The sequence below is a fragment of the Niastella vici genome, from assembly GCF_002077945.1.
Classification (GTDB): domain Bacteria; phylum Bacteroidota; class Bacteroidia; order Chitinophagales; family Chitinophagaceae; genus Niastella; species Niastella vici.
Window position 1 is genome coordinate 288,358 of sequence record NZ_LVYD01000002.1, and the last position, 115,343, is coordinate 403,700.

Consider the following 115,343-nt stretch of genomic DNA (forward strand, 5'->3'; position numbering starts at 1 on the left):
ATTTTCCGGAGTCCAGTAGTTGAAGTTAGCCGGACCATTACCCAAACCTGATGGGTTATAACGACCCATAAATTTAGCTTCGATCATTTGACCCCAGCGGGCAAACATATATACACTCAACTCAAAACCTTTATAGGTAAAAGTATTCTGCCAGCCGGCAAACCATTTGGGTGTGTTAGCTCCCAGGTAGGTATAATCTTTTGTGTTAATGGTATCATTTCCATCTATATCAGCAACTTTAATATCACCGGGTTTGAATGGAGTAGCGCCTACAAAAACGGTGGCAGCTTTCGCAGCTTCGTCATTTTGCCAGATGCCCAATTTCTTATAACTATAGTATGAATTCACCGGACGTCCCAGTAATAAAGATTTACTTTCAATTGGCGATCCGTAAATATCCTTTCCATCGATCAGCTTGGTGATCTTTTCTCTTGCTGTTGTATAGGTAACGGTGCTTGTCCATCTGAAATCGCGGGTACTAACGGGCACTACTGAAATGGCAGCTTCAATACCTTTGTTTTCAGTTTCACCCACGTTCTGCCAGATGTTATCTATACCAGTTGATAAGGGTAAAGCACGTTTCAACAATACATCAGAAGTTTTTGCCTTATAAGCATCAATGGTACCGAAAACGCGGCTTTTGAAGAAGGCGAAATCAATACCCAGGTTCTGTGTTGCGGTTTTTTCCCAGCCCAGATCAGCAGTACCGGTAACTGTAGCAAAACGGTACTGATATGCCGAAACATCACCAAAACCCTGGCCATAAGAATATGGATCAATTAAATTCTGAGTACTATAAGCAGGAATTGTAGCATTACCGGCCACACCATAGCTGGCGCGGATCTTGAAGTTATTTACAAAGTACATGTCTTTCATGAACTCTTCCTGGTGCAGATTCCAACCAACAGCTGCAGAAGGGAAATAATCCCATTTATGTCCGGCGGCCAGGCGTGATACCCCGTCCGCACGTAATGACGCGGTTAACAGGTACTTTCCTTTGTACGTATAATTAAGACGTCCGGCATAAGACATAGTAGTTGTTCTTACAAGGTACGATGAAATAAGACGGCTGTTTAGTTCAGTACCATCCAATCTGTAAAACTGATTAGAAGGTAACAATAATTTAATGCCATTGGCATCGTTGCCATCTTCATCTGAACGCGTATACGAGGTAATACCTGTAAGGGTAACAGAATGGTCAGCAATTTTCTTTGAATAAGTGATTACGTTTTCCCATGCATAGAACCGGTTAAAGATAGTGGCCTGTTCAGCATAGTTAGGTAAACCACTGAGTTTGCGGCGGATCGCTAACGAATCGTAATACATACCCTGTCTACTGAATGTTAACGTAGTACCTAAATTGGTCCTGATCGATAACCCGGTGATAGGGGTAATTTCAAAATAACCATTGGTCATTACGCTACCCCGAATAGTGTTGTCTTTATATACACCCGGTCTTTCATCGGCCAGCGGGCTCACTTTTGAGTTATTCAGTGTAGGGCTGCTATACTGGGGAAATACGTTAATGTTTCCCAGGCTGTCATACGGTATACCCAGGGGGCCAACGCTGCTGATTTGGGTGAGGGGATCGTAACGCTTATTCGTGTTGGTATAGGTTACCTGGGTTGAAAGACCTGCTTTAAATGCATTGCTAATGCGCTGATCATAGTTCAAACGGGAATTGTAACGCGTGAAATCATTATTGCGCAACATACCCTCTTCTTTATAATAACCAGTAGAAAAGAATACTTTGGTTTTGTCGCCCCCTGATTGTATAGAGGCTGTATGGCTTTGTTCAATACCATTGCGGTTAACCAGGTCGTACCAGTCAACCCATTGATTATTCTTGTAGTTGGCCAACTCATACGGATCAGTGAAGAGCACATCATCAGATGCTGGATAATTTCCAATTGTGGTGCGGTAAGCTTCTCTTCTCAGCTTTACATAATCTTCGCCCGTTCTTCCTTTGGGGTATTGGGTATAACCATTCACACCATAATAGCCGTTATAGGAAATGCGGGGCCTTTCTCTACCTTTTTTGGTAGTAACTATCACCACACCATTGGCGCCCATCCATCCGTAAATAGCGGTAGCCGAGGCGTCTTTCAATACTTCCACCGACTCTATATCGCTGGGGTTCAGGTCAGAAATACTTCCACCCTGAAAACCATCGATGATATACAGGGGTGCGCTTACGGCGCCGGTTTGCCCCTTGTCGGTACCGTTGATAGTTCTGATACCACGAACCTGTACACTAACACCGGAACCGGCGCCACCGGAAGAACGTTGAATATCCATACCAGGAATTCTACCCTGCAATGCTTCCAACGCATTAAAAGTAGGCGTACCTGTTACCTGGCCGGGCTTTACTGAATAAACAGAGCCCGTAAGGTCTCTTCTTTTTGACGTACCATAACCTACTACCACCACCTGGTCGAGGTCGGCATTGTCGTAGGCCATCGTTATATTAAATGTAGAATCAGTTCCCACTTTTTGTTCCTTTTGTAAAAAGCCTACAAAGCTGAATACAAGGACGGAGCTTTCAGAGGAAACTGGAAGTCGGAAAGTACCTGTTACATCGGCAGTCACACTTATGCGTGTGCCCCATACGTTAACGTTCACACCGGGAAGCGGATTCCCCGATGGATCTTTAACCTTACCTGTAACAACTCTTTCCTGTGCGATCAGGTACGTGCAGTTAAGTAGCATAAAAAACGCCATCAGGCATTTCAAGGACGACGGTTTTCCAATCATACAACAGTTGTTTAAGATTTATGTTTTAACAATTGAGAGGAGCAATGTATAACCAAGGAACAACGTACATATCTACGTGCATAGAGATGGGGTGGAATGTGTTTTTCAGGATATTGCATAACAGGCCACAAGAAACGGCCATCAGCCATCTGAAACAATGCAACTTCTTACTAAAAAGATGGAACATCTTACTATCTCGTAAATGCATACCCATATTTTCGAAACAACACGTGTAATCTATTGTCGTAACTACAGTTATTACCAATAACAGTAAGTAAATGCCGCAATCACTTAGCAATTTCTTAATATGCGATCACGTCATTTAATTCAATAATCCATCTCTATGATCTGTGGGGAAGCAACCGTTATTTTTCAAACAACCAATCAAGCGCACCGGCGTTTTCTGAAACGCCCAATCCGGCATCTATCACCGGCAGTGGATCGTTATCGTTTATGAAGCCCAGTAACAGGCACGATCCCTTTCCTAATGTAAGTGTGTGTGTGCCGGCTTGAAACGTAAAACTATGTATGTTTATTGCAGGGAATTCATCTATCGCTATTGCGTTTGCCACCTTTACTTCGGCCTGCCTGAAATCATCTGCGCTTGCATCTATTTCTAATGTTGGCTCAGGTAAATACGCACTGTTCTTTTCTGCAAAGTACGCTACCAGTAATTTAACCGGCACTGTTGTTTTAAAACTCAGGCTGGTGCCTTCCGTTATCTGCCGCTGCTGGCTATAATATATTCCCTGCAAACCCGTCAGCAATGGCGGCAACTCATTGATCACCACACTAAGATCAGGAAATACCTGTGCATTCTTTTGTACAGTATATGTTTTAATATTTTCTGTAATAATTGTCACGGGCACGCTTTTCAATGGTGTCAAGCTGGCAACTGCTGTACCTGCGCCCTGTTTCTTCAATACCTCGATATGCTTTTTGAAATTCTCCAGCTCCCGCTGATAGAAAGGCAACAACTCAACCCAGGTCTTGTTCTTTGTATCTTTTCCATTTACCGGGATCTTCCGTTGCTGCGTTTGCATACTGTTCGCATATAAATAAGTGGTATCGGTACGCGCCGCCAGTTCCGCAAAATACGCCACACTCTTTTCCAACATCGGCACGGCCTGTTCCAGATCGGCCACCTTATTGGAATATTTGAACTTCAATACCTGCACCGCCGCTCTTGCTTTCCACGCATAATATTGCGCCATTTCCTGGTAACAATACATATCATTCTTCAGGCGATTGAATTCATCGCGATTCGCAGTGATATAAGGCGCCGCCTGCTCAATTGCTGCCACCGCCTTATTGCCATGTTCTATTATTTGATCGGCCACCAGCATAGGCGATTCGCCTATATGCGGTATTCCATTTGCTTCATGTAGCGCATATTCAATGATCATTTCCCCAAACGGACTTTCACTATTATACAATAATGGAAATAAGCCAAATCGTTTGGGATCTATCAACTGGGTCATCAACATGCCCAGCGTCATGGTTTGCCGGTTACCATCTGTAATACCATACCGGCGTAAGATCTTGGGTGATATTTCACCGGATTGTTCATACGCTTCCACTATATTTTTTGCCTGTGCCGCCGTACAGCCAAATTTTGTGCCAAGGCTGCCGGCCCAATAATCAATTTCCTGCCCGCGGTTGCGATCACTTTTCCACGCATAACGCGCCCAGGTCCTGTACCAGATCCAATCGCGCTCCACTTCCAGTAAACGGGGCGTGCTTTTATCGGCTGTATATGGCCAGTCCCAATAAGATGCCTGCGGATACAAGTGCAAGCCGTTGGCTTCATATACCGAGTGCATCGACTGCACGCATTTTTGTATAAAGTCGGGTGAACCATACCTGAATGGTTCCAGGTTGGCCAAAATGTGAACGTTCTCTATCTGAACCGTACCAATACGGCTCAGGCTGCGATGCAGATCGGCCCAGGGACCTCGCGGTTCATAAGTAGTTAAGGCCTCGCCATTGAATTTGGCTTCGGTATACAGGTTCTTGTAAAGCGGCAACGCTTCTTTCATAACCCGTGGTGCATCGGTATCGTGTGCTCGCAAAACGATCGGCGGTTCATCTTTCTTACCTAATATCTTTAAGCCGTCCTGCACACCGGGAATAATAGTTTTACAAAACCAGTCCACATCGTCCTGCCCCACCCCTTCCATGGCCTCGCCCAGCGCCACCATTAAACCCACATTGGGATATTTGGCCACAAATGCAGCGATGGACTTGCGCGTATAATCGGCTATCAATGGTACAATGGGCCGGGTGCGGTCCTGCGTTTTTATGTTGTGCTTTTCGGCAAATGGTTTTGAGACGATAATATTATAGAACATTTGGATCACCCAAATACCGCGCTTGTCGGCTTCGGTGGTGAGGAACGCAAATAACTCTTCATTCTTTTTAAACGTAGCATCATCGACTTCTACCGCATAAGGATATTCATTTGTACGTACCAGCGATGCAAACGGATGTCCGTTCCAGAGGTACAACGAGTTCAGGCGATTGGCCACCAGTGAATCGAGGTATTGCACCCAAAGCGCTTTATCGTACAACCAGGGAAAGGTTTCGGGTGTATACGGATATTCATAAACGGTTCTTCCCGGTAAATAATAGGGTTTTTGAACGCCAATACAGGTTCCGCGCAATACCATCTCGGGTTTGTCGGTCATGGAGAAACCGGCGGGGATCGCTTTATTATTGGTTACCTGTTCTGCCAGCTCGAGGCAACCATACAGGGTACCCGAGGCATCGGTTCCGGCAATAATAATGGCGTTGGGTTTGCTTTTTATAGAGAAGCCTTCCTTGCCGGTTGTATCGGGTTGCAGGTGCCAGGTGGCTGCCGCTTTCTTAACAAGCGCATCGCCATAATTGCCTGCGAGAATGGTTGTCCCTGTTGCTGTTAATTTACCATCTGTTGAAACCACTACTTTATAGCCGGCCTTTTGTAATGCTCCGGTGAGTTTTTCAGTACCATATTTGGTGCGCGGAGAATTGTTTGCCGTGATAATTGTAACGTTCTTATCTGTGGGTTTGTCAGAAGCCCAGCTTGTTTTCAGGGTTAACACAGTTACAACCAATACAAGAAAGCCTTTCATCAGAATAGTTGTGATTTTAAAGTTTTGCGGTTTAGGTATTTGCCAGTGCTTATACTATTTTGAACTATATTATTTCATCAAGCTTCACTCCGCCCCTTTCGCTCGATTGATATGCCGCTTCTACACATGCCATCGTATAAATGCCATCTTCCACTGAATTATCCGGCCTGGGGATATTACCGGCAGCCGCCTGCATCACCTGGTCCATACTGCCAATAAAGGCATGCGGAAACCAACTCCCTTCCACTTCAAGCGTTTTCCATTCGCCCGGTTCATTACTGGTCATCGTTATATACCGGAACTGATCGGGTACTCCGTGCGGATAGTTCATCAACAGTCCCATATTTATTTTAACAGCGCCCTGCGTTCCTTCCAGTTTTATGTAGGAATGCTGTTGTTGCATGCCAAACTGGTGACAATGATTAGTAATGATATTCGCCCTGATCATATCTCCATAATCCATGATGATATTACTGCGCACAGAGGCCAGCTGGCTCATTTGGGGATGTTTTACCGTTTTGGCATATACGCCAACCGGATTGCCAAAGAATGAGCGCACCAGGTCGATATAATGAATGCTGTGGTACAGGATCTCTACACGGGGCGATTCAAACAGGAATGTCCACAAATGCCAGGGAGTAAACACATTTATATTTATTTCTATATCGCATAACTGGCCCAGGGCGCCCTGTTGTATTAATTTGCGGGCTGCCTGTATAAAGGGCGCATAACGTAATTGAAAATTGATGGCTGCTACCAGGTGTTTATCGCGGGCGTATTGCAGAATGGTCTTTGCTTCCTGGTAATTATTGCCCATCGGTTTTTGAATGAGTACGGGCGACCCGGCGGGCAAATACTCCAGCACCTTCAGAATGGCTGAACCGGGCACCGCTATATCATACACCACGCGCGACAAATTGAGACGCACGATATCTTCCATTTTTTCAAACACCATGGGGATGTTGAACCTGAGGGCGGTGGCATTGGCTTTTTCCTTATCCACATCATAAATGCCGGCCACATCGAAACCGGCCAGTTGATAAGCCGGTAAATGGGCGTCATTTACAATACCGCCTGCGCCAATGATCACTATAGGTGCTTTATACGACAATGGATACATTTTTTTCAAATGCAAAAAAATGAATTAAAGCAGTAGTCTATAGCTTAAATAACTATAAACTACCCAGGTAGTTTCCATATGTTAGGGCAAGCACCGCTGTTACCAAAATAAACAGGGCCAAAACAAGCGTAACAATCGTTTTCCGGCGGCATTTCATCCATTCTTTCATCAACAAACCGGCTACCGAGCTAAACAATACCAGCATGATCATGTGTATGGCCCAACTGCTATATTGGTATTTTCCCATGCGCACATGCCCCAAGCCATAAAAGAAGAATTGTGAATACCACAATAAACCGGTAAGCACAGCCATGACGAAATTAACCAGTAAACGGTTGTGTGGTCCTTGTTGCCGGTACTCGCCAAACGTTTTTTCTTTGCGGTGCAGGTATATGCAATATATAAGGGTAGATACAAAAGCTCCTGAATTTGAAAAAATATAAACAATATTGATCTTGAAATTTCCGCCGCCGTATTTGGCAGCCACCTCTGCAATCGGCTCCCCCTGATCGATCGAAAAACCATACACGGCCGACAGCACACCTGCCAAAAAACAAAGCGGCAATCCTTTGGCCAGGGAAAACGAAGTTTTGCCCGTTGTGTTTAACTTAAGATCATGCTCTTTAAACCTGCCGGCCACGCCGCAACAGGCAATGCCCAATGCCCCGATAATAATCCCCGCCATGATAAAACTGGCGCCGTTCTGACTGAACAAAGATACCAGTTGCCCATGCACCAGCGGTGGCAACAAGGTACCCAACACACAGGATATACCCACCGCAATGGCATAAGTCAATGAAAAACCTACATACCGTATGGCCATTCCAAACGCCGTTCCGCCAATTCCATAGGCCACGCCATAAATAAAGGTTTTGATCATGGCATCGGTGGGCGCTTCCTGCAACACTTTATCTATCTGCGGAATCGTAATCCAGGCAATTACAAGCGGTAATAACAACCAACACACTGCTGCCTGCGCCAGCCAGTACGTTTGCCACGACCATTTAGCCACTTTGCGTTGTGGCGTATAGCACATGGCCGCACAGGAGGCCCCTACTGAATGAAATATGACACCGGTTATTACTTCCATTAAAGCAACTCGTTATATTAAATTGTCAGACAGACGTTAAAGTTTGCACATCATTATTTTGTCAGAAACACACCCGCCTTCGTTAAAACTTCAACGGGCAGGCGAATAACGCAAAATGTACCATTTTATCATTTCTGCGTTTAAACGGCCTTATATCTTAATGCACTTTTAATTCTTTTTCAATTACAGATTATAGAAGGTTACTGCATTGGTGTGCGCTACTTTTTGCAAGGCGTCATCACTCAATGACTTCGACAATACCTTCAAATAATGCTGCCAGGTGTCGGTATAACTTCCGGCCAGCAACGACACCGGCCAATCGCCCCCGCAACAGCAACGGTTCTCCCCAAAATGCTCCAGCACAAAATCAACATAGGGTTGTATATCATCGGCCGTCCAGTCAGCCCCTTTTTTGGAACAGGTTCCCAGGCCGGAGATCTTCACATAAATATTCTTATGACCGGCGGCTATCTTCATCAATTCGCCCCATTCCCCGAACTTTTCGCCACTGGCAATGGGCGGCTGATTCAGATGATCGAGCATGAGTCGTAATTCCGGTACTTTTTGCGCTACTTCCAGGGCGATTATCAGGTGTTGCGGTGTAACCCCTACTACATCGTACGGCACATCATAAGCAGCGAGCACCGAAAGACTTTGCACCACGGTTGATTGTAATAACCATTGCGGATCGGGCTCATCATGTATCAAATGGCGCACTCCTTTGAAATAAGGATTGCCCAGGTATTCTTTGAGGGCGGTTGCAGTGAACGAGGGGTCTTTTAACGGCATCCAGCCTACGACCCCTTTTATCCATGAGGTTGCGTTGGCAACCTGTAACATCCAGTTGGTATCTTCAAAATTATTGGCCGCCTGAACAAGCACCCCGCCGGTGATAGCGGTCGTTTCTACTTCGGCCTGCAGCTCTTCTATATCATAATTCCGGTTAAGAACCGACGTATCATTCTTTAACCACTCGTACTCAGCTTTTGCGAAATTCCAAATATGGACATGGCTATCGATAATTTCCATTGCAATCCGTTTTACTCGAATAGTGAATCAGGTTTATAAAGCCGCAAGGTACATGGGAAAAAATTCAAATATTGAAATTTCACCAATTACCTTAGGGATAGCGGGCTTCCTTATTATGACTCATAACTCGATATGGGCTGCTTTGTAAGGCCAAACTGCTCATCGATCAGTTCATTGTGCTCACCCAGCAGCGGCGCACCTATGTTGGATGTAAATATTTCGCCATCGATCCTGATTGGGCAACGGGTAGTTGTTATAGAAAGGCCATTGCTGGTCTTTACTATTAATTCCATATTCAGCATCTGGTACCCGTTCTCCTGCACCAGCAGATCATAATCAAGCACCTTGGCACACCAGATATCTGCAGGTTCCAGTACGGCCAGCCAGCCATCGGTATTGCGGGCCAGCAAATGCGCGGCAAGTATTGTTTTTATTTCATCGCGCTTCACAAACCATTCGGCTGTATTGGTGAACTGTTTTAACGGTTCACACTCCAGCAATGTCGCTAATTGCGTAATATTCCCCATGGCCAGCGCCAGGTAGCCATCGGCTGTTTTGTAAATTCCGTAGGGGGCCGACAGATAGGCATGTCCATTATTTATTTCACTGCGCACCGGGAGTTCGCGTCCGTCGTTATAAAAACAGGTGAGTACTTCAAACTGAAAATCGAGTATGGATTCCAGCATGCTTACCTGTACCAGGCTGCCTTCATTGGTTATGGTACGCGAGAATAAAGCGGCCAGTATGCCCTGTGCAATATGGGTGCCGGCCAGAATATCAACCACGGCCACCCCCATCGGGGTTGGGTTATCGCTGCGGTTGCTGCTTAACCAGCTTAAACCAGATACGGCCTGTAATAATAAGTCTTGCCCCGGCAGGTCTTTCCAGGGCCCTTCATTACCATAACCACTTACTTCTGCATAAACAATTTGCGGGTTAATGGCTTTCACTGTTTCATAATCGAGTCCCAGCCGTTCCATTACACCTGGACGGAAATTATGCATCAGTACATCTGCTTTCGCTATAATTTTTTTTACTTTCTCCAGGTCTTCTGCTTTCTTAAGATCAGCCGCATAGCTTTGTTTATTACGGTTGATGGCGTGGAAAATAGTTGATTCGCCTTCTATCATTACATTCGATACGTACAACTGCCGGCAGATATCGCCTACACCCGTGCGCTCAATTTTTATTACCTGGGCGCCCATATCGGCGAGGCGTAAGCCTGCCGAGGGGCCAGATAAAAACTGGCTGAAATCAACAACTATTATGTCCTGAAGTGGCTTCATTCTTTGTTACAAAATTTACAGAATATAACTTTTCATAGGTCACCAGTTACCGGTTGCCTGTTGCCGGGCCCTGAATTTCGATCAGTTTGCTTATTATCGGGTTTTCCGATTTTTTTACCAGGTAACCGGAAACTGGTAACCGGCAACCTGACCGATTCACCCCTCACCCATTTCCAATCAATTCTTCATTTATCTTCTCCGTATGCTCACCCAACTGCGGGGCCGGTTTGGGCGAATAAATGCGCTCCCCGTTTATGCGTATGGGGCACCGGGTGGTGGTAATATTTTTTCCCTGCGTTGTGGTGATCGTTTGCTCCATTTGCAAACATTTGTAGGCTTCCAGTTTGGTGAGGCGTTCCCAATCGAGCACTTCCATGGCCCACAGGTCTTTTGCATGCAGCTTTTCGAGCCAGTAAGCTGAGGGCTGCATTAACAGGTGTTTGGCCAGAACCGATTTTATTTCATCACGTAAACTGAAAGCAACCTGCTGATCATAGGCCATGAGGTCGTTGCAATCAATGGCTTTTGCCAGTTGTTTGATGTCGACCATGGCAATGGCAATATATCCGTTGGCGGTGGCATAGATCCCGTAAGGGGCATGTAACAACGGGTGTCCGTTATTTACTTTGCTGCGTTTGGGCAGCTTGCCGCTGCTGTGATAAGTAGTTAATAATTCAAATTGAAAATCGAGTAAGGATTCAAGGAGGCTCACTTCTATTAAAGCACCGGCGCCTGTCTTTTGCCTTCTTATAAGGGCGCCCAAAATGCCCTGCACCAGTTGCGAACCGCAGAGGTTATCGGCAATGGCGAGGCCAAAAGGCATGGGATTGTCTTTGGCATTACCGGTAGTATACGCAAGACCACTCATTGACTGCAAGAGCAGGTCCTGACCTGGCCGGTTCTTCCAGGGGCCTTCTGTACCGTACCCGCTGATAGCGCCATATATAATACGTGAATTGATCTTTATTACTTCTGAATACCCCAGGCCTACTTTTTCCATGATACCGGGCCTGAAGTTATGGGTTAGCACATCGGCTTTTTCAATCAGTTGCTTTACCTGTGCCAGATCGTCGGAGTTCTTGAGATCGGCAGTATAACTTTCTTTATTTCGGTTGATGGTATGAAACAACATGGAGCTGTCATCGGTCCACAGGTCCTTGATCGACAAGCGGCGGCCGGCATCCCCGGTTTGCGGACGCTCCACCTTTATGACGCGCGCACCCAGATCGGCCAACCGCAATCCCGCGGATGGGCCCGATAAATACTGGCTGAATTCAAGCACCAGCAATCCCTGCAGTGGCAATCGACTCATATTGACAAGCTCATTTTTTCGCCTACCAGGCTTTGTTGATAAATACGGTCTATTTCTTTTAGTACCATCTCCGGGTTTCCACCCTGTAATAAATATTGTTGAACCGGATCACCGGCCTGGTCCTGAAAATGTAAGTACCCATTGTAACGTGGACGCATGTACCCGTTCTTCATAACCGGTAATACCGTATGAAAAAAGCTGTTGGTGAGCACATTGGCCAGGTTATTCGTCCAGGCCGCCAGGTGTCCCGGCTGCCCGCCATGCTGTACGTAAAAAGTGCTTTGGCATTCCTCGCTGCAAACCCAGGCCGCAAAATCAACCGCTTCCTGTTTATGTTTGGTGAACGAAGAAACAGCCAACCCCGTACCTCCTATTGTACTGCGTAAACGTTTTTTACCAAACCAAACCAGGTTGGCATAGGTAAGCGGGTGCTTCGCATACCCCACCCGGGCATAATTTGAGTAGCAATAGGCAAAGGGGCAATACCAGTAATCGTTGGTGGTTGACATAATTTCAGCCACTTGTATTGGATTACAGGAAAAGAATTTTTTATCGATCAACGAATACAGCTCGCGCATTGCCTGCAGGGCCTGTACTCCAATTTCTTTACTCACCACCTGTTCGGTTGTTCTGAACGGTTCTTCACCCAGGGCAATGCAGAACATGTAAAAATTCATGAGTGTGTCGATGGGAATGGCGGGGATAGCCACTTTGCCGGCTTTTGCCAGTTCCATCAATTTCTCCCAGGTATCGGGCACCTTCACACTGTTTTGTTGTAACAGGTCGGCACGATAGCTGGCAGCAGGGGTTGCTGCATCGATGGCCAGGGCCCACTGGTGGTTATCGTAATAATAGCTTGGATGCGACGCTCCTACTGAATTGCCTGACTGATTTTGCAAATATGCGGCAGGCAGGTATTCATCTAACGGCAACACGCTGTTGGTGGCAGCAGCGCAGCCCACCCAGGGATGATCGATGATGAGCAGATCATACTCATTCACCAGTTTCTCCAACGGAAAATCGGCAAACTCCTGTAAGGTCCTTTTCTTCCACTGTATTGTCACTTTCGGATTCAACTCGGAATAGCGTTGTGCAGCCGCCAGCAATGGCGTAATGCCTCTGCTGTGGCCCCAGGTAATTCCTTTCAAAACAATTTCAGACATATCTTTCCTAACTTTCTTTTTTATGCACTAACAATACATGTTCGCAGATCATTACCAATTCACCGCTCTGGTTAAACACTTCTACCAGTTCGGTGACCAGGCCATACCCTGGCTTTTTATGTTCTTTTTTATCGGAAATAGTGACGGTTGCTTTAATAGTATCACCAATAAAAACAGGTTTTATAAAACGGAGCCGGTCGTAGCCATAGGTCATGGATACTTCATTGATGACGTGTGCGGTTAACCCTATGGCAATGGTAAAAATGAGTGTACCGTGGGCAATGCGTTTTTTAAAGGGTTGGGTTTTGCACCATTCCTCATCCATATGATGGGGAAAAAAATCGCCCGACTGACCTGCATGCATAACAATATCGGTTTCGGTGACGGTGCGGCCGCCGGTTGACCGTTTCTCATTCAGTTCAAATTCTTCAAAATATTTAGTTATACCCATACAGGTTATAGAGATTAACTAATAGTAATCTTGATTTGGTTAAAATTAATTCAGGATGATGACCGGCACAATGCCTTTAAAATTATATAGCCCAGGCGGCAGGTTGAATTGGCTGATGCGGGTTCCGCGTAAACGCGGGACTGATGTGGAAAATGAATGCATTTTTTTCATAAGCGCAACAATTTTCAATCGTGAACAGGTGTCAGGCGTTACAACCAGCAAAACAATCAGATGCCTGTTAAGAACTGGGTTTTATCACATTCGGAGTTGATGGAAAGACGTGCCACGTCACAGTTGAGACAGTCGCTTTTGAGAGCTTCAGGTAATTTCTAACTGGCCTTTATTGTCGTTTGTTGAAACAAAAACAATGCTGGCACAACGTGGCACGCCTCGTCCTTGCTGCTTTTGCTAAATAACCAACACTGAACGCTTTAAAGTGGAAAGCTACACATTTTGGCCAGGGGCTCCAATGTCAGGTTTAACTGAAATGATGGAATATATTACTAAATATTAATTGCTCACACGTAACAGGTAAAGCACTTTGACGGAAAAGCCCTTCATATATTACTATATCTGTTTGCCAGTTACCAGGTACAGGTTTCCTGGCAAAAATTCGGCGATACCGCCTATTCGCAGTTTGATGGAAATTCAAGTACCGGCAACTGGAAACCGGTAACTGGTAACTTAAAATGGCACAACCGTTTGCGTGTTCCTTTTCCATTCTAACTATGTAAGTTTGAGCAGGATGTCCCAAAAATTTGGGATCTCTACGATTCAATAAACTATCCATGTTCAGTAATATTTTAACCCATTTTGCACTTAACCCTTCTCATTATTCCGTACATCCATTTGGCAGCGGCCTCATCAACCATACCTGGAAGATAAGCTCGCCCGATGGCCAGCCCTGCTTTATTCTGCAGCAGATAAATTCCGCCGTTTTCAGGGACCCCGAAGCTATTGCCGCCAACATCAGCAACCTGGGCACCTATTTACAGCATAATTGTCCAGACTACCTTTTTGCAGGCGCCCTCCCCAATGCCAGCGGCTCGTATTTATATATGGATGAGAAAAAGCAGTACTTCCGCCTTTTCCCATTTATTCCCCGGTCGCATTCCATCGACATGGTGAATACCCCCGAGCAGGCTTTTGAAGCGGCCAAACAGTTTGCCCGCTTTACCAACCTGTTGCGTGGTTTTGACACCAGTAAGCTGCAGATCACCATTCCGCAGTTCCATGATCTGTCGCTGCGGTACCAGCAGTTCACCGAAGCATTGGCGAAAGGCAACAAAAAACGCATTCAGGAATCCACAGAACTGATCGACTATCTACAACAACAGCAACACCTGGTTAAAACCTTTGAATACATAAAAAATAATCCGGGATTCAGGCTGCGGGTCATTCATCACGACACCAAGATCAGCAATGTGCTTTTCGATGATAATAACAAAGGCTTATGTGTTATTGACCTCGATACGGTAATGCCGGGCTATTTCATCAGCGATGTGGGCGATATGATGCGCACTTATTTATCACCGGTGAGCGAAGAAGAAAAGGACCTTCAACAAATTACGGTACGCGACGATTTCTTTACCGCCATTGCCTGTGGTTATATGGGCGAACTAAACAATGAATTAACTACTGCCGAAAAACAGCATTTTGTATATGCCGGGGCCTTCATGATCTATATGCAGGCATTGCGTTTTTTAACCGATCATTTAAATGATGACGTATATTACGGCGCCCGGTACGAAGGCCATAATTTTATGCGGGCTCAGAACCAGGCTGTACTTTTACAAAAGTATAATGCAAAAGAGAGTTTGTTCAACAAAATCATTTCAATAATTTAAACATGACTACTGCTAAAACGCTGGACATTCTGGATGGTGCTGTACCAAAACAACGCAACAACACAACGGCCATTTTCATTATTGGCTTTTTGTTCTTCATTTTCGGGTTTGTTACCTGGTTAAATGGCAGCCTGATACAATTTTTAAAACTGGTATGCCAGCTGAAAACCGATGTGCAGGCATTTTTTGTGACCTTTGCTTTTTATATGGCCTATTTCTTTCTGGCCATACCCTCTTCCCTTATTTTAAAGCGCACCGGTTTTAAAAAGGGAATGGCATTGGGCTTACTGGTAATGGCCATTGGTTCCATCATCTTTATTCCTGCGGCCAAAGAAAGAAGCTTCGGACTGTTCCTTACCGGTTTATTTATTCAGGGTATGGGGCTGGCCTTACTGCAAACAGCTTCGAACCCCTATATCAGCATTATAGGCCCCATTGAAAGTGCGGCCCAGCGTATCAGCATCATGGGCATTTGTAATAAAATAGCCGGTATTACCAGTCCGTTGATCTTAAGTGCCGTTTTATTAAGCAATGCGTCAGCTATTGAAAAAAAGATTGAAGCCACTACCGATACGACGGCGAAGGAAGAATTATTGAATGCCTTATCGGGCCGGGTGGTAACGCCCTATATTATTCTGGCAATAGTGCTGGCCATCCTCGCCTTTATGTTACTGAAGTCGCCCCTGCCCGAGCCGGAGCTCGAAAAAGAAGAACCAGGCGCGGCGCAAAATACGCTTGTCAGCAAAACAAGCATCTGGCAATTTCCGCACCTGCTGCTGGGCGCCCTGTGCATTTTTTTATATGTTGGGGTTGAAGTGATGGCGGGTGACGCAATTGGCGTTTATGGCAAAAGCATGGGCATGCCGCTGGATGAAACCAAGTACTTTACCACATTTACGCTTATAGCCATGCTCATGGGTTATGTGGTGGGTATATTCACCATTCCGAAATTCATTTCACAACAAACAGCGCTGAGATCATCGGCCATACTGGGTATCTTATTTTCCTTTGCTGCTTTTGTTACGCACGGCTATACAGCGATCACCTTTATTGCGTTATTAGGACTGGCCAATGCGCTTATGTGGCCCGCTATTTGGCCCCTGGCTATTGACAAGCTGGGTAAATTCACTAAAACCGGTTCGGCCTTGCTGGTAATGGGTATTGCCGGCGGCGCCATTGTGCCGTTACTATATGGCATGCTTAAAGATAAAATTGCTAACCACCAGGCCTTCTTTATTTGCATGCTGCCCTGTTATTTGTACATTTTGTATTATGCGATGAAAGGTCATAAGGCTGGAAGGAAATAAAGAAATTTATATCAATAGAACGAGCCGCATCCATTACATGCGGCTCGTTTGTTTTTATGATCCACTCCATTCCCCTGCTCACCACTGGATCTTATACATAATATCGGGGAAGAACCCGATCTGATATACGGTTCCCACCTGTTTTTGCACCTGGTTGTACCGCCGTACAAATACATTATCGCGGTTGGTCACATTCTGCAGATCGAGATACAGGGTTTGTGACAAACGCCGCCTGCTGCCGTTCAACCGGAAACCAAAACGTGTATCGAGACGGAAATAGGAAGGGAACTGCTCTGCATTGTAGCGGCTTTCATCCAACTTTTCAGAACCGGCGATCTCGGAAGCCCGGAGGTCGACCGGGGTATAATACCGGCCGCCTGAATAAGCCATCTTAACATCTACTGTAAACACATTGCGGCCGCTGCTGCCCAGCTTCCATTCTTTACCTGCCAGCACATTCAATACACTGTGGTTATTGAAGGTTGAATTGCGTTCAATGCCATCGCTGCCTTTGTATTTTGAATCAAACAAAGAAGCCGTGGTAAGCAGGTAATACCCCCTGCTGAAAAATTTTTCAACGGTGAGCTCAAACCCGGTGTTTGTACCGGTTCCCTTATTTACCAGTGCTGCTTTTTCAGGGAAAGTATAATCGGCCCCACTGTTCAGGATCGAAAACCCGCTGGCCGTTCTTTCAACTGGTGCATCAAAAATATACTGGTAATATGCTTCTGCTTTCAGGCGCCAGTCTTTGGCAAAGGCCCAGTCGTACCCAAGAATATAATGATGGGCTTTGGTGAAACCCAGGTCGCGGTTGCTTTGATCGTAGGCGCCATTGGCCAGTTTTTGCTGGTACAGGTATACCGGCGCCGGCTGCAGCTGGCTATGCAAACCATAACTAATGGTGAGGGTTTTTGTATTATCCATTGCGTAGCTTATCGAGGCTCTTGGCTCAACAGCTGCCTTTTGGTTAAAGTTATAATACATGCCGTGCACCCCGGCATTTAGCGACAGCTTTTCTGTAAAGCGGTATTTGCCCTGCACGTAAGGTTGCAGCAGCCAGGAACTGCCATTATAATCGCGAATGGTTTCCCACCCCGGCCGGCTCTCGCGGGTTTCGAGATACGTATCGAGCCCATTTTGCTCAGCCAAAAACCCACCCCTTATAGCAAACCGGGTATTTATTTTTGAATTGAGGTAGGTAGAAAAACGCAAGCCGGTATTTTCCGTTTCCTGCCTGGTGATGTATTGCCGCCCGGGCAATGAATCATAATATTTGTAGATATCGCCTTTATTGCTGGTATACGAATAAGATACTACAGAACGGATATATGTGTTGCGGCCCACATCTATGGTATGTTTTATACCTACAATGCCTATACGGGACTTGAAATAGGTATCTTCATCTTTATTGGCAAACAGATCGGCAGAATCGAGATCGGCGCCAATAAAATCAATATTACTGGTTCCGCCCATTCCAAAAATGCCAAACTTACCCAGTTTTGAATTGGCGAAATTGAGATTGAAAACAAGGTCCTGGTATTTGGGAACGGCTTCGGTACCAAATTTCAGCCCAATGCCCTGTGCCAGTTGCGCAAAGGAATAACGATAGCCAATAAGGAAAGAAGAACCATTTTTCTTTTTGCTCAGGGGGCCTTCAATCATGGCTTCGAGCCCACTGAACAGGTTCAGCTGCAGCGTTTTTTCCACTTTATCTTTATTACCCGCCCGTAACGACAGATCGAATACCGCGCCGCTGGCATTGCCATATTCGGCCGGAAAAGCACCGGTATAAAAATCAGAGTTCTTTAACGCATTTGTATTGAGCGCGCTTACGGGGCCACCCGTAGTACCCAATGTAGTAAAGTGATTGGGGTTGGGAATGGGAATACCTTCCATACGCCACAACACGGCGGTTGGGGAATTACCACGCACCACAATATCGTTGCGGGAATCGTTGGTAGATGATACCCCGGCAAAATTACTGGCCAGCCGGGCCGGGTCGTTACGGCCACCGGCATACCGCGTTACTTCATCCATACTGAACGAGCGGGCGCTGCTGCCGGCAAATTCATTCAGTGCCATGCCTTTTCGGGCCCGCGGCGCCGTCACACTCACTTCTTTCAATGAGTGGATCGATTCTTCCAACGACACATCAAGAATAACCTGCTTACCAATGGTCACCAGCACTTCTGGTATGGAAACCGGTTTATAACCAATGGAGGTAAACGAAATACGCTGGCGGCCAACCGGTACATTTACCAGTTTATAGCTGCCTGTTGAATCGGTGGTAACGCCGATTGACAGGCCGGTCACCGTTACACTGACACCGGCGAGGGGTTTTTCCGAAGCTTTGTCAATTACAGTGCCTTTCACCGTTTGTGTTATTTGTTGCGCCTGCAAATGATGGGTGGCAAAAGCGCCTGCAACCAGCCAGGCGGTCAGGAATAGTTTACGAAACAGGGAAGACATTTTCAATAGCATAAGTAGGTGGTTACTTTATGCCCCAAAATTGGTTGATGCGGTATACCTGAAAAAACGAAGTAGGCCAGCGCGGGTATTATTTCGACATGATGGTTAAATGTGTAGATGAGTTGGCCTGGCTATTTTACAATTTTGGGCCAATAGCTTTCAATAATTCTTCCTTGTAAAAATCACTGATAGGTATAATATGATTACCAATATACACCCGGTTCTTGCGAATGGAAGATATTTTGTCGATGGCCACCATAAAAGATTTGTGGATCCTTACAAAACGGGCGGGCGGCAGCTTATCGGCCAGGGATTTCATGGGTAATTTGGTCATCACCGGTTTGTCGGTCTGCAGCAAATAGATCTTGATATAATCACGCAGCGATTCAATATGGGTGATCTCCTGTACCGCGATCTTTACCAGGCTGTATTCAACATTTACAAAAAAGTAATCATTGTTGCTTTGTGCTACGGCCGCAGTTGGTGCGCCCTGTTTTTTCAGGGCACAGAAATCAGCGGCCTTATTCACCGCCCGTAAAAACCGCTCAAAGTTGACCGGCTTCACCAGGTAATCGACCACATCCAACTCAAACCCTTCGAGGGCATATTTTTTAAATGCCGTAATAAAGATCACTACCGGTTTATAAGGAAGTGACTGCAAAAATTGGGTCCCGGTAACACCTGGCATCTGGATATCGAGAAAAATAAGGTCAACCGGTTCGCGCCGCAACACATCCATGGCCTCGTAAGCGTTCCTGCAACGCTGTACCAGGTGCAGGAAGGGAATGCGTTTGATATTATCTTCCAGCAGATCGAGCGATAGTACTTCATCATCAACAGCCAGACACTTAATCATGCGTTACAATTTTAAGGGAGGCGTGAAACCATTGTCCGCTCTTTTGTGCGAACAACTGGTGTTTGTCCGGGTACAGGATCTTTAACCGCCGTTCGAGGTTGGTTAACCCAATGCCTTTTGTTTTGTCGGCCACCTGCGCCGTATAAGCAATGGTTTTATTGGAAACCGTTAACGATACTTCTTTTTCTGTTGCAGCCAATTTGATGTTGATCTCCGGTTCTTCGGCCACATTCACCCCATGCTTAAACGCATTTTCAATCAGCGGTATCAGCAGCATGGGCTCAATGATATGGGAATAGTTTCCCGGCTGTACCATGAACAGGATCTTTACCGAATCGCCAAACCGCATGGTTTGCAGATCGATATAGCTGCGAATATATTCCACCTCCTTATGCAGGCTCACTTTTTCTTCGTCAGAATCGTACAGCATATAATGCATCAGGTTGCTCATCTTTAGCAGGGCAGGCTCTAACTGGTCGGATCTTTTTCGCGCAAGTGATACCATGCTGTTGAGGGCGTTGAACATAAAATGCGGACTTACCTGTGAGCGCAAAAACGACAGCTCCATCGTGAGCGTTTCCTGTTGCAATCGCTCGTTTTTAATGACATCCATAATAAACCGGTAACTGGTGGCGGTACCCATTACAAACAGTCCGATAAAGATCTTCACCACAATACCGGCATAGATGGCATAGGCCGGCATTTCGCCCGAAACCACCATAATACAACCGGGCACCAGGGAAAACAAAATGCTGATGCCCAATACTGTTAAAATGTAGGTAGCGATGCGCTTTTTTAACAATAAACGTGGATACAACACATATGCATTAAAAAAGAAACCGGCAGTTTGCAGGGCTGTAAAAACGATGGTATGCCATTGCAGATAATTGGGATTGGCCGAATCCTTCATGGGCATTATAAAAATTGGCACTACTATGATCAAAGCAGTGCACAAAATATGCAGGAGTATATTTACCAGTTTTCTTGACGACATGCATTAAATGAAAGTACGAATGTAATTTTTTTACGAGTAACTGGTAGTTGCGAATGACATCCGGCCGGTTTTGGACGGCGAGTGGCTGGTTTTTGGAGATGAGGGCGAGCTGAGTTTGTTAGTTTTGAGATTAAAAGTTATTTAGTTGCCGGTTACCCGGTTACAAGGAGTTCAGGTTCGGTGTGGCGGGTTTAAGCGGGCGCCTTACTACACCCTGGCCATCGGTTGCCGGCTCAAAAGCTGGGGAGAACGTGTTCGCGAAACCAGCCTCATGACAAGATAAGCCACTGGCCGTTCAACCTGGCCGGGAGGGGACCGTTTCATTCGCCAATTGCCAGACCGTTTTCAGGCAGCCCACTCAATTTTAACTCAAAAACTAACAAACTCAATAACTTAGGAACTCCTGATTTAGCCATATCTTTGCCCCCCAGACGCCTTTTGGCCACATGATACCTCCCGGCAATCGCTCAATCATTAGTTTTTTTACCGCTTCCTACAGGTTTACCCCGATATTTCCCTACCGTTGGTAGATGTAATTTTTGTGGATTCACACTTTAAGTGTTACTTTGACACGAAATAGGACCCCAGGGCGGTCCACGTCGGATCATTGAATGACGAAACCCCGCTCTTTGTCCTAATCGGGTTACCAATAAAAACACGTGTTTTAGTTGCCGATATGAAAAAAGAAAATTATGTAATAGGTGTTGACTACGGTACAGATTCCGTTAGGTCAATCATCGCCAACGCTGCCAATGGGCAGGAAGTTGCCTCCGCAGTCTTTTATTATCCCCGCTGGAAAGAAGGTTTGTATTGTGACCCTGGGACCAACCGGTTCAGGCAACATCCGCTTGATTACCTGGAAGGCCTGGAACAAACCATAGTTCGGTGCTTACAACAGGCAGGCCCAGCCATTGCAGCCAACATCAGGGCAATTTCAGTTGATACAACAGGTTCTACTCCCGTTGCAGTAGACGAAACAGGCACCCCGCTCGCCCTGTTGCCGAAATTCGAAAAAAATCCCAACGCCATGTTTGTGCTGTGGAAAGACCACACTTCTGTTCCGGAAGCAGCCGAGATCAATACACACGCAGAAAAGTACGACACCAACTACCTGCAATACGTAGGCGGTATTTACTCTTCTGAATGGTTCTGGGCAAAATTGCTGCACGTACTGCGTGAAGACGCGGCTGTGCGCGAAGCCTGCTATTCCTGGGTTGAACATTGCGACTGGATACCCTTTGTTTTAACCGGTGGTAACAAAGCTGCCGAGATGAAACGGGGCGTTTGCTCGGCCGGTCACAAAGCGCTGTGGGCTGCAGAATTCGGCGGCTTACCGCCCGATTCCTTCTTCACTGAACTCGATCCCCTGTTAAAAGGCTTTACAAAAAAATTATTCACCAATACATATACAGCCGATAAAGCAGCCGGTACACTTGGTGCAGCATGGGCTGCCAAACTGGGCCTTTCAACCGACGTGGTTATCGGTGTGGGCGCTTTTGACGCGCATATGGGCGCCGTGGGCGGACAAATAGAACCCTACCACTTAAGTAAAGTAATGGGTACCTCTACCTGCGACATGCTGGTAGCTCCCCTGAATGAAGTAGATGGTAAACTGGTGAAAGGTATTTGCGGACAGGTTCCCGGCTCGGTGATCCCAGGTATGATGGGACTGGAGGCCGGTCAAAGTGCATTTGGCGACGCCTATGCCTGGTTCAAAAAAGTATTGACCTGGCCCATGCAACAGGTACTGGCCCAAACTACACTCGTAAATAGCGAAACAGCTAAAGCCCTCATTGAAGAAACAGCAGATAAACTGATCCCCGAACTCAGCAAACAGGCAGCATTGATACAGATCGATGAGAACAGCGAACTGGCAGTTGACTGGTTCAATGGCCGCCGCACACCCGATGCCAGCCAGGAACTCAAAGGAGCGTTGACCGGGCTGAACCTCGGCAGCGATGCACCGCGCATGTTCCGCGCTATTGTAGAAGCTACCTGCTTTGGCGCCAAAGCCATTGTTGACCGCTTCAACAACGAAGGCGTTCCCGTAAAAGGCCTGATCGGACTGGGTGGCGTTGCCAAAAAATCACCGTTCATTATGCAAATGATGGCCGATGTTATGAATATGCCCATCCGCATTCATAAATCAGAACAAACCTGCGCCCTTGGCGCCGCCATGTTTGCCGCCACCGCCGCGGGTATTTATGAAAAAGTGGAAGATGCCATGAATGCCATGGGTCAGGGTTTTGACGCCACTTACTATCCCGACAAAACAAAAGTAGCGCTGTACCAACAACGCTATAAGAAATACCACAACCTTGGTGGATTTATTGAGAATTCAATCAAGCATAAAGAAAAAGAAAAAGCATTCTCAAACTAATAGACAGTTACCAGTTACCTGGTTACCAATTCCCGGGAACTGGTAACCGGCAACTGGCAAACTAATTACTATCATGAGCAAGTATCAAGATATTCAACAGGCATGTTACAAAGCCAACATGCAACTTCCTGAATTGAACCTGGTTTTATTCACTTTTGGTAATGTAAGTGTAGCCGACAGAAGTAAGGGCGTTTTTGCTATTAAACCCAGCGGCGTTCCCTACAAGGACCTCACACCTGAAAAAATGGTGATCGTTGATTTCGATGGCACAATCATCAGCGGCGACCTGCGCCCTTCGAGCGATACCAAAACACACGCTGTATTATATAAGGAATGGGAAAAAATAGGGGCTATTGTACATACGCACAGCACCTATGCCACCGCCTGGGCACAAGCGCAGCGCGATATTCCCATCTTCGGCACCACCCACGCCGATCATAATACCGTAGATATTCCCTGCGCGCCGCCAATGAGTGACGAAATGATCAGGGGGAATTATGAATACGAGACCGGTTACCAGATCATCAATTGCTTTAATGAAAGGAAACTCTCGTACGAAGAGGTGGAAATGATACTGGTAGGTAACCATGCCCCCTTTGCCTGGGGAAAGAATGGCGACAAAGCAGTATATAACGCAGCAGTGCTCGAAGAAGTGGCCCGGATGGCTTACCTCACCGAACAGATCAATGCGAAAGCACCCAGACTGCAGGAATCACTGATCAACAAGCACTGGCAGCGCAAGCATGGTAAGGATGCCTACTACGGACAGTAGATAGTCGAGAATTGCCGATTGCCGGCTGATCGTTTTTTCCGCCGCGGCGGACCTTTCACGAAAACTGATATACAAAGCAAAAACAACCATTTAAATAAAAGTCCCCGTCACAGGTGATCTCAACACGCTCTATAAAACACTCTTGATTGCCATTGACGATTGACGTAAATAATCCCTTTATGGAAGATTTGAAAAAACTCGAAGTCTGGTTTGTAACAGGAAGTCAGCACCTGTATGGCGAAGAAACCCTGAAACAGGTGGCCGATCATTCAACACAGATCGCACGATCGCTTGATAAAGATCCTGCCATTCCTGTACGGGTAGTTTTTAAACCAGTAGTAAAAACACCGGAAGAAATTTATCATACCTGCGTTGAAGCCAATACAACCCCTACCTGTATTGGTATCATCGCCTGGATGCACACCTTCTCCCCTGCCAAAATGTGGATCGGCGGGTTGAAAATATTGCAAAAACCTTTGTTACACCTGCATACCCAGTTCAACCGCGATATTCCCTGGAGCAGCATCGATATGGACTTCATGAACCTGAACCAAAGCGCCCATGGCGACCGCGAATTTGGTTTCATGGTAAGCCGGATGCGCTTGAACAGAAAAGTAGTGGTTGGCCACTGGCAGGAAGCTACCGTGGTAAAAAGCGTTGAGGTTTGGATGCGCGCAGCTGCCGGCTGGAACGACTGGCAAAACGCCCGCTTCTGCCGTTTTGGTGATAACATGCGGCAGGTAGCGGTTACAGAAGGCGATAAAGTGGAAGCTGAACTGAAATTTGGTTATTCTGTAAATGGTTATGGCATCGGCGACCTGGTAAAAATCATCAATGATGTACCCGACAGCGCCATTACCCAAACCGTAGCTGAATACGAAGAAGTATATACCGTACAGGCTCCGCTGCGTAAAGGTGGCGCCCGCCATGCTGAGTTGCGTGAAGCAGCTAAGATCGAGAACGGGATGCGCAACTTTTTGAAAGCTGGTAATTTCAAAGGTTTCACCGACACGTTTGAAGACCTGCACGGTATGGTGCAATTACCCGGTATCGCTTCGCAACGCCTGATGGCGGAAGGATACGGTTTTGGCGGTGAAGGCGACTGGAAAACAGCAGCCCTGGTGCGCGCCATGAAAGTAATGGCCACCGGTTTAAAAGGCGGTAACTCTTTCATGGAAGACTATACTTATCATTTTGACCCCAACAACCAGCTGGTACTGGGTTCACATATGCTCGAGATCTGCCCGTCAATCGCCAACGACAAACCCAGCGTGGAGATCCATGCTTTGGGAATAGGCGGAAAATCGGACCCCGTTCGCCTGGTATTCAACTCGGCTTCGGGCCCCGCATTGAACGCTTCTATCGTTGATATGGGTAACCGTTTCAGGTTGATCGTAAATGAAGTGGTAGCGGTTGATCCTATCGAGAGCCTGCCGAAATTACCGGTAGCCCGTGTGCTGTGGAAACCCTACCCTGATATGAAAACAGGTTGCGCAGCCTGGATCCTGGCTGGCGGCGCCCACCATACAGGTTATAGCCAGAACCTGACAGCCGAACATATGGAAGATTTTGCTGAAATGGCCAACGTAGAGTACGTATTGATCGGCAAAAACAGCAATCTGTACGATCTTAAGAATCAATTAAGATGGAATGATCTGTATTATCGCCATTCTATTTAAAAAATATTCATCATATTGCAGCCTCAATTGCGAAAACTTCACCAAAATGGTGAAGTTTTCGCAAATACCAGCTAAAAAAGCCGTCTAAACAACCAACATTCATATTTTTAAAACTTTTGCAGCCCACTATGAACACGCTTTCTTCCATTGACTATGTGATTTTTGTTCTTTATTTCATAATGGTGGCCAGTTACGGCTATTATGTTTACAGAAAAAGAAAGACCCAGGAACATGATTCCAAGGCATTCTTCCTGGCCGAAGGTTCGTTGACATGGTGGGCTATTGGCGCATCGCTGATCGCTTCCAACATTTCTGCCGAACAGTTCATTGGGATGAGTGGAGAGGGGTTCTTTGTAGGAACTGCCGTAGCAGCTTACGAATGGATCGCTGCCATTGCCCTCATCATCATTGCCATCTGGTTTATGCCGGTGTATTTGAAGAACCACATTTACACCATGCCACAGTTCCTGAAAACACGTTACAACGATACTGTGGCATTGATCATGGCCATTTTCTGGTTATTCCTCTACATTCTCGTTAACCTTACTTCCATCCTTTACCTCGGCGCTACCGCCATCACCGGTTTGGTGGGCGATGCGACGGCAGGTACCCCGGAATTCCAAAATATTTTACACCTTATTATGATCGGACTGGCGGTTTTTGCGCTGGTGATCACCCTGGGGGGTATGAAAGTGATCGGGTATACCGACGTAATTCAGGTTGCCGTACTGATCATTGGAGGTTTGGCCACTACTTACCTCGCATTAACCGTGGTAGCTGAAAACTTCGGCCTGGGCAAAAGCGCCCTCGCTGGTTTCAAAGCGCTGATGAATGATTCGCCGGAGCATTTCAAAATGATATTGCCCAAACCGGCCTCCACCACATCGACCATAAATGATGCGCATAACCTCGATATTCAAAAGTATGTGGTGTTACCTGGTATCGCCATGTATTTCGCCGGCCAGTGGATCGTGAACCTCAACTACTGGGGTTGCAACCAGTACATCACGCAACGTGCATTGGGCGCCGATCTGAAAACAGCCCGTACAGGTCTCATTTTCGCCGGTATGCTGAAATTAATGATGCCGGTGATCGTAATGCTGCCTGGTATCGCCGCTTATGTATTGCACAAACACAATGCCCTGCCTAATTTCAATGGCGTAAAAGACGGCGCTTATTCTGCGGTACTTGGCTTTTTGCCAACCGGTTTGAAAGGCCTGTCAATCGCTGCGTTAACAGCCGCCATCGTTGCCTCCCTGGCTGGTAAACTGAACAGTATCTCTACCATCTTCACACTGGATATTTATAAAAAGTATTTCGGTAAAGAAGCTGATGAAAAGAAACTGGTGATCTTTGGCCGCTATACAGTATTAGCCGCCATCATTCTGGCCATCCTCTTTACCTGGAACGACCTGCTGGGTATTGGCGGTGAAGGTGGTTTTACCTTCATTCAGAAATATACCGGTTTCATTAGCCCGGGTGTATTTGCGATGTTCCTGCTGGGTATGTTCTGGAAACGTACAACCGGTACCGCTGCCATTGTAGGTGTGGTGCTGGGTTTTGTACTCGCCATCTTCTTCAACAACTATGCGGTAGGCCTTTTCGGTAAAGACACGCTGATGTATACAGCCTACACGTATCAGAAAATGGAGAAAGGCCAGTTACTGACCATTACTGAAATTCCCTTCCTTATTAACATGGGTTGGTCGTTCGTAATTACAGTAGCTGCCATGGTTGGTATCAGCCTTGCCGGTCCCAAAGTAAATCCGAAAGCATTCATACACGATAAAAGCATGTTGAAACTTGAACCACGCACCATTGCATTGATCGTAATTACATTAATGTTACTGACTGCCCTGTACGTTAAGTTCTGGTAGTTTCACTACGGTAATGATAAAATAAAAGAGCGTCCCGGTTTAACCAGGGCGCTCTTCTTGTTTTAACGGTTTACTATTAATTCCGGGAGTTCACCAGGGAGGTATCAATATGTTCGTAATAAGGTTTTACGATTTGAGGAGCGCCCAACTTTGGAAGCGGCTCTTCTACCAACTGCCCCGACAATACCACCCCTACCCCGGTAACAAAAACAGCCGCCAGCGTTAATGCAATGTGCATCTTCAGCGATAACGACTGAAATGGTTCCCCGCAATTACAGATACTGTGAAAACGGGTCTCGAGCATGCAGACTAAATAAAGCGTGTACAAACCAAGCAAAAAAAGCGAAGCAAATAACCCTTTCAGGCGGGTAAAAGGCAACAACAATAATACGGCTAATATCAATTCTGTAACCGGTATAAACCAGGCATGAGAAGACAGTACAGACAGGTCAACAGGAAAGCTTTGCAGCTGCAAACTGAATTTCGGATAATGTTCCAGTTTGTCAACAGCAGCTATTGCAAACAACACCGCAAGGGCTATTGCAATCAGTTTTACGAGGGCTTTAGTGTTCATAGGGCCTGGATAAGGTGTTAAGTCAGGGTAAAAATAGAATTACAGTATGTATGTAAACGTTAGGATGTAAAAATATTGTAATAAAAATTTAAAAATCTTGCAGCCAGCCTTATTTATTTTCAGATTGTTGATCCGGATCAACTCAAATGCAAAATCACGGCTATCCAAAACCGCATATATCGTTTTGTTTTAATACAAAAATAAAACCGGGCTACACCTCCTTTCGCGAACCTGTTCACTATACTGCAAAAACAAGACCTGTCTGGTACACAGCCACTCGCAGCCTTTGCTAAATGTTGTTGTGCACCCGACAGGTCGTTCCTGGCCCTGACTGAAAATTAGTCTACCGTTATTGTTATATCGTTTTGATTATCACCAACCGTCCTGATATACACCACCTGCTTTACCGCATCGTAATACCAGCCGGTTTTACTATCCAACGCATTGCCGGTGTCCACCTTTTGTACCGGTTTGTTGTTTTCGGTAACATGGGCAGGCGCCCGGTCAGTATGTAATTTTACCAACCAGCCATGTGCGGGGGAAGTAAATTTACCAACGGGTTTATTCATGACAATTATATACCCGTTATTGTTGGGTTTGCCCGAAATTTTTGTAGTGGCATATTCGCCCTGCTGGTAACCGAGGTTTTTACCATCATCTTCATACAGCTCAAATTCGGTTGTAGCGCCGGGATATACATCCAGCGTCATTTCCTTCACCAGCTTCTCCCCTACATAGTTCATAACCGGTTGCGAGGGAATAATACTTCCGGCTTTTACAAACAATGGTAAGGAATCCAGCGGGGTTACTACATTCCAGTAACGGCCACCGGCAATCGGTTTTCCCGTCCAAAAGTTATACCAGTCGCCTTTTGGCAAATAAAGCGTCCTTGTTTGGGCGCCCTTGGTGGTAACCGGGCAAACCAGCAGGTTGCCGCCCAGCATATACTGGTCGGTGATATTATATACATTTTCGTCGTGCTGGTTATTCAGCACCAGGGCACGCATCAACGGCATACCCGTTTGGTAATTTTCATAAGCGCTGCTGTACAGGTAGGGCATTAAAGAATATCGCAGCGAATCGTACTTTTTAAAATTACGCAAGGCATCGGGTCCATAGTTCCAGGGCTCTTTATAACCGGGATGGTCCATACCAAACACCATGGCCACCGGGCTCAACATGCCAAACTGCACCCACCGGATGTATAATTCAGGATCGGCCTCATGTTCAAACCCACCCATACAATGCGACCAGTACCCCACACCTGATAGACCGATATTTAAACCGGCCGTGATCACCGGCTGAAAATACTGCCACTCACTGGGCCAGTCACCCGCAAATATGAACGGATAGCGCTGAATGCCGGCATAGCCTTCGCGCGTATGGTTCAACCCACGGATACCATTGTATTGCTGAAACTTTTCAAAAGGCGCTTTTGCATACGCAACGGGAAATACATTGTGCAGCGCAGGGATCTCTTTACCCTGCGGGCCAACCTTATCGCTTTCGTTGGCCAGGGCGCCAAAAGCGCTGCCTTCATCGGTCTTCAGGAATCTGGCGCCCACAGAGGCCACCCGCATAACCCCATGCTGCCACCACCAGTTCACGGCGTTGGAGTCGAAGAAGTTCACGAATTCGCCGGCATAATTGCCTTCGGGGTAGGTGTATTTCAATTTTTGCGCAGTATCTAATAACAGCAGCCGGTTGCCATTGTCGAAACGGGGGCGCAAATGCAAACCCACCATACCGAAATGCATGGCATACAAACTATCGAACATGGCGGCAGGATCTTTGAAGGTTTCGCGCCATTCAAAGGAGGTAGCGCCTTTGCCACCCGTTTTTCCAAAGATGCGCCAGGTACTATCGAGCCACAACAGATCGGCGGGAATACCCATTTCGCGCAGCTTGCGGGCCAGCTCAATCACGTATTTATCGGAAGTATTTTGTTCATAACCCCAGGTGCCACCCGAATAGGTACCCACATGCAGCCCCAATGCAAATTTTGGCAACAGCGGCGAGCGGCCGGTTAGCGAAGTGTATTGCATCAACAAACCGGGAAATGTGGGCCCGTACATGAAGTAATAATCCAGCTCGCCACCCTCGGCGCTAAAGCGGTAAGCAGTGGCGTCTTTTTCGCCCATATCCCAGGTAGTGGGAAATGCATTATGAAAGAAGATGCCATACCCTTTGGTGCTCATAAAGAACGGGATGGGGCAGTAACTTGCTTCCAGTACATTATAGGCGCCAACCGCATGCGGCAGGCCTTTACCCCGGCCAACATTCAGCGTTACTTTCTTTTGGCGGCGGTCGAGGAAATCCATGCGCTCGCCAAAACCAAAGAAATGTTCATCGGCGGCCAGCTTTTTTACGCACCCGACAGTGTCTGCATTTTTATACAGGCTGTTATCAGCGCTTAACAATTCTCCTTTTGCATTGTACACTTCAATGCGGAAAGGCGCCTGCTGCACCTTTACGCTTAATTGCGAAGTGGTCAATGAAAAATAACCGGCGGTCTTTTGCGTGGTAACGGCTACCGGCTGAAAATTATATTGCTTCACCATCCAGGGTTCGTTGGCTTCGAAACCGCCCGACCAGCTTGTTCGTACCCTGAACATCGAAGGCGTGCAAAACTCAATGATCGTTTTGCAATTGGTATTGGTGAAGAAGAAGCGGTTCCCCTCCTGTTTAAAGCCCGACTGATAATTGCCCGCATTTTGTTGTGCTGAAACTATCAATGTAAGCATTATCCCGGTCAACAACAGCAACGGTCTCCTGATCATGCTAGTCACAATTATTAATTTTTCAATTTATACATTTCACTACCGGCCAGTAAAAAACAGCCCAGTCCATAATCTTCAAAATCGGGAATATGGTCCCAGGTCACGGGCTGGCCGTCTTTGGGTTCCTTGCCGGTTCCCTGTACATAACCCAGCATGCCATTGGGGTGAATACAATCTTTCACCATGGCATTCCAGGCTTTCAGCATAATGGGTTTATAGGTTGCTTTATTGATAAGCTTGTTGTTGATGCCCCAGGCCATGCCATAAACGAACAAAGCGGTTCCGCTCAATTCCTTTCCGCCATAATCGGTTGAATCGGCAAGGCTCACATTCCAGAAACCATCGGCGCGCTGCAGCGGTACCAGGGCCTTCAGCATGTCTTTATAATCCTGCATGTACTCATTATAGTGAGGATCGGTTTTTGGCAGCATTTGCATGGTGCGTACCAATGCGGCCACCACCCAGCCATTGCCGCGGCTCCAGTAACAATTTTTACCATTGGGTTCTTTATACGGCGGGTCGAAATCCTTGTCGCGCCACCACATCTTTTCGGCAGGATTGTACAAGCCATTATCGCCATGTTTGGTTTTGGTGAAAGTATACATCTCGTACATGCGGTTAAAATAGCTGGTATCTTTATATACTACTCCCAGCCGAACAAATACCGGCATGCCCATTTGCAGGGCATCTATCCAGCTCCAGTCATCTATTTTTGGCGTAGACTTCATGAGGTCGACAGACGCTTTTATATCTTTAATGCGTTCTTCTTTTTTATCGAGCAGGTACAGGTCAATATAGGTTTGACCGCAGCACTGGTTATCGGCATTGCGGGTTTGAATACCATCGCGCAGGCCCCAGTTGTGTTTGGTGCCCCAGTCGATTGCATAATCAAGGTATTCTTTCTTTTTATCAACGGCGTACAGGGCCATCAGGCCTTCATAATATACGGCGCGGGTCCAGATGTTACTTGGCCGCTCCCTGTTGGTAACAATGCTTTTACCGGCATCGGGCCATTTTTGCATGAAGTAAGCATTGGTCAAACGCATCGCATTCAACACCTCTTTTTTTGAAGGGGCTTTTTGCGCCTGCACCGCAGTGGTCATTAACAATACAGCAGCTAATAAAAATTTCATTCTATAAAGCATAATTACCTGATTATTGTGTGTTACTATTCAAAGTCATTAAGCACTTCGGCTTCGCCCGGTGCAAGCGTGCCTTCGATCCTTCGACTTCGCTCAGGACGCTCAGGGCGGTGAAATCCTGGGCAGGTTCGCACTTCGGTGGCGCTCAGCACCTAATTCAATTTCGGTTTCAACTCATCCGGACTGTCTTTCGTGTGTCCATCCCAGGTGTCGCGCGAAGGCTGGGTGAACAGGGTCTGTACAGCCGCCAGATCAACCGTTGCAGCCGGTTTGAAAGCCGCAGACTGCACATATTTTTGCAAACTGTACAACAACTGCCGCGCGCCGGGCCGGTTGTCCAGATCGTTTTTAAGATCAACACTACAAAGCAGCAATTTGCCTTTACCCACTTTTGCTTCGAGCAGCAGGGCCAGTTTGCGGTTGATGAACCAGGTATCTATCGGTTGCAATACCGGTTTGAAACCTTTCGGGAAATCTTCGAGGTGCATTACCTGCGCTTTATTCACTACATCCCACCATTGGAAGTCACTATATCCTGTGGCAGGAAATTCGGCAAAGGCCGGATGGTTGGGATCACATACAAAACCCAGGGTATGAGGCGGACGCATTTTAAACCAGCTGGTATTCCAGAATACGGGAGTAAAGTAATTTACAACTTCTTTTCCTTTTACGATCTTTCCCGCAGCCTGTAAGAATACCGTACCGCCATTTTGCAATAAAGAAATGGCTTTCGCATCGAGCGTATCGCAATAATATACCTCATTGCTTTTAGTAACCTCAGGCACAGTGGCCGGAAACACCCAGATGTCCCAATCGTTCCCATACGAAGTACCGGCTACGTAAATATCAAGGTTCAACCGCATGGGGGTTTTTATGCCCGATAAGGGATATTCAATTTTACCAACCGGGATCCCGTTCCCTATTTCATACTCTTTTTGTTTAAAGAAATTACTCTGCAGCATTTTTCCGGTGCTGTCTTTCAATACCCAGTTTATCTGGGCATTCTTCAAAGCACCGCTGCCATAATTGAACAACTCTATCTGGGCAGTGAACGTTTCATTGTTCGTATAAACGAATTTGGGCATCCGCGCCAATGGCACCACAGCATTGCAGAACCGCTTTATTTCCTGTGGCGTTACATAGGGTTTGTTCTGCCATAAAGCATTCAACATACCCACCAGGGCCGTTCCCTGCCCCGGAAAATCCTGTAAGCCCAGCAATTGAAAACCAGCCAGCCCTTTGGTACGCATGGCTTTTTCTATTTCATTCTTGTAACACAATACCTGCAGTTTACCACTGGCCATCAGGAACTGGTTTGCCTGATCGGACATCCCATGTTCGGCCAACATTTCGCGGAACAATTCGAAATTCTTTTCTTTATATACGCCGGTGAATCGTTCTATTTCATTGAAATCGGGGAATACACACCATTGCCCCATTTCATGCGTCACATAGGGCACATTGAATTTTTGTACGGCATTATGGTAATCCGAATCGCTTTCCGGCCGCGCATTTACCCAGTTCAAACCTCTTGCGCCGGCCTTTACCATATATTCATTTTCAGACACCAACGGCCAGCTGTTGCCTACCGATGCACCTGTATAAACCCTGCGTTTGTCTTTGGCCTGCCAGTATTGAATGATGGCAGCCAGGAATTTTGTTTGATTTTTACCTGCAGGTTCATTGCCACCAGCCGCCTCCATACAAAACGAAGCGTAATTGCCATACCAGTTGGCCATGCGGTTGGTTTCGTCGTACATAAATTGATCAACCGGACGGCCATCACCTAAAGAGGTGCCATGGTTCACCCAACCCGGTGCTTCGGGTTGCAGATAGAACCCGGTTTTGTCGGCGGCTTTAAAGGCCGCTTCGGGCGGACACCAACTGTGAAAACGCATATGGTTGAGGCCATGCGCTTTCGCCGTAGTGAACAATTTTATCCAGCCGGCTTCATCCATCGGTGGAAAACCGGTAAGCGGAAACTCGCAATTATTAACGGTGCCGCGCAAAAACACCGGCCGGTCATTGATGGTGAAACCGGTTCCTACAATTTTAAACGACCGCATGCCAAACGCTACTTCTTTCTGATGTATTTGCCCGTTAGGCGTTTGCAGTTTCACCGTGAGTTTATATAAAGCCGGGTTGAACTCATCCCACAATTGTACATTACCGGTCATGGGTAGTGTAAATTGTTGGGTGATGAGCGAATCGGAGCTCAACGTAACTGAATTGATAACCGGTGGCACTGCGTGTCCCTGTTTTGTATTAAAAGCGGAAGCCGACAGTGTTACCGTTGCCTTACCAGCCTGTTCGCCTTTTAGTGTCACGGCAACAATAGCCTGTTTATTGGGTACATCGGGGTATACCTGCACATTGTCGATATACGCTTGTGGTTTTGTTTGTAACTCAATTTTCCCGATGATGCCATTCCAGTTGCCCTGGGTATGATCGGTTAAACTGTGTGAATCGGGCCCTACATTGATCGTTTTTATGCGGTTATCGACACGAATGGTGATCACATGTTCGCCGGAGGTTGATAAAACAGCCGTGAGGTCATATACATGCGGCGCCACCAGGCTGTTCTGCATACCCAACTCTTTGCCATCGACCCAAACCGTTGTTTCGGTATGGCATCTTTCGAGGAACAGATCGATGCGTTTATGTTCTGTTATCCAGTTTTTTGGAATTATTACCTTCCGCTGGTACCAGGCAGCGCCCAGATAATATTTACCAGGCGTTAACCAGAAGGGGAATTTCAGGTTACCGGGTTGGCGGTATTTCTCCATCCGCGGATTGAAGTACCAACTGCTGTCATAAATACTGCCGGTCCATTTTGTTTGCAGGGTAACCTCATCGCCTTTGCCATTGGTGAGCATAGAGCCGGGCAATTGAATAGCATCGTCCAGTTCTTTATTGAACCACTGCTCTGTGACGCCCGCATCGGTACGGTCGATCTGGAACCGCCATTTGCCGGCCAGTGAACCCGAGGCTACCGGTTGTGCATGGGTGCTATTGATTATACCGCAGACTATCAGAGACACAAAGGTGAGCCGTCTTTTAAAGCGCGGCCCACCTTTAATTATTTGTATTAAACTCATTACTTCAGGTAATTTTTAAGCTCGCATTTTTTCAGGTCTTTAATTCCTTTTACCACCATATCAGCATTCAGGGTTGACCCGGTCCTGTTAGGATGGGTATGGTCAACAGGAAAGAATTTCTTAACCGAATCGGCGCCCAGCGCATCATACTGATCGGCAATGAGGTCATTCAGCGGAATAAAGTAAGCATCGCCTGCTTTCGCCACTGCTGCGGCCCAGCCACCGTAGCTTTCATTGCTCCGAACCGTTTTTCCATCCTTGAAATCGCCACGCGGTACCGGCGAACACACAATGGGAATAGCCCCTTTCGCTTTGGTATCGTTGATGTATTTACGCATATACCAGCCGTAGGTATGCACTACTTCATTCACTTTACGAATAGGATTATAAATAGCGCTGCTATCCTCTCCTATTCCCCTTATAGTACCCCGGGCGCGGGCAGTATCATCTAGCGGACCGGCATCATTGTGCCCAAACTGCATGATCACAAAGTCACCGGGTTTCAATTGTTCAAGAATGCGGTCCCAACGGCCTTCTGTAATAAAGGTACGGCTGCTTCTGCCACCAATGGCATGGTTCTGTACGCCAATACGAATGGTATCGAACCGGTCGGCCATCAGGCTGCCCCAACCCCACAGGTCTTTCTCCCCTTTTCCACTGCCATTCTTTACCGTAGAATCGCCAATGATATACAGGGTTGGTTTTGATGCTTTCAATAAAATAAAGGAGGAAACAAGGAGGAAGGAGCCGATAGCAATAACCGAACGGATCAAATTACTGCGTTTATTATTAGTAGCCATGCTATTTATTTTTTTGCGTTGTCATTTTTATGCGTTTCGATAATACTGATCGACGGATGCGGTGGTGCGCCCATGCCTTCGCCAAGATAGAAGCCTGTATGCGGCGGTTGATTATACGCCACGTTCTGCCATACAATGCTGAGCCGGTATTGCGGGTCCTGCATCAATGTATAGAACCTGTTGGTGGTGGGAATGGCCGTTGAAAAAATGCGTAGCTCCCTGTTGTCGCGGGTATGGTAGATCACTTCTTCGCGCCAGTCGCCCAGGATGTCGGCCGATAAACAGGGATTGGCCTTGGTGCCATTATTCTGCACGCAATCAAAATCTTTTCCATCGAGTATTTTAACCACGCGGCTGTTAGTATAATCCCATTTACCCACCAGCGTACCGTTCAATATTTCACTGAGCACATCGCCATCCCAATAGATCCCCATATTGCAGGGTGGCGTTTTATCGGCGATCTGGTTGCCTTTGCAATCATATAAACCGGTAATACCTGCACCGGCCACCCAGCACTCATAGCCTTTATAACGGGGATCAATATCCAATGCACAGGCGCGGCCGGGTCCTTCCCCATCTTCACCGGCAGCAACGGAAGGCTTTTTCCAGATCACTTCACCGGTTTTTGCATCGCGGAAATTGGCGCCTGCATTATCGAACCGTTCCTGTGTTGAAAATACTTCAAGACCCGGTCTTTCAGGGTCCAGGTCGCTTACATGCAGAGCATCGGCATGACCAATGCCGGTTGTATACAACCCTTTGCCATTATCATCAACGGTCATTTGTCCGTATACGATCTCATCCTTACCATCGCCATCCACATCAGCTACGGTTAAATTATGATTGCCCTGTCCGGCAAAAGCCGAATATCCTTTATTATCTGTATCGAACACCCAGCATTGGGTAAGTTTTTTATTTTTATAATCCCAGGCGGCGAGCACACTGCGGCCATAGTAACCGCGGCACATGACCAAACTGGGGTGAACGCCATCGAGGTAAGCCACGCAGGCGAGGAAGCGATCGACCCGGTTCCCATAGCTATCGGTTCTGCCAATACCCCAACCATCTATGCGGCCGCGTGATGGCACATAATCGGTCGTGTATACCGCAGCACCGGTTTGTCCGTCAAATACGGTCAGGAACTCCGGTCCTTCCAGAATGCGGCCTTTTGCATTGCGATAATCTTTTGTTGAATCGCCAATTACTTTTCCCTGTCCGTCAATAGTACCATCGGCTGTTTTCATGGCTATTTCGGCTTTGCCATCGCCATCGAGGTCGTACACCATAAACTGGGTGTAATGCGCGCCTTCGCGAATGTTCTTACCCAGGTTGATCTGCCACAGCATGCGGCCATCCAAAGTATAAGCCTGAATGATGGGCGGATCGGTTATGCCATCGTGTGAATTATCGTGTCCCTTGCCGGCCTGGTGCAAAATGATCTCATAGGTGCCATCGCCATCGAGATCGCCCACGCTGGCATCGTTGGGCGCATACCCGTCGGGTGTGTTCAGCGGAATGGAAATATAGGCTGGCGCATTGGCTTTTACTGTGTAGGTACGTGGATCTTTTATTTCCTTTCCATTGATGACAGCGGCTACCTGGTAAGTATAGGTTTTGGCAGCAGCTGTTTTTTCATCGAGCCAGCCAGTAGCAGTGGTAATGGGTGTATTCACCCTGCTGGCCTTTTCATTGTCGATAGCGCGGTATATATAAAATGAAATGTCGGCCGGATCCGTTGCCAGCAAGCGCCAGCTTACAAAGATGTTTCCTTTTCCATCGGGTATGGCAACGATACCTCTGTTGAGGTATTCCATTTGTCGCTGGGCAAGTACTATTACAGGCAGCAATAACACCAGTGAAAACAATATTCTGTATAGTTTATGCATTTGGCAGTTTATTAGTTATTAATAACTACTTTAACGAGACGGTTTCGCTTCTCCCGAAAGTTGCATACCTGCTGAATTATCAACCTGCACCGGTAAACCATCTGCGCCCTGTATTGCTACATGGTTAAAAACCCAGCCAGCGGCATAACTCACCGATCCGGCGGTATTTCCCTGTACCTGTACATTATTAAAATGAAAATCCTGTAGCAGGGATTCCTTCAAACCAGCTGCATTCACTACTTTCTTTACACCTACTGCCTTTATATCGGAGATATAAACCTGTTTAAAATGTGGAATGCCTTTTTCGGCCGGCTCTACTTTGTGCAATAGTACTTTCCAATGCTGCGGCAATGAATCGTAATGGTAACCTGCTGGTAAGGATGAATAACTGTAGGTAGGGTTCCAGTTCATAGTGAACTGAAAGGCTGTACCAACGCTGTCCATTTGTATGTTGCGAAAATGAATATCTTCAATGGTGCCGCCGCGCGTAGTAGCCGACTTTATATGCAATCCGTTCCCTGTGCCTTTGCCATAGAGGTTGATCGCATATACATGACGGATGCCACCTGAAGTTTCGCTGCCAAGGGTCAGCAGTCCGCCGCCTTTGCGGGCTTTGCAATTGCGGATGACCACATATTCGGTTGGTTTGTTCACGCGCAATCCATCCCAGTCGCGACCGGCTTTCAAACAAAAATCATCATCGTTGCAGTCGATATCACAATTTTCGATCAGCACCCAGGAAGAAGAATCCACATCTACCCCATCGGTGCTGGGCCCTTTGCCATCTTCATTGTTACGGATAATTATTCCATTCACCGAAACATAAGATGAATACAGTAACTGAACGGTCCAGAAACCGGCATTTTTTATCGTGATGCCTTTTATGGAAACATCTGTTGCATTTTGTACCAGAATGGTGCGCACGCGTTTGGCGTCGTAATCGACTATCCAGCGCAAGCCTTTGGGCTCATATTCTTTACGCATGGCCCAGTATTTATCCCAGCAGAATTTACCACGGGCATTAATGGTACCGTTACCGGTGATGGCGGCATTGGTTTGGCCAATCACATTAATGAGGGCTGCTGGCCATTTCATTTCAATACCGGCAATACGGGTGTCTATTTCGGGATAGTCGGCAAAATCCTGACTGCCGAGCAACAGCACATCTTTATCTATTTGTAATTGAACATTGCTTTTGAGAAAGAGGGCGCCGGTCACATAGCTTCCGGGTGCAAACACCACAGTGCCGCCGCCGGCTTTGGCGCAGGCATCGATGGTTGCCTGAATGGCTTTTGTACAAAGCGATTGCGCATCGGGTATAGCGCCAAATTGATTGACGGAAAATTTCTTTTTTGCGGTAGGGAATTTGCGCGCACCTGTTTGTTTTACCCACACAGGTTCCTTAGCTGAGAGTGGTACATTGCCCTGTTTGCCAACCGGCTGACCGGTTGCAATAAATACTGTACAGGCGAAACTGGTAAGTATGGATAATTTTAGTAAAGTCAACCGTTTGATCATGATCTACGCAACCTTAAGGCTTGTAAAATTAGGCGAAACGGCTTGGCTACTATCCTGTTGTGTCCTGAGTTCCCCCAGCCCCTAAAGGGGGATATTTATAATACATGTCCCTGTGACCTTTTTAATCGCCGTTTTAATGCGCATTTAATGCAGGGCCGCGAATGCCCATTAAGAATAGGGCAATTTTACCTATCTTTGCCGCAATTACTTCAACAGATATGAACAGGTCACATTGTCTTCCCCCTCCAGTACATTAATATTTCTTCAATAGAAGATGTAGCAGATAGTTTTGGCTATCAGCAGTTTTTTTATTCTTCAAACTTCATTTGACTGACAATATTAAAATGCTTTCCGGGCTGAGCCGGGAGGGTGGATAATTCTTTATGAAAAAATCATATCTGGTATTACACGGGGCGGTAATATTGGCTGGCTTTACCGGCATTTTCGGTAAGCTTATTTCGCTCAACGAAGGACTTTTAGTTTGGTACAGGGTATTCTTCTCTTTTATCTGGTTGTTCTTTATTCTGAAATTGTTTAAGGTGAGAACCGCTGTCACCCTTCGCCAAAAATTCGACATTGCGAAAATCGGGATGCTGATCACCCTGCATTGGGTATTCTTTTATGGCAGTATCAAATATTCCAATATCTCTATCGGGGTTGTTTGTTTCAGCCTGACCAGTTTCTTCACCGCAATCTTTAAGCCGCTCCTTAATAGGGAGCCACTCGTTCCTTCTGAACTTTTATTAAGTCTGCTTACTTTGCTGGGTATTGCCCTGATCTTCCATTTTGATACATTGTACCAGACCGGCATTATACTGGGTGTTATTTCTTCTGCTTTTGGCGCGTTGTATACCATTTATAATGAACGCCTGGTTAAAAGGTACGACAGCATGGTGATCAATTACTATCAAATGACAGGGGGAACCATTGGCCTGGGACTTTTAATGCCGCTGTATTTGCACTATTTCCCGGTTAACAGTATTATTCCTGCGCCAAAGGATATAGTGTATTTATTGCTGTTATCATTGTTCTGCACGGTGGGACTGTATGTTTTGTTTGCGGAATCATTAAAGAGAATTCCTGCTTTTACAGTAAATCTTAGTTTCAACCTGGAGCCGATCTATTCGATCATAATGGCATTCCTGTTCTTTGCCGAAGGCAGACAGGTGAATGTATCTTTTTATATCGGGTTGTTGTTTATAGGGATCTCTGTCATTTTGCAAACAGTTATTTCCCTCAGGGGAAAACTTACACCTGCATAAATGAATTGAGTAAAGCATCTGCCATCCCTGTTTCGCAACTACGCGAAAGCACTGCTGGCGGATGCTTTCTTATTTAAGGAGTTTATCCAATTCTTTTTTTGTTATGGGAAGAACCGTACCATGGCGGATCCCTTTCGGCAGTTCCAGCTTATCGCTGATCTCGGTCCAGTTAACCAGGTCGCTGGAAGTAATGGCCCCGTATTGATGCTCTCTGTATTTATCAAAATATACGATCCACCGGTTGCCCTGTCTCAATACAGTGGGCCCTTCGGCCCAGTATTTACCGGTAATGGGGGTAGAAGGCCCGCTGTAGCCGCCGGTTAAAGTATTGCTGTAAGCGATGCGCAAATTCTTCTGGGGCGGATAGCGCGTTTCATCTTTCAGGAACAGCACATACTGTTTGCCGTTCTTTTGAATGGTGGCATCTATTACATTAAAACCTTTGTCGTACAATACAGCCGCCTTGCTGAAAGTTTTGAAGTCGTTGGTGGTCACATAATAAATGCGGTGGTTGTATTTGTCATCACCGGTTGAATCGCCCTGGGGAAAGCGGCCGGGAATGGTAGTGGCCCAATAGATCATGTACAGTTTTGTGGCATCATCGTAAAAGATCTCGGGCGCCCAGCAGTTGAGGGCAGTTGGTTCATGCTCCATGACCGGAATGGCCTGCTGTGTGCTCCAGTGAATGAGGTCTTTGGAGCTGGCATAGCCAACAGTGCGCTCGTTCCAGCTTACCGTCCACACCATATGGAACAGGCCGTCGGCTCCCCGAATGATACAGGGATCACGCATCAGCTTGTCTTTTCCTGCTGTGGGCGTTAAAAAGGAGCTGTCGTTCTTTAATGCCTGCCATTTAAGGCCATCGGCACTCCAGGCCAGGTGCAGACCATCTTCACCATTGCCTTTGAAGTAAGAAAAAAGGTATACGGATTTATTCTGTGCGGTTGCGATTGAAAGCTGGGTCAGGAGGAAGAGAAACCAACAAACTGTTTTCATTATGGACCATCGTTTGAGGCGGCAAGTTAAGGCCTCAGGCGGCAAGTTCCAAAGCCTGCCCCCGATAAGCCGGGGTTACAGATCATAGGGCCCGTTTATTATTGCCCCTGAGCGCAGCTGAAGGGTTGCCTCCTATCCTATTGGCCCTGGGCAAAGTCGAAGGGCTGGCTTTGCGTGCCTGCCAGACTCTGGTTGAATGAATGCAGTTTTTTGAAGATGCCGGTAACCAGGGCTTTTATGCTGAAGATGATCACAATAACGAGGAAGCTCAGCAGGAACATGCCGCCGGCAAACTCGAAAGGATTGATGTCGTTCCAGGCAGGAAAACCGGCACTGCGCGATTTGAGGTCAATAACGGCAATGCCGCGTAATTTGAATTCAATCAATGCTCCGGTTACCAGTAAGGCATTGAGGAGAGACGCTACGATGAAATAAGGCCATTTTCTCATGGAAGGTGTTATTAATTGGTTGATTTGGATGCTACATGTTGATGTCGTCGTAATACACCAGGAACCACTTGCCATTTCTGAGTTTGAACCGCCGTTCCACTTTAAAGCCGCTTTGATCGATCCAGAATTTTTCGGTGACCAGCGAGTCGGTCATGGTGAGGCTGTGCCTGCATTCAGTGGTATCGGGCTCAAGCGCCACTGGTGTTTTAAGGAACTCCCAGTTCTTTTTTGACCACCTGGTATTTTCCACGTCATTCACGCATTGACCGTCGATGGGGAAGGGAATTCTTGACAATTGGAAACTGGAGTCGGTATGGAACTTAGTATTAAAGCTGTCGAATGATTCTGCGCCGGGGATATTGTTCATTATTGCGATGGTGGGTGGGGCCTGAATGGGCAATGGCGCCTTCTTATTATCACTCCTGTTACAGGCAAACAAAACGGGTAACAACAATGGCAGAAACTGAGAAGGTTTCATAGCTATCAAATTAGGTTTTAGAATAATATCACACCATCCTGTTGATAGCTAATAAAACCAAATTCCGTTCCTTTTATATATAATGGGGAAAACTTGTTGTTGGGAGATGCAGCGGAGGGACAGAAACGGCGGAGAGGAAGTGGTGAATTAAAATGGCTAATAACCCTGGCGGCACATCAAATATCCTATAACCGGTATAGCAAGAATTGCTGCTTCAATGATCCAGATATACAGTACTTTACCATTAGTAGCAAACCTGACTGCATAACCTATTGCAGTTAAAACAAGAGTTGCCCCGCCAAATACAAGGGCAGAAAAAAAGACAAAAAAATAAATCTCTGTTTCAACTAATTCAACAAATCCGACTATTAATAAAATAAAAGAAAGGCCGGCAAGAATTGTAATGGGAGAAATATAATATAACCAGGGGCGTTTCACGTAGGGTTACGGTTTTAGACTAAGATAGAAATAAAATTTTCAGTTTACAACCTGTTCACCTGCTCCCACACTTCCTTTATCACCGGAATACCATTGGCCAGGTTGCGTTGCCGGGTTTGTAGCACCCGCTCGCCGGGGTAGGTAATTGTCTTGTTGTTTTCAGGCGCTGCCCCATGATAGTCTGCAATGATATTTTTCACCACTTGCGAAATAGCTGAATGATTGACCAGTTTCTTTATATCAATGGCAATGAACACCTGTGATACCGCCATTTCTGATTGCTGCTGAGTTATTTCATGCACCGATAGTCCACCCGAAAGTACAGCCGCCAGTATATCAAGCAATAGCGACAAACCAGCCCCCTTCCAATAACCAATTGGTAATGGCCGGCGTGAAGCCCTGATGGCAGCAGGGTCGGTAGTGAGTTGCCCATTGGTATCGAAACCACCGTATACAGGTAACTGTTCCTGTTTCATGGCCGCCAGTTCCAGCGCCCCAAACGAATATTGCGACATGGCCATATCGAGCACGATGGCTTCCTGTTCATTGGGTAGGGCCATTACGAGCGGGTTATTGCCCAGTTTATTGTCCAGCGCGCCCCAGGTGGGCATCAGACCGGTGGTGTTTGTCCAGCCGATGAATACAAACCCCGCTTTAGCGGCCTGCCAGCCATAGGTGCCACCGCGCATCCAATGGTTGGTATTGGCCAGCGCCACACAGCCAATGCCATGTTGCTGCGCCAGCTGCATAACGTTATTCGTAGCATGTATGGCATTCAGAATGCCAGGTCCCAGGTTGCCATCCCATTGCTGTACCCCACCCCACTGGTGTTTTAAAGACGGTTCCGCATGTATATTAATGTAACCCTTCTGTATATATTCAATAAAGCGTGGGAAGCGGTTCACCCCATGGGTATATACGCCGTCGATGCTGTTATTGGTAAACACTTCGGCGCATTGCATGGCCTTTTCGGGCGTTAATCCGTGCTTTAATAAAATGGAATTGAATAACTGCAGCATGTCTGCTGCGGGTATGGTGATGGTTGGGTTCAACATAAATGCAAGTTACGGCATATACGCCCTTTTCAGGCATTTTCATTTATCGCTTTCATTACTCAGAGAAAAATTCAACTGCCGGGGTTTTACAACAGAATCAGCATATTGATGCGCATAAAATCCTAACAGTTTTCCGTCCTCATCATAAATTTCCTTCCTTATGATCCTGTTCTTTTTATCATAGTAATTACGGTCCCGGCTAACCAGGCGGCCACCTTCTTCAATTATTTTTTCTTCAAGCTGGTTATTAAACCGGTCTACCGCATAACGAAATGTATCGATAGTTTCCAAACTATCGTTCCACTGCTTCGCTCTTGTTCCATCTTCATCGTAAAGGACTCTGGTGTACTCATAACCGCCATCATAATACTGGTAGCTTTCCACATAATACAGATGGCCCTGCGAAAATGAGCGTTCTTCAATCAACCTTCCCCGGTTATCATATTTGTACAAATACCTGTCCTGGTACATATCCCTGGGAAATGACCTGAACTTTTCAATGAGGTTTCCTTCTTTATCGTAAACATAATTCCAGACAGTGTTTAATGCCCATGATCTTTTAGGCTCATAATCTTCATCGCTTACAATGCATCCGCCAGATGTACCTAATCCGCGAACAATCCCTTCCTTCATTCTTCTCATAAAATCAAATGCAATAGTCCTGGCAAGCTTTCCGCTTTCATTATATTCAAATATCGTTTTGGTGAACGATGATAGTCTGCCTTTTTCATCGATCCTGTAATACTCTTCTGTTTTTCTTCCATCTTTATCATACATACAAAGCGAAGTAGCCGGAATCCTGGATTCATAAAATTGGTAGGCTGTACTTTTTTCTCTTCCATCTTTATCATAGTAAACTAACCTCGACAAAGTGCCCTTTGTTGTATCTTTTGCATAGAAGTAATTTGTTGTACAGGTATTATACACTTCATAATTTAAATTGATCGCGGTATCGTGGGGCAAAAGATCGAGGAAACCTTTTACATGATCTTTTTTAATAGTTGTATTACAGGAAATCAATAATACAACAAGGAAAAAGGAATAAAATTTCATACTGAAAATTCACCAGGCCAGTTAATAAAACCAATTTACGCAGAATTGATGGGTTTCAAATTGTTTATAGCATTTCATTAGCAGATTCCGGCTAATACGCCCCATAGCTCCCCGCCAACAAAAAAGCGCCCCGGCAACCGGAGCGCTTCTTTATTATATGTCTTTTTGCATTCGGCGTTCTACCTTTTGCCGCTAACCTTTTTTAATAATAAACTTATATTTACCTGATCCCAACTTAAACACCTGCCGCCCGTTCATATAACCCAGCGCTTTTATTTCGCGGTGTATCGCAAGCGGCGAATTACTTTCCATAATATTACTATTGGGCGGTGTTGGCAAATAAACAGTCGCCGTTGTATTTGGTGGTATTTGTATCGTAAATACGTGAAACACATACTGGTGGTCCCACTCAGAATAGATCTTTCCGTAAGGCGAATTAAAGGATACACTACCTTTATCAAGCCCCAGGATGGGCTCGGGTGCAATGATGAAATTCTTATAAGCAACAGAGGTATCTTCCTGTTTAATACCGCCTGCGCCATCAAAGAACCATTGCATCAGGTGTCCCAGCATCAGGTGGTTGTTCGATACTTCTTCCAACGCCGCCCACGACTCGGTTAGAGAAGTGGCGCCTTTGTCGAGTTGAAAACCGTAACCCGGATTTTTTCTGTCGCTAGTCATATCATATACCATTTGTGCAGCACCATTCTTCGTCAATCCATCAACAAGGAAGTGGAAACCAACATCTCCTGCAGTAAGCTTGCTTTCATCGGTAATGATATCGGTCTTCAACGCATCAAGTACGCCGGCTACATTTGCCTCTTCAACCAACCCTACTGCCAGAGGCATGGCCATGGAGGTTTGACTGCCGGTTGCATATTTCTTGGTTCCTGCATTGTAGAATTTGGCGTTGAACGCTTTTTTCACCTCCGCAGCCTGTGCTGCAAACTGGCCTGCTTCGGCCGATTTATTCATCAGCTTCGCCATCTTCGTCAACAGGTCAAGGTCATAATAATAAATAGCTGTAGCGGTGAGCTCTTTGGGCGTTAACTGCGCCAGGCCGGGCGGATTAGGCCCCAGGTCATACCAGTCGCCCAAGCCATATGACAGAATATTTCCATTCGCTTTCGTTTTCAGGTAAGCCACATATTTCGTCATCATAGGCCAGGCATCCTGCATAATGGTTTTGTCGCCATACCATTGATAAATAAGCCAGGGCAAAACTACAGATGCACTACCCCACTCCGGTGAATCGCGGAAACCCTGATCAAACAACACAAACTCAGGGGCTATATCAGGCACCAATCCATCTGCTACCTGGTCGGCCATCATATCGGCCACTATCTTTTTATACAAACTGTAAATATCATAGTTGAAGTGGATCGATTCGCCCATGAGATAGCTTTGCTCGAGCCAACCGAGCTTCTCACGGTGTGGGCAATCACTCAATACACTTTGCATATTGCTTTTAATAGCCCAGTCAATGAGCGAATAAGTTTCATTATACAGATCATCGCGGCATTCGAACTTACCGATCTGTTGTGCCGAGTTGCGCGTATGCAGCATACTGATATCCTTGATCACGGCTGTCAGCTTCTTTCCTTTAATAGTATCGGGCGCTGCGTAAGAAACTTCTGCATAGCGGAAACCATAATACGAAAAGCGGGGCTCCCATACTTCATCACCGGTTCCCTTACAGGTATAAGAATAGAAATAAGGTTTGCCGGAGTTCTTTTGATTGACGCGTTTTTCTTCTTTTGTGATCAGCTCAGCAGGAAAGATCCGTATCACCTGTCCCTTCTGGCCACGTACGGTTATTCTAATAATACCGCTTGCGTTCTGACCAAAATCGAACAGTACAGTAGTATCACTGTTCTTTTCACATTTTTGCGGGGCAATGGTTTGCATCACTTTCACCGGCGTTCCGGTTTCAGCGATCAGCTTGCCAGTGGGTGCTTTTACTATTATGGCTGCTTTCCAGGCGCCGTCGTTGAAGGCGGCTTTGTCCCAGCCATCCTGTTCTAAAGTAGCATTGTATTCTTCACCGGCATAGATACTCGAAAATGTGATGGGGCTGGGCGCGGTTTTCCAGGTATTGTCTGAAATAATTTCCGATTTGGTGCCATCGGCATATTCCACTACCAGCTTCATGATCATTTTGGGATTACCATACGCCAGCAGTGTTTTGCGATAGCGTTCATTGGGGATGTTGTAAAATCCGTTACCCAACATTACGCCAATGGCGTTGTTGCCATTCACTACCTGGCTGGTAACATCGAGCACATTGTACAGAACACGTTTATCGTAATCGGTCCAGCCGGGTGATAAAAAATGATCGCCGGCTTTAGCGCCATTGATGTGCAGTTCATACTGGCCCAACCCGGTAATAAAAGCGGTTGCTTTTTTAACCGGTTTGCTTACCGTGAAATTCTTGCGTAATAAAGGCAATACGTGATTGCCGCTTACGAGCGATTTATAATCTTTATTGGCGCCGGGCATATGTACACCGGGCACAATGCGTTTGCTGGCATCCAGTTCATCATAACCGATCCATTGGGCATTGCTCCAGTCGGCAGGTTGCAACAATCCCATTTGCCATTTGGCGGTATCACTGGTCCATTCACTCAAACCCATCTGGTTGTCCCAGATCATCACTTTCCAGTAATAGGTTTGTCCGGCCTGTAAAGGTTTACCCGCGTAGGGTACCCACAACGATTGATCGCTGTTCACTTCATGCGTATCCCACATATTGCCGGTATTGCTGGCCAGTTTGGCAAGGTCATCGGCCACCATAATGCGATAACGCGTTTGCATTATGTTGCGTGCAGTGCTTGTGATCTGCCAGCTAAAACGGGGGTTTGGGGTCTCAATGCCTGCCGGATTGGTGAGGTTCTCGACCCGGGGATTGGTCACAGCGGGTTTCACAATTTGTGCGAACCCAGGCGCCAGGCCAGCCAACACGAACAGGGAGGTGATGAGTGTACTTTTTTTCATGCCTTATAAGATATTGAATAGGTTTTAGTGTTCACCTTACTGAAAAACGTTAATAATTAACTCTTATTATATAAATGTAAAAACAGTAAACGTAAAAATACGAATACGGCAATAGTAATAATATCAGGGAAATAGTAACCGGGCAGGCCAAGGTAAGCAGAAAATTGGCAAAAGACAATAAGCCGGGCAATTTTTGGGGCCGGCTTTTGTACTACTATCAGCGTCCCTTGTGTCACTTGCCGATTTCATCGGCATCCGACGACTTAAGTCGGGACTTGTATGTTCGGTTCGCTGTTCACCAGGGGTATATATTTAACGAATCCTAAGAACTAAAATTGATAAAGTAGCGTTACTTTGACGCTTTAACCAAAAAACCAAAATCGATCACAACATGAAAAAAGTTTACGCTGGTTCATTACTGGCCCTCTCTGTATTAACCTTTGCCTGTAATAAAAGCAAAGACAAATCTACCTCAGACCTGTTACAGGGAAAATGGTATGCCACCACAGGTCAATCCAATGATCATTATAGCGGGCAGGACCATCCCGCCTCATACACCTACAACAAGGGCGATGTTACCCTGGAGTTCAAAGGAGCTCAACTTTATATAAATGATCAGGGAAGCATTGATACCTTTCCCTTTAAAGTACTGAATGACACAACGCTGTTTATAGACAATGCCGAATTGTTAATCCTGAAAAAGCTTACCGGAAGCGAGCTAACTACTTACAGTATATATAACTCTAATTCTTCGGACTTCTCTGAAGAAACAACGAATTTTAATAAGTATTGATCTGTTTTGACCTTATTTTTTGAACAACCGCTCACAAGGCGGTTGTTTTTGTTTCTAATTCCCATCAGGCTTCACTGCATTAACAAACGCACTTTGTGGCCAGAAAAAATTCCCCACCGCATCAGGATGCGCCGGATCAAATTCGATTGTTGACTTTATCAGGTATTTTGCAACAGGCAGATTGGCCGCTACTATTCCTTTTACGATACACCGCGCCAGCTCATAGGCTCCATACGGACTGAAATGCGTATTATCGGCCAGGGCAGTTGTTTGCCCCGGAAAGGTATTGGCAGGATAATGCACAAATGCTTTGAGCGAAGTTTCAGGGCCCCAGGCTTCATACAATGTTTTGCTCATGGCGTTCAGATCTATCAACGCTACTTTTTCTTCCGCCGCTGTTTGCCGCATGGCCTCCGGGTAATCGCCCAGAGTATTAATAATATGACTGCTTGAATCAAAGTTGCGGCGGTGCATGGAGGTTACCAGCACGGGCGTCATACCCCTTTTGCGGGCTTCGGCGATCCATTCTTTCAGGGTTTGTTTATAGGTAGTAAAAGGATCGAGGTGATTGCCGCCGGGCTTTTGATCGTTATGCGTGAATTCTATAAACAAATAATCACCGGGTTTGGCCAGGCTCCATATTTTATCGAGGCGGCGTTCGCGGGCAAAGGCTTTCATGGTTTCACCCGATTCGGCATAATTGCCAATGGCAGTAACGTAAGGTTCAAAAAAACGCGGGATCATTTGCCCCCAGGCTGCCCAGGGCTCGCGGGCCTGATCAACCACTGTTGAATTCCCTGCCAGGAAAATAGTGGCAGCCACTTCATTGGGAACTATTTCCATTGCACATACTTTGGGCAGCGAATCATTGAACTCAATAGTTAACAGGTTATCCCAATGCAGGTAATCCGATTCACGCGATTTCAGCTTCACATTGCTGATCACTTTGTTATGATCATCTTTGATAACGCTGTCTTTTATATGAACTGTAAATGTTCTTGTAACCTGTTTGCCATTTTCGGTGCGAATGTTCTCGAGCATCAGGCGGCGGCATTCGGCACGCACGGTGGTAGCAGAAGTTCCTTTGGCATCGCCCAGAATTAATTTTACATCATAATTACCATCGGGCAGCTTTACCGAAAAGTAAAAAGGCTTGTTGCTGGTAATGTAATCGCCGGTCAGGGCATTGCCGCCGCGGTCAATGGCCTCCACAGTTGATCCCTGATCGAACCCATAACCGGTTTTATAAGAGAATGCCGTAGTTGGCGTAACAGCGATATAGCCTTTGGCCGCTCTATCGGTACCAAAGTCGAATTTATAGCTGGTAGTTTGGGCCTGAATAGTAGCAACTGTGATGTTTAGTAACAAAGAAAACCAAAGTAATTTCATAGCAACCGTTCCTTAGTTATTTTTCGTATTGTAATGAACTATCATTCATCTTAAATTTATCATTCTTCACCAACCTTATCATTTCGGCCCCCGCCAGCAACACCGGTCCATACCCATGTGCCGCATATACATTCACCGGGCGATGATAATAAAATGCCGGATCAAAACCCATACCGGTTCCTACACAAACACTTTCAACCTGCCCTGTAGCATTCACTTTTGTAGTAACAGCATTCCAGGCCAGCATGGCCATGGGGGCGTAGGCTTTGGCATCGAGCCAGCCCTTGTTACACGCATGGGCAATACAGTAAGCATAGATGGCCGTGGCCGATGTTTCGAGGTAAGAATCATTCCGGTTCAGCAGCTGATGCCAGAAACCCGACCCCGATTGCTGCGCCGCCAGTCCTTTTGCATGCGCCTGTAATTGCTGCAAAACAAAGGGCCGGCCGGGATGGTTCTCAGGCAACACATCCAGCAGTTCAACCATCGCCATAATGGCCCAGCCATTGGCGCGGCCCCAGTAGAACATGGGATGCGGGTTCATATCCTGCACCCAGCCATGCATGTACAAACCTTTTTCTTTATCGAACATGCGTTGCGAAAACTGCTTTATCTGTTTTACCGCATCATCGTAATAACTGGTTTTACCGGTGAGCTTTCCCATTTGCGCCAGCGCCGGTACGCTCATATACAGATCATCTAACCAGATGGTATTTTTTTGCGGCCGGTTGCGTGCAAGGGTGCTATCGGGCAAACGAAATTCTTTCGTGCTGATGTAGTTCATGTAATTATCGATCAACGAACGCAGATCATTATTCAACCCACTGCGTGTGGCTTTGATCATCGCCGCACATACCGCACCAACATCATCGAGCGCATGCGGTTCAATGGGCTGGCGAAATACATAATTGCCCTTCAATGATCCTTCGGCCACTTTCTTTTTGATGGCCGGCACCCATTTGGCAATAAACGACAGGCGTTGTTTAACGTAATCGTTGTACCGGGTATCGCCGCTGGTTTCAGCTGCCAGCAACATGCCACTGTAAGTAACACCCCACTCATAAGCGGTGAGCCTGAAATCACCGGGTTTAATACCATAAGACGTATCAAACTGCGATGCATCGGTGACCTCCTGCCCTGTTTGCCGGTTGATCATTTGCGCCGGGGTAACCGCATCGAGATAGGTATATACTTTATCCAGCACCTTTTTAATATCGGCTTCGCTCATGGGGCCATAGGGCACCGGATAATCGGGCTGCAGCGCATGCAGGGGAGCGGTAACATCGTTGGCGGGTTTGCCCTGGGAGAAAGCAGCTGTTGCAGCCAGTAACGAAACCATTAATGTGCCGGTAAATTTATTCATATGGTGTAGTTAGTTCGTTAATTCCGAAAGTAATGGCCGCAATTTACTTTACAATCCTGTTCCCTCCTGAAAATATCAATTCAATAACCGGGGGCAGACAGCCTGCGAAACCCTCCTTTTATCAAACTTCCCGTTTGGGCGGGACGTTTTTTTATTTTCTTATTTCGCCGCCAGCTGGGCGCTGTATGATTTCAACTCAATGAGATCAGAGGAAGGAGCATGCCTGTTCCAGGCAGTATGACCAGCCAATGCAGCGCCTAACGCCGAAGCCTGGGCCATAGAGGCGGCATACACTTCATGGGTGGGAAATGCATTGGCCAGCAGGTTCATATAAATGGGGTTTTTGCTAAAGCCGCCATCTACAAAGATCTTTTTTACCGGACTGTTATGCAGTACCAGGTTCAATGAAGCTACCTGCTGTGTCATAAGGTCGGCCATAAACTGGTGGTAGGCCGCTTCGTACGTGGGAAAACCATTGAGGTCTCTTGCGCCAAAAGCCGATTCCTGCACCATGACGGTTTTACCGGCTTTGTTATCGGCAGCTGCGCCGGCAGACCCATTTACACCGGGTAAAAGGTCGGCATTGAAAGCAACTTTTTTGTAATGATCGGGCGGTACATTAAAATGGGTTGCCAGCCTTTTGGTTTGTTGTTCGTGCTCATACCCGGCAAACAGCCGCGATGCCTTGATGGGCTTGCCCCGGTATTCCATATAACACAAACAATCCTGTTGTAATTCTTCGTACGTAAGCCTGGTTTGGTTGAACGGGTTCAAACTGATGCACCAGGTGCCGGTTGATAACAATACAAACGGTTCAGTGAAGTGGAACAGGTACGGGATCAGGGCGGCAGAGCTATCGTGCAGGCCTACCCCGGTTAACAGGGCCTGCCCCTGCCATTGCGAAGGCATTAATTGATCTGACGGGAAAATGGCCGCCAGCTTTTCATTGATGGCTTCGCGGTATATCCATTCGTGGTAATGGTTCTGCGGAAAATTCCATAAGCCGGTATGGCAGCCAATGCTGGTAATATCAGAATAAGCACGGCCCGTAACCAGGTAGCTCATGTATTGCGGCAAATGCAGCGAATAATGAATACGGTCGAACAGTTCGGGTTTCGTGTATTTCAGGCGGTACAGCTGCATGCCCGAGTTCAGGTTGCCCAACACCGGTGAAGCGGTATGAATAGAGAAGGCTATTTCGCCGCCGTATTTTTTGTAGAAATCCTCCTGCAGCCCGGCAGGGTAAGGCTTCAGGTAATTGTACAACGGAGCCACCGCCGTTCCTTCGCTATCGATATGCACAAAACTGGCGCCATAGGTGCTGAAGTTCAGCGCCCGCACCTGGTAGGTTGCATCCTGGAAAACCTGTTGCAAACAACTACGCACCCAGTTGGTAAGGGCCGAAAGGTTTTCACAGGAATCACCATCCTCATCGATTACCTCGGGGAACTGCTCGCTTTTCTCGAGTACGATGTTATACTGCTCATCAAAAAGGAATAACTTCTTATTGGTTTTGCCAATATCAAATATCGCTATGACGGGGATTCTACTCATTAGGTTTCTATTATCACTCACTTGTAACCTCTGGAATATGGTAGAACAGTTACAGGTTACAAGTTACAGGTTTCAGGAAGCATGTTAAACATCTATCCCTGTAACCTGAAACCTGTAACCTGCAACGGCCTTTTTATAATCCTGTAGCAACAGTCTTTTGACCGCGCTCTTTAATTAAATTATCTCTCACTTTCAATTGACGGTACAATTGCAATGGTTGCAGTGCAGCCCCGGCCTGTAAACGGGCTTCGGCTACCAACGCACGTACATCGGTACGGTAGGCCTGTTGCAGAATTTCCTGCGCCCTGGCCACATCGCTTGCTTCCTGGGCGGCCTGCAATGCTTTTGTATCAACCAGCAACGCCTGTGCATAGGCGATCTTGATGGCCTCTACTGATTGCAACAGGTCTTCGAGCGGGTCTTTTACGTTGTGCGATGCATCTATCATCCAGCCGAGGTCGGTGGCATGTTGCATACCACGGGCATCCATACCTTCAACCAGCTCATTAAAGATCAGGAACAACTGGTAAGGGTTGATGCTGCCTACAGTAAGGTCATCATCGCCATATTTTGAATCGTTGAAATGGAAACCTCCGAGCTTGCCTTCGCTTAACAACAGGGCTACTATTTGCTCAATGTTGGCATTGGGCAGGTGATGGCCCAGATCGACCAGCGTATAGGCTTTGGGCCCCAGTTTGCTGGCATACAACAGCGATTGTCCCCAGTCGCCAACGGTCATGGAATAAAAGTTTGGTTCGAAGGCTTTGTACTCAACGAACATCTTCCAGTTATTGGGCAGGGCGGCATAAATTTCCTGCAGGCTTTCGAGCGTGCGCTGAAATGCCTTACGAAAATTCAGCTGTCCGGGAAAGCAGCTGCCATCTGACAACCAAACGGTGATAGAATCGGAACCCAGTTCTACCCCTTGTTTTATTACATCAATATTATGATCGATGGCCTGTTTGCGGGTTGCTTTATCAACGTGTTGCAGGGAACCGAATTTATAGCTATGCTTTTGATCGGGCTGGTCCTGGAAGGTGTTGGAGTTTACGGCATCGAAGCGCAAACCATGTTGAGCTGCCAGTGCTTTAATGGCTTTGGCATCTTGCGGAATATCCCAGGGAATGTGCAGCGAAATGGCGCCACCACTCTTGTTGAGCGAATGCAGCAGTCCCACATCTTCGATCTTTTCTTCGAGCGTGCGGGGTTCACCGCCACCACTGAAACGGCCGAAACGGGTTCCGCCCGTTCCCAATGCCCAGCTGGGAATGGCTATTTGAAAATCAACTAATTTTTTAAGGATGCAGTCTAAACCGGTAATACCTTCTGCGGCAAAATCGAACCGGCGTTTATGTTCTTTAAGGAGACTATTATTAAACTCGTCTATTTTATATTTGTCTATTTGCATACAATCGTATTTTAGGAATATCTTTTACAAAACATGAGCCTCTTGCCACCAAAGATACCGAAGTAAGAAGTATGAGGTACGAAGTAGGAATACAAGCCGAAATCAATAGCGAGGTAAAACAATCAGCATCTTCTTACATCCTACCTCCTACTTCTTCTTACTACGGCAAATAAAAAACCTCTTTCAACGGAATGCTCACAGGTGAGTTATCTGCATTGCTTTCCATGATATCTTTCATGTAGGCCCACCATTTTTTCATAACGGGATGAGCGGATAAATTATCCAGCGCAGCCGGGTCATTGATGTTCAATACCCCGAACAGGCTGTTGGTGGTTTCATCCAGAAAGATCGAATATTCGCTAACGCCTGTTGCACGCAATAATGCCTCCAGTTCGGGCCATAAAGCATCATGACGTTTTTTGTATTCAGCTTCCTGACCCTTGTATAAATTCATTTTGAATGCAACTCTAGGCATAAAAATGTTTATTATCGAATATAGGAAAACGAAGTAAGAAGTATGAAGTAAGAAATACAATTGAAATCAATAGCGAGGCTAAAACATTCAACCTCTTCTTACTTCTTACATCTTACCTCCTACTTCGGAAAATTATCTCACAAAAGCAGTAGCTACCCCTCCATCTACATTGATCACATTCCCTGTTGATTTATTCAACAAACCACCGGTTACCGCGAAGCAGGCATTGGCAATGTCTTCAGGTAATATGATCTCGTTGAGCAAGGTACGTTTGGCATAGTAAGCAGGTAATTCTTCCACTTTAATGCCATAGGCTTTGGCACGGCCTTCGGCCCAGGCACCTTCCCAGATCTTGCTGTCACTGATAACCGCATCGGGGTTCACCACGTTCACGCGAATGTGATCTTTACCCAGTTCGGCTGCATTGAGGCGGCTCAGGTGTAACTGGGCTGCTTTGGCAGAACCGTAACCGGCGTTGTTGGGACCGCTCATGAGGGCATTCTTGCTCACGATGTTGATCACATCGCCGCCGATAGCCTGTTTGCGCATCACATCAACACCAGCCTGGGTCATGAAGAACTGGCCTTTTACCAGTACATCATACAGAATATCCCAATCTTTTTCGGTGTGCTCTTCAATGGGTTTTGAAATAGATAAACCAGCGCAGTTCACTACGATGTCGAGGCCGCCAAAAGCGAGGGCGGCAGCATCGCAGGCGCCCTTGATATCACTGGCTTTGGTAACATCCAGCACCACAGCGGCAAATACGTCTTTACCGTATGATTTGCTGAAATCTTCTTTTGCACCTTCCAGGCGTTGTGCATCATTGTCGTTGATGATAACACAGGCGCCTTCGTCGGCAAATTTTTTGGCTATAGCTTTCCCTATTCCACCGGCGCTACCGGTGATAAGCGCAATGCGGCCCGATAAAGCTTTGGGCTTAGGCATACGTTGCAGCTTGGCTTCTTCCAGTAACCAGTATTCAATGTTAAAAGCTTCCTGACGGGGTAACGAAGTGTATGAGGAGATCGCCTCGGCACCACGCATTACATTAATGGCATTGATGTAGAACTCGGCGGCCACACGGGCAGTTTGTTTATCTTTTGAGAAAGTGAACATACCTACGCCGGGGTACAGGATCACCACCGGGTTGGGATCGCGCATAGCCGGGCTGTTAGCATGTTTGCAGGTATTGTAGTAGTCTGCATACATAGCGCGGTAGGCTTCAAATTGCGGCGTCAGTTTCTCTTTTATTTTGCTTACATCGCTCAACTCTTCGCCAGGCGTTAAGTTCAACACCAGCGGACTGATCTTCGTACGTAAGAAGTGATCGGGACAGCTGGTACCCATGGGTCCCAGTTTCTCCAGGTCTTTTGAGTTAATGAAGTTCAACACTCTTTCGTCATCGGTAAAATGACCAACCATTTTCTGGTAGCTTGAGCAAAAACCGCGCAGCACAGGCGCCAGCGCAGCCGCTTGTGATTTGCGTTGTTCAGCAGGCAGCGAAGTAACTTTGGCGCCACCGAAAACAGCTTTCTGTTTGCTTACTTTTTCTTCAATGTATTCAGCGCAACGCTCTATCACTTCCAGGGTGTTGATGTAGCTTTCATAAGCCGTATCGCCCCAGGTGAATAAACCATGCGAACCAAGCATGATGCCGCGGATGCCGGGGTTTTCTTCGAGGCATTTGGCCAGCTTCAAACCAAGGTCAAAACCAGGGCGTTGCCATTCAACCCAGCCGATCGTTCCATTGAATAATTCCTGTGTTATTTTCTTACCATCCTTTGCAGCAGCAATAGCAATGGCTGCGTCGGGATGCAGGTGGTCGATGTGTTTGAAAGGAAGGAAACCATGTAATGGTGTATCGATAGAGGGCGCTTTTGAAGCCAGGTCAAAAATGCAATGGTTGAACAGCTCTACCATTTCATCTTCATGTTCTATACCACGGTAAACGTTTTTCAGGCTGCGTAAACGATCAACATATAAGGCAGCAAGGCCACTTTTTTTCATAGTGCCCAGGTCGCCCCCCGACCCTTTGATCCACATCACTTCAGTTTCTTTACCGGTTAAGGGGTCTTTAGCGATGGCCTTGCACGAAGTATTACCGCCACCATAATTGGTGAGACGCAGATCGGCGCCCAACAAATTACTCCGGTAAATTAACAAGGCTACTTCATCGCCCTTCAGGGAAGCCGCTTTGGCATCGTCCCACAAATAGCTTACATGCTTAAACTTTACTGCACTTGTTGCTGACATAGTCTGATCTTTAATTTGTTCTTTTTATAATATTCATTGAAGGAATGTCACGGTTATCCCCAGCACCTGCCGGGACGGACGTGGCAAGCCTCTGTTCTATATAGACGTACCAAAGTTTGTTTTCCCCTGAACTTTGGCATGTCTTTCTTTTTACCCCTTCAGCGAATTACCATATCCTACCAGTAATACCGACACAATAATGGTAATAATGCCTATAATAACCGTTGTTTTAGTTTTCTTGCTTACGCCTGCCCATTCTTTCAATGCCAGTCCCCATGCATTGGCCGTTAAAATAATGAAGGCCATATGCAGGATCCAGCTGCTGGGGCCATTGCCCAATTTGCTTTCGCCCATGCCATAGAAAAAGAATTGCAGGAACCAGGTTGTACCGGCCAGTGCCGAGAAAATATAGTTCGACAGCAGCGGTGTTTTCTTATTGGTATAATCGCCAAAGGTCTTGTTGCGGGCGTTCAGGATCATACACCAGATAAAATTAGTGGTTAACCCACCCCACAACACCACTACGTATGTTACATTGTTCTGATAAAGGAAATTGCCCTCGCCGGGGTGAGCCGCCATCCATAAAGAGTTTGCGACTGCGGCCATTGGCTTGCCCGCCTCGAGCCCGAAATTGAAACAGGCGCTCAACACACCTGATATAATTGATACCAGTAAACCCAGTCCGAACCGGTATTCGGTCTTTGCCAATTTAATTTTGTCAGCCTCAACATGGAGGTCAATGCCCTGGTCGGATTTGCCTTCCTTTTTTGCAGGCAATCCATGCGGATCAACACCTCCTTTCATCAATTCCTTTTCCTTTCTTGTTCCGGCCTTTCCGCAAATGATGATACCCACTATACATACAGCCAGCCCCAATAAAACGGTTCTACCCCATGTATTGCCAACCAGCGCGCTAAAAGTATCTTTACCGGCAGCAGGGAAAATATCATAGTAAATGGAAGGGATAAGGGAGCCAAACACCATGCAAAGCCCCAGGATAATACTGCTTCCTAATGACACACCCAGGTAGCGTACGCCCAGGCCATAAGTTAAACCACCAATACCCCACAGGATCCCAAATAAGAACGTATAGCCTATTACTGCACCACCAGCCTGGCTGATTATTTCTGAAAAGTTGGGGATGGTAAGCCAGGCGGCTAATGGCGGCACTATCAACCAGGAAAAAAGGCCCCCTATGATCCAGTAACTTTCCCAGGCCCAACCTTTAACTTTTTTGTACGGAATGTAAAAACTTCCGGATGCGAAACCTCCTAAAAAATGAAATATAACTCCAAGAATAGCATTCATTTGTAGCGTTTTTCTATATGGCCAGCCTATGCCGGATTAAAAAGGTGAAAGTAGAAGTTAACGATTATTAGCCCATCATGTACCATCATGGTCTTTTTTAATGAAAAACCGCCTCATATTTAGCTTTTTAACTAAGTTTGACGGGCATTAAAACAGGTTGATTGTACACCATTCAATCATCATGCGAGGTTATCATGAAAAAAGATTCCATATTTCAGCATTTATTTATCGACTATTATTCTGCTACCCCCAAGTATTTGCAGTTGGCCAATTCCATTATAAAGGCTATTGGTGAGGGTAAGATCCAGAAAGACGAGTTGCTGCCTTCGATCAACGAACTGAGCTTTGAGTTTGAGATCTCAAGAGATACGGCCGAGAAAGGTTATAAGCACCTTAAAAAGATCGGCATTCTGGGCTCGGTGCCGGGTAAGGGATATTTTGTAAAGAACACCGAAGTGGGGCAACACCTGAAAATATTCCTGCTGTTCAATAAACTGAGCCCGCACAAAAAGATCATTTACGATGCCTTTGTTGCTTCACTGGGCGAAATGGCTTCCATTGATTTTTATATCTATAATAATGACTTCGCCTTCTTCAAACGGCTCATCGCCAACAAAAAGAACGATTACAGTCATTATGTGATCATACCACATTTCCTCGACGGTGGCGAAAACGCCAGCGAGATCATCAATACCCTGCCCAAGGAAAAGCTGATATTGATGGACAAGCTGATACCCGGTATTGAAGGTAAATACGGCGCCGTTTACGAAAACTTTGAAAAGGATATCTATGATGCGCTGGAACAATCGCTTGAACCGCTGAGTAAATACCATACCATCAAGATCATTTTCCCCGAGTACACTTACCACCCGGTTGAAATATTAAAAGGCTTTTACCGCTTCTGCCAGCAGTATGCGTTCAATTATAAAGTGGTGCACGATATCGCCAACGAACCCATCAAGGAAGGCGAGGTATTCATCAACCTCATGGAAAACGACCTCGTTATCCTGATCGAAAAAATACTGGCAACCAAACTAAAGGTAGGCAAACACGTTGGGGTGATCTCGTACAACGAAACGCCGCTAAAGAAAATTATCCTGAACGGCATTACCACCATATCGACCGACTTTGAGATGATGGGTGAAAAAACGGCCCAGCTTATACTGGAACAAAGCACCGATCATATTGAAATACCCTTCTATTTAACCCAACGCGCATCACTATAACGAATATACTAACGTAATAAATTGTTTTAAATCAAAAAATTGCTGCAAAGCGTTCTCTGTGTTCATAAACGGGAAAAACTTGCCTAGCTTTGGCTGAAAACCATTTAACCTTATGGCTGGCAATAAAAAACCCCAGAGCAACCACGACGTTGGTAAAGGACAAGGTCACGCTTATACAGCTTCTCCTACGCAAACAGGTACGCGCCAGGGCCCCGCTGCCCGGCCAACGGCCCCCTTCCACTTTAACTCACTTAGTTTACAGTACAAGATCGGGATTATACGAAATGGCATCACTAAAAAACAGCTGGAAGCCATTAAATCGGAAACCGATTTCGATTACCACACCTTAAGCAGCGTGCTATTAATATCGCGCACCACCCTTATTAAAAAGAAAGGAGATGAAAAGTTTGATCAGCCCACCAGTGAGCGCATTATGCGCTTTGCCGAGTTCCTCAGTTATGGGCGCGAAGTGTTTGAAAGCAGGGAACGCTTTCAGGCCTGGCTCAGGCACCCGGCCGCTGCGCTCGGAGGCAGGGCGCCACTTGAATTGCTGGATACCCTGTACGGCATTGAAGAAGTAAAAAAAGAATTAGGCCGTATTGAATACGGCATATATTAACCTAACGGCTATCCTTTATGCAGCTTTACCGCATCGGAAAAACCGCACATGCCCATGACCTTAGCGGGCTGGGCGCCAAACTACATGGCGGCAGATGGAATTACGCAGGCATTCCCTGTATTTATCTTACTGAAAGCAGGTCACAGTCATTGATGGAATATACGGCCCACACGGCCATACACATATTGCCCCTTCCCTTTCGTTCACCACTTTTGAGGTGCCGGCCCATTCTATCAGGGAAATAACCGAATACGAGCTACCCATCACCTGGCTGCAACAGCCTTTTAGTAAGGACAGCCAGGAAATTGGTTCGGCGCTGCTCACTCAAAAAGATCACTTATTATTAAAACTGCCCTCTGTATTGATTGACCGGGAATTCAATTTTGTGCTTAACACAATGCACCCACTAATGAGTGCAGTAAAAATTATTGGTGTAAACGGTTATAAGATCCACGATTGAGGGTTTGTGTAACAGTTGCAGGCCGGGCGCGCGAATAAAAAATATGCAATAATGTTTTTGCGTATGACGATGGTCATAGTTTGCAGCTAATAACCCATGCGTTATGTCTGTAGTTGCATGCAACGGGTAGCATATGACCTTTATTATTGGTGATTGACACCCCGGGCCTGCAGCTAAAAAATTCACCTTTACCCATACTTGATTTTGATAATTTGTTTTTTACGTGTAATCTTGTTGTGAATTGCTTGCTGATCATTCAGAACATCAGATGCATTCTGCCAATTGCTCACCTTATCTTATAATGATTGAATGTTCCTCAAGCCTGCCTTGTAACCAGAATCAAAGAATAGAGCATGCCATACCCGTAATGCGTTTGTGATTTACCGTAACTCATGTAACGTTGTGATTTACTATCAATTATTAAACATTTATTATCAAGGTTAGCAAAAACACTCGTCCTAATGCGTTCTATTCCATTGGAAAATGATGTACTTGTTTCATTCAGGAAAGGTGGTCCCGATGCTTTACAATCGTTATTAAAGCAGTTCTACAGCCCTTTATGCCTTTTTGCCGAGCGGTTGCTGGGCGATAAGGCCGCTTCAGAAGATATTGTTGGCGAAGCTTTTATAAAATTATGGAACAAGCGCGACAACTTTGAGAACCTGCAGAACCTGAAGGCCTTCATGTATATTACGGTGCGCAATGCCTGTTTGAACCATTTAAAGCAGGCCAAACGCGATTCGCTGAACCAAAAGCAACTGGCCTATTTAACAGGTGAAAAAGAAGAGTTTGTGTTGAATGAAATGATAAGGTCAGAAATATTGCAGGAGATTATGCAGGAAGTAAATAACCTGCCCGAACAATGTGGTAAAGTATTGAAACTGGCATATCTGGAAGGGTTAAAGAACCAGGAGATCGCCGACCTCATGAATATATCGGTGCATACCGTAAAAAATCAAAAAGCCAGGGCCATACAATTGCTGAAAGTTCGGCTGCGCGACCGTGACCTCATGAACCTGTTGCTGTTATTCACCCTTATAAGGGCTGGCTCGGCCAACTGCCAAAACTTACATTTTCCTGCCTAAAGATCAGTTTTATTACACAAAAAGGGCCTGCGGGTAGGTGTAAATACCCATTTATTGAATTTTATTAAATTTTTTTTGATTTGGAATAGTAATAAATGCGTTGAAAGTTGTTTTAATACTAAACTGGTTATTATTCGGCCGTGCGGGATACATTGTGAATTGCTCTTTGCGCTTAAATATGTTAAACGAGTTGTGTTTTAAAAAGTATAGCCATCTAAAACACTTTGACATTTTTAGCTGCGAACTGCTTGTTTTCTGTACCTCAGTTCTTTTATAGTATTAATAAGTTGTAGCGTGTGATTTTACTAGTGCGAAGGGTTAATAGTTTTTTAGTGAACTGCTTTTATTAACCCTGAACGATAAATGAACCGTGAGCCTTTACAAAAGGCCTTGTTTGTCCGCCCGATGTATACATCTGTACTTTTCGTTCTTTCAGCCAGACGAGAAGACGGAATGTCGAGCGGGAATCTCATGTGACTGTTTGGTTGGGTCACTACAAGGGAGTGTTTCTACTCTCCCTTTTCTTTTTAAAATTCGAACATCTTTATAAATTCCTTTCTCTCCCGCATGGCGGGACCACAAAGAACCGGCATCCTTAATACACGAATGAAGTGTATTATATTTAAGCATCTCAAGGCTCCACGTTAGTAGTAGTTCTGTTCTAATTCCAAAAGGTTTTACTGATTAGTCTGTATTAAGTACGCTTATTATATCCATTGGGTAGTAAATGCCTGAATGGTTTATATAATGGTATTATATCCCTAACACCGTTAGGAGTCACTTGTCTCATTCGCATTCCTCATGTGCATCAATTATCCCTCTTCCTGGTACAGAAGAGGCGCAGGAATCCCCCACGGCCGGGTAGTCTTACCCGGCTTTTCTATTTTTATACCTCACCCCCTGTCCCTCTAAAGGGGGCACCTGTTAACAGCTATTGTTAGTTCCACTTTACATTTATCAAAAAAAGAAGAACAAGGAATTCGCTTCGGTAAGAACTGGAAGCCGGAACATGGGATCGTGTTGTTACCCCCTGCCCCCTAAAAGGGGCGATTTAATTAACGGGCAATTGCTAATTATTCCACTTTGTGTTTAATCAACAACAAAAAGCTAAGACCTGGAAGCGGTTCAGGTCAAATTCTTAGGCAAGATGGTCAGAATCCCGGTAAAAGGGGATCAAGGCGTTCAGCGCATCTTTAAGAGGTGTTCGAGACATTAATTTCTTCTTCTTCAGACTCCAGAAGATCTATGCCTTAACAAACAATCCCCCAACTTTTCACTTAATCCCAAAAAGGATCGCGCAAGCGGTCTTTTTTTGTGTAACGGTCACACACCTGCATTATAATTGGCTGACCGGTACAACCAATAGTGTTTTTATGAACGAGGGGCGCGCCCTGGTACAGGTGCCGCCCCAGATGCTACCGGAATGCTCAGGGCATGCTTTGGGGATGCTCAGGGCATGGTCTAAGTATGGCCTAAGTACTGCCTTGGGGTTGCACTGCGCCCCAGAGTTACTGTATAGGGGCTCCAGAGCATCCCAGTGCAACCCAAGGCTAGCTGGCTGCCATTAAACCACCAGTAAACTACCATCAATGATAGGTGTAGTGCTCCCCAGAGTGCTGGCCGGGGGGTATGTTCAGGGGCCGCGGGTAAGAGGCCGGGGTAACAGCGAACGAAGGCCGTCTAGGGGTTTTCTCCCCATTTTTTAGCCTGGCCACTTGATTACAATCATATCCTTTTCGGTTTTTACCTTTTTGTTTAGGCAAACCATTAACATTATTTGTTTTATAATATTAGAGGGGCACCTGTTTTTGAAGTTCCCCATGATTCTACACTACATGATAAACACCAGGGCCGGTTTCAGCTTCCGTACTTATCGTACTTTTAATGCCAATCAGCATCTTACGAAAATCGTACAATAAACCGGGGTATTATTGCTATACCATTAGCATTCCTACCCAACCCTTAAATAATATTCTGTAAAGCCATCAATTTATTAAAGATTTTACCTTACCCTTTAGTACAATTCATAACAATTGTTGTTTTTACAACAATACAATCAGAACACAACACCATTTCTGCTACACCCATTTTCCGTTGCAGCAATGAAGTATCCATAAAATAGTAAAGCAACAACAGTCCATTTTCAAACCAACCATTCCTGCCCTGGCCCATGCTCATATTTATGAATTAAACTTTTTCTTATGAATGAACAACTAATGGAAAAAGCATCACATATTGCCTCGCTCATTCTCGCCGACCTGCAAGACAGCCTGTCGACCGAAGGTCGGCAGGAACTGAATGCCTGGATTCAGGAAAATAATGATAACTATATCTTATATGAAGAACTGATGGATGAGGAAAAACTGGGGAACGACCTGTATGAATTGCATTCCTACGATCCCAACCAGGCTTATGAGCGGCTGGCCCAACGGCTATTTCCGCATGCTGCTACCGGCAAAAAGGTTTACTTCAGAATATGGTGGTACATGGTGGCTGCCGCACTGCTGCTGGTAGCAGGTGGCATCACGTATGTTGCATTGAACAAGGCAGAAAAACCCATCCCCAAATCAGTAATAGTGCTGGCAAAGCAAAAATCACCCGGCATTCCGGCCGATACCAAAAAAGCTGTGCTGATCCTTGCAGATGGCTCAACCGTATCACTCAATGAAATGAACAATGGCAACATTGCACAACAGGGTAATGTCATTATCCTGAAAGAACAGAATGGTCAGTTGAAATATAAATTAACCAACTCCATCGCCAACACAAACGGCTTCAACACGCTTCGCACACCCCGCGGTGGCGAATACAAGGTTACGCTCGATGATGGCACCCGTATTTGGTTGAACTCCGCTTCTACCCTGCAGTTCCCCGTTCATTTCAATGGGAACGACCGCCGGGTCATTTTTACCGGCGAAGCCTATTTTGAAGTAGCCTCCGCCCTTATTCCCCAAACCGGTAACAAAAGATCATTCATTGTATCAGTTGATAATATGGAAGTGCAGGCAATAGGTACCTCTTTCAATATCACAGCCTACAAAGAAGATAACCGTTCACAAACAACCGTAGTGGAAGGATTGGTGAAAGTAGACCGGAACAACAGATCGAGCCTGCTTGCACCAGGCAAAAAACTGATTGCAGCCGACAGCACCGTTACCATTGAGGATGCTGACGTAAAACAGGAAATAGCCTGGAAGAACGGTGAATTTGTTTTCAGGAATACCTCGCTCAAAATAGTGATGAATGAACTGGCCCGCTGGTACGATATGGATGTTGTGTACGACGCCGGTGTGCCTTCGCTACATTTCAGTGGTGAAGTGGAGCGGGAATCAGACATCAGGAAAGTATTGAATATGCTGGAATATACCGGCGGCGGGGTTACATTCACTATTGTCAATCGCATTATTACTGTTCACCCCGGAAAAAAATAAAGGACTTCGTTCTTCTCTTACGGCTGTTTAACGCCGCGTGTATAATTTTTGTAGCTTGGCAGCTATGTTGCGTGGCATTAATAAAAAGTCTTCAGCTTACATTCCGCATAACCGCGTAAAACTGGTCAGGGGTGGCCGGGATTATTTTTCTACACTCACCCGGCTCATCAACCATGCGCAACATTCCATACACCTGCAGGTGTATATTTATGAAAATGATGAAACCGGACAAATGGTTGCCGCCAGGCTTATGGAAGCAGCCAAACGCGGCGTTAATGTATATCTCCTGTGCGATGGGTATGCCTCAAAAGAATTATCAGCCGGCTTTATAAAAGAACTGCAAACCGCCGGTGTTCACTTCCGTTTTTTTGAACCCCTGTTAAAAAGCGAACATTTTTACTTCGGCCGCCGCATGCACCACAAAGTACTGGTGGTTGATGGTCACTACGGACTGGTAGGTGGCATCAATATCAGCAACCGGTATAACGACATGGACAACGAACCCGCCTGGCTCGATTGGGCGCTGTACATGGAAGGCCAAGCCGCCGGCGCCCTGTTTAAAGTATGTATTGATGTTTGGGCCCGGCCCGGGCAAATGGCCTTAAAGCGGAACTTGCGGCATGAAATACCGGCCATTCCCAGCGCCGGAAACAGCCCATTGCGCATTCGCCGCAATGATTGGGTAAAACGCAAGAACCAGATCTCCCGCAGTTATATTAACATGCTGAAACAGGCCACCTCACACGTGATCCTTATGTCGGGTTATTTTTTACCGGGCTCCATCATCAGGCATCAGCTCACAAGAGCCTCCAAACGTAATATTGAGATCAAGGTTATTGTAGCCGGAAAATCGGATGTAAAACTGGCCAAACATGCCGAACGCTATATGTACCGCTGGTTGTTGAAGCGCAATATAAAACTGTATGAATATAACCAGTCGGTATTACATGGTAAAATGGCCACCCGCGATGGCAAATGGGTAACCATTGGCTCCTACAATGTAAATGATATCAGCGCCTATGCCAGTGTTGAATTGAATGTTGACGTAAATGACGTTGAATTCGCCACCCATGTACAACAACAGCTTGAGGCCATTATTGAAAAGGATTGCATACCCGTGACACAGGAAGATTACAATAAAAGATACAACTTCTTCCAGCGGTTCATTCAATACTGTTCATACTGGTTGGTAAGAATTATATTCTATTTGTTTACATTCTACTTTAAACAAAGATGAGTTACCAGTTACCGGGTCCCGGTTACCGGGTCCTGGTTACCGGGTAAAAAATTCGGAGACTCCGACTACAGGCAGAAAGATCGGCATTCAAGGCCCGGCAACTGGAAACTGGTACCTGGCAACCGGCACTTCGAATTTGTAGCGTACTGTTTGAATTGAAATTCACTCCCCCTTTATCCTATGCCACATAGACTCAAACACCGCCTTATTCCAACCGGCAAAACGCCCCCTTTGCACCACTAAATTATTGCCATAAGGCTGCTGCAGGTAGAAATGAAAAACAAAGGTGGCATCGGGTTTATACCAGCCAACCCGCTGGCCGAACCGGAGATCATTGAACACCAGCGATTTTCCTTCGCGCTCAATTGTATAATATCCCTGCGAAAAAACAAACAGATCTTTCAACTCATCGAGGTCCTTCACCGGATTTAATAAACTGTCATTGCGGGGGAAAAAAGTGAACCTGATCGAAGGTTTGCTGTCGAACACCGACCGGTAACCGATATGATAGCCCTTATCGGTTTCCAGCACCACATACCACAACAGGTTATTCAGGGGCGTGGGAGTGGTAAAATGCCGCCGGTATTCAATATGTTGTTCTTTGGCGATGCGTTTTACAGCCGCTTCTATAATAGACTTGTTAATAACATCGATGAGGAGGTAAAAGCCGCACCAGATGAACGCAATAGCGGCCCAGCGCTTTCGCCGGTAATCGGTTTTCATGAACAACAGGGCTATCGTCACTGCCAACGGCACAATGGTAAATAACGGATCGGCCACAAACATGGCATGCACACAAAAACGCCGGTGCGAGAACGGTTCCAGCAAACCTGTACCATACGCATTAAAGCAATCCAGCGCCAGATGGGTCAATAACTCCGCCGCAAAAAACCAGAGCCAGGTAGAAAAAGCAATATTATGCGGACGTCGCCACCGGTCGGCCAGCCAGGCCAGCAGGGGTGTAACAAGCAATACAAACAATAAGGAGTGGGTAATGCCCCGGTGGGCCATCAGATCTTTTGTGACGGGCATCCAGAAGCCGGCCACAAAATCAATATCGGGCAGGCTCTGCGCCACAGCACCGAGTAACAGGGCACGCCTGCCAGCTTTTTTACCAATAAATACTTCCCCAATACAAGCACCTAAAACTATATGCGTAAGAGAATCCATAGCGCCAAGTTAAGAAGTTGAGTTGATAACTTAAAAGCCAATGCCAGCCGGCCGTTGTTCATTACTCAACACCGGTCGATTTTACCATCAATTCCCAAAAAAGATCATTACATTAGTGAAAGGGGAACTAAAACCACTAGGTGGGGAATTTCGTATACCCGGTACCATTACACAGAACGATTGAACCATGACAACATTTTTCATCATCCTGCTTTGCATTCTTTCACTGGTATTGCTTATATCCTGGGCAAAATTCAATCCATTCCTGGCCTTTTTGCTGGTATCGCTTGTAGCAGGCTGGTTCCTCGGTATTCCACTAAATAAATTGCCAGCCTCGGTACAAAAAGGCATTGGCGATACACTCGGCTCACTGGTAGTGATCATTGGGCTGGGCGCCATGCTGGGAAAACTGGTGGCAGAAAGCGGCGCCGCCCAAAAGATGACGCAGGTGCTCATGCGCATTTTTGGTAAAGAACACCTGCAATGGGCATTAATGGTGACTGGTTTTATTGTGGGCATTCCGCTTTATTATAACGTAGGGTTTGTATTGATGGTGCCATTGATCTTTTCTGTGGTATACCAGTATAAATTACCGGCCGTATATATAGGGTTGCCCATGCTGGCCGCCTTATCGGTAACCCATGGCTTTTTACCGCCTCACCCCTCGCCTACCGCGCTGGTAACACAGCTTAAAGCCAATATGGGGCTTACCTTATTATATGGCATCATACTGGCCATTCCTTCCATCATTGTGGCCGGACCATTATTCGCGAAAACGCTGAAGCATATTCGCAGTACGCCGTTGCAAACCTTTCAACCCAAAATGATCCCCGATGAACAAATGCCCCATACCGCAAATAGTTTTTTAACGGCCCTGCTGCCGGTGTTGCTGATAACCATTACTACCATTATTCCATATATTACTACTTTATCAGGCGCTCCTTTGCAAATAGTGCAATTCATCAGCGATCCAACCATCGTAATGCTGCTCTCCCTGCTCACCGCCACCTTTACGCTTGGCCTGCACACGGGCAGGTCAATAAAGGCCGTTATGGATATTTATGGCGAGGCCATCAAAGATGTAGCGCTGATCTTGCTGGTGGTAGCCGGCGCCGGCGTATTAAAACAGGTGTTCACCGACAGCGGTGTAAGTATGACGATCGCCGAAAGCGTGAAGGGCTGGCAGGTGCATCCGTTGGTATTGGGCTGGCTGATAGCGGGCCTTATAAGAGTTTGCGTTGGTTCGGCAACCATTGCCGGCTTAACCGCTGCCGGCATCATTGGGCCGGTAATACCACAAATGCAGGTAAATCCGAATTTGATGGTATTATCGATTGGCGCGGGCAGTTTGTTGTTTTCGCATGTAAACGATTCAGGCTTCTGGATGTACAAAGAATACTTCAACCTCAGCATACGGGATACCATCAGATCATGGTCGCTGATGGAAACCATTGTTTCGGTAATGGGCCTCATTGGTGTGCTCATCATGGATTTTTTTGTGTAAACCGCTTCTGCACATTTCCTACCTTCGCGAATCGGCGACAAAACAACCAACCATGCAAGCAAACTGGTACCAGATCCAAAACATCGATGAATTAGATTCTCCGGCCCTGGTCATTTATCCGGAACGGGTGAAAGCAAATATCGAAACGTTGAAGGCAATGATCGATGATCCGCAACGGCTGCGCCCCCATGCAAAAACACACAAGAACAAAGAAGTTACCCAATTGCTGCTGGCGGCAGGCATCAACAAATTCAAATGCGCCACCATTGCCGAAGCCGAAATGCTGGCGATGAGCGGGGCGCCCGATGTGGTGCTGGCCTATCAACCGGTTGGCCCCAAGCTGAACCGCTTTGTGCAGGTAACGCAACAATACCCCGATACACATTTTGCCTGCCTGGTCGATAATATCCCCAGCGCGCAGGCCATTGCCAAAGCTTTTACCGAAGCAGGCGCTACCATCGCCGTTTATATTGATTTGAATGTTGGGCAGAACCGTACCGGTATTGCACCCGGCGATGCGGCCGTTACTCTCTACAACTATTGTGCACAGGCAAGCGGTTTATCAATGACCGGGTTGCATGCTTACGACGGGCATATCCGCGGCACCCTGGCAGAACGCACGGCCGCCGCTAACGAAGCTTTTGCAAAGGTGGAAGCGATGAAAGCCCAATTGCGGTCAATAGGTTATTCCGATATTCAGATCATTGCCGGCGGATCGCCCACTTTTCCCATTCATGCCAAACGCGAAGCAGTGGAATGCAGTCCGGGCACCTTTGTTTTCTGGGACCAAAGCTATCTCGATACCTGCGCCGAGCAACCGTTTCAACTGGCGGCCCTGGTAATTACGCGGGTTATATCGCAGCCCAATGCCACGCAAATATGTGTTGACCTTGGGCATAAATCGGTAGCGGCAGAAAATGAAATAGGCAGGCGGGTGGTGTTTTTGAATGCACCCGGTTTGAAAGCCGTATCACAAAGCGAAGAGCACCTGGTGTTGGAGGCCGGCGAAGGCCACACCTTTAAACCTGGTGATGTGTTGTATGGCGTGCCAATACATGTTTGCCCCACCGTTGCCCTGTACGAAAGAGGCTATACTGTTGAGAACGGAATTGTCAATGGTGAGTGGATGATTATTGCGAGAGATAGGAGAATATTGTGCTGATGATATTGCTGATTTTGGGATTTCGGGATTTTGAGATTTGCTTATTAGGCCCAACATGATGAAATCGCGAAATCTCAAAATCGCCAAATCAGAAATTAAAGCACAGCCCTCCCTAATCACATCAAAATCAAATAATGAATTCACAGATAAATGTAGGTTTAGTTGGCTACGGCATTTCAGCCAAAGTATTTCACGCGCCTTTTATTGCTACCAACAACCACTTTCAACTCGTTAGTGTGGTTGAACGGCATAAACAGGAATCAAAAGAAATGTTTCCGCAGGTGCAGGTGGTAAAAACCATGGAGGAACTGCTGCAAAATAATGCCATTGACCTGGTGGTGATCACCACGCCCAATGAAACGCATTTCCCTTATGCCAAAGCAGCGCTGGAAGCCGGCAAACATGTGGTGCTTGAAAAACCGGTCACCAATACATCGGCCGAAGCCAAACAACTGGCTGAAATTGCCAATCGCAGTGGCAAAGTGCTGAGCGTTTACCAGAACCGCCGGTATGTAAGCGATTTCTTCACCATCAGGGAAATACTCGACAAACAACTGCTGGGTAATGTGCATACGTTTGAAGGACATTACGACCGCTATCGCGCCGAAGCAAGGCCCCAGGCCTGGCGCGAACACGTATTGCCCGGCAGTGGCATTCTCTTCGATTTAGGCCCACACCTTATTGACCAGGTATTGTACCTGTTTGGCCTGCCCAATTCCATTGCAGCAGATATCAGGATGCAACGGCCACATGCCAAAGTAGATGACTACTTCGATCTGCGGCTCGATTATGGTTTTTTGAAAGTGATACTGCAGGGCGGCATGCTGGTGCGCGAACCCGGGCCACGTTACCTGATCCATGGCACCAAAGGATCGTTTGTAAAATCGGGGGAAGATCCGCAGGAAGCGTTGTTGCGTGCCGGTAAATTACCAGTTGGAAATGATTGGGGGCAGGAACAGGAAAACATCTATGGCCTGCTACATACTGAAATGGATGGAAAGATTATCAGGGAGCGCTATCCTTCGCTTAAGGGCGATTATGCGGCGTATTATAGAAATCTTTATGACACTATCGCAAACCATAAACCGGTACAGGAACGCATTGAACATGGATACAATACCATTCGCCTGATAGAGCTGGCCTTTGAAAGCCATCAAAACCAATGCACCCTTCCGTGTACAGGACTGCTGGCAGTGCCTTACCGGTAAGCACCCGTCAAACTATTAGTCGAACTTCAGCGGCGGGCCAACTATTTCCATGCCATGGATGCGGTATAACCGTTCAAAATCGCGTAAAGTGCCATCGGGCAGCTGACTGGCCTGTGAAAAGAATTCATCCATAGTACCAGCCGGTTGATACACTACCAGCATTCTTCCATTGGTATCGCTTATTTTGGCAAAAGTGTGCGGTATTTGTCGGGGCGCAAATACGGAATCGCCTGCTTTGGCATTGAAAATATCGTCGCCGATCCTGAAAACAAATTCCCCTTCAAGAATGTAGAACCATTCGTCCTGTGTATAATGAAAATGATAGGGCGGACCGCCTTTTTCCATTTTGGTAGTGTCATATATACAAAGCCCCTCCCTGCTATCGGTTGATGATACTTTGCATTCGAACGTGCCGCCCAGGAATGAGACCTTTTCATTAAAACGATCCTGTCCGGCTTCAATTTTAAAGCCGTGGGTTGCTTTGATCTCCATGATGTATTTTGATTAAAAGGGTTGTACAGTTAAGTTACTAAAATTATTGCACATTACATGGAGGAACCTGGCGCTACAGCAGTTGCAATAAAACCTGTGCCACACTTACTTTTTATCTTTCAACTGTTGCTGCATGAAGATGAACGTTTCAGAAGTATCGAAGTAAATAATCGTTTTCTCAAAATATTCTGAAGGAGAAACATGCAGCGCATCACAGGGATATACCAGGCTTTGCCCCTCACTTTCCAGTTTCAGGTTCTTCAGTATCTCATATTCATCACTCACATAAATGGTTTTATACGCCGTATTACATGATAACCCGTTGCCGGTTGACAATATAGCATCGCGCAACATGCGGTACCGCCGGGCAAACAATTGCGAAGAATCATTGTCGGCCATATTATACATCACCAGCGCTTTCAACAAATGAGGCGTTAGCCCAACAGGCACATCATGCAGCGCCACATCACAAAGTTGGGAAGCCCTGTCATATTTCTTTTTGCCCAGCAGTTCCCTGATCTCTCTTTTCTTTTCATCGGGATAACCGGAATAACCATCCTGAAAAACAAAACCGTAATACAACAGACGATAATCATCGAGGGAGAGCGTGGTGTCGAAATGCTGAAAACGTTCAAACAATTTGGGATAATAAGTTGAAGCGGCGGTATCGGTTACGGCCAGCTTTACAGAATCTCTGTTTACCAGTTTAAAAGGTTGTTCCTGGGCAATGGCCGCGCAGGCGAAAAGGATAAAGCAAAAAAAGAGCAGGGCTTTCATGTGCGTTAAGGGTTTGGCATAAATCTACAATCCCTTTTTTTATAATAATAAACCCCTTGTGCTGTATCGTAAGTATTAACAGGACTTTATCGAAAAAGGTGGGTCGCTCTTTAGGAGCGGCTCACCTTTTTGCAATGTGGGTCACCTGACAGCCGGGGATCACCCACCCTTTTTATAATTCAATCAATTACTTCCCAATAAAAACATCAGTAATATCAAATTGCGCTTTGGGCGCCGCATCATACATCATGCAAAAAATACAACCTGAGTTCACCGGCGTAGCCGTTTTAAAAGTGATGGTAGCACCGGCTTTTACCCCTTGAGGTAATTTGCATACGTTGGCAACAGAAAACACATTATCGTATTGCGCATTGTTGTTCATCATATCCTTCCAGCCATCTTCACCAATTGAATCATTATTCAACACCTGAACCACCATGCTGGCGCATGTTTGACGCACTACTTTACCTTTCAGCAAACCATCCTTTTCTTTTTCCTTTCCACAGGTGGAGGCCAGCACCGGCAACGCCATTAAAATAAAAATTAATTTCATATCTGGTTTCTTTTACTCATTGACTAATATCGTTGAGCAGGCGTTGCATAACAGGCTGTTAAAATCTATATGCCTGCTATTAACAGGTTACAACCGCGAATATCGCTGGTATCAATACGGCCCAATACTTCAAATGAACCATCGGGCATTACCGTACCAACATCATCGGTTGCAATAAACGAACAGGAGTATAAATTGGCCAGGTCAATTACATTGATGACACCGCTGCCGCTTAACCGAACATCGAGCGGGTCATCATCCTGCCGCACCAGCACTTTCATCCAGGGCGGACAATTAAATATTCCATCCCCATATGAATAAGCTTGTGATAACAGTTCCGTCATCCCATACTCCGAATGAATGGCATGGGTTTGAAAAGCCGTGGTGAGCAATAAATGCACTTCTTCCCGGGTCATTTCACGGCGGCGGCCCTTCATGCCACCTGTTTCCATGATAACGGTATGTTGCAGCGGCATTGGGTATTTTTCAGCAAAATCGAGCAGGGCAAACGTAACGCCTATCAATATGGTCTTCTGTCCCTGTTTTTCCAGTTCCTGCAACACCTGGGCCAGCTTATCGTGCTCATACAGGTAAAACCCGCTGTGCGGGTGCCCGCTTAATTTGATCATGTCATTTACCATTACCACCAGCGAAGAGTTCTGGCGCTCGAGATAAGCAGGTAATAACCCTATCACACACCAGTCCTGCACCGGTCCGTAAAACCGTTCCCAGGCTTTTAAAAAACTGTTGCGGTAAATGTTCAGGTCTTTAACATAATGGCGGCTGTTGACGGTTTGCGTGGTGCCACTGCTCTCAAAAACCGCTTCCGGTTCAAAAACAGTCGATTTAATATCGGCAGTCTTGAAAAACCGGATCGGTAAAAAAGGGATCTGGTCAACAGACCGCACATTTGCCCCAACTATTGACAGCGCATTTACGTAATGCTGATAAATAGCATTATTATTGTACTGGAATTGGAAGATTTCTAACGCCAATTGCTCAAAATCAACCGGTTCAAGGGTAAAAATTTTATCTTCTATTTCACAAATCATAATATTATTGCAGACTTTTGACCTATAATTTTGTACACGATAATTAAAACATATGCAAAAGCTTGTTTTATATAGTACGCTCGCTTTTTCCCTGGCATTGATCGTTTTTGCCTGCAGCAAAGATAAGTATCAGGATAAACCTACGGTTGAAGTAACATCCATAAACCCAGGCCAGGTTCCATTAAACAGCCCACTTGAAATAAAAATGCAGTTCACCGATAAACAGGGCGACCTGGATTCGATCTTTTTGCACAAATTACGGCTTAATTCAAAAGCAAAACCGCTGATCCCTAACAACGATTTTAAATACAAGCTCCCTACATTTCCTGACAAAACGAAAGGTGAGATAAAGGTAACTTTACAGTATGCCTTAGATGTTGTTTCAGCTCAAAAACCCGATGCCCAGGCGGGAGCTCCCAATGGCTATGAACCCGATACGATTGCGTTCCAGATCGTATTGAAGGACAAAAAGGGCCATACCAGCGATACTACCGTTACCGACAAAATTGTTGTTGAAAGAGTTCCCTAGTTTTTTTGTATTTGAGAGCTTGAAGGATGCTGAAATATTTATTTGACTGGTTCCTGTTCACCAGTTGTTTTATTGCCGGTTGTGCCTTGTTGATGGTCATTCAAACAAACCAGTTGCTGCAATTGCAGTACGATGGCACAGCTTACCTGGTATTTGTATTTTTTTCAACCCTTTGCAGTTATAACTTCCATTGGTACCTGAGCGCCAACGCCACCAGTGAAAACATCCGGGTGCGCTGGACCCAGCAACATAAAATACTGCACCTGGTATTGACCGGCGTGGGGTTCCTCGTTTCGGCCTGGTATTTTTTCCGCTTTATTGAACACTGGTTCTGGCTGGGTGGCGCCGCGCTGCTTACCTTCCTGTATTCGGCCCCCAAATTGCGATACGGCCCCTTTGCCTGGCTTAGCAGAATTGCAGTGGGAAAAACCCTGTTCCTGGCATTTGTATGGATGTATGTGACCACTTTTTTACCCATTGCCATCGATAACCATCACTGGAACATGGCCGCCCTTTTGTTTTGTACAAGCCGGTTCCTGCTCATTTATGCCATCTGCATCATTTTCGATTACCGCGACCGCGACTATGACAAACAGGCGGGCATAAGAAGTATGATCACCTATTTTAACGAACGGGGCATTAATAACCTTTTTGCAGGCTCACTGGCGGGGTTTGCCATAAGTACCGCCGGGTTGTATTTCAATGAACTTTCGGTGCTCACTATTGTTCTTTTGCTTATTCCCGGCGCCATAACGGCCGTACTGTACCCGGTAGCCAAAAAGAACTTTAGCGACTACCTGTACTACTTTGTACTGGACGGACTGATGATGTTTTCGTCGCTATTGACTATATTCATACCAAATAAGTAGTTTTGCGCCAATTAAATCAATAATTTTATCATATATAGAACAGGATATTATCTTTTAATACAGTTAATATGGCTAAAAGTAAAACGACCGCTTCCGCTAATTCCACATTGACCGATCAATCGCTGAAATTCCTCAAGACCTATATCAATACCCCATCGCCCGTTGGCTTTGAAAGCGGCGGACAGAAATTATGGTTAGAGTATATTAAACCGTATGTTGATACCACTTTTGTTGATCCCTATGGTACAGCTGTGGGCGTCATAAACCCCAAGGCTGAATTTAAAGTGGTGATAGAGGCCCATGCCGATGAAATAAGCTGGTTTGTAAACTATATCACCCCCGAGGGGCTGATCTACCTTAAACGCAATGGCGGCGTTGACCACCAGATAGCGCCCGGACAACGGGTATTTATTCATGGGAAGAAAGGACCCGTAAAAGCCGTTTTTGGCTGGCCCGCCATCCATACCCGCCTGCATAATCCTGATGGTAAAGACCCGCAACCCAAAGTAGAAACCCTGTTCCTCGACAGCGGCGCCCGCAACAAAAAAGAAGTGGATGAACTGGGCATTCATATTGGTTCAGTAGTTACCTACCAGGATGGGTTCGATGAACTGGCATATGATTATTTTATCGGCCGCGCCTTTGATAACCGAGTGGGTGGTTTTATGATCGCAGAAGTGGCGCGCAAGTTGAAAGAAAATAAAAAGCAATTACCATACGGTTTATACGTTGTTAATGCGGTACAGGAAGAAATAGGTTTACGCGGTGCAGAAATGATAGCCCGGCGCATAAAACCCAATGTGGCCATCATTACCGATGTAACGCACGACACCTACACACCCATGATCAACAAGGTCATTGAAGGCGAATGTGCCTGCGGAAAAGGCCCCTCACTGGCTTATGGCCCCGCAGTACACAACAAGCTGTTGAGCCTGGTACAGGATGTGGCCGAAAAAAACAGCATACCGGTACAATTGCGCACAGTATCACGCAGCACCGGCACCGATACCGACTCGTTTGCCTATGCCAACGACGGCTGCCCTTCAGTACTGATATCGATACCCTTACGGTATATGCATACAACGGTTGAAATGTTGCATAAAAGCGATATAGAACAAACCATCAGGCTGATGTACGAGACCGTATTAACCTTAACGCCCAAAACAAATTTGAGCTATTTGTGATAAAAGCATGCATCCTCTTATACATTGATCCCGGTAGCGGCAGTTATCTTATACAGGTGATTATTGCCGCTATTCTGGGGGCATTGTTCTATTTCAAAAATCTTTGGTGGAAAATAAAGGCATTTTTCTGGAAGCCTAAAAAAGAGGACGCAGAGGGAGAAGATATTGCTAAATGACAAATTACACACGTCATCCTTCATCGTTTAAAGATCCTTCAGGTTTTGTATTTGAAGCAGAAGGAAAAATTTACCGGCAGGTAAATCAATACTATGCCGCGCAATACCGCCAGTTGATGGATTCGGGTTTATACAACCAGCTGGTAAGCCGCCAGCAGTTGATAGCGCATGAAGAAGTAGCTGAAAACTTTACTGACACGGCCGACTGGTACACTACCCTGCTGCCCGAACCGGTGCCCTTCATTTCGTACCCCTATGAATGGTGTTTTGAACAGCTGCAGGATGCCGCCTCACTTACCCTGGCTGTATTGAAAACAGCCTTACAACAGGGCATGATCCTGAAAGACGCCACGCCCTACAATATTCAATTCCATAAAGGACGGCCGGTATTCATTGATACGCTCTCGTTCGATAGCTACGATCCCAAACAACCCTGGATCGCCTACCGCCAGTTCTGCCAGTGTTTCCTGTTTCCCCTGTACCTGGAACATTACCTGAAAACGGATATTCAAAGAATTCTCAGCACCTATATTGATGGCATTCCGGTTGACATTATAGCCAAATTGCTGCCCCTTAAAAGCCGGTTGAGCCTCGGCGTGTGGTTGCATGTTTACCTGCAGCATACCGCCTCTACAAGCGCCAGCGGCAAAGCCAACAAACAAAACGGCGGCTTCAGCAAAAAGAAACTGCTCGATGTCATCAGCCATTTAACCAACATCATTGACAATTTCCCGGCGAATAAAACGTATAAAACCACCTGGAGCAATTATTATGAAGACACCATCCTGAGCAGGGAATACCTGCATGAGAAAGAAAGGATCATTCAGGGATTTTGCCAACAAACCAGCGCCCGCAGCGTACTTGACCTGGGCGCCAACGATGGCTATTTCTCAAAAATTTTTGCCAGCCATCAAATGCAGGTGATAGCCACCGATTCAGATAACCGCTGCATTTCAAAGCTGTACCAGGAAGTGAAGCAGGAGAAAATACAGAACATTCTGCCCCTTATACTCGATGTGGCCAACCCATCCCCTGCCATTGGGTTCAACAACCAGGAACGCGGTTCTTTTCACCAGCGCATACAAACCGACCTGGTGGCAGCCCTCGCCCTGGTTCATCACCTGGTAATTGGCAAGAACATTTCATTACCGGTACTGGCAGCCTATTTTAACGGCATTGCACCTGAGCTTATGATTGAGTTTGTTCCCAAAGAAGATGAAAAAGTGCAGCAGATGCTGGCCAGCCGCCCCGATACATTTCCCGATTATGACCAAACGCATTTTGAACACTACTTCTCAAAATATTTTGATATAGCCGATAAGCAGATCGTAGTGGGTACCAGCAGAACCTTATACAGAATGAAAAGAAAATAGCATATGTTCTCAAAACTTGGGCAGTATTCTCTTTACCCGGTTCTATTACCTGTATTTTTTGTATTACACGGCTGCCTGGAAAACTATGGGTTTATCAGCCCTGGCGAAGGTTTATTATTAGCCATCATTTATACAGCAGGCGCCCTTGTTTTGGGCGGGACAGGCTGGATGCTTTTTCGCAACATCCCCAAAGCAGCCCTGTTTGCATTTATGCTAATGGCTGTTTATTTTTTCTTTGGCGCCATACACGATTTCCTTAAAGAACACGCGGGTTCATTTTTCAGCAGCTATGTGGTACTGCTGAGCGCTTTTTTGATACTGCTTATTGTTGTGATCGTATATCTGAAGAAACGCAATAGCCCCTTTAAACGGCTGACAGCTTTTTTGAACCTGCTTTTTATTGTTTATATACTTATTGGCGCCGGCGATCTTATTGCAAAAACCTTCCGCCATTCCGATTACGCGTTATCAGTATACCCTTTTGCAAAGAACAATACCGCGCGCGCGCGGTACAAACAATGCCCTGACTGCCATAAACCCGATATTTATTTTTTACTGATGGATGGGTATGCAAGCACCGTTGCATTAGCGAAATGGTACCAGTATCAAAACAACCTCGACAGCTTTCTGCTCCGGAAAAAATTCAGCATACAGGCCAACAGCCGTTCCAATTATAACTTCACGCCTTTCTCCATGGCCTCTATCCTGAACATGTCGTATTTGCAAGGCATAGCGAACCCCAAAAATGTAACGGTCAATGAATATGCGAACTGTGAAGTGCTGATCCGTAATAATGAAGTAATAAACAGGCTGAGCGCTGCGGGGTACGACATTGTGAATTATTCAGTTTTTAACCTGGCCGGGCACCCCAGCGTGGCCCGTCAGGACTTTCTGCCCTTAAACACCAGGCTGATCACAGAACGAACCCTGTTCGCCTGCATTCGAAAAGATATTGGTTGGAAGCTGGCTAAATGGTATCCGTTCAAATGGTTTTGGAGCAGTGACATTATGCAGGACAATCGTAATAACCAGTCGTTCATTGAGCTGGTAAAAACGAGCGCTGCCACAAAGAGCGCAAAGCCCCGCTTTGTGTACGGTCATTTTTTCATGCCCCATAGTCCCTATTACTACGACAAAAACGGCCAACTAAAAGACATTGCCACCATCACCACCGAAAGCCTTTCCAACCCCATTCCGGCGTACCTGGAATATGTAACTTATGTCAATGGCCGCATCAGGGAAATGATCACGGCTATTCAGCAACAAAACCCTTCGGCGGTGATCATCCTGATGGGCGACCACGGCAACCGCGACGTCACCAGCGAGGCCTTCCCGGTTCGTTACTTCCAGAACCTGAATGCCGTGTATTACCCTGATAACGATTATAAACTGCTGTACGACAGCATCTCAGGCGTAAACCAGTTCAGGGTGGTCTTAAACAAACTGCTTAAACAGGACCTGCCGCTTTTGCCCGATTCCTCCATTTATTTACTTGATAAAGGCACCGCCCCCCATATGAAATAAAGGTTGAATTAAACAAATTATAGTATCCCCATGAAAATGCACATCTCTATTTTCATATTGATTTTGTGACTATTTTCGGGGAATATTTTTATCGATTAGGCGTTTTTTGAAGAACCGTTCAACGGTGTATATTCGCCATTAATTTAAATGAAAACAGCATGATCAGAAACGACTGGACTATTGAAGAAATACAGGAAATTTATAATTCTCCGCTGCTCGAACTCATTTATCGTGCTGCCAGCACTCACCGGCAGTATAACAATACAGGTGAAGTACAGGTTTGTACGTTGCTTTCTATAAAAACAGGTGGCTGTTCTGAAGATTGTGCTTATTGCCCGCAGGCCGCCCGCTACAATACAGGTGTTAATGTACATCCTCTTATGCAGAAAGACCAGGTACTGGAATACGCAGCCAAAGCAAAAGCAGCCGGTAGTACCCGTTTTTGCATGGGCGCCGCCTGGCGCGAAGTAAGGGATAACCGCGATTTCGACCGCGTTATCGACATGGTAAAAGGCGTAAATGAAATGGGAATGGAAGTTTGCTGTACCCTGGGTATGCTTACCGAATCACAGGCGCAGAAATTAGCAGACGCCGGTTTGTATGCGTACAATCATAATCTGGATACTTCAAAAGAATATTATAAAGAGATCATTTCTACCCGCACCTATACCGATCGCCTCGATACATTGGATAACGTTCGCAAGGCCGGTATCTCTGTATGCTGCGGTGGTATTGTTGGCCTGGGCGAAACCCATGCCGACCGCATCAAAATGCTGCACACGCTGAGCACCATGCCCGAGCATCCTGAAAGTGTGCCCATCAATGCGCTGGTGGCCGTGCAGGGTACGCCCTTGGAAAATAACCAGAAAGTTGATGTTTGGGATATGGTGAAGATGATCGCTACCGCACGCATCCTGATGCCCAAAGCGATGGTACGCCTGAGTGCAGGCCGCGCCACCATGAGCGTTTCTGACCAGGCCCTGTGTTTTATGGCGGGCGCCAATTCCATTTTTACCGGTGAGAAATTGCTGACCACCCCCAACCCCACCTTCGATGAAGATAAAGCGATGTTTGAGATGCTGGGGCTTACTCCAAGAGAAGCATTTAAAGATGAGAAAGAACTGGTAGGCTAAATACCCCCTAACCCCCTAAAGGGGGAACAAGAAATAAGAAGTCCGAAGTAAAAGGTCAGAAAATGACTTCATACTTCGGACTTTGCTATTTAAACAGGTTAAGCGCTGTTTTGCTTTATTACTCCCCCTTTAGGGGGCTGGGGGTTATCCTATTATATCAACAATCTCTTTACAGAAATACTGCTGCCCATCCATAACCAGCATAATGGCCCTGATCATTTCTTCACCGCTTGAATTTTTGGTAACATATCCATTGGCGCCGGCATGCATCAACGCATTGATATAGGGAAGATCGGTATGAACCGAAATGCCGATGATGCGGATATCATCAGTGAACTCACGGATCACCCGGGTGGCCTCAATACCACTTATGGGTTCCATATTGATATCCATCAATACGACATCGGGCGAAAGAGTTTTACAGGCTTCAATGACCTGATAACCGTTTTCGCATATGGCAATGATCGAAAGCCGTTTATCCCTGCTCAGGAGCAGGTTCCAGGCCTCGCGTACCAGTCTGTGATCATCTGCAATAATCACTTTGATCATTAAGAAAAGGTTTAATTAATGGTAAAAATTAAGATTAATCATTTTACAGCATAAACAATACTCCATAATCCCTAAAATTTAAAAGTTTAAGGAAAGCGGTTAATAATAATTAAGGGGAAACAATTACTTATTTCCTTTGCTGTTTAATAGCCCGCCTGAGCCGAAATAATCGTGTAGCCTGAGGTTTAAGCCGAATTGGTTATAGGAAGAATTATTTTGATAATAACTCCTCGCGTAGCGGATCTGGATTTTTTTGAATAACACGCCAACACCCATCGAAAACCCGTTTAGTCCGTTGCCGGCGTTAGTTATGTTCAATTCTTTGCGTCGGAGGTAATTATAACCGGCAGTTATTTCTACTTTATCGGTAAGGTATAACTGCATGGCCAGTATAACATGCATGAAAAACTTGTCAAATATATATTTTTTTTCTTTGCTATCCTGATCAAGCCCCGTTTCACTGTTAAATAAAGTGTCATCATAACGAATATTGAACCGGTGCAGCTGAAAAAAGGTAAGCGAGAACTGTAAAGGCGCATGAGCCAGCCTTTTAGAAATACCCAGTTGCAGGTCGAAAGGCAGATCACCTGCCCCACTACCGCTATAGGTTTTTAGCTGTCCGCCCATGTTGCGGGCCACCAGCGAAGCCTGCCATAAATGGGCCGAATCGGCATAAGCAATGCCTATATCCATAGCCAGCCCCGATGACCGGTATATACCATATGATGAATGAATAAATTTGGCAGTAACGCCATAATGCCACCGCTCTCCGTATTGCCGGGCAGCGCTTAATTGTACCACATAATCATTCGGCCGCATAGTGCCCATTACATTACCCGTCATATCGGTTTCGGGTATGGAACCATAACTGAAATAATTAATACCTGCCGCAAACGTGGTTGCAATGGATCCCTTATAAAACCCTGTCATTAAGTGATAGTTCTTTATGCCTGCATAAAAAGAATTAAACACCATTGATGTTTGGGTATGCATGGCCGGTCGTAACAAGGCCGGGTTGTTGAACGCAAGACCAATATCAGCGGTTTGATTGGAAATATTTAAGCCCCCTAAAGCGGTGAGTTGGGGCGTATTGGAAAGCTGCAGGAAATTATAGACTGTATTACCGCCCAATGTTTGCGCATTCGCACGGGTAAGGATAAATAAAAAACATAATATAAGCAGCCTGAATTGCATGAAGGATACCCACGAAAATAACTAAAATGCCGCAATCACTATAATAACCCGATCGTGATTCTGCAATACCGGCAGTCAATTCACCATTCACCCTTAGGCATGCGCAAAAAAAAATTCCTCCATTGACATGGAGGAATTTCTTTAACCCTTAAAACAACCAACATGAAAAAAAATCTCGGTTGAATATTAATAACAGGGTTTATTATTTATTTGTTCAGTGATTAACTGAAAGAATACATTAAAATTCTATTAAAGGCCTCCTTCCCGGATACGCTCAGGACGAGCGCCCAGTGCGGGCTGGGCGAAGTCGAAGCGTTGAAGAGCGTAGAAGAAATGCCTCACCCTAATGCAATATCAAGCACCTGTTGCATAGTTTTCACATAATGAAAGGTGAGCCCTTTAATAAAGGCCGGTTCAATTTCCTTGATGTCACGCTCATTTTGCCAGCACAGCACAATTTCCTTTAAACCGGCGCGGCGGGCAGCCAGCACTTTCTCTTTTATACCTCCTACCGGCAACACCTGACCGCGTAAGGTAATTTCACCCGTCATGGCCAGGTAAGGTTTTACCCGTTTACCCGTTAATGCCGAGGCTATAGATGTCATGATGGTGATACCGGCGCTGGGGCCATCTTTCGGCACGGCCCCTTCGGGCACGTGTACGTGAATATTCTTCTTCTCGAACAACTTTGCGTCAATAGCCATTTTTTTGGCATTTGTTTGCAGGTACGATAAAGCAGTTACCGCACTTTCCTTCATCACATTACCAAGGTTACCGGTAAGCTTCAGCTCCCCTTTTCCATCGCTCAGGCTGGTTTCCATGAACAGGATATCACCACCTACATACGTCCACGCCAGTCCAATAGATACGCCGGGAATATTGGCCACTTTATAGATATCGCTGTTGTATCTGGGTTTGCCCAGGATCTTCTCTACCTCTTTTTCCGTGAGCGGACTTTTCACCGTTTCGTTCATTGCAAATTCTTTCGCTTCATAGCGCATGATCGAAGCCAGGTAGCGGTCCAGCTCACGCACCCCGCTTTCGCGGGTATAGTCCTGGATAATCTTTTGCAACACGGGATCGCCTATTTTAAAGTCGATCGTTTTAAGGCCATGCGCTTCTTTTTGTTTGGGCACCAGGTGCCTTTTGGCGATCTGCACTTTTTCTTCCACGGCATACCCGCTCAGGTTAATGATCTCTAACCGGTCGCGCAGGGCGGGTTGAATATTGTTGATATCATTGGCCGTGGCAATGAACAGCACTTTGCTGAGGTCATACTCCAGCTCAAGATAGTTATCGTAGAAAGAATGGTTCTGCTCGGGGTCAAGCACTTCTAACAGGGCCGAAGACGGATCGCCGCGGAAATCATTCCCTACCTTATCGATCTCATCGAGGATAAGCACGGGGTTGCTCGATTTCAGCTTGCGCAACATTTGAATGATGCGGCCCGGCATGGCGCCAATATAGGTTTTGCGGTGACCGCGCACCTCGCTTTCATCGTGCAAACCGCCCAAACTAATGCGGCCATATTTACGCTGAATGGCAGTGGCAATGCTGCGGCCCAGCGAGGTTTTACCAATACCCGGAGGGCCCACAAAACAAAGGATGGGGCTTTTCATATCGCCCTTCAGTTTCAGCACGGCCAGGTATTCGAGCAGGCGCTCTTTTACCTTATCCATTCCATAATGGTCATGATCGAGCACCTTCTTCGCTTTCTTCAGATCGTACTGGTCTTCGGTGCATTCCTGCCAGGGCAGGTCGAGCATCAGGTCGAGGTGATTGTATACCACCGAATAATCGGGGGTGCTGGGGTGCATGCGTTCCAGCTTTTCAATACCCTTTTTGAACATTTCTTTTGCCGCTTCCGGCCATTTCTTCGCCTCGGCCCTTTTCTGCATTTCCTTTATTTCCCGCTCGTTGGTATCGCCGCCCAGCTCTTCCTTGATGCTCTTCATTTGCTGTTGCAGGAAGTATTCGCGCTGTTGTTTATCGAGCTCCGTCTTGGTTTTGGTGGTCACCTTGTTTTTGAGTTCGGCAAACTGCAGCTCGCGCTGTAACAGCTTCATTAACAGGTCGGCACGGGTTTCAATATTGTTCAGTTCCAGCAGCTTCTGCTTTTCGGTAAGCTCCGTGTTCAGGTTGCTGCTTATAAAATGAATAAGGAAAGAAGGGTTCTCGATATTGCGTAAAATGATCGAGGCTTCGGATGGAATATTGGGCGAAAGCTGAATGATTTGCCCGGCCAGTTCCTTGATATTGGCCACATACGCGTTAAAATCCTCATTTTTAGGCGCTTCGTCTTCTTCCAGCAATTCTATCTGGGCTTTAAAATAAGGTTCTTCGGCGGTGATGCGGGCCACCTTGAACCGGCGTTTGCCCTGAATGATGACGGTGGTGCCCCCATCGGGCATTTTGATCATTTTTATGATCTTGGCCACGGTACCGATGTCTTCGAGGTCCTTTACGGCCGGATCTTCCACATTACTGTCTTTTTGCGCTATAACCCCAACCAGTTTGTCGACTTTATAGGCGTCATTTACAGCTTTTATACTTTTATCGCGGCCCACGGTGATCGGTAACACCACTCCGGGGAACAATACGGTATTACGTAAAGGTAACAGACCCAATTCTGACGGAATGACTATATCGGCACTGTTATCTCCTTCATTTTCATTGAGGGGGATAATAGGAATAAAATCCATTTCATCTTCAGGCGTGAATAATATTTTCGCTTCTTTCATACAAAGATTATCTGTGACAAAATAACATACTCTTGCTTAATATACCATGACTTGAAGGCAATTGCCATATATGTCAAGATTAATGCCAGTGCAATAAAGGCATAGAAATCAAGGGGATTGCCACCTTTTTTGGCAGCCGCACCCGACAATGTGGGTTAATACAAAGAATATCAGGGATATAATAAGGGAGGATTGTTTTGGATATGTTGATTACGTTTGTGGTTAGCTGTTACACCCCCGACCCCTAAAGGGGAGAAAAGAAATTTTATATTGTATAGTCAGCCCCCGCGCTCGCCTCGCAATTGGCAGAAATCCATTGCCGCAGTCCGTTTTATTGCCCCCCTTCAGGGGGCTGGGGGGTAAAAAGAAAAAGCTCCTTTCGGGAGCTTGCTAGATCAAAATACTTTTATGGGGAAAATTACCATTTGTCAACTTCTTCACCCGCATCGGCAGCTGAACCGGCGCCATTGCTGGAAGGGGCGGCGCTGCTCACCGGGGTTAAAGCCGGAGCTTCCGCTACTTCATCGATATCTGCATCTGCAACTTCAACCTGATCGTGGTTGTAGGCGTCAAAATCAAAATTGGGCATCAGTTCTGTTTTCACGTAGTCCACTGCTTCGGTCAATGCCTTTAAGAATTTGTTGAAATCTTCTTTGTAAAGGAAGATCTTGTGCCTGTCGTACCCGTTTTCGTTGAATTTTTTGCGGCTTTCCGTAATGGTAATGTAGTAGTCATTTCCACGGGTAGCCCTCACATCAAAGAAGTAGGTTCTTCTTTTCCCAGCTCTTATGCGTTTGCTATAAACGCTTTCCATACGTTTGTCGTTGTTTTCGTACGCCACAGTCATTTAAGTTTTGCAGTTAACAATTATCAAATTTTCACAAAAAAAAGCGTTACAAATATAATATTGTTTTAGAATCAACAAAATTTCATTACCATTTTACGAAGTTATTTCCCATAGTTATCCCCATTTGTTAGTCGTTTTAGCCCTCTTCCCGCTCCTGTTGCAGCTGTTGTTCGTATAAATACGCATAATACCCGTTTAATGATAATAATTCATTATGTGTGCCGGTCTCTACTATTTTGCCCTCATCGAGCACCACAATGGTATCAAAATCGAAAAGCGTAAAAATGCGGTGGGTGATAATGATAGCAGTTTTATGTTGAAGATATACACTTAAGTTTCCGAGTATTTCTTTCTCTGTACGGGCGTCTACTGCGCTCAGGCAGTCATCGAACACCACCAGCTGCGGGTCTTTGGCCAGTGCACGGGCAATGGATATGCGTTGTTTTTGTCCACCGCTCAACGTTACCCCCCGCTCCCCTACCATGGTATCGTACCGGTCGTGAAAATGTTCTATTTCTTTTTCAACACTCGCATAGCGGGCAGCCATTACGGCCGTTTCGCCATTGATGCTTGCGCCAGCGGCCGGACTGAACAGGATATTATTTTTAATGGTATCGCTGAACAGGAAAACATCCTGGGGTACATAGCTTATTTGCCGGCGAAGTTCCTGCAGGTCCATCTGCCGCAGGTCGGTGCCATCGATGCTGATACTGCCCACGGTGGGGTCGTACATGCGCAACAATAATTGCGCAATGGTGGTTTTTCCACTGCCGGTATGCCCTATGATCGCGATCTTTTGCCCTTTTTTAATATGCAGGTTGAACTGCGTGAGTGCCTGAATACCAGTGTTGGGATAAACAAAATCAACATTATTAAACGAAATATTGCCCTGTACGGTGGGTTTTATGGCATTGGGCGGATTTACAATTACCGGATCGGTTTGCAGGAACTCATTGATGCGCTTTTGCGAAGCCGCCGCCCGTTGTATCATACTGGCCGTCCACCCAATGGCCCCCACCGGGAAGGTGAGCATATTAATGTACATCACAAACTCGGCAATGGTGCCAATTTTAGTGCCGGTTGGGTCGTAAATGGCGTAAATGCCGCCGATCATGATCGTAAGGAGGGTGCTAAGGCCTATCAGCAATGTCATGGAGGGAAAATACAGCGCTTCCATTTTCGCCAGGCCAATCGCATTGTCGCGGTATTCGTCACTGTTCTTTTCGAAGAACTGGAACATGGCCTTTTCCTGTACGAACGATTTAATGACCCTGATACCCGAATACGATTCCTGCGCATTGGTGGTAAGGTCGCTCAGCAATGCCTGAATACGTTCACTTCTTTTATTGATGATGGTGTTTACTACATAAATGGTGACGGCCAAAATAGGCAATGGCGCCAGCACATACAGGGTCAGCAGCGGATCTTTCTTCACCATATAGTATACCGACATCAGGATCAGCGATATCAGGTTGATCAAATACATAATGGCCGGCCCCGTGAACATTCTCACCCGGCTTACATCCTCGGCCATGCGGTTCATGAGGTCGCCGGTACTATGGGTTTTGTAGAAATTGGTATCGAGGGTGAGATAGTGCTGAAATATCTGGTTCTTTTGATCGTATTCAATATGGCGGCTCATGACAATAATGGTTTGCCGCATCAGGAACATAAAAACACCCCGAATAAGGGCCAGTACCAATATGGTGATGCCACAAAGAGCGATCACGGAAATGGACCGGTGTTGTTCGGCAAACCCGATGAACCAGTTTACCAGCCAGTCGTATTCAACGGTGGCTTTTTTAGGCACAATGCCAAAAGCCCGCTGCACTACGTCGAACACATAACCGGTAACCTGGGGGGCCAGTACCGCAAAATAGTTTGAAATAACAATAAAAACGATACCCAGAAATAACCGGTACCGGTATTTCCAGAAATAATGATCAAGTGCTTTAAGATGTTTCAACCGCAGGAATTTGAGCAGCAAAGGTAGTAATAATCAATCCTTTTTCTCCTCCGGGGCATTCAACTTTACCCACCCGCTACGGCGCCGCCTTCATTTTTAACAGAATCTTCATCAGGCAGTTCATTGAGCGGACCTTCATCATCGGCCAATTGATTACTCTTTTTCTCTGTTTCTTCACGCACAATAGAGAAATTGTTCCCCACACTGGTCTCAAACTCGCTATGTACCTGCGTATTCTGGTCAAAAGGTTTGTTTTTCTTTTTTTCCATTCCCAATGGCGTGCAAAACCTGTACCCCACATGCTGGTATATGGATTGCAAAAAATTACCGAATAAACAGTTACGCATGCAGATAAAAGATAAAGAATGGTGGAAGGAAACCGTCATTTACCAGATCTACCCCCGCAGTTTCAAAGACAGTAATGGCGATGGTATTGGCGACCTGCCCGGGCTGATCTCCAAACTGGATTATATTCAAAACCTCGGCATCGGCCTGGTATGGCTAAACCCCATTTATGCTTCGCCCAATGATGACAATGGGTACGATATCAGTAATTATGAAGCTATTTCACCCACCTTTGGCACCATTGCCGACTTCAACGCATTGCTCATTGGCTTGCATGCAAGAGGTATTAAGCTGCTGATGGACCTGGTAGTAAACCACACCAGTGACGAACATCCCTGGTTTGTGGAATCGAGGAAATCGAGGGATAATTCATTCCGCGATTATTATCACTGGTGGCCGGCTGAAAAAGGCAAGCCGCCCATGCGCTATAGTTTTTTTGATAAGAAAGGCGATGCCTGGCAATATGATCCCGCAACGGAATCGTATTACCTGCATTACTTTTCAAACAAACAACCAGATCTCAATTGGGAGAACCCCAAAGTACGGCAGGAGATCTATCAAATGATGTGCTTCTGGCTCGATAAAGGCATTGATGGTTACCGGTTAGATGCTATTTCCTATATCTCAAAAGATACCAGCTGGCCTGTTATTTCTAAAAAAGAGCTTAAAGAGAAATACGATAATGACTGGTCATACTTTTATGCAAAAGGGCCTAAACTGCATGAATACCTGCATGAAATGAACCGTGAGGTACTAAGCAAATATCCCGATGCGGTCACTATTGCCGAAACGCCGGGTATTGAAAAAGAAGAAGCCCTGCAATTTGTACATGAAGACCGGCAGGAACTGCATATGTTGTATCATTTCAAAGGTATGGGACTGGGGTATGCCAAAGAAGGTTTTAAACGGCCCGACCCCAATGGTTATTCGCTACCCGAGTTCAAGAAATTATATACAGAATGGAATGATGTATTTGCCAAAGAAGGCTGGGGCACTATATATCTGGGCAATCATGATCAGCCGCGGATGTTATCACGTTGGGGTAACGATGCGCCTGAGTTCAGGGTGCCCTCGTCGAAGCTGCTGATGACCTTTTTGCTTACCATGCGCGCCTCCCCTATTTTTTATAATGGCGATGAGCTGGGTATGGCAAACATAAAGTTTGAATCAATACAGGAATATCGCGACATTGAAACCCTGTACATGTATCATTATTTGCAGGCGCAGAAAGAAGATGTGGAACGGTTTATCAAAGACCAGCAGTTTGGCGCGCGGGATAATAGCCGTACGCCTTTTCAATGGGATGCTACGGATTGTGCCGGCTTTACTACCTGCGAGCCCTGGATCAGGGTAAATGCCGACCATAAGTTTATAAACCAGGAAGCACAGGATGTGGATGGCAATTCACCACTGAATTATTTCAGGCACCTGGTGCAGTTGCGCAAAGACCATCTGGAACTGATATATGGCGAATACAAATTGTATGATCCGGCGCATATAAACATATACACCTATACGCGCACGCTTGAAAAAACTTCCACGCTCATCATCCTGAACTTTTCTGATGACCTGGTGCCGTATACGATACCGAAGGAGTTACATAAGAAACAATTTCAACTCATCAGCAACAATGAAACTTCATTGCAACAGAATGGACATGAGCTGAATTTGCTGCCCTGGCAGGCGCTTATTTTTAAGTTGAAGTAGAAGGCTTAATTACAAACTACCCTGCTTACCCAACGCTGTTGGCAACCCATCGAGACTGATCCCATTCTTTTCTTCCTGGTAGGCTTTCAGTCCTTCAGGGCCTTTTTTCTCGGCCCATTTTTGTGCCTGGTCCCGTTCGCCGGTATATTCATACAGGGGCACACTAAAACCGCAGGAGGTTTGTACTTTATGAATATCGGCTACAAAGAGCTGCCTTATTGCAAGTGGTATAGTGAACAAGGCCGACAATTCAGCCCATTGCGCATCGCCAGGTAGCACTGTATATCCTTTCCCATATAAACGCAGAATATTCGGTGGCCCTTCAAAAGCGCAGAACATAAAAGTGATGCGGCCGTTCTCCAGCATATGCGCCGATGTTTCATTGCCACTGCCTATAATATCCATATAAACCACGCGGCTGGGCGACAAAACGCGGAAGCTGTCGAGCCCCTTGGGCGACAGGTTTACATGCCCCTCACCACTTAATGGCGCCGACGCTACAAAAAACATCTTTTGTTTATGTATAAATTCAGCATGATGGTCCTGGATGCTATCAAAAAACTTACCCATAGGATTGATTATTGCCCACAAAGATAATGACGCGGCCTGCCATGCAACAAATTGGGCATAAAAGCTACTTTAATCCGGAGAAATCATTCAAAGCCTGTAACTTATTCAAACATACGGACGTCTCAATCCAGAAGAACAGTCAGGGTTCTGTTTCACCTATCAAATTCCACTAATATGAGTGCAAAGCCGTTGCTCAAAACCATTTCACTGCTGCTTGCCAGCATCCCCTTTTTCATAAACGGGTTTGCCCATAATGGCAGCGTAGCTTATGCTTACCCGCTTGGCCTCATCAAAATTGATGGTGATCTCAGCGACTGGCCGGCCAATGCCATAAAATATACAATCGCCAATGTTCCGTCTGACGTTAAGCCAACCGACGATTCAGACTTTTCCGGATTTTTCCAGTTGGGCTACCGGCTCGACAACCACTCCCTGTACATTGCTTTTACCATAACAGATAACGACTACATAGTTGACACCTCAAAAAATGTACGCTGGAACTCACAGGATGGACTGGAGGTAAGTATTGATGCCCGCCATTTGCTCTCCGGCTCAGGAGTTGTTTCGTATTTGTATAGCGAAACATTCAAGCACATCAATAACAATTTCTTTGATCCGTTTGCTAAAGACGCTAACTGGGATATTACAGAAATAGCTGTTAACCGGCGCGGCAATACCCGCATTTATGAATGGCGCATTCAGTTAGGCAATGAGCTGGCGGTGGGTAAAACGATCGGTTTCGATTTTCATGTTTTCGATAAAGATGGAGACGGCAGTATTAGCTGGTCATCGTGGGGCAAGGGCGCTTTAAAGTTCAGGAACCCCAACAGCCTGGGCGACGTTTTGCTGTTACCGGCAGCAACAAAGCTGGCTACCATTTCAGGAAAAGTAAGCTGGGATAAACCGGTAGCCACCAAATTACCCGCGCAGGTATGCCTTATTAACACAATGGCTTGCTGGCTGCAGGCAGCAGTTGACAGCCTGGGGAACTATTCAGTTGATGTACCTGCAGGCAAATACGAGATCAATGAGTATGAGCCCTATTACCTGGCCGGCGATACAGTGTATAACACCCGGCAGAAAAAGCCCATCACGGTAATAGCAAAGGCCGCACAAAAAATAACAGCCCATGAGCTTATTATTCCTTCTACGCCTGCACCAGACCTCATCCCCGACAAAGGTGTATTGCTTGATTTTACCCCGGCAAAAGCCGCACTGGTTGACAACTTCATTGAAACTTATTGTAAGTACTATGGTATACCGGGTGTTTCGCTGGCCCTGATAAAGGATGGAAAGCTGGTCTATCACCAAACCTATGGTGTTCGCAATATCATGACCGGTGAAAAAGTAGATTCGAATACCTTATTTGAAGCCGCATCTGTAACAAAACCGGTATTTGCCCTTGCGGTTGAAAAGCTGGCCGAACGCGGCATCATCAACCTCGACAAACCGCTGTATGAATATCTTCCCTATAAGGATATTGAAAATGATGAGCGATATAAGCTTATAACGGCCAGGCACGTGTTAACCCACCGAACCGGTTTCCCTAACTGGCGTTGGATGAACCCCGATGGCAAGCTCGATATCAAGTTCACCCCGGGCACTGCTTTTGGCTATTCCGGCGAAGGGTTTGAATACCTGAAACTGGTAGTGGAAAAGATAACTGGCAAAAAAGTGGAGCAGGTATTGCAGGAAGAAGTGATAGAACCGGTAGGATTGTACCATACCTGGTTCTCAAAAAATGATTCGTTGCAACAGATGAAGGCATGTGGCCATTTCGATAAACAGCCAAATAAAAAAGACCTGCCCGAAAAACCAGGTATGGCTTACTCCATGCACACAGAAGCAAAGATCTTTACCAGGTTTATGCTTTATTTGTTAGAACAAAAAGGGTTGAAGCCGGCAACCTACGACACCATATTATCAAAGCATTCCGAGTATGATTTTACCGGATGGCGCGAAAAGCCAAAGGTCCCCACTTACATGGGCATGAGCCTCGAGGTACGCGAAACACCCTTTGGAAAAACCTTTGGCCATGGCGGTAATAATGGTGATTTCAAATGCAAGTTTGAAGTGTATAAAGACCTGAAAATGGGTTATGTGCTGTTCACCAATTCCAGCACATCTGATATGCTGTTGGAGAATATTCGCAAGTTTTTAGTGGAGGGGAAGGATAAGTAGAAAGGGACAAACTATTTTTTCAAGCGTTTAAGCATTTCGCCCGCCCTTGCATAACTGATACCATATGTTTCAACGGATATGGCAATGGACTGGTTAATGGAAGGTAATGGGCCCCAAAATTTTTAATGACACTTACTATGTTCAGCTGAAAACCGGCTTTTCTATACCCCTGCTCCACCCAGCAATTCAAGTTCCTGTAATTTTTGTGGTTGTCCGTCCATGATGGGCATGGCTTTCATGATCAGTTCACGAACCCCTTCTACTTTTAGTGAATTGTCGTGATCTTCTTTACTGTCCCAAATTTCAGTTACATATACAGTATTTAAGTCATTCTGTTCTTTACCTACCGCATATAGTTTACATCCCTGAGCAGTAGCAACCAGCCTGGAAGCATCTAACAGGATATTTGCCAACTCGTCTGCATGTCCTGCTTTTGCAGGCAGTTTCATGTTTAATAAATACATACCACTATTGTTTAGCAGGTTGAAAATACGGATAAATCACTTTGCAATAAAGGTCTTTCCATTAAAAATATACGTTTTAGACCTGGCCTTACCAATATTCATAACTTATTAATTGTATCCGGCTTTGTTTTATTTTAGGGTTGGTAAACCTTTCTGTTCTTTTGATAAGCAGTCCATTTTTCGCATACGAATACTCAACAATCAATGAAGGCTTCGTTAAACTGTTATCACGTTGTACAATCCTCTTTTTCATATCGAGGTAATTCTTAAATTCATACTTCCAGGTTTCCTTTTTCCCGTCTTCATATTCATACCCATAGAATCGTGTATAGGCAAATATGTACCCATCTTCATAAACTGCTGTTTGCTGACGATAAATAGTATCTGCATGAAAAAATGTTTCGGTTTCGTTTAACGGATCATAAGTTACAGTATCCTTTTCAACAAGGGTTTCAGCATTATCAAATGTATACTTCGAGACCAGTTGCCCACTGGTATTGTAATTGTAAATCGAATGCTTATTGTAACTGCTGTCTTCATCTATTTCAACATCGGTGTTAATTTTACCGGTTGAATCATAGTTGTAAAGTATTTTTAACTGAAAACGCTTTCCGGTTTCATTATCCGTAAGTCCATAATCAGTCAGTCGCCCTTGTTTGTCATAACTATAGATCAATGCGGCTTTTGTACCCCCACCAAAAGAAACTATTCTTCTTTTCACAGCATTTATTCTATAAATTGAATCTGGCTGATACATTTCCCTTGATTGTCCAAATGACGATAGAACGGAAAAAGATAAGGTAAAAAATAATAAGATCTTCATTGCGTAACTAGTATTCTTTGTAATTCGCAGCATTTGTTTTACTATTGAAAGGGGGAATATAAAAACTGGCAGTTTTGATGCCTTTATTTTCTATCAACATACAAAGGTGTTATTACTGATGGCAGCTTTATTTTTTTATCTCATACCGCAATTCCACCATTCCGCTTTTGTAAGCTACCACGTCTTTCAAGTGCAACAATTGTTCTTGTCCAACCTGGTCAAAGAACAGCGTTCCATCTCCTAAGATAACAGGCAAAACAGACAACCTTATTTCATCTCCTAATTTCAAACGAATGAACTCTTTGACAAGCATTGGCCCGCCTACTAACCACACATTCCTGTATTTTGGTTTTAACCGTTCCTCTACAAGCTTATTCAGGTCACCTGAATAAATTTCAATATCCGGTCTTTCAATTGGCAGGTTTCTGTGAGTTACTACAATAACAGGCACGTCTCTATATGCCCAGCCATAAGTTCCTGACAATTCCAGGGCATGCTCATAGGTTCGCGCACCCATTATATAACAATCTATTTTCTTAAGAAATTCTTCAGTGTCCTGCTCCGTCATCTCAATCCCCTTTTCATAGTAGTCAGCTGTCTCAAACCACGTAACACTATTGTCTTTTTTGGCAATAATGCCGTCAAGACTTGAAACCATGTGTATCGTTATTTTAAATTCAGCTGTTGTCATTTGCATGCCTTTCAAAACATGTCAATTTGAATTTTATATTTTTTGGCTTGCTTTCTTAGCGCTTTCATTGTTTTTTTATTAAACTCCCGATGGCTAATAATCAACAATTTCAACCCTGGTATTTTATCAATTACCTCAGGAAATCTTTTGAAGTTATTGAATTCTATATTTAACACCTCCAATTTTTCAAGCATAGCAAATTCTGGCGGCAGGGATCTTATTTTAGTCCACCCAAGATTAAGCTCTTTTAGATTTTTTAATGCCGATAAATTTTCAAGGCTATCACATTGATTTTTTCTTTTATAATTCCAGAAATTCCCCAGATCAAGCTTTTCAAGCTTTGTCAGCCTGGAAATTTCTTTTGGTATTGTTTTAACATTACCATTTGTAATAGATAATTCTCTTAATTCTGTCAGGTTTGTTACTGTAAGCGGAAAACTGCTTAACCGGTTATCGTCAAGCGGTAACCACAAGATATAACGTTCTCCCCGGTTCGAGAATACAAAAAAATGTGAAAAAACGTAAGTATTTCCATTTGTTTTAGGCGAAGCTCTCCTTAATGGCGGCCAATGGCTTATCCGGCTATGCCCGTACTTATTTCCAGTTTTTCGGAAAAATTTCCATAACATGGAATAAAAGCCAACATGCCAACTTTATCGTTGTTGGTTTTCAATGCATTCTATAAATGGTACAACAATTGGCATTATTACATCGAAACAGTCATCATGGTGCTTTAAGCTGCTATCCCTTCATAACAACCACGAATAGTATTACTGGCAGGACAAAACGATATTGAATTACCGGTAAATGGCAATAAAGACAAACTCCATATAGTTTCGTTATACATTGATAACAGGCTGGTCTTTAGCGGAAAAGCAATTTTATAATAACAATTGCAGTGCATCCAACCAACAGAAAGCCCGTTTCGGTTTAACCGGCCGGGCTTTCACTTTTTCACCGCATTGCATCAGGCCTTTACTGCCCGATGTTTTTGCTCAATATTTGGCAAAAATCCTGTAATGATACCGATCAGTGGCAAAAAGGCACATACTTTAAATACATAGCCCACACTGGTCAAATCAGCCAGTTTTCCCAATACGGCAGAACCAAGCCCGCCCATTCCAAATGCAAAACCAAAGAACAAACCTGCAATCATCCCTACTTTACCAGGAACCAGTTCTGTAGCATATACTAAAATGGCAGAGAATGCCGAAGATATAATAACGCCAATAATAACCGACAATACGCCACTCCAGAACAGGTTAACATATGGCAATAGCAAGGTAAATGGTGCAGCGCCTAAAATAGAGATCCATATCACGTATTTCCTTCCAAAACGATCACCCAGCGGACCTCCCATTAACGTTCCTGCGGCTACAGATCCCAGGAAGATAAACAGGTGTATTTGCGATTGCTGTACCGAAACATGAAATTTGTCGATCAAATAAAAAGTAAAATAGCTCGACATGCTGGCCATGTAGAAGTACTTGGAGAAGATCAGCACCAACAGGATGATCAGCGAACCAATAACGGTAGACTTTGGCAATGCCTGGTTGAACGCAGGCAATGCACGCTGTTTGTTCTTTGCCCGCTGGTCTAAATGTTCCTTATACCAATTACCCACCTTTATCAATACAATGATACCTAAGATGGCTATCAGCCCAAACCAGATAACGTAAAATTGTCCGTGAGGAACAATGATCAACGCCGCCAGCAAAGGGCCTATGGCGCTGCCTGTATTACCACCCAACTGGAAAATAGATTGCGCCAATCCTTTTTTTCCGCCCGAGGCCAGATGCGCCACACGGGAAGATTCAGGGTGAAATACAGAAGAGCCCATACCAATCAAACTTACAGCGATCAAAATAGCTACAAAGCTGGAAGCCAGGGATAATAAAATAATTCCAGTCAATGTAAAACCCATGCCAATCGCCAGCGAATAAGGACGTGGCGTTTTATCGGTATAGTGCCCTACAAAAGGTTGCAGTAACGAAGCCGTAAGCTGAAAGGTAAAAGTGATCAATCCTATTTCGGTAAACGACAGATTAAAGTTCTGCTTTATCATTGGATAAATAGCCGGTATCACCGACTGCATCATATCGTTGAGCAGATGGGTGAAACTGATCGTAAACAGAATGGAATAAATGGTTGTTTGCGTAAGTGCTTTGGCATCACTCGCTGCCGGGAAATTCGTTGTTTTCATCATAGTTATCTAGTAATCAGATCATCTGATGTTTAATTACAATTTTTTTATTGGGCCCTGTGTCCTATAATTTTTGCGGCTGTGTTCCAGGCTTTTTTGGTATCATTCGCTTTAATACTTTCCAGCAATTGTTCGTGCAGACCTTGTGTTTTTATAAAACTGGTGGTATCTGTAAAGCTGATCAAAAAATATTTCCTTACCTGTATTGAGAAGGCCTTATACAGATCGGCCAGTACTTCGTTTTTAGAAGCTACGGCAATAGCGGTATGAAAATTAATGTCGGCATCAATACAATCATTGAGCAGGTTATTATGTGCCGATTGCTTGCGTACGGTAAGCCAATGCCGCATTTCTTTAAGATCTTTTTCTGTTCGGTTGGCAGCTGCTTTTTCCGCAATCTTAATTTCCAGGATCTGGCGTACTTCTTCCATATCATTAAAATCGGCCCGCTTTAATCGCTGGGACAATGGCTCTTTTATTCCCTCTGTTCCTTCTATAAATGTGCCTAATCCCTGCTGCACCCGCAACAGGCCGGAATTTACCAATACCTTGATGGCTTCACGAATAGTAGAGCGCCCTACACCGAAGGATTTCATCAATTCGGGTTCAATAGGCAGCTGCTCGCCGGTTTTATATTTCCCCTGCGTTATCTGCTGCTGTAATTGGGCGGCCACTTCATCTGCCAGTGAGCGGCGTGGAATCAAGTTGTTCATCATATCATCTGATGATTGCAAATATAGGGTGCCGGGATCGTAATTCAAAGTATTTCCGGAATCGGGTAGGCGACCGTGAGCCATAGGCTCACGGTACGCCTCTTCACACCACCTCACGTACCAATCTGGTATACGGCGGTTTGTGTTTGCCGCCGGCTTCCTTCAGATTCGTGGTCACCCACAACACCCTTGCCTTTGACTAATGATACATGCAATGCTCATCGGGGACTTACACCCTATAGTTTATAACCATGCCCGGCGCACATAAAAAAAGCCTTCAGGTCGTTAAACCTGAAGGCCCTTTAGTTCACTGATTCTGAATTATTGTATTGGCCCGCCTGTGGTCTTGAACGTTTCAACGTCATTTATCAGACTATTGCCGGATCTTAACAAATGCATTGCAAATCCATCTTCACTGCCTGCAGAAAAACCACCTTTTATTTTATGAAAATGTGTACCAAAGCTCGTCTTGAGTGTATTCAAATCAGTTTTTAGAGTCGTCAGGTTTGTATTCAGAGTCGTTAAACTATTGTCCAGTCCTTTGATTAAAAATGTTTGTGAGCCATTATCCTTTTTTATTCCATCAATGCTGTTATTTAAAGTAGTGTAGTTTGTCTTCATTTCTTCAAGATCTTTTTTAAGCTTTGAATTTTCTTCTTCCAGTTTATTTATCCGCGCCAACAGGTCCATGATCGTGGGAGTTTTAATGTCATTAGCATTTGTTTGTAGTCTTGGGTTGGGCGCCTGGGCAATAGTATGGGTTGTAAAAGCAAACACCAAGAGGAACAATAGAGTTAAATTACGTTTCATCAATTTTTGTTTTGGTTTTGAGAAAATTCAGGATAGCGTGTACAAGATATAAATATAATGGAAAGAGATCATATTATTACTACAAGAATTTTTACAAAAAGTAATTCCTCAAAACCCTCTCCCTCTAAATTAATCAACACTATTTACCAGCTTATTGTAACCGTAATGCCATCGGCATCGTTATCGAAACCAAGGTAACAGGTATGAGAAGTTTCGTCCCAGGAACTTTGCACGTCATTGATTAGTTGGCCCTTGCAATTCATCAGCACCGTTTTTACCGGCGCGGCCGGTAATAGTATCCGCATGCTGTTACGGGTATTCAGCGGGCTTTTCGCCACGAAAGCATAGCTCCTTTCCTGTACGCGTTCATTGTATATTCTACAGGCGCCGGCCAGTACCTGTGGTTTCTTTTTGTTCGCCACCCTGTTTACATTATATAATAAAGCCTGAGTTCCGGGCTGCACGCTTTTTATTGCCAGTACCGGCAATTGCGGATCGAACAGATCGATCACCGGGCCATTGATCACAAACGGTTCATTGCTGGTGCTTTCATCCATCACCGACACCATATCATACGGTCCCCTTTGTAAATAGAAATTGTTTTTAAATTCCAACTCCCCTGCCCTGGCTCCGTCTTTCCAGGCATGCTGAAGCACATCAATATATCGTGCATCTGTGTTTGCGGCTATTACAAACTCCAATGGGTTTATGCGCATTACATACACTTTTCCTTTACCCACCGGGTACGATTGATCTCCTTCGCCGGGCCGAATATGCAACAACTCAAATAAATGTTCTGATGGCGCTTTATAATGTTTGCCATTGGTATTCCACCATTCCATTACCTGTTGGTATGGATCATTATCGCGCCCGCAATACACCAGCACGCCTCCATTTTGCACCCAGGCGGCAATGTGCTTATGCACATCGGCCGACACCGGTTTCATATTGGAATAGCTCATCACCAGCACTTTTATATCTTTCAACGTAGCCGGGTATGCCAGGTTCTCCATATGCACGGTTTGAACCGGCACGCCGCGTTTCACCAGCGGCAGGGTTTGCCCGTAAAAATTGGAGAACTGTGGGTCTTCATATCCACTATGGATGGGAAAGCGCTGGAACATCAACGTATTGCCCATAAGAACGCCTATGCCGTTTGAACCGCTTACCTGGTTGGCCGACACGGGCATATCATTCAACGCATTTACCATCACCTGCATTTGGGTGGAATAATATTTTGGTATCAGCACCCACTCATTGCTGTTAGCCAGTTTGTAAGGGTGGGTGTAAATACGCTCGGGCCAGGGCATCACTTCATAGTTGGCTACCACCGGGTATAATAACTTTGCAGTGAACGTAGCCTCGTAATTGCGCTTGTAATCGGCCCAGTCCCTTGGCCAGTCTTCAATGGGATCGGTCAAAAAGAACAGTTTCCTTTTTGTAGGCGCGGTCATAGAAACCATGGAACCATATTCCAGGAAGGCATTCTCAAATACTCTTTCTTTTTTCAGGCCATTAAAATACGTCGGTTCCCGCGAAGTGCCCGTCCACACCTGTGCAATATATCCATCGATGCCCGGCAGGGAAGCGAGACTGGCTTCGGGACTCACGATCTGCCACGAGGAGTAATTCACGAGTGAATGCGTGGGTATATATACTTTTACATCCATGCTTTTTGTTTTCCCGTACGCTTTGGCATATTCACTCACCTCCTTTATTGCATTATAATACAGGTGATATTTCAATTTACCCGACAAATACGTATTTTCCGGCGATTCATGCTGTGGCCGCCAGGGAAAACCATAATAGCGTTGCCATTCCTGTTTAAACGCTTCACTATAACCGGCCCTTGCCCAGAACTCGGGTTCTTCCAGATAAATGGAATTAATGCCGGCATCGATCACTCTTTTGATCACCCCTTTTTTCATGTATTCAATAAAAGAAGCAACAGGCACTACATACGGGACATTATGACCATGCCAAATGGTATCGCCCTTTACCGTTACCTGTCCTTCGCCCAAATGATTGCGGCCATCCCATTTGCCTAAAAAATAATCGTCATATCGGCCCCAGGCAATGCCGGTCATAAAATGCACCTTGTAGCCCCGGTCGCGCCAGCTTTTTACACGGTCTTCAAACGATACCGGGCCGCGCTCGCTAACACCGTACACGATGGCAATATCGGCCCGTACGTCAATCTGCGGCATCCAGACCGAACCCGTTTGAAAAGCTGTTTTTTCTTTTGTTGCCACCGGCGTGGGAATGGGTGTAGCCGTAGCTACACCGCCCTGGGCACATATTCGGCCAGTCGTACAGGCAAAGAGGCATAAAATGATATAGTTTTTCATCACAGAACTTTTAGTATTTAGTGTAGACGAAGTAAGAGGTAAGAAGTAGGAAGTAAGATGATCTCTGAATTTCATACCTCATTCTTCCTACCTCTTACTTCTTTCCTCGTTTATGGAACATTAATGGTCTTTAAATTATTGCAAATAGTCTTTAGCAAAATACTTCAGGCATTTTAGGAAGCTGTCACCCATGCCCTTAATTAATAATTCGTTGCATTAAAAAATATTTTGGGAAGAAAATGCAGTCAATTACTATATTTATAGTAGTTTTATAAAAATTATAGTAGACCACACTATGGAAGAAATAACCAAAGCCCAGGAAGAGGTGCTACGAGCCCTATGGGAGATCAATGAAGGCGCAGTGGCAGATGTGATCGCGAAACTGCCCAAGCCCAAACCTGCCTATACCACTGTTGCAACGGTGATTAAAGTACTGGAGAAAAAAGGCTACGTTGATCATAAGACATTTGGCAATACCCATGTTTATTATCCGCTTGTTTCCAAAGAGGATTATGCCCAGCACATTATGAAAGATGCATTGAAGGGACTTTTCAACAACTCGATCAGTCAGCTGGTTTCCTTTTTTGTAAAGGAAAAGGACGTGCCACTGAAAGAGCTGGAAGAGTTAAAGAAAAACATTGAAAAAGAGATCAAAAAACAAAAATCCTAAGTATGAACGAGCTTGTCAGGTATATCGTTTTGTCGACGGGTTGTTTAAGCATTCTGTATTTGTTTTACAGATTATTTCTGGCCAATAAAACCACGTTGCAAAGCCTGCGGTGGTACCTGTTGTTCTCCCTGCTTATTTCCTTATTGATACCATTTAACCGGTATAGCTTTTTTACTTTCAACATTGCCAAATCAACAAGCAGGGTCAACAATGTTGTAACTAACACTTTCACGGGTACCGATGCTTCGGGCAACACGGCAACACCTGCGACAAAAGTGCCAGCACGGGAGCGATCAGCGATACCGGTTCTTTCAATTGTTGGTATGCTCTACTGCATAATAACCGGTTATTTCCTTGTACGATTAGTCAGGCAATTTTATTTGATCTGGACTTGTTACCGCAGCTCTGAGAAGGAAAAAAAGGGCGCCTATACCATTGTATGGAACGGGCAGCATAAAAAACCATTTTCTTTTTTCAGGCTTCTTTTTTTGAACCGGTCTTTTGTAACGCCTGAGCAACAAGAACAGATAACAGCTCATGAAAAGGTTCACATGTTGCAATATCACTCCTTTGATATCATACTGGTTGAAATAGTGACAGCAATAACCTGGTTCAACCCGGTTGTATGGTTGTTCAGGAACACAGTGCAGCTGGTACATGAGTACCTGGCAGATGCAGGGGTACTGGATTCGGGTATAAACAAGCTGCAATACCAGGCCTTGTTACTCAATCAAATTGCAGAAACTGAACTGGTCACAATTTATTCAGGATTCAATCAATCATCCATTAATAAAAGATTCATTATGATGCAAACAGATCATCCTAATCGTGCCAGCAGGTATAAACTGCTGTTGTTGGTTCCCATTACATCCTTACTAATACCAGTAACCGGTTGTTTGAACGGGCGCTCTTCCAGTGATTCAACTGAAGTAGTAACGACTATTGCACCCACCAAACTGAATGTATTGTATATAGGAATTGACAACCCGGTAAGCATTTCAGTTTCAGAATATGCGGCGGACGATATTACCGTAAGTATCGACAATGGTTCTATTACCGGCAAGAATGGCGAATATAATGTAAGACCGCATGTAGCCGGTAAAGCGGTGATCACCGTAGCTGCAAAAGGAAAAACGATCAGGGAATCGGAGTTCCGTGTTAAATACCTGCCACCGCCGGTTGTTGTACTGAAACCCCTTCCCGGCAACGCTGGTTTAATAAAAGGCGGTGATATTTCAAAAGAGGAGCTGTTGAAAGCGGATGGCATAAAGCTCACCATTGAAAATTCGGAATTTGAACTGCCCATGAAGGTCGCTTCGTTCGATATGGTGGTGCGGGCTGCCGACAAATCTGTAATAAAAAGCGCCGGTTCTACCCAAGACAATTTTTCTGCAGAACAGGTTGCGCTCATCAAATCGCTTGAAAAAGGCCAGCATGTAACTATTGAAAATATTGCAGCCACCAGCCCCGGCGGTAATCGTAAAACACCTATGATCATGGATTTCACGATCAGGGGTAAGTAATTTGAGCCGGAGCTTTAAAGTTTGTTTATTTCGTCATTAATTAAGTTTGTTTGACTGACCTGTCAGAGCCTGCCCGCCTTGCACGGGTGCTCTTCCAGATTAGTTCCTAATCAATATCTTAATACAGCGGCCAGCTCAGCAGATTCGGGCATTGGGTCCGGTGGTTAAACAGAATTCAGGCAACGCCATTCACTATTAGATTTTCATACTTATGAGATGTGAGGTTAATTGTCACATTGAAATAACAACTACCCCCGTCGTTCACAACTATCAGATCCTTCTTCCAGTTGCGCGATGTCCCACAAAAACAATTTACCCAAACTACTTTTTCTCCTTTATCATTAATGGCAGGCACATATTGCCTTTTGTATGCTGAAATATTCATAAGATCATAATCATTGATACATTGCTGCAGAATACTATCTACTAGTGAAAGCTCTTCAGATGAAAAGTTTATTTTCGAACGATCGTTAAAAATAGCGATCACAGATGTATCAGCCACAAATGCCTTGCCTGGTTTTCCCTGATCAAGCGCTTTTGTTTGCGCGCAAGCGGATAAAGCAATACTAATTATGAAAGCAAGTGTTGCCAATAAAGTGGCGTGAAAGGTATTAGTCAAGTTGTATTTCAATTTTTAATAGAGTTGAACTTCAATTATTTTTTTATCAGTGTCAATACTGAACCAATCCGGCGTTTCCGGATCTGGTATACATTCGGTAATATCCAGATCCCTTGCATTCCGGCTTAATGCTTTTGGGCCAAACAGAAGTATTAATTTATAGTGTGTTTGTCCATCCATGCCGATAAACGCTCTAAACGTGGTTTGCCTGTTATCATTAATATATTTCTTAGTATAACATATCTCACCTTCGGACATTATTACCCCATCACACCAGAACCATTTTACGGCTTCCAGATCTGAATATTTAAACGCCGCACTTAATTCCCATTCCAGGATATTACAAAAGTCTTCGTCGATCATAATCTTCAATACTTTTTAACAATTTTCAAGATCTCCTTACCATGTTACTACCTTCTCTTTTAGTTTTTTAATCCCGATACCTATAAAGATACTTCCTACGCTATAATCTATTTCTGCCAATTTGTTCTTTGTCAATCGAAAATTATAGCCATAAACGAACTTAAAGTGAGCAAAGCCAAAGCCTATGTCGGGTCTGAATACCAGGGTACCATCATCAAAGTCAGTGTAATAAATCATACTTGCGCCCATGGCCATCCCCGCAACTCCGCCACCTGCCCAACAACCAATTTTAGGTCCTATAATAAACTTTTGGCCAAACTTCATTTCAGTGGAAGCAAAAATTGTATTGGAAGAAGGATGGTGCCCAACAATCGCATAACTATTTTTTGCAATCCCTATCTCAACATACTTACTTCTGCCAAATGTAAACCCGGTCACCAATTGAATAGATTTCTTAATAACCGTTTTATGCAGATCGAATGTGTCGGTTTCCTGGCTGTGTGCGGATAAGGTAAGAACTGTTAGAATGGGCAGGATGTGAAGGCTAATTTTCATAAGAACATGATGTTGCAGGAAGTAATTGAAATTGTTTATCAAAAATATCCCTTAAACTGAATAGCTTCCTTTTTGCAAAACTGATCAAAGTTTGGGTTTTATCACATGCCCAAGATAATAATTGGCATTGAATATTCGTAATTTCTGAAAAACCCAATTACTATTATAATAAAATTGCTGATAGCTTACTGGTTTGAGTGAGCTATCAGCAATCTATATAAAAAAACTCATTACTTTCTAAAACCCCTTCTTCTCCCCTCCCCCTGTACCACCCTTCCCGGCATTCTTTACATACTTCTCAAGCCAGGCGTTCTGTTCGTACAGCATGTGTAACAGGTTCTCCTTACCGCGATAACCGTGTGCTTCATAAGGCAGGCTCACGAACCGAACGGTTCCGCCATGGCCCTTTACCGCATTGAACAACCGCTCGCTTTGAATAGGGAAAGTACCAGGGTTATCATCCATTTCGCCATGTATCAGCAACAAAGGCGTTTTTATTTTATCTGCATAACTGAACGGGCTCATGGCTGCATACAACTCAGGCGCCTGCCAGTATGTGCGGTCTTCATTCTGAAAACCAAAAGGGGTCAGGCTGCGATTATAAGCGCCGCTGCGCGCAATACCTGCTTTGAACAGGTTCGTATGCGCCAGCAAATTGGCCGTCATAAAAGCACCATAACTATGTCCACCCACGGCAACGCGATCCTTATCTCCCACTCCCATTTCGGCCAGCTTATTGATAGCTGCTTCTGCATTCATTCGTAACTGGTCAATAAAATTATCATTCGGCTTTTTATCGGCGCTGGTTGATACAATGGGCATTTCTGCATTGTCGAGTACGGCATAGCCCTGTGTTACCCAGAAAACAGGACTGGCCCAGTATACCATGGTGAACCGGTCTTTGGAGCCGCGTACCTGTGCTGCATCGGATGCCGAGTTGAATTCACGCGGGTACGCCCACATCAACACCGGGAGCGGGCCATCCTTCTTTGTATCATAGTTCTTTGGCAGGTACAGGTCTCCGGTAAGATCTACGCCATCGGCACGTTTATAGGTGATCTTTTGTTTGCTAACGCCTTCGAGCTGCGGATATGGATTGGTGAAATTCGTAAGCTGCCGATCGCCTTCTTCCAGCAGATTCTTAAGAAAATAGTTCGGCATATCTTTCTGCGACTCCCGGCGGGTAATAAAAACCAGTTTATCTGCATTCACAACATCAGTCACGGTTTCAAAAGAGCCTTCTTTGCAACGCCATATGATCTCATTTTTCTTCGTGTTCACATCAAATATTGCCAGAAAGGGCAAATCGCCCCTGGGTGAACTGCCGGTATGATTGTTCAGCAGTATTTTGGAATCATTATCGATTGGCTTTATTACATAGCGGCCATACCTGTTCTTTTCAGTGACCGGAGAACCGGGATCGTTATATGCATCGGTCATGTTGCGCTCCTGTAACATTTCGAGCTTACCAGTAGTGGGATTATACCGGCTCAGGCGAATGGTTTGCCTGCTTTCCAGGCGTTCTGTTACCAGCGCGAGGTTTGCATTACCCCAGGTGATGTCATCGTATCGCCAGGTTGTTTTGAATAATTGGCTGGCTTCGCCGGTAAATGGCGCACTTAAAGCATATACCGCATCATGAAAATCAGTTTTGCTTTTGTAGATACCACTATCAAGCGGCGCACTCCACACTACAGAGGCCGCTTCATCATTACGCCATTCAAATTCACGGGGCGCATTCAGGATATTATCATTACCAGATGGCGACAATTCATACGAAGGCAGTTCTGCCATTACTTTCACTACTTTGCCACTAAGGTCGGTAACGCTTACCGTTGTGTTAAAACCATAGGCAGGCACCAGGTACGAGAACGGTTTATGGATGGTACGAGTAAGCAGGTATTTTTGATCGGGGGAAAGACTGTAAGTAAGATAGATGGCAGGCTTACCAACAGGGACCTCTACACCATTTACATTCTTCACCAATTGCGATGTGGAATAAAATTCAAAAAGCTTTTCATCGTAAGGCGATTTAATAAGGTCCTGGTAAGTGCGGCTGGGCGCTACTTTACCCAGGTTTTCCTGAATAGTGGGGCCTGCAGGCATCAGCGACTTTACCGGAGCAGCTGCGGCCGGTTGCAATATGGTTTTATACAAAAGGGAATTATCATCCATCCACACAATGGTTTGCGCCAGTATCGCATTCAACGGTTGTTTGTTCGCTTTTGTCGCTTTGCGGGTAGCAACGTCAATCACATACAGGTCGACCCTGTTATTGGTGGTATTGGTAAAGGCGATCTTTTTATCATCGCGGCTCCAGCTTACATTGCCTGCCAGCAATTTTACCGGCAACCCGGTCACCGGATATTCTTTACCCGTTTTAATATCTTTTAAAATAAAGTTATTAATGAAATTCTGCCGGCTGGGTGCAAAGTTGTTGGGGTTGATCCGTTGTCCCGCGATCCTTAATTCGGGTTGCGCCAGTTCTTCGACCGAAGGGTAACTGTTCCGTTCCATCAGCAGCATCCAGGTTCCCTGTTCGTTAATGCTTACCGCCGGTGTGGGTTTGGCCAGTAACAGTTCGGCCATGGCGGCGGGTGGCGTTTTATATCCTTCGCCCTGGGCAAAACAAAAATGTACAACAAAGAAGTTGATGAGTAACAGAAATTTTCTCATGAATGACGATTTATTATAGTTAGTCGGTCAGGCGCTCAAGATAATAATTGGCCGGCACCAAAGAATGGAATTATGATTGGCGGCGGTATATTGGTAAGAACCGCATAATTCAATATTCTCATAAAAGCAAAAACCCGCAAGATCTACGATCCTGCAGGCTTGCATATATACTACACAGACTGATCACACCTGCTTTTTCCATTTACGCGCTATCTGCATGGCGGTTTCGAGCATGGCAGGGTCCCAGTGCTCAATATCCCAGGGGGTATTTGCCAGGGAAGAACGGTTCAATACCTGCATGGCCTCGCTGTACGACATTCCTGATTCGAGTATTTGTGACAGTTCGCGCTGTTGATTGAATAGCAATTCATCTTCAGGCGCCGGCCCATTATCAAACAGCTGCAACGGCATAAAATCATTTTGTGATTCCCCTTTGCGAAACCAGTTCTTTTGCTGCAGAATATTATCCATGCGCACAAAATCATGGTAGAACTGTTGGCGGCTGGTATGCGACTTCAACCCATTCCCTAATTGTTCAAGCACTACGTATTTGCATTCGGGACAACGGTCAAGCGCCTTATCCAATAATAAAAAAACTTCAGCCGGCACGACATCGTCGTGTGTATCCCTGCGGATCTGACGCCCGGGTTCCGACTCCACCCGCTCCCAGCTACCGCCGGAAATATGGACCTCGCGTACTTTATGGAGCGGATAAAGAGATAGCAATTCATTAGCGTCGAGATCGAAATTCTTCAGCTGGCAGTATACGTTATGAAGATCGAGAATAATGAACCCATTCACCGGTTCAATCAATTTATACAGGAAATCGCCATGCCGTTTCACTTCATCGGGCGTATAGGCGAAGGCCAGGTTTTCGAGCCCCACCGGACATTGGGCCGCATCCTGAATACGGCGTAAGCGGTCACGGCCAATGCGCAGTGTTGTGGCAGTATAAGGGATTGCCAGCGGTGCACCTTCATGAAAATCCTTACCGGTCATAAAACCAAAATGTTCTGTAACCTGTTCCAGTGGAAACCGCTGAATGGTATCGCGCAGGGAAGCCAGCCATTGCACCTGTTCAGGCAACCATTTACCAGAGAAAAGCGAAAAGAACACACCGTGACCGGTGAGTCTTTTCGCCTGGCTGTAAGCTTGTAACAATTCCCCGAACCATTGTGGCAAAGCGCCATGATCGAACAATGCATCGAACGACCACTCGATGGCCTGCACCTTTTCTTCCAGAAACAAGGGGTAACAGGCATTGAGCATATCGGCATCGAGATTACAGGCGGCTGTAGCAAGCAGCTTTGTCATAGAGGGATATTTAACCCATTCCACAGGCCGGACAGCTATACGGATGTGGTTTCGGTTTGTTCTCACCTTCTTTCTCTTTTTCTTTTTGTTCTTTAGAAGGTTCATCTTTGTCTTTTGTACAGGATTGTACTCCCTGCAGCGTAATGCCGGTGAGCATGGCCGCAAGCAATGCTTTTGAAAGTTTCATGAGCGTGATTTAGGTTGTTGGTAGCCATTTTGACCAACGATGTGAAGGGAACGTTGCATGCAATGTGCAGGGGTATAAAAGAAAAAAGGTCCTCTGTAGAAACAGTCGACCTCTAACGATTGCTTGCCATATGAAAAAAAACGTAAGTCTGAGTTGTGTGAAGCTTTTGCTTCGGGTAGCTTTCTGCTCTTTCTTTACCGCTTTACCGTGCTACCGTTGTTGATGGTGTAAAAATACATCACCGCCTTTCACTAAAATAGTCATGTTTTTCGCCGTTTTATGATGGCAAAGGCATTACCAGAACCGCAAAATGCTTGCTGGACAATGGTTTCAGGCATTTTTACCATTGGTCTCCAGCGATAAAAAAGGTTTTATTTTCTACAGTTCCCCATCCCATTCCGGCGCGCCTGTCAGCTTCTGCAGTAAATTTTCGGGGAGAAAGGGCCTCCCACCGCCGGCCTTTACACAAGTACCTGAGAATACGGCTTTGGTAACCACTTTATTATTCAGCAGAATGGTTTGTTTGAAATGCAACACCGACTTATTACTCTTATCAACCATCAGGTTGCAGGTAACAATAAATTCATCGCCCTTTTTCAATGACCGTACAAACTGCAGGGTATATTTCGACAATACCATGTTCACGCCATTTTTGGCTTCTTCTTCAAAATCAAAACCAAGTACTTCTTTAATGTAATCGTGGCGGCAATACTCCATGTAAAATGGATAATACAGGCCATCCATAATGTTTTGAAAGTCTATATGCTCGTCTTTGGCGGTGTAGGTCTTTGAAAACTCCATAATGAAATAGTTATTTGATGGCTGCAAATGTAAAAGACTGCCTCTAAATCGATTGTCTTTATTTTACACAAGCAGCTAACCAAAATCCACTAAAACATGTAAAATATTTTATATTTAACTTTAACCAGATAAATATTATACCATGAAACAGCCGGCTATCAACTGGCCTGAAGCGATAAAACCCCTGCTCAAAAAATACAAAAACGCCAAACACCCGCTCGAATCAAAGAACAGGTACCAATTGCTGGTGATGGTCGTTTTATCGGCCCAAACCACCGATGCTATCGTGAACACCATTGCACCCGAATTATTCAAAGCCTTCCCCGATATGCAGGCGCTTTCAAATGCCACCCCCGAATTACTATTCCCCTATATTGCCAAAGTGCGGAGTTTTCGCCAGAAAGCCACCCGGCTTATTGCCATGGCTCAAGAAATAAAAACAAACAGCCGCATACCGCTGGAAATGGATGAACTGGTTGAGCTACCCGGTATTGGCAGAAAATCGGCCAACGTCATCAGAAGGGAAAGCAAGCAAAAACCAGAAGGCGTGGTGGTTGATCTGCATGTGGTTAGGGTGGCAACACGGCTCGGGATCGTCACTACCGACAAACCGGAGAAAATGGAGGAACAGTTGATGGAGACTTTACCTGAAGAGCAATGGGATGCAGGCATGAGTATGTCGTTCCTGGGACGGGAAATATGCAGGCCCCAACCCGAATGCCCTATTTGCCCCATGAAAAAAGTTTGTGCTTATTATAATAAGTGGAAAGTGGTGAAAAAACGGTAAAAAGCTGGTAATTGCCGCCGGGCCTCATACATGTCAAACGAACATATAATAATGAGAGATGCAAAAAATCAGCACCATCGTCCCTTAAAAATAAATATCGTTTTATTTCTTATGCGATAATGCGCATAAATTAATGTACTACAATTAATACCTGTTAAACATACATTTTTATTGTTCCTCCTGACTTTCAGCCAATAATCTAATTTTCAGTTTGTCCCGTTTTACGCCCGCTTCTTCTGATAAAATATGAATTCCTCCCCTGTCTTTTATGGATTTCTCCCCCCTTCATACCAGGTATTCTCAATTATTTTACAATCAGGAACCGGTACAGGAATTTAGCTGAAGGAAACAACAGCCAGCCCTAAACCGGCTACTTATCTGCTACATATCGGGGTTTCATGACCAAAAAACCCGTAACCACTATACCAAACTAACGAATTGTTGCTATGCCAAAGCTGTACACAAGCTCCACCCGGGCGTGCGTAACCAACTCAGTAGCGCTAACCCCACACACCTTTTGCCATGAAAAACGTGTAAAAATGACGTTTTTCAGCGCTGTCGGCCACTGGCCACTCTTTCTCTCTTCAACTTTTTCATTATCAGGCAGTTTAAAATGGACCGCTACTCCGGTTCCGCCCACTGCTTTTTCCTTTGTTCAAAACAGTCAGCCGGCTTCATAATTCAATATGGCTTCCTGCGGTAATGCCAGGGCATGATTCAGCTTTTTATTGTCTGAACATGTTCTACATGTCGTGATCTTATTGCATAGCCAGCGATCTGTTTTCAAAGACTGCAAACATCAAAACTTAACCAAAACACGCATATGAATTGTAAAACCCCGAAACGGCACTGGCCATTAAAGCTAATGGCCCTGCTGATTTGCACCTGCATTTGCCTCACCACGCAGGCGCAGAGTATAACAGTCAGGGGACTTGTTATCTCTGATTCGTCGGAAGCCCTGGGCAATGTGACCATTTTTTTAAAGAGCGACCCCAAAATGACAACAATCTCAGATGCAACGGGCCACTTCAGCATCAACGCTCCAGCCAATGGCATCCTGATCTTTTCTTTTGTTGGCTACGACCGGCAGGAAGTGGAAATTAAAGGAGAAAGCAGACTCCGCGTCATCCTGAAACGATCTGTTTCTTCACTCGATGATGTGGTCGTTGTTGCCTTCGGTGGCAAACAAAAGAAGAACAGTATGGTAAGCGCCATCACCACCATCAATCCAAAAGAATTGAAAGGCCCTACCAGCAACCTCACCACCATGCTGGCCGGCCGGTTATCGGGCATGATCTCGTATCAACGTACCGGTGAACCCGGTGCAGACAATGCCTCCTTTTTTATCAGGGGTATTACCTCGTTCAGTTCAGGAGGAAAGGTTGACCCGCTCATTTTGATAGATGGTATGGAAAGCACCACAAATGACCTGGCCCGCCTGCAACCCGATGACATCGCCGCCTTCTCTATTCTGAAAGACGCCACCGCTACCTCTGTTTATGGAGCCAGAGGAGCCAACGGTGTAGTGCTGGTGACCACCAAAACCGGTAACGAAGGAAAGACACAGCTTAATTTCAGGGTTGAAAATTCGCTCTCCGGAAATACCCAGAATTTCAAGTTTGCCGATAACATCTCTTACATGAAGCTGGCGAACGAAGCGGCGCTTACGAGAAATCCATTAGCGCCCATTCCTTACAGCCAAACGAAAATTGATGGTACCCTCAAAGGCGACAACCCATTGATCTACCCAAGCAACGACTGGATAAAAATGATGATAAAAGATTACACCAATAACCAACGGTATAATCTTGACTTACAGGGTGGCACAAAAGCGGCACGCTACTATGTTTCGGGCACGTATAATGTTGACAACGGCGTATTGAAAGTTGCCGACATGAATAATTTCAACAGCAATATCAAGCTGAAAAATTATTCGTTACGCACGAACGTAAACCTGCAGTTAACGAAAACGACAGAGGCAATCTTCAGAGTGTATGGCCAGTTTGATGATTACAGAGGACCGGTTGATGGCGGTGGTTCGATCTTCAACCAGGTACTATGGAGTAACCCGGTATTATTCCCGGCTGTATATCCGCAAACCTTTCTACCCCAGGTAACGCATCCCCTGTTCGGGAACGCCCCCCGTCCCGGCCAGGCCGCCAATGCCACCACCGGATATTATGACGCTTCGCAATTATACCTGAACCCGTTTGCCAATTCAGTAAGAGGTTATAGAGAATATAAATCATCGCGCATGCTGGCCCAGTTTGAACTGAAGCAGGACTTTGGTTTTATTACCCCCGGGCTTAGCGGCCGCGTAATGGCATATACAAACCGTTACTCCTATTTTGATGTAACCCGCCAATACAATCCTTATTATTACCAGGCCAATACGGTAGATGGCGGTAAAACAGTTACCCTTGCCCGTATTGCGGAAGGAACCGAATACCTGAACTATGTAGAGGGATCGAAGATCCAGGATTCCAGAACGTACCTGGAAGCGACCCTTAACTACAACCGTACCTTCAATGAAAAACATGCGGTGAGCGGGATGTTAATTACGCTTTTCAACAACTACCAGGAAGGCAATCCCGGTGTTACCCTGTACCCACAGCCAACGGAAGCTGAAAAACTGCAGTTATCGCTTCCTTATCGTAACCAGGGATTATCGGGAAGATTCACCTATGCTTACGACAGCCGGTATATGTTTGAATTTAATTTTGGTTACAACGGCTCTGAGCGTTTCTATAAAACCAATCGCTATGGCTTCTTTCCTTCTGCCGGGGTAGCCTGGAATATTTCCAATGAAAAATTCTTTGAAGGCCTGAAAGATGTTGTATCGAACCTGCGCGTGCGTGCTTCTTACGGCCTGGTGGGTAATGACCAGATAGGCGCAGCCCGCGACAGGTTCTATTACCTTTCAGAAGTAAACCTGAATAATTATGGAAGAGGCGCAACATTTGGCAATAACACCGGCTATTACAGACCGGGTGTAAGCATTAGCCGTTACGAAAACCAGGACATTACCTGGGAAAAAGCATACACCCAAAACTATGGACTGGAGTTCAGTATTTTCAAAGGCTTTAATGTAATAACAGAATACTGGAAACGGAAGCAGACCAACATTTTGATGGACCGCACATATATCCCTTCTACAATGGGTTTGCAGTCGGCGATAAAAGCCAATGTGGGCGAAGCTGCAGCAGAAGGAATTGATTTTTCGCTTGACTATAATAAAAACTTTGGCAACAATATGTGGCTGCAGTTGCGCGGCAACATGACCTATGCCGTTTCGAAATTTGCCAAATATGAAGAACCAGCCTATGGGGCCAATGAGCAGCATCTTTCCAAAATAGGCCATTCAATAAAACAAGCCTGGGGACTGGTAGCAGAACGTCTGTTTGTTGACGATATAGAAGTAGCCAATTCGCCTTATCAGAACTATGGCAAATACATGGGCGGCGACATCAAGTACCGCGATGTAAATGGCGATGGACAGATCACCAACAATGATATGGTGCCCATCGGGTTGCCCACCGATCCGGAGATCATTTACGGAACCGGTTTCTCTTTCGGTTACAAAAATTACGATATCAGCGCCTTCTTCCAGGGTTCGGCCCGCTCGTCCTTTTTTATCAATGCAGAGAACATTTCTCCTTTCGTGCTGAATGGCGGCGCACAAAATGGCCTGTTGAAAGTAATTGCACAGGACCACTGGAGCGCAGACAACCAGAACCTATATGCCATGTGGCCGCGCATGAGCGAAACATTTATCAACAATAATAACCAAAACTCTACCTGGTGGATGCGCGATGGAACATTCATCCGCTGTAAAAACGTAGAAATAGGCTACAACTTTTCAAAAAAGTTTTTGCGCCTCAGCCACTTCAGAAATGGCCGCATTTACATCAACGGCAGCAATCTCTTTGTTATCAGCCGCTTTAAAATGTGGGACCCTGAAATGGGTGGTAGAGGCCTGGGATATCCTGTGCAGAAAACGTATAACCTGGGTATTCGTTTATCCCTTTAATCATTTTTGAAACAGTAAAAAAAATATATGATCAAACGATTACTGATAAATAAATATATAGCCTTTGTTACAGCAGCTATGGGCATTGCCACCCTGTGCGGCTGTCACAAATACCTCGACGTAGTGCCCGACAACGTGGTAACCATTGATAATGCGTTCACGCTAAAACGCGAGGCGGAGAAATACCTGTTCACCTGTTACTCCTACCTTCCAATGGAAAACCATCCCTATCTCTCATTAGGCTTTGTTGCCGGCGATGAGTGCTGGTTACCAAGAGATGGTGTGTTTTTTAACAATACCGTTTGGGATATTGCAAAAGGAAACCAGAATAAAG

Annotated in this window: 92 protein-coding genes (2 of these 92 only partly in view); 32 read left to right on the plus strand and 60 right to left on the minus strand. The window is 45.6% G+C overall.

The features are described from left to right. The 9 genes from A3860_RS04570 to A3860_RS04610 form a co-directional block, all read right to left on the minus strand. Nucleotides 1-2,709, minus strand: partial view of a SusC/RagA family TonB-linked outer membrane protein gene (locus A3860_RS04570; RefSeq protein ID WP_216823375.1) — the 5' portion only. Its footprint begins 303 nt before the window's first position; the window shows 2,709 of its 3,012 coding nt (coding positions 1-2,709); the start codon lies at nucleotides 2,707-2,709; its stop codon lies off the left edge, out of view. Between the two features lie 410 nt (nucleotides 2,710-3,119). Then, complete coding sequence (locus A3860_RS04575; RefSeq protein WP_081145371.1) at nucleotides 3,120-5,867, minus strand: alpha-d-galacturonidase; 2,748 nt, start codon at nucleotides 5,865-5,867, stop codon at nucleotides 3,120-3,122. A 64-nt stretch (nucleotides 5,868-5,931) separates the two neighbouring features. Then, nucleotides 5,932-6,987, minus strand: coding sequence for a Gfo/Idh/MocA family protein (locus A3860_RS04580; RefSeq protein WP_081145372.1), 1,056 nt, complete (start codon nucleotides 6,985-6,987; stop codon nucleotides 5,932-5,934). Between the two features lie 52 nt (nucleotides 6,988-7,039). Continuing rightward, nucleotides 7,040-8,077, minus strand: coding sequence for an L-rhamnose/proton symporter RhaT (locus A3860_RS04585; protein WP_081145373.1), 1,038 nt, complete (start codon nucleotides 8,075-8,077; stop codon nucleotides 7,040-7,042). A 183-nt stretch (nucleotides 8,078-8,260) separates the two neighbouring features. Beyond that, complete coding sequence (locus tag A3860_RS04590; RefSeq protein ID WP_081145374.1) at nucleotides 8,261-9,106, minus strand: amidohydrolase family protein; 846 nt, start codon at nucleotides 9,104-9,106, stop codon at nucleotides 8,261-8,263. A gap of 113 nt (nucleotides 9,107-9,219) precedes the next feature. Next, the gene (locus tag A3860_RS04595; protein ID WP_081145375.1) at nucleotides 9,220-10,392 is read right to left on the minus strand and encodes a CaiB/BaiF CoA transferase family protein; all 1,173 of its coding nucleotides are present in this window, start codon (nucleotides 10,390-10,392) and stop codon (nucleotides 9,220-9,222) included. A gap of 163 nt (nucleotides 10,393-10,555) precedes the next feature. Continuing rightward, nucleotides 10,556-11,704 (minus strand): CaiB/BaiF CoA transferase family protein, encoded by a 1,149-nt coding sequence (locus A3860_RS04600; RefSeq protein ID WP_081145376.1) that lies wholly within the window; start codon nucleotides 11,702-11,704, stop codon nucleotides 10,556-10,558. Then, entirely contained in the window at nucleotides 11,701-12,867 is a 1,167-nt protein-coding gene (locus A3860_RS04605; protein WP_081145377.1) for an ABC transporter substrate-binding protein, read from the minus strand. The genes A3860_RS04600 and A3860_RS04605 overlap by 4 nt, the downstream gene beginning before the upstream one ends. 7 nt (nucleotides 12,868-12,874) lie before the next feature. Further along, nucleotides 12,875-13,318, minus strand: a complete 444-nt coding sequence (locus tag A3860_RS04610) for a MaoC family dehydratase (RefSeq protein WP_081145378.1) — start codon at nucleotides 13,316-13,318, stop codon at nucleotides 12,875-12,877. A gap of 788 nt (nucleotides 13,319-14,106) precedes the next feature. On the opposite strand from A3860_RS04610, the gene A3860_RS04620 reads away from it, so the two are divergent. Further along, complete coding sequence (locus A3860_RS04620) at nucleotides 14,107-15,165, plus strand: phosphotransferase enzyme family protein (protein WP_081145380.1); 1,059 nt, start codon at nucleotides 14,107-14,109, stop codon at nucleotides 15,163-15,165. A 2-nt stretch (nucleotides 15,166-15,167) separates the two neighbouring features. Further along, complete coding sequence (locus A3860_RS04625) at nucleotides 15,168-16,472, plus strand: sugar MFS transporter (protein WP_081145381.1); 1,305 nt, start codon at nucleotides 15,168-15,170, stop codon at nucleotides 16,470-16,472. A 78-nt stretch (nucleotides 16,473-16,550) separates the two neighbouring features. On the opposite strand, the gene A3860_RS04630 is transcribed toward A3860_RS04625, so the two are convergent. The 3 genes from A3860_RS04630 to A3860_RS04640 all read right to left on the minus strand — a co-directional run bounded on the left by A3860_RS04630 (nucleotide 16,551) and on the right by A3860_RS04640 (nucleotide 20,791). Beyond that, nucleotides 16,551-18,953, minus strand: a complete 2,403-nt coding sequence (locus A3860_RS04630) for a TonB-dependent receptor (RefSeq protein WP_216823376.1) — start codon at nucleotides 18,951-18,953, stop codon at nucleotides 16,551-16,553. Between the two features lie 124 nt (nucleotides 18,954-19,077). Further along, nucleotides 19,078-19,797: a LytR/AlgR family response regulator transcription factor gene (locus tag A3860_RS04635; protein WP_081145382.1), complete on the minus strand. Its 720-nt coding sequence runs from the start codon at nucleotides 19,795-19,797 to the stop codon at nucleotides 19,078-19,080. After that, nucleotides 19,790-20,791, minus strand: coding sequence for a sensor histidine kinase (locus A3860_RS04640; protein WP_081145383.1), 1,002 nt, complete (start codon nucleotides 20,789-20,791; stop codon nucleotides 19,790-19,792). Before A3860_RS04640 ends, A3860_RS04635 begins: the two co-directional genes overlap by 8 nt. A gap of 676 nt (nucleotides 20,792-21,467) precedes the next feature. Here A3860_RS04640 and A3860_RS04645 point away from each other — a divergent pair. The 4 genes from A3860_RS04645 to A3860_RS04660 all read left to right on the plus strand — a co-directional run bounded on the left by A3860_RS04645 (nucleotide 21,468) and on the right by A3860_RS04660 (nucleotide 27,499). Then, on the plus strand, nucleotides 21,468-23,171 hold the full coding sequence (locus A3860_RS04645; RefSeq protein WP_081145384.1) for a ribulokinase: 1,704 nt from the start codon (nucleotides 21,468-21,470) through the stop codon (nucleotides 23,169-23,171). Nucleotides 23,172-23,244: 73 nt separating this feature from the next. Next, complete coding sequence (locus A3860_RS04650; RefSeq protein WP_081145385.1) at nucleotides 23,245-23,943, plus strand: L-ribulose-5-phosphate 4-epimerase; 699 nt, start codon at nucleotides 23,245-23,247, stop codon at nucleotides 23,941-23,943. A gap of 179 nt (nucleotides 23,944-24,122) precedes the next feature. Continuing rightward, entirely contained in the window at nucleotides 24,123-25,622 is a 1,500-nt protein-coding gene (gene araA / locus A3860_RS04655) for an L-arabinose isomerase (RefSeq protein ID WP_081145386.1), read from the plus strand. Between the two features lie 128 nt (nucleotides 25,623-25,750). Then, nucleotides 25,751-27,499 (plus strand): sodium:solute symporter family transporter, encoded by a 1,749-nt coding sequence (locus A3860_RS04660; protein ID WP_081145387.1) that lies wholly within the window; start codon nucleotides 25,751-25,753, stop codon nucleotides 27,497-27,499. Nucleotides 27,500-27,575: 76 nt separating this feature from the next. Here the strand turns inward: A3860_RS04660 and A3860_RS04665 are convergent, their stop codons facing one another. From A3860_RS04665 to A3860_RS04695, 7 genes are all read right to left on the minus strand, one after another. Next, nucleotides 27,576-28,073, minus strand: coding sequence for a MauE/DoxX family redox-associated membrane protein (locus tag A3860_RS04665; RefSeq protein ID WP_081145388.1), 498 nt, complete (start codon nucleotides 28,071-28,073; stop codon nucleotides 27,576-27,578). 338 nt (nucleotides 28,074-28,411) lie between these two features. After that, on the minus strand, nucleotides 28,412-30,853 hold the full coding sequence (locus tag A3860_RS04670; protein WP_081145389.1) for a glycoside hydrolase family 31 protein: 2,442 nt from the start codon (nucleotides 30,851-30,853) through the stop codon (nucleotides 28,412-28,414). Nucleotides 30,854-30,867: 14 nt separating this feature from the next. Further along, nucleotides 30,868-31,986, minus strand: a complete 1,119-nt coding sequence (locus A3860_RS04675; RefSeq protein WP_143773940.1) for a glycoside hydrolase family 88/105 protein — start codon at nucleotides 31,984-31,986, stop codon at nucleotides 30,868-30,870. Nucleotides 31,987-32,147: 161 nt separating this feature from the next. Next, nucleotides 32,148-35,093 carry an exo-beta-1,4-galactosidase gene (locus tag A3860_RS04680; RefSeq protein WP_081145391.1) on the minus strand — a complete coding sequence of 982 codons (2,946 nt, stop codon included), beginning with the start codon at nucleotides 35,091-35,093 and terminating at the stop codon, nucleotides 32,148-32,150. Then, nucleotides 35,093-35,893 carry a rhamnogalacturonan acetylesterase gene (locus A3860_RS04685; protein WP_081145392.1) on the minus strand — a complete coding sequence of 267 codons (801 nt, stop codon included), beginning with the start codon at nucleotides 35,891-35,893 and terminating at the stop codon, nucleotides 35,093-35,095. The genes A3860_RS04680 and A3860_RS04685 overlap by 1 nt, the downstream gene beginning before the upstream one ends. Before the next feature lie 5 nt (nucleotides 35,894-35,898). Next, complete coding sequence (locus tag A3860_RS04690; RefSeq protein WP_081145393.1) at nucleotides 35,899-37,779, minus strand: rhamnogalacturonan lyase; 1,881 nt, start codon at nucleotides 37,777-37,779, stop codon at nucleotides 35,899-35,901. Nucleotides 37,780-37,809: 30 nt separating this feature from the next. Next, nucleotides 37,810-39,297 (minus strand): glycoside hydrolase family 28 protein, encoded by a 1,488-nt coding sequence (locus tag A3860_RS04695; protein ID WP_081145394.1) that lies wholly within the window; start codon nucleotides 39,295-39,297, stop codon nucleotides 37,810-37,812. 383 nt (nucleotides 39,298-39,680) lie between these two features. On the opposite strand from A3860_RS04695, the gene A3860_RS04700 reads away from it, so the two are divergent. Next, nucleotides 39,681-40,559: a DMT family transporter gene (locus tag A3860_RS04700; protein ID WP_081145395.1), complete on the plus strand. Its 879-nt coding sequence runs from the start codon at nucleotides 39,681-39,683 to the stop codon at nucleotides 40,557-40,559. A 69-nt stretch (nucleotides 40,560-40,628) separates the two neighbouring features. Here A3860_RS04700 and A3860_RS04705 read toward each other — a convergent pair whose 3' ends face one another. The 7 genes from A3860_RS04705 to A3860_RS04735 form a co-directional block, all read right to left on the minus strand. Then, nucleotides 40,629-41,555 carry a glycoside hydrolase family 43 protein gene (locus A3860_RS04705; RefSeq protein ID WP_081145396.1) on the minus strand — a complete coding sequence of 309 codons (927 nt, stop codon included), beginning with the start codon at nucleotides 41,553-41,555 and terminating at the stop codon, nucleotides 40,629-40,631. 137 nt (nucleotides 41,556-41,692) lie between these two features. Continuing rightward, nucleotides 41,693-42,004, minus strand: a complete 312-nt coding sequence (locus tag A3860_RS04710) for a hypothetical protein (RefSeq protein WP_081145397.1) — start codon at nucleotides 42,002-42,004, stop codon at nucleotides 41,693-41,695. Nucleotides 42,005-42,035: 31 nt separating this feature from the next. After that, on the minus strand, nucleotides 42,036-42,482 hold the full coding sequence (locus A3860_RS04715) for a hypothetical protein (RefSeq protein WP_081145398.1): 447 nt from the start codon (nucleotides 42,480-42,482) through the stop codon (nucleotides 42,036-42,038). A 156-nt stretch (nucleotides 42,483-42,638) separates the two neighbouring features. Continuing rightward, nucleotides 42,639-42,920 carry a hypothetical protein gene (locus A3860_RS04720; protein WP_081145399.1) on the minus strand — a complete coding sequence of 94 codons (282 nt, stop codon included), beginning with the start codon at nucleotides 42,918-42,920 and terminating at the stop codon, nucleotides 42,639-42,641. 44 nt (nucleotides 42,921-42,964) lie between these two features. Next, nucleotides 42,965-43,975: a 3-dehydro-L-gulonate 2-dehydrogenase gene (gene yiaK / locus A3860_RS04725; protein ID WP_081145400.1), complete on the minus strand. Its 1,011-nt coding sequence runs from the start codon at nucleotides 43,973-43,975 to the stop codon at nucleotides 42,965-42,967. 39 nt (nucleotides 43,976-44,014) lie between these two features. Then, nucleotides 44,015-45,028, minus strand: coding sequence for a hypothetical protein (locus A3860_RS04730; protein WP_081145401.1), 1,014 nt, complete (start codon nucleotides 45,026-45,028; stop codon nucleotides 44,015-44,017). A gap of 192 nt (nucleotides 45,029-45,220) precedes the next feature. Continuing rightward, on the minus strand, nucleotides 45,221-48,022 hold the full coding sequence (locus A3860_RS04735) for a family 78 glycoside hydrolase catalytic domain (protein ID WP_081145402.1): 2,802 nt from the start codon (nucleotides 48,020-48,022) through the stop codon (nucleotides 45,221-45,223). A 391-nt stretch (nucleotides 48,023-48,413) separates the two neighbouring features. On the opposite strand from A3860_RS04735, the gene A3860_RS04740 reads away from it, so the two are divergent. Continuing rightward, on the plus strand, nucleotides 48,414-48,815 hold the full coding sequence (locus A3860_RS04740) for a hypothetical protein (protein WP_081145403.1): 402 nt from the start codon (nucleotides 48,414-48,416) through the stop codon (nucleotides 48,813-48,815). A 54-nt stretch (nucleotides 48,816-48,869) separates the two neighbouring features. Here the strand turns inward: A3860_RS04740 and A3860_RS04745 are convergent, their stop codons facing one another. The 7 genes from A3860_RS04745 to A3860_RS04775 all read right to left on the minus strand — a co-directional run bounded on the left by A3860_RS04745 (nucleotide 48,870) and on the right by A3860_RS04775 (nucleotide 58,568). Further along, a complete protein-coding gene (locus A3860_RS04745) occupies nucleotides 48,870-50,204 on the minus strand; it encodes a rhamnogalacturonan acetylesterase (protein WP_081145404.1) in 1,335 nt (444 codons plus the stop codon). 16 nt (nucleotides 50,205-50,220) lie between these two features. Next, nucleotides 50,221-51,567, minus strand: coding sequence for a glycoside hydrolase family 88/105 protein (locus A3860_RS04750; RefSeq protein WP_081145405.1), 1,347 nt, complete (start codon nucleotides 51,565-51,567; stop codon nucleotides 50,221-50,223). Nucleotides 51,568-51,726: 159 nt separating this feature from the next. Next, the gene (locus tag A3860_RS04755) at nucleotides 51,727-53,121 is read right to left on the minus strand and encodes an FGGY-family carbohydrate kinase (RefSeq protein WP_173820165.1); all 1,395 of its coding nucleotides are present in this window, start codon (nucleotides 53,119-53,121) and stop codon (nucleotides 51,727-51,729) included. A gap of 133 nt (nucleotides 53,122-53,254) precedes the next feature. Beyond that, on the minus strand, nucleotides 53,255-54,529 hold the full coding sequence (locus A3860_RS04760) for a TIM barrel protein (RefSeq protein WP_081145406.1): 1,275 nt from the start codon (nucleotides 54,527-54,529) through the stop codon (nucleotides 53,255-53,257). Between the two features lie 160 nt (nucleotides 54,530-54,689). Beyond that, nucleotides 54,690-55,004, minus strand: coding sequence for an L-rhamnose mutarotase (gene rhaM, locus A3860_RS04765; protein WP_081145407.1), 315 nt, complete (start codon nucleotides 55,002-55,004; stop codon nucleotides 54,690-54,692). Between the two features lie 132 nt (nucleotides 55,005-55,136). Further along, nucleotides 55,137-57,260: a bifunctional aldolase/short-chain dehydrogenase gene (locus A3860_RS04770; RefSeq protein WP_081145408.1), complete on the minus strand. Its 2,124-nt coding sequence runs from the start codon at nucleotides 57,258-57,260 to the stop codon at nucleotides 55,137-55,139. 150 nt (nucleotides 57,261-57,410) lie between these two features. Next, nucleotides 57,411-58,568, minus strand: a complete 1,158-nt coding sequence (locus A3860_RS04775; RefSeq protein WP_081145409.1) for an L-rhamnose/proton symporter RhaT — start codon at nucleotides 58,566-58,568, stop codon at nucleotides 57,411-57,413. A 194-nt stretch (nucleotides 58,569-58,762) separates the two neighbouring features. Between A3860_RS04775 and A3860_RS04780 the strand changes: the two genes are divergently transcribed. The 7 genes from A3860_RS04780 (at nucleotide 58,763) to A3860_RS04805 (ending at nucleotide 66,626) form a co-directional block, all read left to right on the plus strand. Then, entirely contained in the window at nucleotides 58,763-59,794 is a 1,032-nt protein-coding gene (locus tag A3860_RS04780; protein ID WP_081145544.1) for a GntR family transcriptional regulator, read from the plus strand. Nucleotides 59,795-59,906: 112 nt separating this feature from the next. Beyond that, nucleotides 59,907-60,413: a type II RES/Xre toxin-antitoxin system antitoxin gene (gene parS / locus A3860_RS04785; protein WP_081145410.1), complete on the plus strand. Its 507-nt coding sequence runs from the start codon at nucleotides 59,907-59,909 to the stop codon at nucleotides 60,411-60,413. Between the two features lie 17 nt (nucleotides 60,414-60,430). Continuing rightward, entirely contained in the window at nucleotides 60,431-60,658 is a 228-nt protein-coding gene (locus A3860_RS42230) for an RES family NAD+ phosphorylase (RefSeq protein WP_081145411.1), read from the plus strand. Beyond that, nucleotides 60,598-60,873, plus strand: coding sequence for an RES family NAD+ phosphorylase (locus A3860_RS40430; RefSeq protein WP_394334787.1), 276 nt, complete (start codon nucleotides 60,598-60,600; stop codon nucleotides 60,871-60,873). Before A3860_RS42230 ends, A3860_RS40430 begins: the two co-directional genes overlap by 61 nt. A 461-nt stretch (nucleotides 60,874-61,334) precedes the next feature. After that, nucleotides 61,335-61,958 carry an RNA polymerase sigma-70 factor gene (locus A3860_RS04795; protein WP_081145412.1) on the plus strand — a complete coding sequence of 208 codons (624 nt, stop codon included), beginning with the start codon at nucleotides 61,335-61,337 and terminating at the stop codon, nucleotides 61,956-61,958. A gap of 2,201 nt (nucleotides 61,959-64,159) precedes the next feature. After that, entirely contained in the window at nucleotides 64,160-65,389 is a 1,230-nt protein-coding gene (locus A3860_RS04800) for a FecR family protein (RefSeq protein ID WP_081145413.1), read from the plus strand. Between the two features lie 64 nt (nucleotides 65,390-65,453). Further along, complete coding sequence (locus A3860_RS04805) at nucleotides 65,454-66,626, plus strand: phospholipase D-like domain-containing protein (RefSeq protein WP_081145414.1); 1,173 nt, start codon at nucleotides 65,454-65,456, stop codon at nucleotides 66,624-66,626. 162 nt (nucleotides 66,627-66,788) lie between these two features. Here the strand turns inward: A3860_RS04805 and A3860_RS04810 are convergent, their stop codons facing one another. Next, on the minus strand, nucleotides 66,789-67,796 hold the full coding sequence (locus A3860_RS04810; protein WP_081145415.1) for a metal-dependent hydrolase: 1,008 nt from the start codon (nucleotides 67,794-67,796) through the stop codon (nucleotides 66,789-66,791). Nucleotides 67,797-67,983: 187 nt separating this feature from the next. Here A3860_RS04810 and A3860_RS04815 point away from each other — a divergent pair, with 187 nt between their 5' ends. From A3860_RS04815 to A3860_RS04825, 3 genes are all read left to right on the plus strand, one after another. Next, nucleotides 67,984-69,300, plus strand: a complete 1,317-nt coding sequence (locus tag A3860_RS04815; protein WP_081145416.1) for a gluconate:H+ symporter — start codon at nucleotides 67,984-67,986, stop codon at nucleotides 69,298-69,300. A 52-nt stretch (nucleotides 69,301-69,352) separates the two neighbouring features. Next, nucleotides 69,353-70,462, plus strand: coding sequence for a D-TA family PLP-dependent enzyme (locus A3860_RS04820; protein ID WP_081145417.1), 1,110 nt, complete (start codon nucleotides 69,353-69,355; stop codon nucleotides 70,460-70,462). Between the two features lie 134 nt (nucleotides 70,463-70,596). Beyond that, complete coding sequence (locus A3860_RS04825) at nucleotides 70,597-71,670, plus strand: oxidoreductase (RefSeq protein WP_081145418.1); 1,074 nt, start codon at nucleotides 70,597-70,599, stop codon at nucleotides 71,668-71,670. A gap of 15 nt (nucleotides 71,671-71,685) precedes the next feature. Here A3860_RS04825 and A3860_RS04830 read toward each other — a convergent pair whose 3' ends face one another. The 4 genes from A3860_RS04830 to A3860_RS04845 form a co-directional block, all read right to left on the minus strand. Next, entirely contained in the window at nucleotides 71,686-72,162 is a 477-nt protein-coding gene (locus A3860_RS04830) for a cupin domain-containing protein (protein WP_081145419.1), read from the minus strand. 105 nt (nucleotides 72,163-72,267) lie between these two features. Beyond that, on the minus strand, nucleotides 72,268-72,939 hold the full coding sequence (locus A3860_RS04835; RefSeq protein WP_081145420.1) for a DUF4919 domain-containing protein: 672 nt from the start codon (nucleotides 72,937-72,939) through the stop codon (nucleotides 72,268-72,270). Nucleotides 72,940-73,126: 187 nt separating this feature from the next. After that, a complete protein-coding gene (locus A3860_RS04840; protein ID WP_081145421.1) occupies nucleotides 73,127-73,492 on the minus strand; it encodes a hypothetical protein in 366 nt (121 codons plus the stop codon). A gap of 65 nt (nucleotides 73,493-73,557) precedes the next feature. Next, entirely contained in the window at nucleotides 73,558-74,544 is a 987-nt protein-coding gene (locus A3860_RS04845) for a LuxE/PaaK family acyltransferase (protein ID WP_081145422.1), read from the minus strand. 52 nt (nucleotides 74,545-74,596) lie between these two features. Between A3860_RS04845 and A3860_RS04850 the strand changes: the two genes are divergently transcribed. The 7 genes from A3860_RS04850 to bioB all read left to right on the plus strand — a co-directional run bounded on the left by A3860_RS04850 (nucleotide 74,597) and on the right by bioB (nucleotide 81,332). Beyond that, complete coding sequence (locus A3860_RS04850) at nucleotides 74,597-75,073, plus strand: hypothetical protein (protein ID WP_081145423.1); 477 nt, start codon at nucleotides 74,597-74,599, stop codon at nucleotides 75,071-75,073. A gap of 26 nt (nucleotides 75,074-75,099) precedes the next feature. Next, a complete protein-coding gene (locus A3860_RS04855; RefSeq protein WP_081145424.1) occupies nucleotides 75,100-75,942 on the plus strand; it encodes a UbiA family prenyltransferase in 843 nt (280 codons plus the stop codon). A gap of 68 nt (nucleotides 75,943-76,010) precedes the next feature. Next, on the plus strand, nucleotides 76,011-77,126 hold the full coding sequence (locus A3860_RS04860) for a M42 family metallopeptidase (RefSeq protein WP_081145425.1): 1,116 nt from the start codon (nucleotides 76,011-76,013) through the stop codon (nucleotides 77,124-77,126). Next, nucleotides 77,123-77,302 carry a hypothetical protein gene (locus A3860_RS04865; protein ID WP_081145426.1) on the plus strand — a complete coding sequence of 60 codons (180 nt, stop codon included), beginning with the start codon at nucleotides 77,123-77,125 and terminating at the stop codon, nucleotides 77,300-77,302. The genes A3860_RS04860 and A3860_RS04865 overlap by 4 nt, the downstream gene beginning before the upstream one ends. Beyond that, nucleotides 77,299-78,675: a hypothetical protein gene (locus A3860_RS04870; protein ID WP_081145427.1), complete on the plus strand. Its 1,377-nt coding sequence runs from the start codon at nucleotides 77,299-77,301 to the stop codon at nucleotides 78,673-78,675. The genes A3860_RS04865 and A3860_RS04870 overlap by 4 nt, the downstream gene beginning before the upstream one ends. A 3-nt stretch (nucleotides 78,676-78,678) precedes the next feature. Then, nucleotides 78,679-80,199 carry a sulfatase-like hydrolase/transferase gene (locus A3860_RS04875; RefSeq protein ID WP_081145428.1) on the plus strand — a complete coding sequence of 507 codons (1,521 nt, stop codon included), beginning with the start codon at nucleotides 78,679-78,681 and terminating at the stop codon, nucleotides 80,197-80,199. A gap of 158 nt (nucleotides 80,200-80,357) precedes the next feature. Continuing rightward, nucleotides 80,358-81,332 (plus strand): biotin synthase BioB, encoded by a 975-nt coding sequence (bioB, locus tag A3860_RS04880; protein ID WP_081145429.1) that lies wholly within the window; start codon nucleotides 80,358-80,360, stop codon nucleotides 81,330-81,332. Between the two features lie 144 nt (nucleotides 81,333-81,476). On the opposite strand, the gene A3860_RS04885 is transcribed toward bioB, so the two are convergent. The 6 genes from A3860_RS04885 to A3860_RS04910 form a co-directional block, all read right to left on the minus strand. Next, nucleotides 81,477-81,881 (minus strand): response regulator, encoded by a 405-nt coding sequence (locus A3860_RS04885; protein ID WP_081145430.1) that lies wholly within the window; start codon nucleotides 81,879-81,881, stop codon nucleotides 81,477-81,479. 123 nt (nucleotides 81,882-82,004) lie between these two features. Then, nucleotides 82,005-83,075 carry a type IX secretion system protein PorQ gene (porQ, locus tag A3860_RS04890; protein WP_143773942.1) on the minus strand — a complete coding sequence of 357 codons (1,071 nt, stop codon included), beginning with the start codon at nucleotides 83,073-83,075 and terminating at the stop codon, nucleotides 82,005-82,007. A 338-nt stretch (nucleotides 83,076-83,413) separates the two neighbouring features. Continuing rightward, complete coding sequence (gene lon, locus A3860_RS04895) at nucleotides 83,414-85,816, minus strand: endopeptidase La (RefSeq protein ID WP_081145432.1); 2,403 nt, start codon at nucleotides 85,814-85,816, stop codon at nucleotides 83,414-83,416. Nucleotides 85,817-86,234: 418 nt separating this feature from the next. Further along, nucleotides 86,235-86,663, minus strand: coding sequence for a DUF3276 family protein (locus tag A3860_RS04900; protein WP_081145433.1), 429 nt, complete (start codon nucleotides 86,661-86,663; stop codon nucleotides 86,235-86,237). A gap of 136 nt (nucleotides 86,664-86,799) precedes the next feature. Next, a complete protein-coding gene (locus tag A3860_RS04905) occupies nucleotides 86,800-88,629 on the minus strand; it encodes an ABC transporter ATP-binding protein (RefSeq protein WP_081145545.1) in 1,830 nt (609 codons plus the stop codon). Between the two features lie 65 nt (nucleotides 88,630-88,694). Next, nucleotides 88,695-88,976 (minus strand): hypothetical protein, encoded by a 282-nt coding sequence (locus A3860_RS04910; protein ID WP_143773943.1) that lies wholly within the window; start codon nucleotides 88,974-88,976, stop codon nucleotides 88,695-88,697. Between A3860_RS04910 and A3860_RS04915 the strand changes: the two genes are divergently transcribed. Further along, nucleotides 88,975-90,681 (plus strand): alpha-glucosidase, encoded by a 1,707-nt coding sequence (locus A3860_RS04915; protein WP_081145546.1) that lies wholly within the window; start codon nucleotides 88,975-88,977, stop codon nucleotides 90,679-90,681. The two genes, A3860_RS04910 and A3860_RS04915, sit on opposite strands and share 2 nt — an antisense overlap. A 9-nt stretch (nucleotides 90,682-90,690) precedes the next feature. Here the strand turns inward: A3860_RS04915 and A3860_RS04920 are convergent, their stop codons facing one another. After that, a complete protein-coding gene (locus A3860_RS04920; protein ID WP_081145435.1) occupies nucleotides 90,691-91,251 on the minus strand; it encodes a pyridoxamine 5'-phosphate oxidase family protein in 561 nt (186 codons plus the stop codon). Nucleotides 91,252-91,425: 174 nt separating this feature from the next. On the opposite strand from A3860_RS04920, the gene A3860_RS04925 reads away from it, so the two are divergent. Then, nucleotides 91,426-93,432, plus strand: coding sequence for a serine hydrolase (locus A3860_RS04925; RefSeq protein ID WP_081145436.1), 2,007 nt, complete (start codon nucleotides 91,426-91,428; stop codon nucleotides 93,430-93,432). A 161-nt stretch (nucleotides 93,433-93,593) separates the two neighbouring features. On the opposite strand, the gene A3860_RS04930 is transcribed toward A3860_RS04925, so the two are convergent. The 8 genes from A3860_RS04930 to A3860_RS04965 all read right to left on the minus strand — a co-directional run bounded on the left by A3860_RS04930 (nucleotide 93,594) and on the right by A3860_RS04965 (nucleotide 101,484). Further along, complete coding sequence (locus tag A3860_RS04930) at nucleotides 93,594-93,896, minus strand: putative quinol monooxygenase (protein WP_081145437.1); 303 nt, start codon at nucleotides 93,894-93,896, stop codon at nucleotides 93,594-93,596. A gap of 88 nt (nucleotides 93,897-93,984) precedes the next feature. Next, on the minus strand, nucleotides 93,985-94,617 hold the full coding sequence (locus A3860_RS04935) for a hypothetical protein (protein ID WP_143773944.1): 633 nt from the start codon (nucleotides 94,615-94,617) through the stop codon (nucleotides 93,985-93,987). Between the two features lie 229 nt (nucleotides 94,618-94,846). Continuing rightward, a complete protein-coding gene (locus tag A3860_RS04940) occupies nucleotides 94,847-95,416 on the minus strand; it encodes a dihydrofolate reductase family protein (RefSeq protein ID WP_245843480.1) in 570 nt (189 codons plus the stop codon). Nucleotides 95,417-95,421: 5 nt separating this feature from the next. Further along, nucleotides 95,422-95,883: a leucine-rich repeat domain-containing protein gene (locus A3860_RS04945; RefSeq protein WP_158085137.1), complete on the minus strand. Its 462-nt coding sequence runs from the start codon at nucleotides 95,881-95,883 to the stop codon at nucleotides 95,422-95,424. Nucleotides 95,884-96,377: 494 nt separating this feature from the next. After that, entirely contained in the window at nucleotides 96,378-97,616 is a 1,239-nt protein-coding gene (locus A3860_RS04950; RefSeq protein ID WP_143773945.1) for an MFS transporter, read from the minus strand. Between the two features lie 44 nt (nucleotides 97,617-97,660). Further along, on the minus strand, nucleotides 97,661-98,329 hold the full coding sequence (locus A3860_RS04955) for a FadR/GntR family transcriptional regulator (protein WP_081145440.1): 669 nt from the start codon (nucleotides 98,327-98,329) through the stop codon (nucleotides 97,661-97,663). Between the two features lie 318 nt (nucleotides 98,330-98,647). Then, nucleotides 98,648-99,136 carry a hypothetical protein gene (locus A3860_RS04960; protein ID WP_081145441.1) on the minus strand — a complete coding sequence of 163 codons (489 nt, stop codon included), beginning with the start codon at nucleotides 99,134-99,136 and terminating at the stop codon, nucleotides 98,648-98,650. A gap of 143 nt (nucleotides 99,137-99,279) precedes the next feature. Then, complete coding sequence (locus A3860_RS04965) at nucleotides 99,280-101,484, minus strand: hypothetical protein (protein ID WP_081145442.1); 2,205 nt, start codon at nucleotides 101,482-101,484, stop codon at nucleotides 99,280-99,282. Nucleotides 101,485-101,779: 295 nt separating this feature from the next. Here A3860_RS04965 and A3860_RS04970 point away from each other — a divergent pair, with 295 nt between their 5' ends. Together A3860_RS04970 and A3860_RS04975 are read left to right on the plus strand one after the other, a co-directional pair. After that, nucleotides 101,780-102,154, plus strand: a complete 375-nt coding sequence (locus A3860_RS04970; protein WP_081145443.1) for a BlaI/MecI/CopY family transcriptional regulator — start codon at nucleotides 101,780-101,782, stop codon at nucleotides 102,152-102,154. Between the two features lie 2 nt (nucleotides 102,155-102,156). Continuing rightward, the gene (locus A3860_RS04975) at nucleotides 102,157-103,677 is read left to right on the plus strand and encodes a M56 family metallopeptidase (protein ID WP_081145444.1); all 1,521 of its coding nucleotides are present in this window, start codon (nucleotides 102,157-102,159) and stop codon (nucleotides 103,675-103,677) included. Between the two features lie 175 nt (nucleotides 103,678-103,852). On the opposite strand, the gene A3860_RS04980 is transcribed toward A3860_RS04975, so the two are convergent. From A3860_RS04980 to A3860_RS05005, 7 genes are all read right to left on the minus strand, one after another. After that, entirely contained in the window at nucleotides 103,853-104,296 is a 444-nt protein-coding gene (locus A3860_RS04980; RefSeq protein WP_081145445.1) for a hypothetical protein, read from the minus strand. A gap of 15 nt (nucleotides 104,297-104,311) precedes the next feature. After that, nucleotides 104,312-104,659, minus strand: coding sequence for a hypothetical protein (locus A3860_RS04985; protein ID WP_081145446.1), 348 nt, complete (start codon nucleotides 104,657-104,659; stop codon nucleotides 104,312-104,314). A 36-nt stretch (nucleotides 104,660-104,695) separates the two neighbouring features. Next, nucleotides 104,696-105,214 carry a hypothetical protein gene (locus tag A3860_RS04990; protein WP_081145447.1) on the minus strand — a complete coding sequence of 173 codons (519 nt, stop codon included), beginning with the start codon at nucleotides 105,212-105,214 and terminating at the stop codon, nucleotides 104,696-104,698. A 237-nt stretch (nucleotides 105,215-105,451) separates the two neighbouring features. Continuing rightward, a complete protein-coding gene (locus tag A3860_RS04995; protein ID WP_081145448.1) occupies nucleotides 105,452-107,890 on the minus strand; it encodes an alpha/beta hydrolase family protein in 2,439 nt (812 codons plus the stop codon). 183 nt (nucleotides 107,891-108,073) lie between these two features. Then, nucleotides 108,074-109,204 carry a multinuclear nonheme iron-dependent oxidase gene (locus A3860_RS05000; protein WP_081145449.1) on the minus strand — a complete coding sequence of 377 codons (1,131 nt, stop codon included), beginning with the start codon at nucleotides 109,202-109,204 and terminating at the stop codon, nucleotides 108,074-108,076. A 10-nt stretch (nucleotides 109,205-109,214) separates the two neighbouring features. Next, nucleotides 109,215-109,391 carry a chryseobasin-related MNIO class RiPP peptide gene (locus tag A3860_RS40920; protein WP_158085138.1) on the minus strand — a complete coding sequence of 59 codons (177 nt, stop codon included), beginning with the start codon at nucleotides 109,389-109,391 and terminating at the stop codon, nucleotides 109,215-109,217. Nucleotides 109,392-109,769: 378 nt separating this feature from the next. Further along, nucleotides 109,770-110,192, minus strand: coding sequence for a thioesterase family protein (locus A3860_RS05005; RefSeq protein WP_081145450.1), 423 nt, complete (start codon nucleotides 110,190-110,192; stop codon nucleotides 109,770-109,772). 142 nt (nucleotides 110,193-110,334) lie between these two features. Between A3860_RS05005 and A3860_RS05010 the strand changes: the two genes are divergently transcribed. The 3 genes from A3860_RS05010 to A3860_RS05025 form a co-directional block, all read left to right on the plus strand. Then, on the plus strand, nucleotides 110,335-110,979 hold the full coding sequence (locus A3860_RS05010; RefSeq protein WP_081145451.1) for an endonuclease III domain-containing protein: 645 nt from the start codon (nucleotides 110,335-110,337) through the stop codon (nucleotides 110,977-110,979). A gap of 823 nt (nucleotides 110,980-111,802) precedes the next feature. Further along, nucleotides 111,803-115,009: a SusC/RagA family TonB-linked outer membrane protein gene (locus A3860_RS05020; protein WP_081145453.1), complete on the plus strand. Its 3,207-nt coding sequence runs from the start codon at nucleotides 111,803-111,805 to the stop codon at nucleotides 115,007-115,009. A 27-nt stretch (nucleotides 115,010-115,036) separates the two neighbouring features. Next, nucleotides 115,037-115,343, plus strand: partial view of a RagB/SusD family nutrient uptake outer membrane protein gene (locus A3860_RS05025; RefSeq protein WP_081145454.1) — the start only. The gene runs 1,637 nt beyond the window's last position; the window shows 307 of its 1,944 coding nt (coding positions 1-307); its start codon is at nucleotides 115,037-115,039; its stop codon lies beyond the right edge, outside the window.

Bases quoted from the DNA above. Each gene is read 5' to 3' on its own strand.
- A3860_RS04985 (WP_081145446.1), bottom strand. From the start codon at position 104,659: ATGATCGACGAAGACTTTTGTAATATCCTGGAATGGGAATTAAGTGCG.
- A3860_RS04690 (WP_081145393.1), bottom strand. From the start codon at position 37,779: ATGCATAAACTATACAGAATATTGTTTTCACTGGTGTTATTGCTGCCT.
- A3860_RS04755 (WP_173820165.1), bottom strand. From the start codon at position 53,121: ATGAGTAGAATCCCCGTCATAGCGATATTTGATATTGGCAAAACCAAT.
- A3860_RS04920 (WP_081145435.1), bottom strand. From the start codon at position 91,251: ATGGGTAAGTTTTTTGATAGCATCCAGGACCATCATGCTGAATTTATA.
- A3860_RS04810 (WP_081145415.1), bottom strand. From the start codon at position 67,796: ATGGATTCTCTTACGCATATAGTTTTAGGTGCTTGTATTGGGGAAGTA.
- A3860_RS04700 (WP_081145395.1), top strand. From the start codon at position 39,681: ATGAAAAAATCATATCTGGTATTACACGGGGCGGTAATATTGGCTGGC.
- A3860_RS04595 (WP_081145375.1), bottom strand. From the start codon at position 10,392: ATGAAGCCACTTCAGGACATAATAGTTGTTGATTTCAGCCAGTTTTTA.
- A3860_RS40920 (WP_158085138.1), bottom strand. From the start codon at position 109,391: ATGAAACTTTCAAAAGCATTGCTTGCGGCCATGCTCACCGGCATTACG.
- A3860_RS04635 (WP_081145382.1), bottom strand. From the start codon at position 19,797: ATGATTAAGTGTCTGGCTGTTGATGATGAAGTACTATCGCTCGATCTG.
- A3860_RS04710 (WP_081145397.1), bottom strand. From the start codon at position 42,004: ATGAGAAAATGGCCTTATTTCATCGTAGCGTCTCTCCTCAATGCCTTA.
- A3860_RS05005 (WP_081145450.1), bottom strand. From the start codon at position 110,192: ATGGAGTTTTCAAAGACCTACACCGCCAAAGACGAGCATATAGACTTT.
- A3860_RS04775 (WP_081145409.1), bottom strand. From the start codon at position 58,568: ATGAATGCTATTCTTGGAGTTATATTTCATTTTTTAGGAGGTTTCGCA.
- A3860_RS04665 (WP_081145388.1), bottom strand. From the start codon at position 28,073: ATGAACACTAAAGCCCTCGTAAAACTGATTGCAATAGCCCTTGCGGTG.
- A3860_RS04870 (WP_081145427.1), top strand. From the start codon at position 77,299: ATGACAAATTACACACGTCATCCTTCATCGTTTAAAGATCCTTCAGGT.
- A3860_RS04605 (WP_081145377.1), bottom strand. From the start codon at position 12,867: ATGTCTGAAATTGTTTTGAAAGGAATTACCTGGGGCCACAGCAGAGGC.
- A3860_RS04685 (WP_081145392.1), bottom strand. From the start codon at position 35,893: ATGGCTACTAATAATAAACGCAGTAATTTGATCCGTTCGGTTATTGCT.
- A3860_RS04975 (WP_081145444.1), top strand. From the start codon at position 102,157: ATGAACGAGCTTGTCAGGTATATCGTTTTGTCGACGGGTTGTTTAAGC.
- A3860_RS04590 (WP_081145374.1), bottom strand. From the start codon at position 9,106: ATGGAAATTATCGATAGCCATGTCCATATTTGGAATTTCGCAAAAGCT.
- A3860_RS04585 (WP_081145373.1), bottom strand. From the start codon at position 8,077: ATGGAAGTAATAACCGGTGTCATATTTCATTCAGTAGGGGCCTCCTGT.
- parS (WP_081145410.1), top strand. From the start codon at position 59,907: ATGGCTGGCAATAAAAAACCCCAGAGCAACCACGACGTTGGTAAAGGA.
- A3860_RS04795 (WP_081145412.1), top strand. From the start codon at position 61,335: ATGCGTTCTATTCCATTGGAAAATGATGTACTTGTTTCATTCAGGAAA.
- A3860_RS04705 (WP_081145396.1), bottom strand. From the start codon at position 41,555: ATGAAAACAGTTTGTTGGTTTCTCTTCCTCCTGACCCAGCTTTCAATC.
- A3860_RS42230 (WP_081145411.1), top strand. From the start codon at position 60,431: ATGCAGCTTTACCGCATCGGAAAAACCGCACATGCCCATGACCTTAGC.
- bioB (WP_081145429.1), top strand. From the start codon at position 80,358: ATGATCAGAAACGACTGGACTATTGAAGAAATACAGGAAATTTATAAT.
- porQ (WP_143773942.1), bottom strand. From the start codon at position 83,075: ATGCAATTCAGGCTGCTTATATTATGTTTTTTATTTATCCTTACCCGT.
- A3860_RS04840 (WP_081145421.1), bottom strand. From the start codon at position 73,492: ATGAAATTAATTTTTATTTTAATGGCGTTGCCGGTGCTGGCCTCCACC.
- A3860_RS05020 (WP_081145453.1), top strand. From the start codon at position 111,803: ATGAATTGTAAAACCCCGAAACGGCACTGGCCATTAAAGCTAATGGCC.
- A3860_RS04800 (WP_081145413.1), top strand. From the start codon at position 64,160: ATGAATGAACAACTAATGGAAAAAGCATCACATATTGCCTCGCTCATT.
- A3860_RS04660 (WP_081145387.1), top strand. From the start codon at position 25,751: ATGAACACGCTTTCTTCCATTGACTATGTGATTTTTGTTCTTTATTTC.
- A3860_RS04675 (WP_143773940.1), bottom strand. From the start codon at position 31,986: ATGAAATTTTTATTAGCTGCTGTATTGTTAATGACCACTGCGGTGCAG.
- A3860_RS04930 (WP_081145437.1), bottom strand. From the start codon at position 93,896: ATGTATTTATTAAACATGAAACTGCCTGCAAAAGCAGGACATGCAGAC.
- A3860_RS04735 (WP_081145402.1), bottom strand. From the start codon at position 48,022: ATGAAAAAAAGTACACTCATCACCTCCCTGTTCGTGTTGGCTGGCCTG.
- A3860_RS04600 (WP_081145376.1), bottom strand. From the start codon at position 11,704: ATGAGTCGATTGCCACTGCAGGGATTGCTGGTGCTTGAATTCAGCCAG.
- A3860_RS04875 (WP_081145428.1), top strand. From the start codon at position 78,679: ATGTTCTCAAAACTTGGGCAGTATTCTCTTTACCCGGTTCTATTACCT.
- A3860_RS04695 (WP_081145394.1), bottom strand. From the start codon at position 39,297: ATGATCAAACGGTTGACTTTACTAAAATTATCCATACTTACCAGTTTC.
- A3860_RS04650 (WP_081145385.1), top strand. From the start codon at position 23,245: ATGAGCAAGTATCAAGATATTCAACAGGCATGTTACAAAGCCAACATG.
- A3860_RS04995 (WP_081145448.1), bottom strand. From the start codon at position 107,890: ATGAGAAAATTTCTGTTACTCATCAACTTCTTTGTTGTACATTTTTGT.
- A3860_RS04950 (WP_143773945.1), bottom strand. From the start codon at position 97,616: ATGATGAAAACAACGAATTTCCCGGCAGCGAGTGATGCCAAAGCACTT.
- A3860_RS04825 (WP_081145418.1), top strand. From the start codon at position 70,597: ATGAATTCACAGATAAATGTAGGTTTAGTTGGCTACGGCATTTCAGCC.
- A3860_RS04990 (WP_081145447.1), bottom strand. From the start codon at position 105,214: ATGAAAATTAGCCTTCACATCCTGCCCATTCTAACAGTTCTTACCTTA.
- A3860_RS04645 (WP_081145384.1), top strand. From the start codon at position 21,468: ATGAAAAAAGAAAATTATGTAATAGGTGTTGACTACGGTACAGATTCC.
- A3860_RS04915 (WP_081145546.1), top strand. From the start codon at position 88,975: ATGCAGATAAAAGATAAAGAATGGTGGAAGGAAACCGTCATTTACCAG.
- A3860_RS04780 (WP_081145544.1), top strand. From the start codon at position 58,763: ATGAAAAAAGATTCCATATTTCAGCATTTATTTATCGACTATTATTCT.
- A3860_RS04580 (WP_081145372.1), bottom strand. From the start codon at position 6,987: ATGTATCCATTGTCGTATAAAGCACCTATAGTGATCATTGGCGCAGGC.
- A3860_RS04770 (WP_081145408.1), bottom strand. From the start codon at position 57,260: ATGTCAGCAACAAGTGCAGTAAAGTTTAAGCATGTAAGCTATTTGTGG.
- A3860_RS04960 (WP_081145441.1), bottom strand. From the start codon at position 99,136: ATGAAACGTAATTTAACTCTATTGTTCCTCTTGGTGTTTGCTTTTACA.
- yiaK (WP_081145400.1), bottom strand. From the start codon at position 43,975: ATGTTGAACCCAACCATCACCATACCCGCAGCAGACATGCTGCAGTTA.
- A3860_RS04970 (WP_081145443.1), top strand. From the start codon at position 101,780: ATGGAAGAAATAACCAAAGCCCAGGAAGAGGTGCTACGAGCCCTATGG.
- A3860_RS04965 (WP_081145442.1), bottom strand. From the start codon at position 101,484: ATGAAAAACTATATCATTTTATGCCTCTTTGCCTGTACGACTGGCCGA.
- rhaM (WP_081145407.1), bottom strand. From the start codon at position 55,004: ATGCCTAGAGTTGCATTCAAAATGAATTTATACAAGGGTCAGGAAGCT.
- A3860_RS04845 (WP_081145422.1), bottom strand. From the start codon at position 74,544: ATGATTTGTGAAATAGAAGATAAAATTTTTACCCTTGAACCGGTTGAT.
- A3860_RS04925 (WP_081145436.1), top strand. From the start codon at position 91,426: ATGAGTGCAAAGCCGTTGCTCAAAACCATTTCACTGCTGCTTGCCAGC.
- araA (WP_081145386.1), top strand. From the start codon at position 24,123: ATGGAAGATTTGAAAAAACTCGAAGTCTGGTTTGTAACAGGAAGTCAG.
- A3860_RS04740 (WP_081145403.1), top strand. From the start codon at position 48,414: ATGAAAAAAGTTTACGCTGGTTCATTACTGGCCCTCTCTGTATTAACC.
- A3860_RS04855 (WP_081145424.1), top strand. From the start codon at position 75,100: ATGCTGAAATATTTATTTGACTGGTTCCTGTTCACCAGTTGTTTTATT.
- A3860_RS04830 (WP_081145419.1), bottom strand. From the start codon at position 72,162: ATGGAGATCAAAGCAACCCACGGCTTTAAAATTGAAGCCGGACAGGAT.
- A3860_RS04630 (WP_216823376.1), bottom strand. From the start codon at position 18,953: ATGCTATTGAAAATGTCTTCCCTGTTTCGTAAACTATTCCTGACCGCC.
- A3860_RS04730 (WP_081145401.1), bottom strand. From the start codon at position 45,028: ATGAAATTTTATTCCTTTTTCCTTGTTGTATTATTGATTTCCTGTAAT.
- A3860_RS04750 (WP_081145405.1), bottom strand. From the start codon at position 51,567: ATGAATAAATTTACCGGCACATTAATGGTTTCGTTACTGGCTGCAACA.
- A3860_RS04940 (WP_245843480.1), bottom strand. From the start codon at position 95,416: ATGCAAATGACAACAGCTGAATTTAAAATAACGATACACATGGTTTCA.
- A3860_RS04900 (WP_081145433.1), bottom strand. From the start codon at position 86,663: ATGACTGTGGCGTACGAAAACAACGACAAACGTATGGAAAGCGTTTAT.
- A3860_RS04670 (WP_081145389.1), bottom strand. From the start codon at position 30,853: ATGATCAGGAGACCGTTGCTGTTGTTGACCGGGATAATGCTTACATTG.
- A3860_RS04680 (WP_081145391.1), bottom strand. From the start codon at position 35,093: ATGAGTTTAATACAAATAATTAAAGGTGGGCCGCGCTTTAAAAGACGG.
- A3860_RS04955 (WP_081145440.1), bottom strand. From the start codon at position 98,329: ATGATGAACAACTTGATTCCACGCCGCTCACTGGCAGATGAAGTGGCC.
- A3860_RS04815 (WP_081145416.1), top strand. From the start codon at position 67,984: ATGACAACATTTTTCATCATCCTGCTTTGCATTCTTTCACTGGTATTG.
- A3860_RS04575 (WP_081145371.1), bottom strand. From the start codon at position 5,867: ATGAAAGGCTTTCTTGTATTGGTTGTAACTGTGTTAACCCTGAAAACA.
- A3860_RS04625 (WP_081145381.1), top strand. From the start codon at position 15,168: ATGACTACTGCTAAAACGCTGGACATTCTGGATGGTGCTGTACCAAAA.
- A3860_RS05000 (WP_081145449.1), bottom strand. From the start codon at position 109,204: ATGACAAAGCTGCTTGCTACAGCCGCCTGTAATCTCGATGCCGATATG.
- A3860_RS04620 (WP_081145380.1), top strand. From the start codon at position 14,107: ATGTTCAGTAATATTTTAACCCATTTTGCACTTAACCCTTCTCATTAT.
- A3860_RS04860 (WP_081145425.1), top strand. From the start codon at position 76,011: ATGGCTAAAAGTAAAACGACCGCTTCCGCTAATTCCACATTGACCGAT.
- A3860_RS04820 (WP_081145417.1), top strand. From the start codon at position 69,353: ATGCAAGCAAACTGGTACCAGATCCAAAACATCGATGAATTAGATTCT.
- A3860_RS05010 (WP_081145451.1), top strand. From the start codon at position 110,335: ATGAAACAGCCGGCTATCAACTGGCCTGAAGCGATAAAACCCCTGCTC.
- A3860_RS04805 (WP_081145414.1), top strand. From the start codon at position 65,454: ATGTTGCGTGGCATTAATAAAAAGTCTTCAGCTTACATTCCGCATAAC.
- A3860_RS04850 (WP_081145423.1), top strand. From the start codon at position 74,597: ATGCAAAAGCTTGTTTTATATAGTACGCTCGCTTTTTCCCTGGCATTG.
- A3860_RS04715 (WP_081145398.1), bottom strand. From the start codon at position 42,482: ATGAAACCTTCTCAGTTTCTGCCATTGTTGTTACCCGTTTTGTTTGCC.
- A3860_RS04835 (WP_081145420.1), bottom strand. From the start codon at position 72,939: ATGAAAGCCCTGCTCTTTTTTTGCTTTATCCTTTTCGCCTGCGCGGCC.
- A3860_RS04745 (WP_081145404.1), bottom strand. From the start codon at position 50,204: ATGAAATTACTTTGGTTTTCTTTGTTACTAAACATCACAGTTGCTACT.
- A3860_RS04760 (WP_081145406.1), bottom strand. From the start codon at position 54,529: ATGCAAATAGACAAATATAAAATAGACGAGTTTAATAATAGTCTCCTT.
- A3860_RS04910 (WP_143773943.1), bottom strand. From the start codon at position 88,976: ATGCGTAACTGTTTATTCGGTAATTTTTTGCAATCCATATACCAGCAT.
- A3860_RS04610 (WP_081145378.1), bottom strand. From the start codon at position 13,318: ATGGGTATAACTAAATATTTTGAAGAATTTGAACTGAATGAGAAACGG.
- A3860_RS04640 (WP_081145383.1), bottom strand. From the start codon at position 20,791: ATGTCGTCAAGAAAACTGGTAAATATACTCCTGCATATTTTGTGCACT.
- lon (WP_081145432.1), bottom strand. From the start codon at position 85,816: ATGAAAGAAGCGAAAATATTATTCACGCCTGAAGATGAAATGGATTTT.
- A3860_RS04885 (WP_081145430.1), bottom strand. From the start codon at position 81,881: ATGATCAAAGTGATTATTGCAGATGATCACAGACTGGTACGCGAGGCC.